Here is a 115,343-nt window from a genome sequence, read left to right as displayed (position 1 = left end):
GTTGGTATCGGCGGAAAAGGTAACGAGGGCGTTGCAAACTTAATTAAGCAAACTCCTTACTCTATCGGTTATATTGAAAATGCGTATAAAGAGAGCAATAAGCTATCAGCTGCCGTGCTTAAAACTGCGAGTGGTAAGTGGGTTGTAGCAAATGAAGATAACTTTAAAGCTGCTGCAAAATATGCAAGTTGGACAAAAGAGGATAACTTCTATGCGATGTTAGCTCTACAACCAGGCGATACTTCTTACCCTATTGTTGCAGCAACATTTATTTTACTAGCGACTGAGAAATCTGAGATGAATAAAAAAACAATAGAGTTTTATGACTATGCTTTTAAAAATGGTGACGAATCTGCTAAAAAGTTAGGTTATATTCCTCTTCCTGAAGATACAAAAAATATGATTAGGGAGTATTGGGCTTCTAATATCAAATAATAATAGAGACCTCTGATTAATTCATAAACTAGATTCCAAGTCAAGCTTGGAATGACGATAGTTCCGTCACTCTGGACTTGATCCAGAGTCTAATAGCTAATTATTCAGAGGGTTCAATAGTTAAATTTCATTTTCTTCTCCTAAGGTTCTTATAACTACTGATTATAAGAACCACATGTATTCTCCTATGATTCTTGTAACTACTGATTGCAAGAATCCTCCTTTATATGTATTCATAAACACTACTCTAAAACTACCTTATTATAGTATCATAGCTGTAATCATTATGTAACCAAACTATTTTATAATTCTATCAACAAAAAACAAGGGAAATACAAATAATGAAAAAAATAGTTCTTTCAACAATGGCGGTTTTAGCAATTGGTTCAGTTAGCTTAAGTGCTGCACAATTTTATGTAGATGACAAAGGTCAACTGTTTACTACACCTGCTGAGGGTCGTAAAGCTTTTGAAATGACTAATGAGAGTAAATCAAATGTTAGCAAAATAACTATTGTAGATGAAAAATCTCCTGATTTTCTTTATGGTAAACAAACACATATCAATATGAAGTTTGTAGCAGATGATAATTCTGACATGTGGCTAAAAGCTGGTGTTCGTATTCAGGGTACTTTTGAAAATGTAGAGACTGATTATAATGATGTTTCAAAAACTGACACAAGTATAAATGATGCATACCTTCGTCGTGTTCGTTTTGAGGTTGCAGCTGGTTTTAACAAATGGACTTCTTTTGTAATGGACGTTAGAAACGATAAAGCAAATTACCAACAAAGTGGTGAGAATGAATTTAACGTTGGTGATGCATATGTTCAAATCAAAAAACCTTTCGGTTCGTCTTTGGTAAACTTTAAACTTTTCCGCGCAAAAATCGATGTTTCACGTACTGAAACTATAAAATCGGCTCGCACAATCGCTTATGACCGCCCTGCAGTTGCAGATGCTGCGGCACAATTTATCTCACACAATCGCCGTGGTACAAATGCACAGGTTTATGGAGATTTAAATAAAAAAGTTCACTACCAATTGGCTTTTGGTGATGCAACAGAAGAAACCTCTTTGTTAGATGCAAAAGGTAAAAAAACATCAGAGATAACTGAACAAAGCTTTTTCTACGGTGGTAAAATTCTATTATCTCCATTTGACGGCTGGGAAGAGACTTCAAAAACAGAAACATACTTTGGTGTAGGTAAACACTTCTCTTTTGGTGCTGCATACTGGGCTGTTCCTAGCATTAAGGCAACAGGTATAAAAAGACTTTCTGATGGTTCTGATGAGAACACTAGAACGGTTGACTTAAATAATAAACTTATCAACCTTGAGATGTCTGCTCACTATAAAAACTTTATGATTCAAGGCGAGTACTTCAAATTTGATGATGTTGTTAAAACTTGGGGTTCTGATGAAAATAATGATGATATTGAAACTGGAAAATCATCTGGTTGGTATGTACTTAGTGAGTATGTTATGCCAGAGTTGGGATATATAGCTCCATTTGTGAGATATGAGAGCTGGGATAAATTTGAAGATTCTGCTGCCGGTGAAGATTATAAATTTACATCAAAAATGGCCGGTGTTAACTGGTACTTAAAAGGTAACTCAATAAAAGCTGGTTTTATGTACCAAAAAGATGAGTACGGTGCAAGTACAGGAGACAAAGATGTTGAGAAAATGAAAATAACTACTCAATTCTTTTTCTAAACCACACAGTAATTTTACTCTCCTCTTAGAGCCTCTTTTGGCTCTATAAATTTTCTACATGCAGAATTTAAACTCCAAAAACTTTAGTTTATTAAATTTATTATTCAATATAAACAGCAATACAAAAATAGCAATTAACTCAATATAAACAGCATTTTAGATAGAATGTCAATAATTTAAATGTAATAATTATTGGAGAGAAATAATGGATGCAGCCAAATATATTTGGATGAACGGTGAGTTTGTAGCTTGGGAAGATGCTAAAGTACATGTACTGTCGCACACCTTGCATTATGGAAATGGCGTAATAGAAGGGACTAAAGCTTACAAGACTGAAAAAGGGTACGCTATTTTTCGTTTGAATGACCACACTAAAAGACTTAAAGAGTCTGCTAAAATGACTCTTATTGATATCCCTTACTCTGTTGAGGAGATGAACCAAGCTCAAATAGAGTTAGTAAGAAAAAACGAGTTTACAGGAGACAATGTATATATTCGTCCTTTCGCATTTTTGGGTTACGGTGTTATGGGTGTTTATCATAAAAATGCACCAGTTGAGACTGTTATGTCTGCTTGGGAGTGGGGCGCTTATCTCGGTGAAGAGGGTATGAGAAAAGGTATTAAGCTTAAGATTGCTTCTATGACAAGACCTGCAAATACCTCAAACATGGGTAAAGCAAAAGCAACAGCAAACTACTTAAACTCACAAATGGCAAAATACGAAGCTGTTGACTGCGGGTATGATGAGGCACTTCTGCTTGATGATCAAGGTTATGTTGCAGAAGCAAGCGGAGCTAGCTTTTTCATGGTCAAAAATGGTGTACTTATAACTCCACCAAATGATAATTCACTTGAATCAATAACTCAAAAAACCGTTATAGAGATGGCAGAAAATATGGGTTTAAAAGTAGAACGCCGACGTATTACAAGAGAAGAAGTATATATTGCAGATGAGGCATTTTTAACAGGAACTGCTGCTGAGATTACCCCGGTTCGAATGATAGACGCAAGAGAGATTGGTTGCGGTTCTCGTGGTGTATACACAGAAGAAATACAAAGTTCGTACTTTGATATTGTTTTTGGTCGTAATGAAAAATACGAGCATTATTTAACATATATTGATTAAGTCGGTAAAGGGAATTATTTTCCTTTACTTCGCTTGCGCCGCTGTGGCGACTAAAGCTTGCTTCTTTAGAAGCAGAATTTTATAAGGAAAATTTACATGAAAGAAGAGAATATATATATGGCATCAGATATGAATGACTATTTCAACAAAAAAAAGAGCGAAGAAGGCGGTTTTAAAAAGCCTAGTAGCGGAAATAGCGGAGGAGGGGGCGGTGGTCCTCAAATGCCAAAGCTTGATTTTAATATGGGTGCTAAATCTGGAATAATCTATTTTATAATAGCGGTAGTTATTTTACTTGTTTTGGCAAAACCTTTTACAATTATTCAAGAGGGTGAGCGCGGAATTTTAAGTACAAACGGTAAATACCAAGATCAAGCACTTCTTCCTGGATTACACTTTATTGTCCCAGTAATTCAAAAAGTTTACATTGTAGATACAAAAGTTCGTATTATCAACTATGCTTCGCAGATAGAAGCAAGCGGTGGAAATGCAGCTGGTATTAACGTTAAGCCTGCGATTACAGTTCTTGATAAACGTGGTCTTCCGGTCTCTATTGAACTTACAGTACAGTACAGACTTAACTCACAGTTTGCAGCTCAAACAATCTCTAACTGGGGATTTTCTTGGGAAGACAAAATTATTAATCCTGTTGTAAGAGATGTTGTTCGTAATGTTGTCGGTAAATATGATGCAGAATCACTTCCACAACTTAGAAATCAAATAGCTCAAGAGATTGATAAGGCTGTTAGAGATAGTGTAACAGGTCTTAAAAATTCACCTGCTGACCTTCAGTCTGTGCAACTTCGTGAGATAGGACTACCTAGCAAGGTAAAAGAGCAGATTGAGCGTGTTCAAGTTGCAAAGCAAGAGGTTCAAAAAGCAGAGCAGGATGTTCAACGTGCAAAGCAAGAAGCTTTTAAGCGTGCAGCAGAAGCAGAAGGTATGGCTCAAAAAGCTAGAATTGAAGCACAAGGTATTGCGGATGCTGTTACAATTGAAGCAGATGCAAAAGCTAAAGCAAATATTCTTATTTCAAAATCATTAACTACTCAGTTGTTACAACTAGAGCAGATGAAGGTTCAAGGTCAGTTTAACGATGCTCTTAGAGAGAACAGAGATGCTAAAATATTCTTGACACCTGGCGGTTCAACACCGAATATTTGGGTTGATATGAAAGATGCCAAGCAGAGAACTACGGCTCAGTAGATATGCAGGAGATAGTAAATAGAGTTGACTGGCAAAAGAGTGATCTTCTGCCAGTAATAGTTCAGGACATACAAAATAACGAAGTTCTAATGATGGCTTATATGAACAAAGAAGCCTTAGAACTCTCCCTCACAACAAAAATAGCACACTACTTCTCCCGTTCAAAACAGCGTATTTGGAAAAAAGGCGAGAGCAGTGGACATATTCAAAAGATACACTCTTTTAATATTGACTGCGACAGTGACACTCTTCTTATAAAAGTGACTCAAGAGGGAGTGGCTTGTCATACTGGTCGTCGTTCTTGTTTTTTTACTGAACTTGAATCAGGTGAAGCAAACTCTGAAGTTGTAGTGAGCAGTGAAGCTCTTTACGGAGTAATAGACACACTTTATCATACAATCCAGGAGCGTAAAAACGCAGACCCTGAATCGTCATGGACTGCAAAACTTTTGAGCAAAGGTGAAAATACGATTTTGAAAAAGGTTGTAGAAGAAGCTGGTGAGTTTAGTTTTGCATATAAAGATAATGATGAGAAAGAGATGATATATGAAGCAGCAGATTTAACTTACCATATGTTAGTCGCACTAGCTGCTAAAAATATATCTCCAGATAGAATAAAACAAGAACTCGCTAGAAGATTTAACATGAGTGGTATATTTGAAAAAAACTCGAGAAATAAATAGACTATGAATAGCATGATAAACACTTTTATAGATGAATTAATCATATATGATTACATTCTATTTAGTGTGATTTTTGCACTTTTTATACTTCTTTTCATATTAGGTTTGATTTTAAGAAAGAAAGCTACTAAAGCAATTGTTTTAATTTCTTTAGCTTTTTTTATACTTCTAGTTGGGTCAACTTTGGGTTATTCTAAAATGCACGAATATTTGTTCAGCAATGTCACTTCATTTATTAGCCAAAAAAAATTAACCTTTTCTCAAGCAGTAGTTGTTTATGCAACAGTTAAAAATAACTCAAATTTTGATTTTGTAAATTGTAAAATAAGCGCTAGCGCATATAAAGTAAGTGGCAATTCCATAAAGGATTATATATTTACATTTAAGCCATTGATGAAAATGTCGATTTTAGAGTATGATATTTTAAAAGGTGAAGAGAGAGAATTGAAAATTATATTGGAGCCTTTTACTTATTCAAATGATTACAATATTTCGGTGGAGGCAACCTGCAGATGATTACTCTGTTTAACTATTGGCATTTTATTGTTTTATCTTTGATATTTTTGATATTTTTGAGTGGTGTGTATGCTGCATTTAAACAGGATCAATCAAAGTTAAGATTCCCTATGATTATATCCGCATCTCTTATTTCAGTACTTTTAGCCGGATTTTCAGTTGTGGCAGTTGACAAGTATACAAAAATTGTAAAACTATACAGGTTGGACAACAAAAGAATGCTGAGTAGCGAAAAAATTATGTATAGTGGCATAGTTAAAAATGAGGGTAAGCATGAAGTTGGTGAAGTGATTTTTGAAATAAAGCTTGTCAATAAAGGTCATGTAACAGGAAATGTAAAGGCAGGTTCATTTTTCAGCCCTAGTGGTTTTTTTGATTTTTTCTCAGGAGGGGCAGGTGTATTATACAAGCCTCAGCAAGTGAAAGAAGAATTTATAGTTGCTAAAAATTTAAAGGCTGGTGAAGCTAGAGAGTTTAGAGTATATTTAGATTATCCACCATACTTTAGAAGTACGTCACAGTTTACAAAAATTTATGCGCACTAATATTTAAGATTTAAAGGCTTAAGCGCTCTATTTATATTTTTAATTTGAGTATTTTTGTCTCTGCACCAATCTGGTGAAAGTAGAGAGTTGTCATTAATGCCAGCTGTTACTCTTTGTACTGACACATGTTCAGGTTTCATTTTAATTGATTTAACTAAAACATCAAGATAATCATCTTCACTAATTGGAGTAAATTTCCCCTTAATAAAATCATTTGCTAAAGCAGTTTTTTTAACCACGTACAGCGGGTGGTATTTAACAGAATCTATACCCCATTCATAAGCAGCTTTTGAGGTCTCAAGCATCATCTCTTTAGTTTCATCAGGCAATCCAAAGATAAGATGTCCACAAACATTTAGACCCTTTTGTTTTGATTTTAAAATCCACTCTTTAACATTATTGCTACTATGACCACGATTTATCTTCTCTAATGTTTCGTCATATACAGATTGAATTCCAAACTCAATCCATATCTCTTTATCTTTGTTTAGCTCTACGAGATAATCAAGTGTTTCTTCTGTAATACTGTCAGAGCGAGTACCAATACTTAGTCCTACTACATTTTCAAACGAGAGGGCTTTGTCGTAAAGTGTTTTTAGTGTTTCAAAAGGGGCATATGTATTTGTAAAAGATTGAAAATATACGAGAAATTTTTCGGCACCATATTCGTTTGCTTGTTTTTTGCTGATTGCGTTATACTGATATTCAAGTTGTTCAAGCTGTTTTTGAAGGTTTGGGTTATCTTTTGAAGCTAGATTTAGATAAAAACCTTTTAGCTCCTGTGTTTCACCACTGCTTGCACTAAAGGAATCGTTTTCACAAAAAGTACAGCCACCCTTGGCAACTGTTCCATCTATATTCGGACATGTGAAGCCAGAGATGTTAATACCAACTTTGTAGATTCTGCTATTAAACTTAGATTTTAAGTAGTTGCCAAAGGTATAAATCTGATTCATAAACTCTAAACTATGTAATCGCCAGTAAAACAAGCTGTACAGTAGTTGTCTTCTTTGGTGTTTACACTTCTTAAAAGAGCTGGACCATCTAAATAAGCTAGTGAGTCAGCTTCTATAAACTTACATATTTCATCTATAGTCATATTTGCTGCAATGAGCTTATCTTTATTTGGTGTATCTACTCCATAATAGCAAGGGTCAGTTGTTGGAGGAGAAGAAACTCTCATATGAACCTCTATCGCACCTGCTTCTTTTAGCATCCTGACAATTCTTTTTGATGTTGTTCCACGCACAATCGAGTCATCAACAACAATTACTCTTTTGCCTTTAATTATATCTGTCATGGGTGAAAGTTTCATTTTTACTTTTAAGTCACGCATCTCTTGTGTAGGTTCAATAAATGTACGGCCAATATAATGATTTCTCATTATGCCCATTTCATATGGTATCCCACTCTCCTGCGCATAACCAATAGCGGCAGGAACACCACCATCTGGTACAGGTATAACTATATCAGCCTCAACCGGTTTGATATGTGCAAGTTCTTTTCCCATGTTTTTTCTAGTTTGATAAACCGATTGACCAAAAACTTTAGAATCGGGTCTAGCAAAATATACATACTCAAAAATACAGTGTTTAGGAGTTGGCTCAAAAACTTTTATACTTTTTGGCTCTTTGCCGTCTTCGAAAATTAAAAGTTCACCTGGCTCAACATCTCTTACAAATTCAGCGCTGACAAGATCAAAAGCACAGCTCTCACTTGCTACTATGTAGCCACCATTTGGTAATTTTCCTAGACTTAATGGACGAAATCCAAAGCGGTCTCGCATTGCGAACATTTTTGTCCTGCTTAAAAATACAAGTGAAAAAGCACCCTCTATTCTCCCAACAGCATCTATAATTCTATCTAGGAGTTTCTTTTTTTCACTTTTGGCTATAAGATGAATAAGATTTTCTGTGTCCATAAATGTTTGAAAAATTGCACCTTTTTCAATAAGTTTATTACGAACTTCTTCTGCATTGGTTAAATTTCCATTATGAACAATTGCCATCTCACCTAGATCATATCTTGCAAAGACGGGCTGTGCATCAAGTATAGAGTCATCCCCCGCTGTTGAATAGCGGGTATGACCTATTGCGCTAGAGCCACTAAGAGTTTTTAATTTAGCCTCATCAAAAACACGCATAACTAAACCACGTTTCTTGATAGTATGAAGTTTCTCTCCATCAGAAGAGCTTATGCCAGCTGCTTCTTGACCACGATGTTGAAGAGCATGTAGTGAAAAATAAGCTAACTTAGAAGCCTCTTCATGACCAAAAATCCCAACAACAGCACATTTCTCATTAATATCTTCTCGCACATTTTTCTCCTAGAAAAATAATTATGGAATTATACTGAACCAAAGGTAAAACTTTGTTGATTTTACAACTCTAAACAATCAGAAATTGAGTAAAGCCCTGCTTTCTTGTCTGCTAGCCAGGTAGCAGCTCTGATTGCACCTTTTGAAAATGTATTCCTTGAGGTTGCTGTGTGGTTTAGTTCTATAAATTCACCATCATTGTAAAATCCAACCGTATGACGACCAACAATATCTCCACCCCTAAGTGCCATAACGGCTATTTCATCTTCACTTCGCTCACCAATGTTACCATCTCTTCCACTGACTCGAACTTTGTCTAAATCAAGACCACGACCACGAGCCGCAGACTCACCCAAAGTTAGCGCAGTACCACTTGGAGCATCTTTTTTATGCTTATGATGCATCTCAACTATTTCAATATCAAAACCATCAAGTGCAGCGGATGCCTGATAGACAAGTTTATTTAAAAGTGCTACTCCTAAAGACATATTGGTAGCGTATAAAACAGGCATTTTTTCACTTGCTTGTTTTAGAAGATTTAATTGATGAGCACTTAACCCAGTAGTGCCTATTACTAATGGCTTTGGTGTTTTTAGGCACTCTTCAAGGAGTGTTTCACAGGCCTCAGGGAGAGAAAAATCTATAATAATATCACACCCATTCAAAAATGATTTGATATCTGTGGTTACTAAAACAGAAGGGTCAATAGTGAAATTTAAGTTATTACGTACATATACGGAACTAAGACTTATGTCACTAGTAAGTTTTAAATCATCTATTATTAGTTTTCCAACTCTACCATTTGCACCAAAAACACCAACTTTTACCATAAATATATTCCTTAATTTTGTTTTCTAAGAGTGTAATTTCTCATCTACATATGAGATAGCTTGAAGAGCTGCAACAGCACCGTCTCCTGCTGCACTGACAACCTGTTTTGGGGCTGCTATGCGCATATCACCGGTTGCAAAAAGTCCGTCAATAGAAGTTTTCATGCTAATATCAACTATAACTTCACCAGATTTATTCACATCGCAAAGAAAGCTGCCATCTTCTTGAATAAGAGTTTGATTATTTACATCATTTCCCACAAAGGTGAAAACTCCGGGAACTTTAATGTCCCTAATTTCACCATTTTTATTTTTAACACGAAGCCCAGTAACACCCATGGCATCACCATATACCTCGTGCGGAACTGAGTTTAAAACCAGCTCAATATTCTCTGTTTTTTTAATTCTAGCAACTGTATTTGGAGCCGAGCGGAAAGTATCTCGCCTGTGAATTAAATAAACTTTAGAACATATTTTAGCAAGATAAAGTGCCTCTTCTAAGGCTGTGTCACCACCACCAACAACAGCAACCTCTTTTCCTTTATAGAAAAAACCATCACATGTTGCACATGTGCTTACCCCTTTTCCAAAAAATTCATCTTCTCCGGCAAAACCTGCACGACGAGGAGAGGAACCAGTGCCAATAATAACACTATGTGCTTCAGTTATGCTTCCGTCTTCTTTATGAATTTTAAAAATATCTCCATCTTTTGTGACACGTTTTACTTCTACCATTTCATGTTTAAGTCCAAATTTTTGGCATTGCTCAGGCCACGGCATCATCAAATCCATACCTGTGATTTCACCGGTTACTCCAGGGTAATTTTCTATTTCACTACTTGAAGTGATTTGACCACCTGGCATCCCTTTTTCAAACATTGTTACATTCTCTAAACCACCACGTGTGGTGTATAATCCTGCAGTAAGTCCTGCAGGTCCACCGCCGATAATTGCACAATCCAGTATCATAAATATTCCTATTTTTTAAAGTAAATCTACTTGTTTTGATAACTCTTTTAAATTATCTAATTTTCGTATCATACTATCTTGTTTATAAATAGATTCTTTATGTTTTTTGATAAAAAAAATAGTTGGGGATTCATATATATTAAATCTTTGAATAAAACTAAGGCTTGTTTTTGTTCCAGCTCTCAAAAATGTTGTATTTTTTGAATTTGAAAATGCTTCATTATAATAATCTATTGCAATAACAGGAAGATTCAACTCTATCTCGGATAACTGCTCTACGACATCTCTTTCTTTGGAACTATAAAAAATTACAACATATTTATCCTGTTTTGGAGTAAATATATCTTTTTTTTCATAAAAAACCCACTCTTTGAAATCAATAAATTTATATTCAGAAAATTTGTAGTTGAAGTATGCAAAGGCAGCGGCTATCATAGCCGCGCCAAAAAAAGATGCGAGAAGAGTAGAGAGTGAAAAGAGGCTTCTGCCTCCCTTTGCCACTAATCTAATCTTTTTACAATTACGCTAAAAGAGCGTTTATTTTTTCAGCTAATGCAGCTTTGGATTGTGCACCAACAACTTGGTCTACCATTTCACCATTTTTGAAAAACATAATAGTAGGAATAGAACGGATACCAAACTTAACTGCAATATCTTGCTCTTCGTCAGTGTTTACTTTACAGATTTTAGCTTTTCCGTCAAAATCTTCAGCTAACTCTTCGATTACAGGAGCTATCATACGACAAGGTCCACACCAAGGTGCCCAGAAGTCTACTAAAGACACACCTTCACTTAAAGTTGCTTCAAAGTCTGAACCTGTTAATTCTATGTATTTACCCATTGTTATTTCCTTAATAATTTTTATTTACGAACATTATACAAGTCTAAATCTTTATAACTGCTTTATATTATAAGTATAAAATAAATCATAACTTTTAAAAAGTTTAAAAAATAATAAACTCTCTTTGTCTGGCTCTATAAATTGCACATTTTGTGTAGCCAACACTTTTTGTCATTTCTATGACTTCATTACTAAATAGTCCAACTTGCTCAGGATTGTGAGCATCAGAACCAAAAGTAATTGGAATATCAAGTTTGTAAGCTTCTTTTAAAAGAGACAATGACGGATAAGCTTCTGCAATAGGTTTTCTCAGTCCGGCTACGTTTATTTCTATGCTCATATCTGCTTCTTTTATAGCTTGGAGTGCTTCTTTGGCAATAGAGACAATATTTTTTTTTGGCATAAATTTAAATACTTTTATGAGGTCTAAATGTCCCACAATATCAAATAGTCCACTTTTTGCCATGTCTCTTATTGCATTAAAATATTTTTGCCAGATCTCATCTATATCTTGATTTTTATAGTTACCTATAAATTCAGGGTTGTCAAATCCCCACTCATCGATAAAATGGACAGAACCGATAAGATAGTCAACATTTGCACTTAATATTCTTTTGTCCATATGACCTACAAGATAATCAACCTCGTAACCGATGAGTATATCTATCTTGTTTTTATATTTCTCTTTGGCTTTTAATACATCAGACTCATAGGTTTTCATTTGCTCAAAACTCATCCGATATTTTGGATCAAAACTCATTGGGGCATGGTCTGAAAATCCAAAATATTTTATATTGCACTTTATTGCTTTTTCAATATATTCAAAAATTTCACCATCCGCATGATTACAAAGTTTTGTGTGGTTGTGTAAATCAACTGTCATTTTTTCTCTATTTATAGATTATTTATGATATTATAGTGACAAATATTAAATTTAACTAATTTTATGTAGACGGAGAAGATTGTATGACACAAGAAGAATTAGATGCTTTGATGAACGAAGATATTGATGATTTAGATGCCTCAGAACTTACTGATGAAGCCGAAGAGATTGAAGTCGAAGAAGAGCAGGTAATAGAAAAAAAATCTGTTAAAACTGATGATAAGCCACTAGGGTACAGTGAAGAGACCGCTCACCATTGGCCTTTACCGGCGACTGATGAGAATAAAATGGTTCATCAGCTGGATAATGTAACAAAAGAGAGTGAAGAAAAGGCTAGTGAAATTTTTGATATTATTGAAGGTGTCAGTAATGAGCTGATGGCAAAAGAAGAAAATGTCAATAATGTTATGGAAGTGTTAAACAGCAATATTGAACTTTTTACCAAACTTAGTGAAAAATTTCCGGATGTCGAAGCTTTTAAAATACAATTAGAGAAAAATGAATCCGCACTAAATGACACAATTGAGGCTGTAGAAACACTTCAAAATAGTGGTGATGCTATAATGAGCGTTATGGATATCATGCAGTATCAAGATATCCATCGCCAAAAAATTGAGCGTGTTATAAATGTTATGAGAGCGCTATCACGATATATGAACTCTCTTTTTGAATGTAAAATCGAGGATGAGAAAAGAGTATCTTCTGCTCAGCATATTGTTGGTGATACGCATAATGATATAGCTTCAATGGATGAAATCGAGGCACTTTTGGAGCAGTTCGGAAGTAAATGAAAAAAGTAGAACTTCTATCTCCTGCAGGGACACTTGAAAAATTAAAAATTGCTTTTGACTTTGGTGCAGATGCTGTCTATGGTGGAGTTAGCCACTTCTCTCTTCGTATTCGCTCAGGTAAAGAGTTTAGTATGGAAGAGTTTGCAGAGGGGATAGCTTACGCTCATGCAAGGGGCAAAAAAGTATATGTTACTATAAACGGATTCCCTTTTAACTCTCAGCTTAATTTATTAAAGAAACATATTTTAGCAATGGCAAAACTTAAGCCTGACGCTTTTATAGTTGCAACTCCTGGAGTTTTAAAACTTGCTCACGAGTTAGCACCAGATATGCCTATACACCTTTCAACTCAAGCTAATGTAATGAATGTTCTAGATGCAAAAGTCTACTATGATATGGGAGCTACTCGCATAATAACAGCTCGTGAAATTTCATTAAAAGATTTAAAAGAGATAAAAAAAGAGCTTCCAGATTTAGAGTTGGAAGTATTTGTTCATGGCTCTATGTGCTTTGCATACAGCGGCAGATGCCTTATATCTACTCTTCAAAGCGGTAGAGTTCCTAATCGTGGAAGCTGTGCTAATGATTGTAGATTTCCTTATGAGATGTATGCAGCAAATCCAGAAACAGGAACTCTTTTTAAACTAGAAGAGGATGATGGAGTCGGTACATATATTATGAATGCAAAAGATTTAAATCTTGCATCTCATATGAAAGAGATATTAGATAGTTGTGTTGTTGATTCAGTTAAAGTTGAAGGTCGTACAAAAACAGCATATTATGCAGCTGTTACAGCAAAAGCTTACAGAATGGCAATAGATGATTATTACGAAGATAGAGTTAATAATGATAAATATCAATATGAACTGCAATCTCTTCAAAATCGTGGATATACAGATGCTTATTTGGTATCGCGTCCATTTGAAAAACACGATACACAAAGTTTGGATTTTAGTATGCAACTTGGTACACACCAAGTAAGTGGAATTGTTAATGAAGAAGGAACTCACTTTTTATGTAAGTATAAGACTTTACCAAATGATGAACTTGAAATTGTAGCTCCGCTAAATTCATATGTAGAAATTGTAGATAATGAAATAGGCACTACATATGAGAGAGATGGACGAACTTACTTAAAGCTAAAGCAGCTACTTGCAGAAAATAAAAAAGTGTGGGAAGAAGTTCATAGCGGAAATGTAAACCCTATAACTCTGCCTACAAAGCTTCCAGCCTATACCTTTTTAAGAATTCCATCAAGTGAAGACATGGGGACTCAACCAAAGAAGTGAATATAAATGTAGCATGTCTTTGGTGTGCTATAATCTCGAAATAATAAATATAAGGAAAGCTAAATGAAATTTGTTTCAATTGTTATAGGCAGTAAAAGTGATTACGAGGTAATGAAATCATGTTCAGATACACTTGAGGCTTTTGGAGTTAGTTATGAGATGATTATATCTTCTGCTCACCGTTCACCAGAGAGAACTAAAGAGTATATAATTACAGCAGAGAAAAAAGGGGCGCAGGTATTCATTGCTGCGGCGGGTATGGCCGCACATTTGGCAGGTGTTTTGTCATCTAAAACAGTCAAACCTATTATTGGTGTGCCGATGAGTGCATCTGCCCTATCTGGTATTGATGCACTTCTTTCAACTGTTCAAATGCCAGCTGGAATGCCAGTTGCTACTGTAGCGATAGGAAAAGCTGGAGCTATTAATTCAGCTTACTTAGCGATGCAGATATTAGCACTAGATAATGAAGAGTTAGCAATTAAATTAAAAGAAGACAGAATTGCAAAAGCTAAAAAAGTTGAGATGGACTCTATGGAGATTGAAACTATTATATCTTTGTAGTTTCTATAAAAAGGGGCATTAATGAAATGGATGAGTGATGAAGAGTATATGGAGCTTACCGGGCTTGATATTTCAGCTATTGATGAGTTGGCAGATAGAGGGAAACTTACTCTAAAAGTAGAAGATGGGATTAGATACATTGATCCATCTAAGGGGTCAAGTGAAGTCGTTCCTGCACAGCTAAGAGAACTCTCTGCTCGTAACACTCATGAGATGTTAGTACAGCCTCAGTTTGTGGAAAAAACAATCGGTACTATCATTAACCTTCATGAGAAAGTTCTTGATGCCAAAGACGAAACTCTTACCGCTGTAAGAGCTGAAAATGAATTTTTAAGAGAGGCTCTTGGGTCTTTGCAGGAACTTTATGATGAAGATAGAAAAACAATAGCAACTTTAACTGAACAACTTAAGCTTTCACAGCAAGAAGTTGAGTTTATGAGAAGAAAATATAAACTTATGTGGAACAAAGCAATAGATGAACATACAAATTAACTTTATTATATGACAATAGATAAAGAGTGTATTGGCTGCATAATAAATCAAAGTGCCAGAGTCGCAAAGGCTATAGAGGCGTCTGAGTCTCTGACAAGTGAAATGGTTTCGACGGTTGAGCTTATGAGTAAAGAGTTCTCATTTAAAGACAACCCTCCGGAAATTGCCTCTTATGTTTATGAAAAACTTGCAGAAATTGCAAATAAAACCGACCTTTACGATGAGGTTAAAGAGCTCTCAACAAAAAAAGCACTCTCATTTATACCACTACTAAAAAACAGACTACTATCCTCAAACAATAAGCTTTTAACGGCAACAAAAATTGCTGTTGCCGGAAATGTTATAGATTTGGCAGCTGCAGTGGAGTTTGATTTGGAGGATGAACTAAATAAGATATTTGAAACAGATTTCGCATATGATGACTTTGATATATTAAAAGAAAAATTATCTACATCAAAAACAGTTTTAGTCATTGGCGATAACGTGGGTGAGCATATATTTGATTATTTGTTTATTGAAACTCTTAAAGAGATGTCTCCACATGTAAAATTTTCATATATGGTTAGAGGCAATCCGATAATTAATGATGTAACGATAAAAGAGGCAAAAAAAGCCGGGTTTGATGAGCTTTGCGAACTTGTAGACAGCGGAGTGAATACACCCGGATTTACATACAGCCGAGCAAATATCTACTCAAAAGAGCTATTTGACAGCGTAGACTTGGTCATCTCAAAAGGGATGGGTAACTATGAGTGCATGAGTCCATCACACAGAAAAGACATCTGCTTTTTACTTAAAGTAAAATGCAGTGTTGTTGCCAACTCTTTGGGTAAAGAGATTGGTGATATCGTTTGTAAAATGGCATAAAAACTTTAATAAATCTAACTTTTAACTCAGCTTGGTATAATTACGAAATTATAAAATAGATTAGGGTAAATAAATGATAACTTTTAGCGAAATGCTACTAAAATTACAAGAATTTTGGATGAAGCAGGGGTGTAATATTGTTCAGCCATATGATATTCCGGCAGGTGCTGGAACTTTTCATCCAGCTACGTTTCTTCGTTCACTAGACTCAACTCCATGGTCCGTTGCCTATGTTGCACCGTCTCGTCGACCAACTGACGGAAGATATGGGGAGAATCCTAACAGACTCGGTTCTTACTATCAGTTTCAGGCACTTATAAAACCATCACCTGACAATATTCAAGAGCTTTACCTGAAATCTTTGGAGCACTTGGGACTTGATGTCTCACAACATGACATCCGTTTTGTAGAAGACAACTGGGAGTCTCCTACTCTCGGTGCATGGGGTCTTGGCTGGGAAGTTTGGCTCAACGGAATGGAAGTGACTCAGTTTACCTATTTTCAACAGGTAGGAGGGATAGAATGCAATCCCGTAGCCGTTGAAATAACTTACGGAACAGAGAGACTTGCCATGTACTTGCAGGGTGTTGATAATATTTTTGATATCGTTTGGAATGAAAATGTACACGGAAAAACTTACTATAAAGATGTGCACAAAGAGAGTGAAATAGAGTTTTCGAAGTACAACTTTGAAGTCGCAGATGTTGAGATGCTGTTTGCTGAGTTTAATGCAAAAAGCAAAGAGTGTTTGCGCACCATTGAGGCTGGGCTTCCTCTTCCGGCTTACGACTTGTGTATGATGGCAGCAAACACATTTAATGTACTCGATGCAAGAAAAGCTATCTCACAAACAGAGAGACAAAACTACATCCTAAAAATCCGTGAACTATCAAAAGGGTGTGCAGAGTTGTACAAATCACAAGAAGCTGAGAGAATTGAGAGAGTTAGGGCTTAGTTCTTGAGTGATACGCTCATCGGTCAAATAGACAAAATACTTTTTGAAGATGAGGGCTTTTTTATAGCGGTTTTAAAAAGCGGTGAAAAAGTCAGTGGCTCTTACTATGAGAGCGAAGTCAGTCATATAAAAGGGTCGGCTATAACCTTAAAAGGTTACTGGGAAGAGCATAAAAAATACGGAAAAACCTTCAAATTTGAATCTATCAAAGTAAATCAAAATCAACTATTTTTCTTTTTAAATAAAATTGTTAAAGGTTTTACCAAACAGCTCTCCGCTGAACTAATTGAGCATTTTGGAAATGAGAAGCTCATTGAAATCTTGGACAATGACATAGAAAAACTATTGGAGTTTAACGGGATAAAAGAGAAGAGATTAAAGAAGATTCAAGAGTCTTGGAAAAAATTTCGCTCCATGAGAAAACTTGGCGAGTTTTTAAGCCCTTATGATGTATCTCAGGCTTTGCTTATAACAATCTCAACTGCTATGAAAGACGTAGATGAACCTTGCACTAAGATAAAAAACAATCCATATATTTTGACCTCAATAAACTCTATAGGGTTTAAAAGGGCAGATGAGTTGGCACTTAAAATGGGAGTTACTCCAGAAAATGACAACCGCATAAGTTCCGCTATGGATTATGTGCTTTTAAACTATTGTGAACAGCAGGGAAACAGCTGTGTGGCAAAAGAGATTCTGTTTGATGGGCTCAATGAGCTTCTTGGGTTTAGTGACAAAAACTACCTTTATGAAGCTGCACTCATAGAGAGAGTCAGTGAGCAGAGTATAGTTATTATGAAAAATAACAGAGTCTCTCCGGCTAGGCTTTATGACTCTGAAAAGTATCTGTATGACACGTTTATAGAGCGGGCTAAAAAAGACAGTGGCGGTTTAGTCGGTAATTTGGATGAATTTTTAAAAGAGAGTGAATTACAGCTTGGAGAACAGCAAAAAGAGGCAGTTCAAAAGATTAATGAAGGTGCATCACTCCTTTTTTTAGTCGGATATGCAGGAACCGGAAAGAGCACAACTTCAAAAACGATACTGGATTTGTTAAATACAAGATATGATGCAAAAGAGATAATGACATGTGCTTTAAGCGGCATAGCATCGCAGAGAATTGCCGATACAACAGGTTATGAAAGTGCAACAATTCAATCTCTTTTGGTAAAGTTTGAAGATAGAGACCATTTTCCATTCTCCGTTGTACTGATAGATGAAGCTTCCATGATTAACTCGTCTCTTTTTGCAAGGCTTGTGAGAAAGATAAGCAATAAAGCCGTGCTTATTGTTGTTGGAGATGATGCACAACTGCCGCCAATAGGTGCAGGAAATATTTTAAGTGACGTTTTAGAATTAAAATTGGCACCGATAGTAAAGCTTACAAAAATTTACCGACAGAGCGAAGATCAAGCCATAACTTTCATAGCTAATGATATACGAAAAGGGATTGTGCCGGAGTATAGAGCGAAGTATGAAGATTTTGAGTTTATAGATGTAAGTATGGCTAACTACTATGCTTTGAAAAATCAACTCTCACAAAATGAGTTACAAGATATGCGTGAGGATAACGCCTCTCAGATTGTTACTCAAATCGTGCATAAAGTTGTAGACTCAATCGAGAAGGCAAGATATAGACTGAGCAACAAGCAGATAAAAGAGTATCTGAATTATTTTCAAGTTATAACCCCAATGAAGGGCGGAACTCTGGGCTCAAACAATCTTAACATAGTTTTGCAGGAGTACTTTAATCCAAACCCTAAAAAGTGTGTTAAAAAAGGGGGGAGTGAGTTTAGACTTATGGACAAAGTTGTCCACACAAAAAATGAGAACATGACTTCATGGAGCACAGACGGTTTTAAGAGCGGGGAAGAGTCGAGTCAAAGAAGAATATTTAACGGCATGAGCGGACTGCTTTTTAAGATAGAAGAAGAAGATGAGCAGGTATTTGTTTTTTACCCAAATGAGGATGTTGTAGTTGTATATGAGTACGAAGAGTTAAAGTCCCACTTGATGCTCTCTTATGCTCTTACCATTCACAAAGTTCAAGGGATGGAGTACGACATTGTTGTTATCCCTATGAGTTTCTCTCACTTTATTATGCACAACACAAAGTTGATTTATACAGCGGTTACTAGAGCTAAGCATAAGTGTATTTTGATTGGTGAGAGCGGAGCTTTTGAGTCTGCCTGCAAAAAGTTTGAAGCCACCCGAAGAGATACCGTTCTTTTAGAGTTATAATGCAAGAGTAAGGGCTTTTTTATTAACATCGCTCTATAATCAAAACAATATTTGTTTTTGGAGTCTTGCATGTCAATAGGAAATAAACTAAAAATAGTTATTTGTGGTAAAAGCGGCTTAGTCGGCTCAAAATTAGAAACTCTGTTTAACTCAAAACATAACGATGTGATTGGTTTAAAAGTACGTAATGATACGCCAATCGAGAGTATCGCCAAGGAGTTAGAGAAGTGTGACATTCTGATAAACTTAAGCGGGACAACTATAATTGCTCGGTGGAGTGATAAGTACAAAAAAAATCTTTACAGCAGTCGCATAGATACAACCAAAAAGCTAGTTGATGCAATGAAGTTGTGTAAAGATAAACCAAAACTTTTTTTAACCGCATCAGCCGTGGGAATTTACAACTCCATTGATTCTCATAATGATGATTCTCAAAATTTTGCAGATGATTTTTTATCTAAGCTATGTCAAGATTGGGAAGCAGAGGCTAGAAAGGCTGAAGTTCTTGGAGTTAGGTCCGTTCAGATGAGGTTTGGAGTTATATACGCAAAAGAGGGTGGGGCGATGCAAAAAATATTGCCACCTTTTAAGATGGGCGTTGGTGGAAAACTTGGCAATGGTTCACAAATGGTCTCGTGGATTCACATAGATGATTTGCTTAGAGCTATCAAATTTATTGTTAAAACTCCAGAAATCAGAGGCTCTGTAAACTTCACTTCACCATCTCCTTTGTCAAACAATGAACAAACAGAAATCTTAGGAAAAATGCTACATAGACCTACTTTTTTTAGTGTGCCATCTTTTATGTTAAAACTAATTTTTGGGGAGGGTTCTACTGTTATGCTTGATTCAAAAGAGGTATATCCGACAAAGCTGCTTGAAAATGGGTTTGTTTTTGATTATGAAAAATTTGAAGATGCTTTGCAAAATATCCTAAAGTAGGTATATCTTTTTTTCTACATGTAGAATATTTTAAGCAGTGTGGCATATTGCCGTACTGCTTTAGCGAGAGTTAGTAACTCTCACCCATCTCTTTGTTATCAATCATCTCTTGCTTGAAGGCTACAACCTGATTTCTCCCGCCCTCTTTCGCTTGATACAATGCAATATCTGCAAACTTGATACATTTCCAAATGCTGTCACTGTCCTGCGGGAAGCGAGAACACCCTACACTTAGTGTTTTGCTAAATGTTTTGCCAGCTGCGGGAATTTTTTGTTTGGAGAACTCAACTCTTATAGATTCTGCAATTTTTATAATATTATCTTCATTGCAGTTGTATAGAAGTGCTATAAACTCCTCTCCACCATAACGAATCGCAAGGTCGGATTTGCGTATCTGCTTTCTAATCACACCTGAGACTATGCGAATAGCTTCATCACCCACATCGTGTCCATAATCATCATTTATCATTTTGAAATAATCAATATCAATCATTAAAACACCATATGAGGTATTAGCGCGAAGTGCCTGAGGAACCGATATATCAGCAAATTCATCTAAAAACTTTCGATTGTACATATTTGTAAGTTGATCAACTCTAGCTATCTTGTTAAGAGTTTGCATCAATTTTTTCCCAACTATTGCAGGTCGTGCTGTAGTTATGTAATCTTCAATATCACTCATGATTGATCTCACATATTCCGTCTGCTTCTCATCACTAGTAACAATTGTTAGAACTAGTTGCAGTTCATTTGATATTGTATATGGAGTACAGATATACTCTTTACCAGCCTCAAGATTAGAGACTTCACAGGAGTTTGCAAAAACAGTTGAGTCTACGCTTGCATTTATACGGTCTGCTCTGCACTCATTATCTATGATATCACAGTGACACTCTTTTTGTGAATGAACAATTTTTTTGAGTTTGTTCATAGTATCAATTTCAATTATAGTAAATTCATCTAGGTTAAAATGATTTTTCAGAACATATGCTATTCTATTGTATATATCTTCGAGTTCTTTATCATTTTCTATAGTTTGTTTAAACTTATAGATATCTGATAATCTGTCTATTGTACAGTTGATATTTTTAAGAGGATCAGCCTCTTTAACATAATTTTTATTTTTAATAAATACATATACTTTTTTATCTAGCTCTTCAAATGTATGTTGGAGTTTTTCCAAAAGGGAATTTAAAAGGCTTGCCAATGAAGAGTTCTCTTCATTCTTAGAGCCTTTAACTCTTATGGAATAATCACCATGTTTTGCACCGTTCATAACATCTCTAATGGAGTAAAATATACTGACGAAAGGTTTTATAAACCTATTTATAACTATAAAAACAAATAAGACTGCTATGAGTGTTAGACCCATATTATAAAGAACGGTTCTTATGCTACCCATGCGAAGTTCAGTTATATCCATTACCATGCTTACAACACCTAAAACTTCGCCCTCTTTTGCCTCATGGCACCCCATACAGCTTGGAGTCTGAAATTCTGTTGCAGCGAAAGGGATGGTTACACGAATTGTGCTTTTGCCTAGTGTTTCGGTTGTGATTGATTTTGTATTTCCGGTTTCAAGCACCTCTTTGTCTATATTATCTCTTGGTATTTCATTGTTATGACCTTCTCCGTACTGTTTTACAACGCTAGGAGATCTTGCTATCCAAAGTTGACTAATCTTCTCCACATCGCCTATCTGTTTTAGAAAATAGTCTCTCTGATCTGTAATTCCATTAACCATATGTGCAGTAAGACCAATTTTTACAATTTCTGCAGTGATACTAGCCTTGTCTTCAGCCGTCTTTATACCATAGTTTCTAAAATTTATTACCGTACTAACTATCATAGCTATAAAAAATAGAGTAAAAATAATCACTAGCGATACAATGACTTTTTGTTTTGATTCCATCAATCAACCTTTTTTTTAATAATGAAGATTTTAGCGTAAAATAAATTATTTTACTCAACTCGTATGTTCTTTTTTTTGTAAATTTTTAGTTTATACTTCTTTTGAGTTGTTCGTTAGAAGTAATGTATCGGTACTTAACTAAAGCGGCATAGTCTAGCTTGTGCGAAAGTCGGATAATTACACTTTAAATTTGAGTGGCGAGTGGATCGGTTTCTAATATCTTTTTTTTGCAAGAAAAAGTTGAAGCTAGATCGGATTGAATCACGAGGCAAAGTTATGTGTAGTATTATTGCTTAAAAGTCACATAGGAGTTTACTCCTATGCTAACGAACTCTCTTAAAATATTAGGAGGTTCACGGTGTCAAATTGTATCGGAATTGATGTATCAAAAGCAAGTATAAATATTCATATAGCAAAGAATAAGCAGGATTTAGTTTTAGAGAATAGCATTAAAGGTTTCAGGTCTCTTATCTCTAAATTAAAAAAAATATATAAAAAAGAGATGGAGAATATTGTCTTTATTTTTGAGCCAACAGGTAGTTATTCTGAAGCACTTAGAAAATATTCTTCAGAACAAAATATCAAGTGTTTTATCATAAATCCTAAGCAGTTTAGTAATTATGCTAAAGCATTGGGAGTGGAAGTAAAAAATGATATTGAAGATGCTAGAGTTCTTTCAAAAGCTCTTCATTTAGCTAAAGATAATCAGATCAAGGTTCCTGTATATAACGAAGATATAGAACATATTAAGGAGTTGATGAGTTTTTATAAATTCACGAAAAAACAAACAACACAACAGAAGAATCATCTTGAAGCATTGACAAGTAAAGATGGTGATAACTTCTCAATTAAAGAACTTAAAAAGTCTATCAAAGAATCGAAAGAAAAAGAGCTTAGAATTATTGAACAAGTACAAACTTTAATTGATTCTACGGATGAATATAAAATTGCATATGACAATATTATATCAATAAAAGGAGTTGGTCAAATTGGTGCCATTGTACTTTTACATCTCTTTTTAAAATACCCAGAAGCTAATCAAAGGCAGATTACCTCGTTAACAGGTCTAAATCCAATTTATAGACAATCCGGTACATCAATTCAATCAGGTTATAAAATAGCAAAGTCAGGCGCAAGTCTATATAGAAGTGTGATTTTTATGTCAGTTCTTACTGCTGTACAACATGATAAAAATTTTAAAAGTTTTTATGAGAGATTGAAATCTAAAGGAAAACATACAACATCTGCTCAAATTGCTGTCATGCGAAAAATAATACTTACTGCACATTCTCTTTATAAAAATAATAGAAAATATAATGAAAATTATAATACTCATGAAGCTTCTGATATGGAATAAAATTGAAGAGAATTGTTACTATCGGTATCATTTTTAAAGGAAGTTAAACGTGGCGACTTTCGCACATAAAACCTAACTCTTTTTGAGTATAAGCACTGAGCACAGCGATAATATTGAGTAAATTTTTATTATCCTTGACAACATTTTGGATTTCAGAGATTTTTGTCAGTATTTTAATAAAGAGTTGCATTGATATTGCCAGTGTTTCAAGCTCACATTCTAAATCTCTAAAGAGTTCTCCAAGAGTTTGTGGTTCATGCTTTATACGGTTAATATAACTTACAATGTTATATGCAAACATAGATAGTGTTATTTTTGCAATTAGTGATTCATAGATACGATTTTCTTCTTTTCCAAAACCGAAGAGGTTTCTGAGATCTTTATAGCCTTGTTCAATATTCCATCTCTTTTTATAAGTTGCTAGAATCTCTTTGCCTGCAATAGTAATATCACTTGAGATAAAAACTAACAACTCTTTACCTGTGTGTAAAAATACGAGCTTGACTTTACCTAAAACTGCATGTTCTACAATGGCATCGAAATATTTGTACGATATTTTGCCATGTTTACCACTACTTTTGTGACGATAGTTTTTCATACTGTCATAGATTGCATTCATAGTTTTATGTTTGCCTTTAAAGTTCCAAATAAGTTTATTGTTTGGAAGTCTTGCTATTACTGGCATACCAAGTTCATTAGCTTGATGTATGAAATTCGGTTTAGCATACCAGCTATCTACGAGCAAGTAATCTGCATCAACACCGTTATCCAAAGCTCTTTGCAGCATCTCAATAGCTAGTATATTTTTGCCTTTAGTAATTTCACTCTTTCTCTGATATGCATTACTTCTGTGATGTAGCTTATTTGTGAACTCTGAAATATCTTTTCTATTGCTACCATTCATTTTTATAGAAAAATCTAATTGAAAAGTTGAATGTGAATCTGCATAATTTAGAGATACGATATTGAGCGCATTGATACTCCTATGTTCTTTATTGCTCCAAATATATTTACAGCTTCCCTCAATGTATTTACCTCTCTTAGACTCTACTGTATCGTCAATAATGAGTAAGCGATGTTCACCATTTTTATGTAGTGGTTTTATTCTTTGCAAAAGTGCAGTAGTACTTAGCATTAAAAACTTTCGCCAGTTGTAACGACTATCTTTGATAAATCTGTAATAGGCATCTTTCCCAAATGCACTATCGCTCTTTTTTATAAATGTTGACTGGCGTTTTTGCATCACTAACATATAAACGAAGTGTAATATTATTTGAAATGGTGGATAGCCAACATTTCGTTTAATGAAGTTGCTCTGCTTAAGTATTTTTGTGATTTTTATCTCTGTTAGCACTTCAAGTATTGGATTCTTTAATATGCTTCTCACTGCAGTTTGTATATAATTGTCAAGTTCCATAAAATAGCCTTGTATTTTTGATGTTGTGGTGACAAAATTATACTAAAAAGTGGCTATTTATGGGCTTTAATACTCAAATTAAGTTCGTGGATTTAGTGAAATCTATGTGCGAAAGTCGCCACGTTTAACTTCCTTTAAAAATGATACCGATAGTAACAATTCTCTTCAATTTTATTCCATATCAGAAGCTTCATGAGTATTATAATTTTCATTATATTTTCTATTATTTTTATAAAGAGAATGTGCAGTAAGTATTATTTTTCGCATGACAGCAATTTGAGCAGATGTTGTATGTTTTCCTTTAGATTTCAATCTCTCATAAAAACTTTTAAAATTTTTATCATGTTGTACAGCAGTAAGAACTGACATAAAAATCACACTTCTATATAGACTTGCGCCTGACTTTGCTATTTTATAACCTGATTGAATTGATGTACCGGATTGTCTATAAATTGGATTTAGACCTGTTAACGAGGTAATCTGCCTTTGATTAGCTTCTGGGTATTTTAAAAAGAGATGTAAAAGTACAATGGCACCAATTTGACCAACTCCTTTTATTGATATAATATTGTCATATGCAATTTTATATTCATCCGTAGAATCAATTAAAGTTTGTACTTGTTCAATAATTCTAAGCTCTTTTTCTTTCGATTCTTTGATAGACTTTTTAAGTTCTTTAATTGAGAAGTTATCACCATCTTTACTTGTCAATGCTTCAAGATGATTCTTCTGTTGTGTTGTTTGTTTTTTCGTGAATTTATAAAAACTCATCAACTCCTTAATATGTTCTATATCTTCGTTATATACAGGAACCTTGATCTGATTATCTTTAGCTAAATGAAGAGCTTTTGAAAGAACTCTAGCATCTTCAATATCATTTTTTACTTCCACTCCCAATGCTTTAGCATAATTACTAAACTGCTTAGGATTTATGATAAAACACTTGATATTTTGTTCTGAAGAATATTTTCTAAGTGCTTCAGAATAACTACCTGTTGGCTCAAAAATAAAGACAATATTCTCCATCTCTTTTTTATATATTTTTTTTAATTTAGAGATAAGAGACCTGAAACCTTTAATGCTATTCTCTAAAACTAAATCCTGCTTATTCTTTGCTATATGAATATTTATACTTGCTTTTGATACATCAATTCCGATACAATTTGACACCGTGAACCTCCTACTATTTTAAGAGAGTTCGTTAGCATAGGAGTAAACTCCTATGTGACTTTTAAGCAATAATACTACACATAACTTTGCCTCGTGATTCAATCCGATCTAGCTTCAACTTTTTCTTGCAAAAAAAAGATATTAGAAACCGATCCACTCGCCACTCAAATTTAAAGTGTAATTATCCGACTTTCGCACAAGCTAGACTATGCCGCTTTAGTTAAGTACCGATACATTACTTCTAACGAACAACTCAAAAGAAGTATAAACTAAAAATTTACAAAAAAAAGAACATACGAGTTGAGTAAGTTATATTAACCGTATAAAGCATGAACCACAAACTCTTGGAGAACTCTTTAGAGATTTAGAATGTGAGCTTGAAACACTGGCAATATCAATGCAACTCTTTATTAAAATACTGACAAAAATCTCTGAAATCCAAAATGTTGTCAAGGATAATAAAAATTTACTCAATATTATCGCTGTGCTCAGTGCTTATACTCAAAAAGAGTTAGGTTTTATGTGCGAAAGTTGAGTTACTTTCATTATTAAATCAGGGTATATAAATTCATTATCAATACCATTATAAATTCCACACATTCCAACATAATCAAGAGAATTACTTCTTTGAATTAATATATCTCCTTTTTTTAACCATAATGAAGAGTTAGTATCTATTTTTTCATTAATGTATTTGAATTGAGTATTATCAAAATATCCATATGTTATTGCCCCAAGTTTTAGTGTCTTTGTTTCTGTTTCAAAATCAACTGCCTTTGGAGAATATCCATTCTTTGGATTTTCATATATTACATCACCTAACTTACACCATTGCCAACTATCAGGAATATTAAAAGGCACTTCATCTTCATTTATTGCTGAAATAGGTTTTTGTTTTTTAATTTTTTTATCTTTTAGAAGTTGCTCTTTTTCTACCTTGATTTTTTCAATTAAAATAGAAGCACTTTCAACATTACTATTTTGTTCTCTCCATGAGGTAGTTAATTTTCCCTCTATTGCTTCTTGTAATATTAATTGTCGGAGTTTTTTTAATAGTATTTGTTGATTATCAACTTCATTATTTAGGTTATCTATATCTATTTCAACATTTTCAAATTTTTCAACTATCTCATTTTGAGTTTGAATATCTGGAAGATTAATCTCTAACGGTAGTATATGCTTTGGTTTTATTTCTGTTTTTATACCACCTTTAATTTGTTCATTTAGTAATCTTATAAATTCAACACTTTTTAGAAATCTCTTAAAATAGCCAACATTGATTTTTTCTTTATCAAAAGTATATGATGAATAATGAATAGTAGCAACTATGTCCTCTTCTAAATAATATATTCCCATTGCACCTTTTGAAACATTGATACCAGAAATTACTAAGTCCCCTTGTTTTATTAAAATCATATTTGTATTGGAAGGTTTAGTGCTTATATGGAAGTTACCACTAAAATCTATTTTATCAATTCGTTTTAGACCTTGTATATCTTCATCGGAGGGTTTATATTTACCTTTTCTTTCAAAAAGAAAATCTCCAATTTTGGTTTTATTCCAAGCCATTAATTCAACTCATTTTTCAAGGTATTCAGTAGTTCGTCACTTTTTATAAATGAAGCATGAAGCATATCAAGAAGTTCAGAAGAAGTGTGTATATCTTCTTCTTCCTCTTTGTGAGGATTTCTTATATCAAGATTAAAGCCATTATCTTCTATGGTTTGAATACCAACTTTCCATGCTTGTTCATTTTCTTCTCTATTGCTCCACCACTCTTTTATAGTATCAAATTCACTTAACTTAATTGGTTTTGTTTTAGAGTAAGCCTTTTGTCCCTCTGGAAGTTTATGCTCATAGTACCATATCTCTTTTGTTGGTGTTCCTTTTGTAAAAAAGAGTAAGTTTGTAGAAACTGTTGCAGGAAAAAATGCTGTACTTGGTAATCTAATTATTGTATGAAGATTACAATCAGTTAGAAGTTTTTCTCTAATCCTTGCTTTTACACCATCTCCAGTAAGTGAGCCATGGAATGTCCCCTATAAACTAGACAATTACTAACCCAGTAAAAACCTATATATTTGAAGACTCCATATTGTATCTTTTTTCAAACTCATTTGGTGAAATATAATCTAAATAACTATGTCTTCTTTTTGAGTTGTAGAACATTTCTATATATTCAAATATTTTAGAGGCTGCAATTTTTCTCGTTAAAAATATCTGTTTTCTGACAAGCTCTTTTTTTATAGTTTTGAAGAAGCTCTCTGCAACAGCATTATCATAACAGTTGCCTCGTCTGCTCATGCTAAGAGTGATATTATTCTTTTTTGCAAATGTTTTATACTCATAGGCGCTGTATTGACTTCCTTGATCTGAGTGAAGAATTACATTGTCGTCCTTGTTAAGTCTTGCAACTGCCATTTTGAGAGCATTTATAATTAAAGGTGTTGTCTGTCTATGTCCTGTTGCCCAGCCAATAATTTTTCTACTATATAAATCTATAACAGTCGCTAAGAATATCCATCCCTCTTTAGTTCTAGTATAAGTTATATCACTAACCCATGTGTCATTTGGCTTTCCTGCTATAAAACATTGATGCAGATGATTTGGATGTGCTTTATGAACTGGACCAGCTTTAGAGTAAGGCTTGCGTTTATAAGTGCCAACACCATAGAGTTTGGCTTCGCTCATAAGTCTAGCTACTCTTTTTTTATTGACATGGATGCCGAGTTCCTTTAAATCCTTATGAATATTTCTATGACCATATACACCCTTTGAATCTCGATAAGCCTCTTTTATTTGAATGAGCAATTCTTGATTTTCAAGTTCTCTATTGGATATAGGTTGATTAAGCCACTGATAGTATCCGCTACGGTGTACTTGCATAACTTTACACAGTCTATGAACTGTGTAAAATTGACTATGCTCTTTGATAAAAGAGTATTTTAACTTGTGTGGCTTGCAAAGTACACCGCGGCCTTTTTTAGGATGTCCCTCTCTTCTGTAACTCTCTTAAGTTCCTTCTGGAGTTTCTTTATCTCCGCGTTTGAAGCATCTGATATTTTATTCTTTTCTATAGCTTCTGGGGATTCTAATCTCTTAATCCATCCACTTAAAGAAGTTGGATGAATTCCAAGTCTCTGCGCCGTATCTGTAATACTGTAACCATTGTCGGTAACTTGTTTTACTGCCTCTATTCTAAACTCTTCGCTATAAATTATTCTTGCCATTTTTAACCCTATTAAATTTCATAATGCTTTAGCATTATTTTATCTAAATTACTGAATTAAAGTTTGTCTAGTTTATAGGGGACATTCCATAGAGCGTGTTAAAGAGGGTTGGGTAAATATTGTTCCATAAACAAAAATTTACTTAAATTAAAAATCAAAGGAAATAAAATGAAAAAAATCGTTAGTTTAATTATTGCACTTTTAAGTGTATCTGTGTTGTCGGCAAAAGGTGATTTGCATCTGTTTGATGTAAATAATAAAGATGGTTCAATTACAACTGAACAAATTGAAAAAGCGTTTGTAGATGCAGGGTTTGGCATCGGGGTAAACTCTAATATGAATAAACCTTTTATGATTCAGTTCAAAAAGACAAGCTTTAAAGTCTTTACTCTTCTTACTGTTTATCATAAAAAAATATCTATGGATTTAGTTGCAAAATATCCTGATTTTGGTGTTTTTATGCCAATGGGTGTAGGTATTTACCAAGGGAATGATGAAGAGACTCTACATGTATCGGTATTAACAGCAGATGCTCAGGCAAAAATACTTGGGTTTGACGATGAACTTATTAAAAGCCTAGAAAAAGAGGTTTTAGCTGTTTTAAGTAAATCATTACCAAACTCTACTAACAAACTTAGTGAAGACTCTTTAAAAGAGAGCCACTCTCTTGTAACTAAGTATGAGTTGAATTTGGATGGTGGAGATTTGGCAGAAGCTAGAGAAAATTTGTCAATGAGCTTAAATAACGGCTTCCAGCTAAACGGATTTGTAGTGCCAAGCAGACTTGACGTTAATAAATCTTTAACTGATAGCCCGTACGACTTTTATGAAACAATATCTATATGTAAACTTCCTGTTATATACACTGTTTCACTAACTAGACCAGAAGCAGCAGCATTTGCTCCTTGTAGTCTAATGGTATATAAGAAAAAAGATGAAGACAAGATTGTTCTTGGCTTTCCAGCAGTTCATAACTGGATGAGCAGCGCACATGTAGAGAATAAAGAAGCTACTGATGTTTTATTAAAAGCTCAAAAGCAATTTGAGTCTATTCTTGTTGAAGCGACAGAGTAAATAGAAAATAAACTTTCTGCCTCAAAGAGGCAAGCCACGGAGGACATGGGACGGGACTGTTTATAATTTTGTGTCAGCATTCAGTAGTTGCAAAGTTATAGTGCCAACGGAAGAACTAAAAACAGCATAATTTTTTTACATGTATGCCTTTAAATAGGCATTTTGTTTTAACATATATGCTGAAACTAACTCCGCCGTTGACAGTTGCTGTTGCATAATGAAAAGGTTGAGTGCTTAAAAAACACTCTGAGCTGCTTTCTTATTAGCATCATCTTGTAGTTTAGCATACTTCATTGTTTCTCTTATATCTGCGTGATTCATAAGCTCTTGGATCTGTCTAATAGGCACATTGGAAATTGCTAGTTGTGAAGCGAAAGTATGTCTAAGGGAATGAATTACTATTCTATTTGCTCTATCTTTTGTGTCAAGGCCAACATTAAACAAATCATCCAGTATTGGTTTTAATCTAGTTTGTATTTGTCTAGCACTAATTTGTTTTCCATCATTGTTAAATGAGACTAAGTTGTCATTATAGTTTAAAAGGTTTAATTTATTAGTTAACAAATCTCTAGTTGTTTTTGTTACATATCCACTATAAATTTCACCTCCATTTTTAAAGTCAGTTATGCGTATAATATCACTTTCTAAATCAATATCCCGCTTTTTAATATTTAATATACCCTCTAATCTAGCACCAGTTGTTAAAGCTAGTTTGACGAAAACCTCTAGTAGATCTCCGTGATCTTTTTCTTCATCTTTTAATATAGCCTGCTTATACAGTTCTTCAATTTCAGATACTCTTAAAAACCTTTCTCTAGTGTTCTTCACCTTAAATCTTTTAACTTTCATTGCTGGATTTACTGCTTCATAAAGCTCTTCATTAAATCCAAATCTAAATATTGTGCTAAAAAGCTCAAGAATCATATTAGCAGTTTTTTTACTTAGCTTTTTATCATCTATTATACTTTTTTGTAAGTCCTCTAAGTCAGTTTTTTTAATATTTGTTATTGAGTGTCTTCCAAATTGCTCAGATAAATGTTTATTGTATTTACTTAGTCTTTCATGTGTGCTTGTAGTATTATCCATTGATGAAAAGTATTTATCTGCAACATCATCAAGCGTAATAATTTTTTTGCGATGATTCTTTACAATTTTAGGCGGTTGTTCACCTTTATTTTGAGCATTTAATATCTCTATGCGTTTGTTTTTACAGTAAACCTCAGTGGTTCCATCAGACTCATCACCAACTTGTACTCTTTTTAATTTTCCACTTTCATCTTTATATCTAATGGAATATGACTTGACTCCATTATCTTTGATATAGTACTGAACACCAGGATATTTTTTTGAGCTTATGTATGTTGCCAATTAACGCCCCTTAGTATAAGAATCCAAATAGCCAAAGAGGAATTTTATTTCCATAACCTATCTCTATGTCATCAGAAGCTATATATGAGTTTGGAATATCTTTTATCTGATTGAAGTCTTTATTCTTTCCGCCTACTTCAAATGTGTATTTGCTTTCTACAAGGAAGTCGCCGTTTTTTGAACTAAATATTGTGTCATCATATAGTTTTAATTGAGAGTTAGAACCGTTTTTTATCTGATTTACAAAGAATGATTCTCTTGCGCTTCCCATATTTATATTTGATGTCAGAGCATAAGATATATTGGTGTTTTGCATAAAAAGCTTTTCTGGTTTCGTCATTATTTTATACCCTTTTGCTTGACTAACTATGCTATTGATAATTTTGGCAGACTCTAAATGTTCTAAATACTCATACACTTTTGGACGTGATATGTTAGTTGCATTTGATAGGTCGGTTATATTTGGTATGAAAGGTACATTTACGGCAAGCATATAAAGAAGTTTTTTTAGTTTAGTAATCTGTGTCATTTCTATTTTGTTTATATATGGCAAATCAGTCTCTAAAATAGTATTTATCATCTGTATTATTCTTTGATGGTATGTGTCTTTATCATCAAGTATAAAAGGGTATGCTCCGTATATAAGATACTCTTTAAAGTGCATTAGCGGTTTTATTTTTTTACTTATATCACTGGCAATTGTTTCATGCTTTATTAAGATATCATCTAGTTTATATGATTCAAACTTCTCAATATCGGTAAGTTCTAGATATTCTCTAAAAGATAAGTTTTCAAGATGATAAATAATAGTTCTACGAGAAAGATCAGCATTTTGTTTTGAAATTTGTAAAATGGATGATCCTGAAAAAACAACTTTTATATCCAAAGAGTCATATATATTTTTAATATGGTTAGCCCAGTCATTATATTTATGTACTTCATCTATAAAAAGAACTTCACCGCCGTTTTGTTCAAACTCTCTGGCAAACTCAATAAGTAAAACCGATTGCATATATGGTGTGTCTAAGGAGATATATAATGCATTTTTAGAGTTTTTAAAATTCTCTTTGATATATTGAAGCATCATTGTCGTCTTACCAAGACCTCTTTGACCTAAAATACCTATAGATTTTAAATCCCAGTTGATCTCATTGTATAAGTATCTTTTTTTATCAAGAGAAACTTTTGTTAGTAGCTTTTCTTGGTCTTCAAACATTCGTTGTAAACTCAAAGTGTCATCCTTTTGGATATATGTAAAGTAAGATTAACATAAAGTAGGTAAATTGTCAATCGAATATACCTATTAACAGTAAATATGTTATTTTTAATAAAGTGATTATATCATATTTAGGTGACGAATGTGGTGACGAATTCGTCACCATTATTGAAATTAGTTGACTTTAGTTGATGAAACTTGATAAAATCAATACCTATATAAAACCGTTATACTGGGGATATTTGAAGATAATTGATAATACTTTAAGAAACTTGATAAAACATCTTTTTTCAAGTCCTCTCATCCGCACCACTCTTTTAGAATCCCCTAAAATATGACACCTTCAAAGACTTTAAAACTAATTGTTCCAAAACTGTACCAATATTGTTCTAGTTTATTAAACTAGATTATCAAATATAGTACGCCAATTCAAATAGTAAGTGCAACACCTAGTTAAACTCCTGGATATTTTTTTGAGCTTATGTATGTTGCCAATTAACGCCCCTTAGTATAAGAATCCAAATAGCCAAAGCGGAATTTTATTTCCATATCCTATTTCAAGATCATCACATGCAATAAAACTATTATGAATGTCTTTAATTTGATTAAAACCTTTATTCCTGCCTCCGACTTCAAACAAAAAATTATTATCTATAAGAAAGTCACCTTTTTTTGGATAAGTTACATTGTGTATTTGTGCTGTTGCATTTAGAAAAAATGTTTCCCGTTCTGTTCCTATATTACTGTTAGCAATATTAAGTAGGTTGGTATTATCAAGGTATATCTTTTCTGGCTTTTCCAGCTGTTGTAAACCTTTTGAAGATGAGCTCATTAAAAGTTTAATAATTCCTGCATCTTCTAATTTGATAAAATATTCTTTGATGGTACGACCATCTCCAATCTCTAAAGAACTTTTCAGCCTCTCAATAACTGGTACAAAAGGAACGCTTTGCATAATAATTTTCAAAAGTAAATTTAATTTTTTCATGCTGTTCCCATCCAAGCTTGGATAGACTGATAATAGGTCATAAGATATAGATATATCAATATTTTGTTTTAATATATCTATAAAGATATCATCGTCATTTATATCAAGAGAGTAAGGATAATATCCAACTTTTAGATATCTTTTAAAAATCGGTAGTATTCTTTGGTTGAGTTTTTCAAATTGCTCAGATATATTAAATGCAATTTTTTCATGATTTTCCAAAATGTCTTTAATTGTTAGTATCGAGAATTCTGTATCAAGTGTTAGTTCTAGATATTCTCTTAGGCTCATTCCGTGCATTTTTAGAACATGCGCTCTTCTGCTTAAATCATGACTGCCTTTATTAATTTCAAGAGTAGAACTACCAGAAGCTATTATTTGTAGTTTAGGGAAGTTGTCATAAATGCTTTTTAATTCTTGTGACCAATTTGAATATTTATGAATTTCATCAAAGCACAGTAACTCACCACCAACTTGCTCAAAAAGCTCTGCTATTTCATACATTGACAATTCTCCAATCAAGAAGTTGTCCATACTTACATACAATGATTTTTTATCACTATTTTCTTTCATATATTGAGCGATTGTGGTAGTTTTACCTATACCTCTTTGACCAGTAATAATGGTTAGTCTGTGTTTAATACTTTTATTTTTAATAAAATACCTTTTATAAGGAAGGTTGTTCCTCTGAAGAAACTTTTTTGATTCTGTGCTAAGTTTTGATATCATTTATTGTTTCCTATTAAGTGTTATGTAAGCTATTATAGCACAAAGTAGGTAATCAAATACCTACTAAAGCAATAAATAAAGTTTTATACTACTAGATTTGTGTTGTTGTGAAATATTCTACGAATTATTATAGAATAATTTAGGTGACAAAAAAAAAGGGGGGGGGGGGTGACGAATTCGCCACCATTATTGAAATTAGTTGACTTAAGTTGATGAAACTTGACAAAATACCTTTTAATAAACCTAATAAAATCCCTTAAATAATCACTTTGTAACCAACTCAATAAAGCTACAAACTTAAATTAATAACCGATAACGCCAATTATTTATATGCTATACTATTCCTTAAATAAAAACATTTCATCTCTTTCAACTATAGGAGTTTAACATGGCAATTAGTTCAGGAATTACAATGAAAATTATAGGAATTGGTTTAGTAGTTTTAGGAGTTGGTCTTGCAGTATGGGGGTATCAACTATCCGGTTCTGTCGGCTCACAAATAACACAAGCTGTTACAGGTTCAGATACAGACAGGGTCATGACTTTCTACATCTCCGGAGCGGTCAGTTTTTTTGTAGGCATATATCTTTTGAGAAAAAAATAAAATTGGAGACATTATGGATATCATTAACTTAATAATTTTTTTAGCAGTTGGTGCGCTGGCTGGGTGGCTTGCTGGCATCATAATGAAAGGAAGAGGATTTGGCGTCATTAGCAATATAATTGTGGGAATTGTCGGCGCTTTATTGGGTGGCTTTGTATTCGGTTTGCTCGGCATAACCACAGGCGGTTTTTTAGGCTCTATAGTTATGGCCACCATAGGAGCTGTTATTTTGCTATATATGATTAGAATACTTAAAAAGGCTTAGCTCAATAGTAGCTAAAAATAAGACATGAGGTCTCGTTCATCAAAATGGGAAATTATTATGAAGTATGTCTAAATAATCACTGATACAAGTGGTTTAGACACTGTTTTGACAATAGCTTAAAAGGAGATATTTTTGAAAGGTGACCAAAAACAATATGCAGATTTAATTAAAACTGAAAATTCTACTTTGTCATTAGAAAATATTGAATCTAGCATTCGTCACAAAAATATCCGTAAGCATTTTGAAAAAGAATATGGTGAAAAACTCTATTCTGAAATATTGCTTGTGTTGACCCATGAAAGGTACGAACCTGAGAAAGCTAAATTAATATGGAATAAAATAACTTTACACCTTGATAATTTAACTAAAATACTTGATAGAAATCCTGGTATTGTTGTCGCCACACTTGATTATCTTTCAAATTTTCAAAATTCATTATTATCTCCTGTCCTTGTTCAAGAAGATAAAAGTGATTTTATATCCGAAACAACAACTAGAGACGGGTTAACTCAGCTGTATCTAAAAAATGTATTTAATTTTGCACTGGAAAAAGAGTTAGAAAAAAGCTTTCGAAGTAAAAAAAATCTTTCTTTGCTGATGATTGATATTGATGATTTCAAACAAGTAAATGATAATTATGGGCATTTAGAAGGGGATGAAGCGTTAAGAACAATCGGAAAATTGATAAATGAAAATATTAGAAAAATGGATACTGCGGCACGATATGGCGGGGAAGAGCTTGCCATCATCGTTCCGGAATCAACACCTAGTGAGGCTGTATTGCTGGCACAAAGAATTCGGGAAAAAATATCAAAGATTAAATTCTCCAGTTATTCAGTGACAGTTAGTATTGGTGTATGCCATTCGTCCTTAGATATAAAGACAACAAATGACATGATTAGTCGGGCAGACGAAGCACTATATGAAGCAAAACAGTCTGGAAAAAACCGAGTTGTTGTATTTAAAGGGCGAAAATGAAATATATTATAGACATGATAGATGATATACGAGAGAATATACAAAACTCTAAAGAGTACACGCTCGTAGCTATGCTATTAAAAGAAAACACTTCAGAGAATTTTCAAAATGCCGGTGAAAAAGTTATTTCATCTTTGTTTATTGACCATGACACCAAACAGTTACAGTTAGGATTTACAGATGAAAATGCTACTACAAAGGAGTTACTAGAGCTTGTTGACTCTTTGCAAATGCAAGCCATGATGTATGAATTGGTTGTGAAAATTTCCAATGAGCATCCGCTTATGCCTGTTATAGGATTTGGTGAAAATCATGAAGATAAACAGTACATTTTTTTTCTAACAGCCTAAAGTGTTTTAGTTAATTTATCTCTAGGTATCTGATATAATATCAAGCTAAAGGCAAGTCTCTTTATTATTGAAGAAAAGAAGGTTAATTAATGGGTTTAAGTATTTTTTGGACTTTTGTTGTAATCCTTGTATCGTATATCAGTTTTAGACTTTTTAAACGGATTTTAAACAAGATTGCAAAAACTAAGTCAGTTGATATGAAAAGACTTTTTTATATTCAAAAAGTTTTTGAGATATTGTTTGTAATCATAGCTATGGTTGCAATGTCGTTTGTTTGGAGCGTTGACTTTAAAGGTGTCTCTGTTTTTGCATCATCAATTTTTGCTATTATCGGCGTTGCGATGTTTGCGCAGTGGTCAATACTAAGCAACGTGACTGCAAGCATTATTATATTTTTTACTTTTCCGGCAAGAGTTGGCGATAAAATTAAAATCGTTGACGGCGACAATAGCGTTGAAGGGACAATCAGAGAGATATCTCTTTTTCAGATAGAGCTTATAGACAGTGAAAAAAATCTTGTTTTGTATCCAAATAACCTTTTACTGCAAAAACCAGTCATCAGAATAAACAAATAATCAACAATATTTACACGGTGCCAAACTCATAGGGGGGGGTGAAAATGAAACAATTAATTCTTTTTTTGTTATTGTTTTCATCGCTTTTATATGGAGATTTTGTACCTATCTACTTTCAAGGCAACAAACAGATAAAAGAGCGGGAGCTGTATGAAGCATTAAATCTCTACAAACCTTACATGTATGAGTTTTGGAAAAAAGAACCAACAGTAAGCCCTGAAACAGCTGCTCTTCTGAGTGAAACTATTAAAAATTTTTACCGCTCAAAAGGGTATTTTCATGCGGAAATTACACACACCAAGGGTAATAAAGATATAAATATTACAATTTCTGAACAATCACCCATTCTTGTGGAAGATATTTCAATAATATCAAAACTGAAGATTCATTCCGCAATACCATTTAAAAAAGGGATGTTGTTTGATGCTGATCAATTTGATATTGGTAAAAAAAATATAAAACTTCTTTACGCAAACAAGGGCTACTGCAATGTAGAAATAGACTCCAAAGCGTGGATAGATATGGAGACTGACAGGGCATACCTTATGTATGATGTTACTCCAAATCAGTTATGCTACTTTGGAGAGGTAGAGATAAGCTCTCCAAAAAGTATTGACCCCCAGATTATAAGTTCAATGCTTCATATTAAACAAGACAGACCATTTTCTCCCGAAAATGTACGCAGAAGTTATCAGAGTCTCTACGCAAATGAAGGGATCAGCAAAGCTCTTATAGAGATTGATGTTAAAAACAGTAATATTGCACCGGTAAAGGTCTTAATAACTGAAATTGAAAAGCCAATCAGGTTTCAAGCAGGCGTCGGGGCGAGCAGCGATGAGGGAGCTATGTTGTCTCTTGGAGTTAAGCATAGAAATATATTTGGTAATCTAAAAACAGCTGCCGTAGAGACACGACTAACAGAGATAAAACAGACAATCAAAACAAATTTTTTTATGCCTCTAAAAAATAGAAACTCAACAGGTGCAGAGATTGGTTTTGAGAAAGAAAAGTTTATAGGTTTTAAGGAGGATAGATATTTTGGAAGTATCTTTCTTAAACAGAATGAGACACCGCATATATTTCAAGAGATGCTTCTTTTTGACCATGTGACTACCTATGAGAGTGAGGATGAGAGTCTGTTCCCGCAAGGCCAGCTCTTTGTCACATCTGCAAAGCTTCAATGGAGCTATGACACTAGAGATGATATTCTTAATCCTAAAAAAGGCTATTTCCTCCGTCCTCAGCTAACCGGCTCGATAAAGTCGCAAATATCGGATGCGAGTTATTACAAATATAATATATCCGGAGGGTATATAATACCGCTGCTACCTTCTGTTTTAGCATTAAAAGCAAACTTTGGTTCACTACGACTTTATGAGGGTAATATTCCGGCATCTTACCGTTTTTATGCAGGGGGGATGAACAGCAACCGCGCGTATAATTATAGAAAACTAGGTCCGGTTAATGAACACGGCAATCCAATAGGACTCCATTCCATATTGGAGATGACGGCCGAATACAGATTTGCAATAAGTGGCAACTTCAGAGGAGTGGTTTTTAACGACACTACATTTATAGGGGAGAATGAAACTCCAGAGTACAAGAAGGGTTACTATTCTCTTGGGGCAGGTGTTCGCTATGTTACCCCAATTGGTCCGATTGCGCTTGATATTGGGGTCGATATAGAGAATCCGACAAAGCAGTATGCTTTTCATTTTCATATAGGTGAGCTGTTTTGATTGTAAAAACTTATGTGTTTAGTTACTATTTAACAATCTTTATAACTGCCGTTGTTTTGGTGGTCGCAACCATATTTGTACACCCTGAGTCTGTAAAGTATCTTGCAAATAAATTTTTAAAAGAAAATGCAATTGCGTATAGTAAAGTCGAAGGTTCTCTTCTTACGGGGGTGACTCTGCATGATATCAGCTATTTGGATATCTTTGCTGCAAAAAGAGTTGAAGTGGGATACAACTTTTTCATGCTTTTTAATCCTACTCCCGTTATTAGAAAAATCAAAGCAGATGGAGTATCGTTAAATCTTGACAAGCTGCCAAAGAGCCAAGAGGAGAGTAGTGAGTTTTTTGCTTTTGCCATAGCGAAACTTGAGTTGACAGATGCGAGTGTTATTATTGAAGACGAGCGGTTTGTTTTTAATTTAAATGCGTCAAGGATTGATTACGATAAAACTCTGGATGTGCGAAAACTTTTCGTAGAGTTATTTACCCCATACGCAGATGCGACCATTGATGCGACCATAGATTCAAACAGGCTTTATGCAAAAACTTTAGTGACACCCAAGGTATCAGTTGCCAAAAAGTATTTAGGATTTTTGCAGGGAGTTGCTAAAACAATTGCTATAGATGTTGATGCGTCTTTGCAAAAAATATTTATGCGTACACATTTCAATCGCTTAAGCCTCAGCGCAGACCAGAACATAAGTGTGGGCAATGCGGATGTAAATCTGACATATTTTACAAAAGAGGAGTACTTCTCGTTTGATAGCTCTTACACTCTCTCTTATCAAGAGTTTGAAGCAGAGGCAAAACAAAACGGCCTTTTTAACAATTATGGTGCATATTTTTCTGAGTTAAGTGCAGACTTGACAAAATACCCACCGCAGCTCCCTTTTAAGAGCTTTGAAGCGGAGTTTGCCGGAGATGCAGAGAGTCTTGCAGGAAGTATAAAGACTAAGCAGTTAAAGCTTGATATAAAGTCAAAAGATTATAAAGAGTTCTTGCTACATGTAGATAGTAAAGCTCTAGCGCTATCGTCTATCTCGCAGCTTCCTGATATGCTTAAAAAAAATATAATTGCCTTTAATGCAGATGCTGTTGTAGTGACATCTCCATTTTCACTGATTGGAACATTCAGCACAAAAGGTCTCTATTGCAGTGCAGAGGGGAACATAGCACTAGATAATATCAGTCAGCTTTTTTCTGCGCAAGTCTATCCAAAACTAGAGTCAGAGATTTTCAAAACATACCCTATTGAAATGTTCTCACCTTTGGAGTTTATATATTACAACGAAGATGAAAAAGCTGTTTTGAACATTTATGCAAACATGTTTGACCTGACTCTTTTTAAAAATGGCACGTCTCTTAATGGGTTGGGGCATTTCGGTTCACAGAGTTTTGACGTCAATGGAAAAATCTCTGAGAAAAATGATGCAAATATATCACTCAGCGCAAACATTCCATCACTCAACGCCTTATTGTCAGAGTTTGGTGTAGTCAAATCACAAGAGGGTGTTTTCTTTGATGCAGAGGCAAATATAAAAGCTTCTGTAAATTTTTCAAAAAACATGGAGATAAAAAGCCGTCTTCACATCCCTTGGTTTATTACAAAAGTTGACACTAAAACAGCCTACACGGTGGAAAATCTTTATTTAGAGTCAACCATGACAGACAAAGATATAACTATAGAAAAATATAGCTTGGACTTTAGGAATCATAATTTTAACTCTCAAAAAAAATCAAAAATAAGTTTTGACGACAATGCAACTTTAGAACTAAAAGAGTTTTGGATATATGATAATCTTCTTGTGACAGGTCTATTTAACCCTCTTCTGATGAAAGGAGACTTGCAGATAAAAAGTGATGCATTCAAATATGAAGGTAAAGAAGCAAACGTTACAATTAGAGCCGATGTAGATATCTCACTAGATGGCAATGGGACACAAAAAATAGAGGGAAATGTAACACTGCTTGATGGTGTCATAACATATGAGCCACCAGTTGAGTACACAATCTCAGACGACATTATAATCATACAAGATATCAAGCCTCAAACGGAGAATAAGCGTTTTATAAACCTACATATAAGCTCTTTAAAGCCTATTTCCTATAAAACTAAAAATATTGATTTGCACTTAGTTCCGGATGTGGTTATTTGGCAGGAACCGTCACGTCCTTTGGCTTTTTTGGGAATGGCTACAATTGAAGAAGGTGGAGTGACAGCAAGTGGCAAGCTCTTTATATTTGACAGAAGTGAGGTTTATTTTAATGGATCAAATCCGATAAACCCATACCTAAACCTGAACATGCACTATCAGACATTAAACTATATAGATATAGAGATATTTATTACAAATACTCTTGCTTCTCCTATAGTAATATTTAAGTCAACACCACATTTAAGCCAAAACGACATAATGTCATATATACTCTTTGGAGAGCCAGCTACAGCTGTTTTTGAAAGCTCATCTGGAGGGAAGACCTCCGTCAGCTCCCTTCTTTTAGCAACAGGAGTTAAGCAAATATTTAATGACACGGCTGGTGTAAACATAGATACATTAAATGTTTTAACAAATGAAGAGGGGACTCTGGGGTATGAAATCGGGGCACGTATAAGTGATAAGATAAGAGTCATATATAAGAACGATACTATATCTAGCGTAATACTACAATACAGTTTTAGCAAATCTATTAGATTGGATATCAATATCCACGAAACCGGACAGGGAATAAATATACTGTATGTAAAAGACTTTTAACAGACTTAAAAAAACTTCTAGAGCCTATAAAAATTAGCAAAAACTACTAGAATAAATAGCTGAATATAAGGCTATATAGATGTTTTATATATTTTTTATATTATTATTATTATTATTGCTATACAATACATGCAGATATCAAAGTAAACATAATATAAAACACTAAGGAATAAAAAATGGCACTAAAAGTAGCAATTAACGGAACTGGAAGAATAGGGATAATAGTAGCGAAAATAGTATTATCTCGTGATGATATTGAGCTTGTAGCGATTAATACAACTGCAAAGCCAGATATGCTTGAATATCTTTTTAAGTTTGACAGTGTTCATGGAGGCGTAAATGCCAAAATAATCGATGATAAAACAATAGAAATAGCTGGTAAGAGAGTAGCACTTTTTTCAACAAGAAATATTGACGAACTTGATTTTGGTTCTGTTGGTGCTGAATTGGTTATTGAGTGTACAGGTGCATTTTTGACAATGGAAAAAGCACAAGGTTACTTGAAAAACGGCGTTAAAAAAGTAGTAATGTCTGCACCTGCTAAAGATGATACACCTACATTTGTACTAAATATCAACACTGATGAGTATAAAGGTGAAGCTATTATTTCAAATGCTAGCTGTACTACAAACTGTTTAGCTCCAATATGTAAAGTTCTTGATGATACTTTTGGGATACAAAACGGTCTTATGACTACTATTCACTCTTACACAAATGACCAAAACATACTTGATGTTAAACATAGTTCAGACAAGCGTCGTGCTCGTGCCGCTGCTATCAACATGATTCCAACAACAACGGGAGCTGCTAAAGCAATAGCTAAAGTTATGCCTCACCTAAAAGGGAAACTAAACGGTTATGCTATGAGAGTTCCAACTGCGGATGTATCAGTAGTTGATTTAACTGTAAATCTTAAAAAAGATGTAACGGTAGAAGAGGTAAATGCAGCTTTTGAAAAAGCGGCAGCAGGAGAGTTTTTAGGTTTAATCGAGATTGACCATGATGAGCGTGTTTCTAGTGACTTCATCGGTTCAACTTACAGCTCTACTTATATACCGGATATGACAAGCGTAGTTGATGGCAAAACACTCAAAGTGCTTGCTTGGTATGATAATGAGTGGGGATATAGCAGCCGTCTTGTTGACATGTGTGTATTTGTCGGAAAGTAAGCAATGCTAACATTTCAAAAATATTTCCCTCTTGAAGATACTCCAGAGAATAAGAGTATTATGCAAAGTGCTATGGCAGTTGTAAAAGAAGAAATGCAGAGCAATCAAATTGGTTATTATAAATTGCCGTCAAATTCACTATCGCTAATTGAAAGATTAAAAGAGATAGATAGTGATTTGTTTACGCAGATTATAATCATCGGTATTGGTGGCTCTTCACTTGGAATCAAGGCGATTGATTCAATCTTGCGCCCCTACACGCCAAATGCTAAAGAGATTTTATATTTTGAAAATTCTGACCCTGTGACAATATCTGAAACATTAATTAAAATAAAAAAAGAAAAAGCCGCATTTTTTATAATCTCAAAATCCGGCTCTACCATTGAAACAACATCAATCTTAAAAACAGTTATCGCTACATGTAAGCTAGATCTTGATGGAGCTGATCGCAAACGTGTTTTTGCAATTACCGATAAGGACTCTGCTCTTTCAAAATTTGCCCAACACCACAATCTTGGGGAGTTTAATATACCCGATAATGTAGGAGGACGATTCTCTGTTTTAAGTGCTGTCGGCGTCGTGCCACTTCAGATGGCAGGTTACGATGTGAAAAATATTTTAAAAGGTGCACAAGAGTTTATAACAAGATTTTTTGAAGAAGGTGAAACTCATTTGCTTGAAAAAGCGTGTTACATGTACATTAACTCCAAGAAACAGGGAATTAATGTTCTTTTCTCTTATGCAGATCATCTTGAAGGTCTAACAAAATGGTATGTTCAACTTTGGGGTGAATCACTTGGAAAAATAGATTTTAATGGCAATAGAGTTGGACTGACACCCATCGGGTTAATTGGCTCAGTTGATCAGCACTCTTTTTTAGAACTAATTATTGAAGGGCCTCATGATAAAAGTGTCACCTTTATAAGTATAAAAGATGCCGGAAACGATCTTAAAATTCCAGACATTTCACTTTATGGGATTGAGAAGACAAACTTTATAAATAATCAAAGTTTTAACACTCTTATTAATGCTCAGTGTGATGCTACTATGCAGAGTGTTATTGAGTCTGATGTTGCAGTTGATGCTATTTCTTTTGACAAAGTAACACCTGAAAATATTGGTGCCATTATTATCTATTATGAGCTGTTGACCTCTCTAATGGGTGCAATGCTTATGATAAACACTTACGACCAGCCGGGCGTTGAACTTGGCAAACAAATTCTCTATAAAAATCTAGAAAAACATTAAAGGAAATTTTATGAATCTATTCTCATATGATATTAACGAAAAATACACCACAGCAGTTGCATACTTTTCTATGGAATTCGCAATTGACCAAGCTTTAAAAATATATTCAGGTGGCCTAGGCTTTCTAGCAGGCTCACACATGCGCAGTGTTTTTGACCTTAAACAAAATACTATCGGTATCGGTATGCTTTGGAGTTTTGGCTATTATGATCAGTCACGAAATGAAAACCGCACACTTAGACCGCAATATACACGAAAGCATTACTATTTTTTAGAAGAGCTTGACGTTAAGGTAACAGTAAAAATTCATGGTGAAAATGTTGTTGTTAAAGCGTTCTTAGTGCGCCCAGATATTTTTGGTACAGCCCCTATTATTCTGCTATCAACTGATACTCCTGAAAATGACTATCTTGCACAAACCATTACACATAAACTTTATGATGGAAATGAGCGCACCCGCGTGGCACAAGAGATTGTTCTTGGAATTGGAGGAACTAAAGTTCTTGAGGCTTTAAATCAATCAATAGATATTTATCATATGAATGAAGGGCACTCTTTACCTCTGGCTTATGAGTTATACTCACGATATAAAGATATGGATGAAGTACGTAAACATGTTGTTTTTACAACACATACTCCAGAAAAAGCTGGGAATGAAGAGCATAATATTCACTTCTTACATGAGATGGGCTTCTTCGCAAATCATTCACTTGAAACGGTTAGAGAAATAACAGGCTATAAAAATGATGATAATTTTAGTATTACAGTAGGAGCATTAAGAGCTGCAAAAATTGCAAACGGTGTCTCTAAAATACACGGTATAGTTGCTAATGAAATGTGGGCTAATGTTGAAAATAAATGTGAAATCATTTCAATTACAAATGCTCAAAATAAAAAATACTGGACTGATAAAACACTTATTCGTGCACTTGATGAGCATGAAGACTATGAGGTTATAGCACGAAAAAAACATCTAAAAAAAGTTCTTTTTGAAGTAGTTGCTAACCAAACAGGAAAATTATTCAATCCAGAAGTTTTAACAATTGTATGGGCACGCCGTTTTGCAGAGTATAAACGACCAGGACTGTTAAAATATGATATTGACAGATTTGTAAAATTGATTAAAAATACAGAGAGACCAATACAAGTTATATGGGCAGGAAAGCCATACCCAACAGACCATGGTGCTATGGAAATATTTAATGAGCTTGTGCATATGAGCCATCACTACCACAATATGGCAGTTCTTGTAGGGTATGAACTGCATTTGTCACGTCTTATGAAAGAGGGAAGTGATGTGTGGTTAAATACACCTCGTATTACACGTGAAGCTAGTGGTACAAGCGGAATGACAGCTAGTATGAATGGCTCAGTTCATTTATCTATTGATGATGGCTGGCATCCAGAATTTGCTTTAGATGGTAAAAATTCATTTACAATACCTGCGCTAGACCACAGACTTCCTATTGAAGAGCAGGACCGCATAGACAATAAAAATTTGATGGATATTTTAGAAAATAAAATTATCCCTACTTATTATGATGAGCCGGCTAAATGGGTAGAAATTATGAAAAGTGCTATGACAGACGTTGAGTTCCAGTTTAACTCAGGTCGTATGGTTGCAGAATACTATCTAAACATGTATGACTATAAAAGTTGATAAAACTAGCTCAGATTTAAACTTAATACAAGGAGGAGAGTAGATAATGGCTTTAGCAATTATGAGTTCAGGTGGAGATGCACCTGGAATGAACCCAGCAATTAAAAAATTTGTTGACTATTCCTATAAAAAAGGTGAAATATCTTATCTTATTTATGATGGTCTAGAAGGATTAATTGACAATAAGATTAAAAAAGCAACTCATAAAATTGTTGCCGGCATTATTCATAATGGGGGGACAATAATTCGTTCGTCACGCTCCAAGCGATTTTTTGAGCATGAGTACAGACAAAAAGCTTACGATAATCTAAAAGCCCATAATATTACAGGTTTAGTTGTTTTGGGTGGCGATGGCTCATTTAGGGCAATGGAGAAGTTTAGTTCAGAGTTTGATCTCAATTTTGTAGGTATCCCTTCAACAATTGATAATGACATATATGGAACAGAGTACTGCTTAGGTGTTGATACTGCACTTAATGTTATACGTGATGCTCTTGATAAAATACGTGATACAGCAACCTCTTTCAACCGTGCTTTTTTAGTCGAAGTTATGGGTCGTGATTGCGGTTATTTGGCAATAGTATCATCAATGATTAGCGGTGCAGAAGTGTGTGTAATTCCTGAAATACCGTTTGAGCCAAAATCGCTAGAGAAAAGACTTAAAAAAGAGGTCAAAGAGGGACGAAACTATATCCTTGCTATTGTCGCTGAAGGAACCAAAAAGACAAGCGAAGTTCATAGCTGGTTAGAGGAAAGTTTTGGTTTAGAGACACGAGTAAGTATCTTGGGACACATTCAGCGTGGAGGCAATCCAACGGTATATGACCGCATGATGGCATTTGATTTTACAATCATAGCTGTTGATTATCTTCTTTCACATAGTAATTCGAGTAAAGTTGTTGTTTATCAAAAAGGTGAGTTTAAACTCATTGATATTGATGTAGTAGTTTCCAACAAATACAAAATGCCACAGCACTACCTTGATGCTATAAATTATTTAGATTAAAAGGATAAAACATGGTAAAAATTACAAAAAAAGGTCAAAAAGCCTGGGTTACTTTCAGTGTTATACCAAATGATGGAGAGAGTGTAGCTGTTTGCGGTGAATGGAGTGATTGGGAAGATGAGCCTATGAAAGTTAAAAAAAGCGGTGAGTTTTATGTCACAAAAGTTCTCCCTTTGGAGAGTGAATATCAATTTGGTTATCGCATAAATGGGGACAGATGGGAGTGTGACAATGAGCTAGAGCGCGTTTTATCACCGTTTGGTTCACATAATGCTTTATTAAAACTTTAATTAACAATTAACAATTAACAATTAATAATTAATAAAGTATAATATATAAAACCAATTTTTAGCTAAGAGGATAATATAAGTGAAAGCAGTAGTAATGGCAGGTGGGTTCGGTACACGGATTCAACCACTTGCAAACTCTAGACCAAAGCCGATGTTGCCAATCGTAAATCGTCCAATGATGGAACACACGATGATGATGCTAAAAGAACTTGGCATTGAAGAGTTTATAGTACTTTTATATTTTAAACCTGAAATAATTCAAGACTATTTTAAAGATGGCAGTGAATTTGGAATAAAAATCACATATGTAATACCAGATGATGATTATGGGACTGCAGGAGCGGTGAAATTAGCTCAGAAACATATAGGCGATGATAACTTTATTATAATTAGCGGTGATTTGGTAACTGACTTTGACATGCAAGGTTTTTTCGATTTTCATAAAAATAAAAAATCGAAACTCTCTATCGGTCTAACATCTGTAGAGAATCCGTTGCAGTTTGGTGTTGTAATTGCAAATGAAGATAATGAAATAGAAAAATTTCTTGAAAAGCCGAGTTGGGGTGAGGTTTTCAGTGATACTATAAACACCGGTATATATATAATTGAACCGGAGATTCTCAACTATATACCAAAGGGGAAGAACTTTGATTTTGGCAAAGACTTATTCCCTCTAATTATGAAAGAGAAGATCCAGTTAATGGGTTATAACTTTGAAGGATACTGGCGCGATGTTGGCAACCCTGAGAGTTATAGAGATGTATATTCGGACATTTTAGGAAATCGTGTTAAATTTGCAATTCCAGGAAAAAAACAGCTCTACACTAGTGGTGTATTGTACAGTGACAAACCGTATAAACTTGATAAAAGCATAGAGATTATGGGCAATGTTATACTTGGTAAAAATGTCAAGATTGAAAAAGGCGTTAAGCTTAATAATGCTGTTATAGGCGATAATGTAAAGATTGGAAGCGATAGTAGTATTTTTAATAGTGTTCTTTGGGAAGATATAGTCATAGAAAAAAATGTACGACTAAATAACTCTATCATATGTAACGACAATGTAATCAATAAATATGTTAATGTTAAAGCAGGCTTGATACTAGCTGAGGGTTGTGAGGTTGGTGAGCTTACTACTTTTGAGCAAGATGTTACAATCTGGCCTGATAAAAAAATTGAGCCAGCCTCTATTGTCAGTCATAATGTAGTGTGGGGAAGTCGCTATAAAAATTCAATTTTTGAAAATGGAAGCGTGTCCGGTAAAAGTAATGTTGAACTCTCGTGTGAGATGGCTACTAAATTAGCAGAAGCTTTTGCTGCTCAACTTCCAATTGGCTCAAAGGTGATTATCGCATGTGATTACGATAAAAGCTCACGAATGCTTAAAAGAGCATTTCTTAGTGGTCTTTTATCTGCGGGTATAAATGTTGTTGACCTTAGAAGAACTCCGCCATCAGTATTGCGCTACACCTTAGTAAATGATGATAAATTTATAGGCGGTGCTTATGTTGAACAGTGTCTAGTAGATGCAACCGGTTCACAGATTACACTATTTAATGAAGAGGCGCTTCGTATTGATTCTAACTCTGCAAAAGTGATTGAAAAAGCTTTTTTTATTGAAAAATTTCGTCGTGTTGAACATTCAAAAATAGGTTCTATACATGAGACAGTAAATGCCAGAGAGGCAACTCTTTATAAAAAGGCTCTTGAGGATAAATTTGCAGGCACAATCAATAATGCCAACTTCAGTGTTGCTATAGATCTAATGTATGGGACAACTGCTGATGTTTTCCCAGGCATTATTAATAACCTTGGTATAAAAAACATTGTTCTAAATGCCTATTATGATGAGAAAAGACTATTTAATATTGCAGCGCTTGAAAAACGCTCTGAAGATGATATTTCAGGGATAGTAAAAAGTTTAAATTACGATATGGGAATTATAATACATCCAAATGAGCAGCAAATCAGTATTGTGACAGACAAGGGCCAAGTGCTCGATAAAGTCAATGCTCTTCTTGTGGTATTGCATCTTATGAATATGGATAAATCTAAAGAGATAAAAAAAGTATTTTTACCAACCTGGGCTCCAGATATAGTTAAATTTGATAATTTAGAGATTGAGAGAGGAAGTTACAATAACTTTAAAGCTGATAAACTAAAAGAGTATGCTCTTGTTGCAACAATTGACGGTAACTTTGCTTTTACAGAGTTTAGTGTTACAAGAGATGCTATGTATGCAAGCATTAAAATAATGCAACTGTTAAACCTTCATGGTGCAACACTTTCTGATTTATCAAGCAGAATTGATTCTTTTGATTACCGAACGCTAAAAATAGAGTGTACTCAGGCACTTAAAGGTAAGATGATGAGAAAGTTCTTAGAGCATGCAAAAGATAAACAATCATCCTCTATTGACGGCGTTAAGATTTGGGAAAATAATACAGACTGGATATTAATGATTCCAGACAACTACAGTGATCATTTGAATATTTATATTCAAGCTCAAAACAAAGTATCCGGAGACGCAATATATGATAACTATAGTGCTAAAATAGAAGAATGGTCAGCATTATAAAGGAAGATCTATGAACATTAGTTTTATGTGGCACATGCATCAGCCGGACTACAGAGATGGATCAGGTGTTATGCAGATGCCATGGGTGTTTTTACACGCTATTAAAGACTACTATGATATGCCGTGGATGCTTGCAAGACATGAGGGGTTGAAAGCCACATTCAATATTACCCCTCCATTGATAGAACAGCTTAAGCTTTATTACGAAGAGCCACAGAAGAATGATCGTTTTTTAAATCTATGGATGCAAGATCTTGTTTTACTGAATGAAACTGATCGTAATTGGATGATAAAGTTATGTAAAAGTACTCCGTTTGAAACAATGGTTTTAGCATTGCCATCTTATGCAGCACTGCACAAAAAAGAGCACTATAATGATAATGAGCTTTTTGACATGCAGGTACTCTTTATACTATCATGGTGTGGAATATATCTGCGTTCAAGCAATGATCTAATTAGTAGATTGATTAAAAAAGAGCGTCATTATAACAATGAAGATAAAAGAGCGCTTCTGCATGAGTTATCTAAATTTGTATCAACCATCTTTGATTACTATACAAAACTCTATCAAGATGGACGAATCTCTATATCTACAACACCACTAAATCATCCTATCTTACCACTTCTTATGGATATGGAGAATGCTGTTAAAGCCAACCACTCAACTAAAATTCCAAAGCAACACACTTCTCTTGAAGATGATGCCGTTCTTCAAGTAACGCGTGCTCAAGCACTATTTCTAGAGACATTTGGTTTTGAGGCTGAAGGCTTTTGGCCGGCTGAGGGCGCAGTAGATGAAAAAAGTGTTGCTCTCTTAAAAGAGTGTGGCATTAAGTGGATTGCCACAGATGAAGCTATACTATTTAAATCACTAGGACATGCAGATAGAAGTACATTATATAGCCCATATAACTATAATGAGCTGTGTATAGGTTTTCGTGATCACGGCTTAAGCGATCATATAGGATTCACGTACCGATACTGGGAAGCTAATAAAGCAGCTGATCATTTTATCTCTTCTCTTTCTTCTATTAATAAAAACAGTCCCGATGGCACCGTTTTTATTATTTTAGATGGTGAAAATGCTTGGGAGTTTTTTCATAATAACGCATTTGACTTTTTTGATGCACTTTATACAAAAATTAATAATACTCCATGGTGTAAAACACTTCACATGGATGATGTTGCAAAACTTCCAACAAAACCTTTAAATAAATTAGCTCCAGGGAGCTGGATTCACGGTGAGTTTAATACCTGGGTTGGGCACAGTGAAAAAACACGTGGATGGGAACTCATTTATCTTACAAAACGAGATTTCAATCACCATAAAACAACACTCGACAGTGAGACAAAAGATAAGATAACCAATCACTTCTTAGCGGCTGAGTGTTCTGACTGGTTTTGGTGGTATGGCGATGACCACTTTACAGAGTTTGGAACTGAGTTTGATATGTTGTTTCGTTCACATCTAATCTCTATCTATGATCTTATGCATATTGCTCCACCATCAGACCTCTTTGAAACTATTATTGGTGATAGAAGTTCTCAGAAATTTTGGTTACGACCTCAATCACATATCTCACCTACAACCAATGGTCTGCACGACTCATTTTTTGAGTGGATAGGGTGTGGTGTTGTAGATGAGAGTAAGCTCTTCTCAACGATGGATAGAGTTCGCGGTCCTGTGAGCAAAATACTTTACGGACAAGATGAGACATCTGTCTATTTTGCCTTTAATGCTGACATTAGTCAAATACATGAGTGTGATACGATAGGAATTATTATTGAACCAATAGAGTTTAATGAGAGTGTTGAGCTTCATGCTTTTAAAAGTGCAAATTATGAAGAGCATTTTGGAAATATAAAGGTTGAGATTGCGGCTAAGAATATGTTGGAGATTCGCATAGATAAAAGCTCAATAAAGACTGATCAGATACAAATTCGTTTTGAACTAACCAAAGGGGGTGTCATTATACAGACACTTCCAGGTTTTGGTGAATTAGAGATTGATTTAGCAACTGATTATAGTGAAAACTGGTTTGTTTAGGAGTTAGTATGAAAAAAGTTTCTTTGTTATTTGGTATACATATGCATCAGCCGGTAGATAATTTTGGCGAGGCGGTTGATGAAGCTATAGAACTCTGCTATGGGCCATTTTTTAAAACTATGGTTAAATACCCTGATTTTAAATTTGCAGTACATTGTAGCGGCTGGTTGCTTGACCAGATTAGAAACAAGCATCCCAAAATTTTTAGCAATATGAGTAAATTGACTAAAAAAGGTTCAATAGAGTGGGTAAGTGCTGGTTATTATGAACCTGTTCTTAGTTCTATCCCATCACGTGATCGTCAAGCTCAGGTTAATAAGCTCAATAGTTATATTAAAGAGCATTTTAATGCTACGGCTGAGGGGTTGTGGCTTACTGAGAGAGTGTGGGAGTCATCAATCGTCCCAGACTTGAATAAAGTAGGGATAAAATACGCAATTGTTGATGATTATCACTTTTTAAGCAGTGGGTTTAGTGCATCAAAGATGGATGGATATTATATGACTGAAGAGGGTGGTTACCCTCTTGCACTTTTTCCAATTTCACAGTCACTGCGGTATGCACTTCCGTTTTTTAGCGTAGAGCGTGCTATTGATGCAATACTTGAGTGCTCTAAAGAAGAAGATTCTGCTGCTATTATATTTGATGATGCTGAGAAATTTGGACTATGGCCAAAGACTCATAAGTGGGTTTATGAGGAAAAATGGCTAAAGCATTTTGTAGAAGCCGTTATAGCACATGAAAATATAGAGACAATGCACTATAGTAAATATCTCGCACAGAACAATTCACGAGGTCTTGCATATCTTAATGATACCTCCTATTTTGAAATGGGAGAGTGGAGTTTAAGTAGTGATAACACCCTCGCACTAGAAGAGCTAAAAGAGCATGTAGGGAGTGAATATATAGAGAAGATGGGTGTCGCTTTTATTAAAGGTGGTATCTGGAAAAACTTTTTTATTAAATACCATGAGAGCAATTATCTTCATAAGCGAATGCTTTCTCACAGTGTTCATCAGGAGAGTCTTAAGGCCTCTTCATTGGAGAGCCTCTATAAAATGCAGACAAATGATGTCTTTTGGCATGGCGTATTTGGGGGCATTTACCTTCCAAATCTAAGAGATAATGCCTATCGTCACCTTTTGGAGATTGAACGTGAGCAGGCTAAAAACAAGATATCTTTCGAGCGCAAAGATATAGATATGGATGGATATGATGAGTTAAAAGTGTTGAGCAAATCATTATCAACAGTTTTTTCAAGTCGCTGGGGCGGACAGATGATTGAGTTTGGTTCACTTGATAAGCTCTTTAACTGGCAAAATACACTTATGCGCCGCAAAGAGGCATATCATGCAAAAATACTTAATCCGATACAGCATAAAATAGTAAGTAGTGACCAAATCAGAGATGGTATTGAGACAATACATAATAGTTCTGAGAAGATTGACGAGAGTTTAAAAGCTGAACTTATTTATGATTGGCACCCTAAACATTCATTTATAGACCATTTTTCAACTAACCCTTTTGAGTTGGAGAGCTTTAGAAAACTCTCATTTTGTGAAGTTGGTGATTTTGCAAACCACTCTTTTGAGATGGATGTCAAGACTAATACATTTAGACGAAAAGGTGGCATCTATCTAGATAAGCGTTATGTGAGTGAAGTTGAAAAAAGTTATACATTTGATGATGAAAGTGTCACATTGGACTTTACATGTAGCAGTGAATATACTCAAAAATTGTTCTACGGTATGGAGTGTAACTTTCATTTAGCTCATCCTCACCACGCAACATTAAATGGTCAAAAAGTTCAGAGTGGATTGAGTATAGATGATATTGATACACTTACAATTGTAGATACTTTTACAGAAAAGAAGATTACCCTTACATGTAGCAAAAAGTGCAATGTACATGCTTATATTTTAAATACTGTCTCGCAAAGTGAAAGTGGATTTGACACAGTCGCACAGCAGATATCTTTAATCTTTTCAGTAGGGTTTGAATCAAATTTAAACATGCAAATCAATCTTGGAGTATCTAATGTCTGAAATCCGTCTTGATCGAATGCATAATCAGTATGTGCTGATTGCGCCAGAACGACTCCGAAGGCCAGACTTACTTGCGCCCATAAAATTAAAAAAATTACATCAGCGTTGCCCTTTTTGTGAGGGGAATGAAGCATTGACTCCATCAGAGCTCTTTGCTATGCGTGATAATTCACCCAATTCAGCAGGTTGGAAAACTCGTGTAATTCCAAATTTGTATAAAGCGGTGCAAATAGAGCTAGAGGATAAATCTAAAAGAGAGAGTATGTTTGAGTCCATTCCCGGCGTTGGTGCTCATGAAGTATTGATTGACTCACCATGTCATGATTGTTCTATTGAAGGAGCTGATCCTCAAAGTATTGAGAATTGGCTAAGAAGCATGATAATTCGTGTAGAAGATTTAAGAAAAGATAAGAGATTAGTGCATCTGAGTATCTTTAAAAACTTTGGTTCAATGGCTGGTGCAACACAAGAACATCCACATACTCAAATATTAGCATTGCCGATTATGCCGCAAAACGAGATAGTGTTTTTGGAACGAAATATGAAATACTACAGCAGACATGGGCGGGGAATGGTGGAGGATATCTTGCAAAATGAGATATCTGCTAAAGATCGTATTGTATCAGAAATAGGTAGTTTCGTAGCTTTTTGTCCTTATGCCAGCAGTTTTCCTTTTGAGATTATGATTGCTCCAAAACGCAATATTGCTTGTCTTGAACAATGTACACGCGACGAGATTAGTGACTTGTCTGTGATAATTAAAGAGGTTTTTCAAAAACTTTCAAGCCAACTTGGTAGCTTTAATTATAACCTCTATTTTCGTTTAGCACCGCTGAACTCAAATTTTGAAAATGAGTCATATATGTCTTACTTGAATAAAAACTATCGCTTTACAATACGTATAACCCCACGTATCTACCGTCTTGGCGGTTTCGAAATTGCCACCGGTATGGCGATAAACCCTGTCTCTCCAGAAGAGTGTGTAAAGCTATTTAATAATCAAGAATATTTATGAAAATTCTTTTTGCCGCAAGTGAGATTTTCCCTTTTGCTAAAACTGGGGGTCTCGCAGATGTGGCTCAAGCACTACCACACTCACTAAGTAAACATATTGATATAGTTTGTGTTATGCCTCTGTATGGATTTATGGAGAAATCTTTATTGCAAAAAAGTGAACTTAGCTTTCGAGTAACAATAGGTGATAATACTCACTTTCTTACTCTTTATACAAGCAGTTACAAAGGTGTAAAAACGTACTTTATTCAAACTCCTTTGTTAAGCGATACCGAGGATTTATACAGCAGTAGTAGCGGTTCATATGCTAATAATAATCCGAATTTTGGAATCTTTTGTGCCGCTATTGTGAAGTTGGCAAAAGAGCTACATGTAGATATAGTACATCTTAATGATTGGCATACCGCACTTGCCGCTTTATGGATAAAAGAGTCCGCACCTGAGATTAAAACTGTTTTTACAATTCATAATCTTGCGTATCAGGGACTCTTTGATGCATCAATGCTTAAATATTTTGGAATAGACACTAAGTACTTTACTATTGATGGTCTTGAATTTTATGATAAGCTTAGTTTTATAAAAGCGGGTATAGCTTACAGCGATATTATTACAACTGTGAGCCCTCAGTATGCAAAAGAGATAATGAGCGAGAGATTTGGGTGTGGTCTTCACACTTTTTTACAGACTCATAAAGAGAAAATATTTGGCATTCTCAACGGTATAGACTTGGAGCTGTTTAATCCGCAAACAGATAGGGCACTTACAGCTACTTTTAGTTCAACAAACATAAACTTTAAATATCTCAATAAAAAGGGACTTTTAAAAGAGCTTGGTATTGAGGCTTCTGATAGGCCTCTATTTATTATGATTAGCAGATTAGTACATCAAAAGGGCTTTGACTTGTTACTTGATTCTCTTAGCGAGATATTAAAGAGAGAATTAAATTTGGTAATTATGGTTGATGGACAAAGCAGTTACAGAAAAAAGCTTGAGTCTGAGTCTAAGAGACATGGGAATTTATCTCTTCAAATCGGATATAGTGAAGATAATTCGCATCGTCTTTATGCGGCGGGTGATTTTTTGCTAATGCCATCACTTTATGAGCCTTGCGGATTGAGTCAGATGATAGCTATGCGTTACGGAGCTGTACCAGTAGTTCATGGAGTTGGCGGTCTTCTTGACACTGTACATGAGAATCAGCAAAAATGCGGAGAAGGGATTGTATTTTTATACCCAACAGAAGAAGCACTCCTTGATGCAGTTGAGAGGGCTTTAGAACTTGGTAAAAATACCAAAGAGATGCAAAGAGTTATAAGTTTTAATATGGAGTGTGACTTCTCATTTGATAAAAGTGCCCTCTCATATCTTGAACACTACAGGGAGCTAGTAGCATGAATTTAGCGATAGATGTTGGTGGCAGTAATCTTCGTGCCCAAATATGGGACGGAAATATACATATAGACTCTATGTCAACAAAGAGTAAAAACATCGGAGTTGCTGCTTGGATAGAGTCTATACTAAGCAAGCACAAGAGGATAACTACTATAGGTATTGCTTATGCAGGGCAGGTCGAAGATGGATCTATAATATCAGCACCAAATTTAAACATAGACAAAAAAGATATAAAAAAGTTTTTTGAGTCAAACTATGACGTTACTCTTAAGATAGAGAATGATTTAACATGTGCTGTAATGGCTGAAGCAAAGTATCATAATAGTAAAAATATTTGTGCGCTGTATCTTGGAACAGGACTTGGTCTTGGTGTTGTTGAATCTGGAAAAATTCTTAGAGGCTCTCACAACATTGCAGCAGAATTAGGACATATTCCATATAAAGAATCACCATTTAAATGTGGCTGTGGACGTTCTAACTGTATAGAACTTTTTGCTTCTGGAATTGCTTTGAGAAAGTGGATACAACATTATGCAATTAATTGCGAACCAAAATTAAGTGAGCTTAAAAAAATATCTGATAACAAAATTGCAGATATTTTTGAAGAGGCGTTACTTTATGCCGTAGGAACAGCGATAACTCTCTTTAACCCTGATGTTTTAGTATTGGGTGGTGGGATAGTATCGGCAAACCCATATCTCCTAGAGATGATAACTGAAAATATAGATAAACATGCTCTGCCTCAGGCACTCAAAGATATAGAGATTTGCACAAGTAACATAGATGGTGCACCGCTTCAAGGGGCACTTTTATTGAAGGATTATAATGATTAAGAAAAAATTGAATATTTTATTTGTGGCATCAGAAGTTGTTCCATTCGCTAAAACAGGTGGGTTGGCCGATGTCTCTGGAGCTTTGCCTAAAGCATTGGGTGAACTTGGTCATAATATTATTGTTGTGATGCCTCGTTACTATCAGGTTGATAAAAGTAAGCTGACTCACCTTGAGGGTGCTTTAGGTGTTCCAATGGGACCTATGGGGGAGTTATGGGCAGGTGTCTATACGTCACCTCTTCCTAACAGTGATGTCCCTGTTTATTTTATAGATTATGAAGAGTTTTTTGGACGTAAAGAACTTTACAATGATGATAATGAGCCTTTTATAGATAATGACAACAGATTTATATTTCTCTCAAAAGCAGCTCTACAATTATGTAAAAAGTTGAATTTTGTGCCAGATGTAATTCATGCGAATGATTGGCATACAGCTTCACTTCCACTGCTGACTCAAACACGTTTTTGGCACGACTTTAGAGATGTGCCAACGGTGCTGACAGTTCATAATCTTCAACATCAGGGCAACTTTTACAAGGGCGCTATGGATGTTATGGAGTCTGGATGGGACCACTTTGACCCAACAAGCTTTGAGAGTTTCGATAGTATAAATATGTTAAAAGGGGGAATTGCCTACGCTGATGCGGTCACCACAGTCTCCAAGCGCTATGCTCAAGAGATTCAGACACAAGAGTTCGGTTTTGGCTTAGAGCATCATATCCAAGCACACTCAGGAAAACTTTTTGGTATTTTAAATGGTGTAGATTACGATGAATGGAACCCCTCTGTTGATACTAAGATTGCCCAAAAATTTGATGTTGGAAATATGAATGGTAAGGCTACATGTAAGCGTGCAATGCAAGAACATTTTGGTCTTGAGGTAAATGACAACATACCACTGATAGGGTTTGTCGGACGCTTTGCAGAGCAAAAAGGGATAGGGCTTATTTCTGGAATACTAGATGGACTAATGGAACAAAATATTCAGATTATTATGCTTGGTGCTGGTGAGAAATGGGCTGAACACTACTTTAGCGAGGCAGCATCAAGGCACAGAGGTAAATTTGGTATACATGTAGGCTATTCAGATGCTTTAGCACACCAAATCGAAGCAGGATGTGATTTCTTTTTGATGCCGTCGCTGTTTGAGCCTTGTGGTCTGAACCAAATCTACAGTCTTCGCTATGGAACACTCCCTATTGTCCGTGCTACCGGCGGGCTAGATGATACTATTGAAAACTTTGATGAAAATCATGAAAACGGCAATGGGTTTAAATTTGATTTGCCAACGCATGAGGCGCTTTACTACACAATACTTTGGGCTGTAAGTATTTACAATAATGATAAAAAATCCTTTAAAGCAATGCAAAAACATGCAATGCAGATGCACTTCGGCTGGGATGATGCCGCTAAATCGTATGAAGACGTATATAGACATACTATTGCTAATCGTCGCAAACACTAAACTACAATAGGAGTAGACAATGACATATCCTATTTATTATGATATAAGCCGCTTTAGCACACTTGATATTTATTTATTTAAAGAGGGGACACATGTAAAGCTCTATGAGCGATTAGGTTCACATCTTATGGAGAGAGAAGGGCAGAGAGGTGCTTACTTTGCACTCTGGGCACCAAATGCAAAAAGGGTGACGCTTCGCGGTGATTTTAACCAATACGACATTCATTCGCACCCTCTAAAAATGAGAGATGACGAGTCTGGAATTTGGGAGTGCTTTATCCAAAATGTAGAGCCGGGTACAACTTATAAATATCATATCTCTACCGATGGCGATAATGCAAACCCGGATAAAGCTGACCCATATGCCTTTTATGCAGAGGTTGCCCCAAACTCGTCATCACGTGTATGGAGCATAGAGGATTACAAGTGGAGAGATAAAGAGTGGATGAAATCACGCCATAAAAACAACTCCCACAAAGCTCCTATCTCTATTTATGAAGTTCATTTAGGTTCATGGAGACGTAAGGTTGAGGAGTCAAACCGCCCTTTAACTTATAGTGAAGCAGCCATAGAGTTGGCAGAGTATCTGTGTGAGATGAATTTCACACATGTAGAGTTGATGCCAATTACTGAATTCCCTTTTGAGGGTTCGTGGGGTTATCAGGTAACAGGGTATTTCGCCCCAACGGCACGCTATGGAACACCTCAGGATTTTATGAGTTTTGTTGATGTTATGCATGAGTATGGAATCGGTGTAATCCTTGACTGGGTCCCTTCACATTTTGTGACCGACGGGCATGGTCTTATGAACTTTGACGGAACTTGCCTTTATGAGCACGAAGATCCACGCTTAGGGTACCATCCAGATTGGAAAAGTGCAATTTTCAACTATGAGCGTAATGAAGTTCGTGCATTTCTAATCAGTTCTGCAATGTTTTGGCTGGATAAATACCATATTGACGGTATCCGTGTTGACGCAGTATCTTCAATGCTCTATCTTGATTTTGGACGTGAAAATGGGGAGTGGATAGCAAATGAGCATGGAGGTAATGCAAACCTTGGTGCAATAAAATTTCTTAAGCAACTCAACACAAGTCTTTACGGTGAGTTTAGTGACATTATGACCTTTGCTGAAGAGGCAACTGCATACCCTATGGTCAGCCGTCCGGTCGATGAGGGAGGTTTAGGGTTTGGCTACAAGTGGAATATGGGATGGATGCATGATTCATTGAAATATATGAAAAATGACCCTATTTACCGCCAGCACTACCACAGCCAGCTCACTTTTAGTTTTGTTTACATGTATAATGAAAACTACACTTTACCGCTAAGTCACGATGAGGTTGTCCATCTAAAAGGCTCTTTGATAAACAAGATGCCTGGGGACAATAACCAAAAGTTTGCAAACCTTAGAGCTCTGTTTGCTTTGATGATTGCACACCCCGGAAAGAAACTGCTTTTTATGGGTGGTGAATTTGCCCAGTTTGGTGAGTGGAACTACAAGCAAAGTCTTGATTGGCACCTGCTTGAGAACCCGCAAAACAGAGGTATCCAAACTATAATAAAGAGTCTTAACAAACTTTATATAGAGGAGCCATCTCTACACAAAAACGATGTGCAGGTAGAGGGTTTTGAGTGGATTGATGAGAATGACTATCAGGCTAATGTTATTAGTTTTATTAGAAAAGGCTCTAAAAAAGATAAAGCGGTTATAGTGATTTGTAATTTTTCAGATAAGACGCATGTAGATTACCCTATTGGAGTTCCTAAAAAAGGGGTGTATAAAGAGATTTTTAACTCGCAGTCAGCAGAGTTTGATGGTTGGGGTATTACTAATGAAAACCCTATAAAAACAGAAGCAAAAGAGCATCACGGACGTAAACACATGCTACATGTAACGCTTCCACCTCTGGGTGTGATATATCTTAAAATGGTGAATAATAAGTTATAATCATTATATGATTTTATTAAAAAAAGTGGGGGAATAGGTTTTGTTTAGATATCTAAGTCACGTATATATTGCATGGATAATACCTCTACTGATAATAGTGTTGCTTGTATCTATGAGAATAGGTGCGCACTACCTTGCCTTTCACTCTTTTGCCGAGTACTTTGCAGTTTTTGTAAGTTTGGGCATATCATTAATAACGTACTATACATACTCTTTTACAAAAAACAGATATTTGCTATTTATAGGGCTAGGCTATTTTTGGATTGCTATTTTAGATGTATTGCATACGCAGACGTATATGGGAATGAATATTTATGAGATATATGATTCAAATACATCAATAACTTTTTGGGTATTTACTCGCCTTTTTGAAGCTTCCATATTACTAACAGCTCCTTTTATGCGATATAGAGAGTACAAAAATTTTAATCTCACACTGCTATTTTTTATAATTACAAGTATTATTATTGTTGTAGCTATGAACTTTCCTCCTGAGATGTTTATTGAAGGAGAAGGATTAACGGATTTAAAAATAGGACTTGAATACTTTATAATTTTTATTTTACTTGTGACACTTTATTTTAATAAAAAATATGCCAACGAATTTAGTGCAGTAATTAGAAAAGCTATGCAATACAGCGTAATTTTGACCATTCTTGCAGAGGCCTCTTTCGCTCTTTATACTGATGTATATGGAGTAATGAATCTTGCTGGGCATATATTTAAATTTTTATCATTTTGGATACTGCTGCAAGCTATTCTTAAAACATCTTTAGAAGAGCCATTCGCTCTAATGCAAAAGAGTGCTACTACTTACAATGTTATTCCTTACCCGGTAATTGTTGTAGATAAAAAAGGGACAGTAAGACAAGCAAACAGAGTTGCATTAGAGATGTTCGGCAAAGAAGAATCTTCTGTTATAGGTTCAAGAAATCATAAGCTGTTTCACCCAAAAAGTATTAATGAAAATGAGTGCCCAATCTGCAAATCAATTTTAAATGGTGAAGTTTTAGAAGATTATATTTTGACTGACAAAGATTTAAATACTACGGCGCAGTATTCACTGAGTCCAATAAAAAGTAATGAAAATAGTGTATCCGGTATGCTTCAGATTATTGTTGATATAACACATGCCAAAACACTAGAAACTAAAGTGGAAAAACAAAAAGAGGTTTTAGAGTACCAAACTAATTATGACGCATTAACCAATCTGCCAAATAGGTTTTTGTTAGAAGACAGACTAGAACATGCAATCCAAAAAGCCAAGCATCATGATGAAGAGTTTGCTCTACTGCTTATAGATCTTGACCAGTTTAAGCAGATCAATGATACATTGGGACATAAAATTGGAGACCAAGTTTTAAAAATATTTAGCAGCAGACTTCAAAATATAATTCATGAAGATGATACATTGGCTAGATTTGGAGGAGATGAATTTTCAGTAGTGTTAGAAAATGTACAATCCTTAGAGGCAGTTTATGAATTGGCAGAGAATATTATTCAAGGTGCAAAACAGCCAATATTTATTGGGAAGCATACTCTATATATATCAGCTAGCATAGGGATTAGCATGTATCCTAAAGACTCTGGTGATATACATGATTTACAAAAGTATTCTGACAGTGCTATGTATAAAGCAAAAGAGGAGGGGAGAAATAATTTTCAATTCTATTCTCCTGAGATGACACTAATTGCTATGAGTAAAGTTCTTATGCAAAGTGATTTAAGAAAAGCAATAGCGAATGAAGAGTTTGTGGTCTACTATCAGCCACAAATTGATACCTCAAACGATAAAGATGTCTTGATTGGACTAGAGGCTTTGGTTAGATGGGAACACCCGACACAAGGGCTTATTCCACCATTCAAGTTTATCCCCTTGGCTGAAGAGACAGGTATGATTGTCGAGCTTGACAGGTTGGTCATGAAAATGGCAATAGCTCAGGTAGCACAATGGTATAAAGAGGGTTTAAATCCGGGGAAGCTATCTTTAAATCTTGCAATGAAACAACTACATCAGGACGATTTTATACAAGCCATTCAGACAATAATAGATGATTGCGGATGCATAGACAAAAAATATTTATCATTTGAAATAACTGAAAGTGATTTAATGACAAATCCTGAGGTGTCAATTAAAAAGTTAAATATACTAAAAGAGTTGGGCATAGAAATATCAATTGATGATTTTGGAACAGGTTACTCTTCGCTCTCTTATTTAAAACGCTTGCCTGTCAGTAAATTGAAAATAGATCAATCATTCACAAGGGGAATTCCCGGTGATAAAGATGATGTTGTTTTAGTTAAAACAATTATTGCTCTGGCAAAAAACCTTAATATGAAGGTGATTGCCGAAGGTGTTGAGACAAAAGAGCAAAAGGAGTTTATGTATGAAAATGGTTGTGTTGAAATTCAGGGGTACCTCTACTCAAAACCAATACCTAGTGAAGAGACGAAGAAATTTATAATTTCATATCAGTAGTCTAAAAGTTTTTAGCCTCTTTGTAAAATTTCATAAGCCCTTTTTTTGCTTTTGCATCAAGTTCGTAAGATATATATTTTAGGTAGTTTAATATCTCTTTTTGTGAGATATCTGTTCGCAGAGATGCCTGTTTTAAGATATATTGCGGAATTTTTATTTTTTGTTTTAGGAAATTTTTTTGTATGCTTTTGTAAAGTTTTTTATCTTTATGAAAACATAAAAGTGCGAAGACAAAGGGTAAATTGTATTTTTTGTTCCACTCTTGCGCTAAGTCCACATGTGGCTTGTTTTGCAGATAATATTTAAGAGCTTTATCACCTATAATAACCTCTCCGCGAACATTTAAAACTTTAGCTAAAACATTCGAAGTTGCAGACGCCGCATCACTAACACTCTCTACATGTGGAATAACCAAAACACTCAAAACCTCTTTTTTGGCAATGATTCCCAACTCTACATGTGAGTATTTTTTTGCACCTATACTTGAGATAAAAGCGGCGTCTACTCTGCGTGAAGTAAAATCTTTATTTATTTTTGAGGGAACACCGCGTTTATAGTGCATACTGATACTTTGTTGGCTACTTTTTGTGAATTGTTTCATAAATACGTGAAACGGTAAAAGATTTAAATACTCTATTTTGCCAAAAACCACATTTTGCTCCAAAATTATATTGTTGAAATTATACATGCCTTAGCTTATTTTGATATAATCGCACTAATAAATTATCATTTTGCGGATAAATAAAGTGGGCAGTTTATTTCATTTTACTAGGTGCCCCTTGAGGGTGTGAAATAAAATTAAGGAAATATTTTGGTAAGAGTGGAATTTTTAGGACCAATGCAAAAAGAGCCTTTAGAGTTAGAGATAACAAATTTAAGCGAATTAGCAAATATACTTCAAGATGACAAAGATATGCAAAAGTGGCTGGAAAATTCAGCAGTAGCTGTAAATGACACACTTGTAAGTTCCCGCGACTTTTCACTAAAAGATGGTGATAAAGTCTCACTTCTTCCACCTGTTTGCGGAGGTTGACAAGTGTTATATTTGTATGAGGGAGCGTTGGATGTACCTACAATTTTAAAAGAGTGGTACGAGCAAGAGGCGACAAGTAATTACGGAGCGTATATCCCTTTTGTCGGAACTGTTAGAAGCGAAGATGATATCGACGGACTGAGTTTTGATTTATATGAGCCTATTTTAAACTCTTGGTTCAAGGCTTGGGAAGAAAAAGCAGAGGCTAAGGGGGCTATTATAAAAATGGCTCACTCCAAGGGAGATGTTATGCTTCATGAGTCATCTTATATCGCGGCAGTTTTCTCTCCAAAGCGCAGAGTTGCTTTAGAGTTTATAGATGAATTTGTTGAGGATTTTAAAGCATCAGCCCCTATTTGGAAGTATGATTTGAAAAACGGCGAGAGAATTTATGCACTTGAGAGATCAACTGCAATAAAAGGGAGTGGAATATTGTCATGAGTTTATTATCATACGAAACAAGCCAAAATATGTTGGATTTACTTGAGGTGAATTCAGCTAGGCATGAAAATTTGCCACTGAGTTGCTCTCTTGGCAGAGTTTTAGCAGAAGATATTGTTGCAGAGTTCAACGACCCTCAGTTTGCTACCGCTTCAATGGACGGCTACGCTGTTATTCATGCTGATTTAGATAGCGATGAGATAAGCATACTGGGGAGTAACCCTGCAGGACATGCTGAGACAAGAGTTGTAAAAAGTGGAGAGTGCATCAAAACATTTACAGGTTCTATGATGCCTAGGGGGTCAGACACACTTATTCAGATTGAGAATGTAACTGTAAATGACGGAAAAATAACTATTGATGAAAAAGTCCCTCTTGGCTCATCTGTTCGACCGATTGGTGAAGGGTATAGAGCCGGAGACGTACTTATTAAAAAAGGTACAAAGATTGGCTTTGCTCAGATTGGTGTTATGGCTGGACTCAATAAGGTAATGGTGAAGGTTGCACTTAAACCCAGAGTGGCAGTAATCTCAACAGGGAGTGAAATCTTAGATCTTGGGGTCAACAGCACCAATCCATCACAAATAAGAAGCTCAAACAACTATACTCTTTGCGCTCTTTTTGAGCAGGCGGGAGCAGAGGTTATTCAGCTTGGAACGGTCGGTGATGACAGAGACTCAATTATGAAAACATTTGAAAATGCCCTCTCGTGTGCCGACATATTGGTGAGCACGGGTGGCGTGAGTGTCGGAGATTATGATTTTGTCAAAGATATTGTCCCTCGCCTTGGTGCAGAGGTAATCTATAAGGGTGTAGCTATTAAACCTGGGAAGCATATCTTAGTTGCGCAAAGAGCAGAGAAGTTTGTTTTAGCACTTCCAGGTTTTGCATACTCTTCAACAGTAGTGTCAATTCTTTATGTTCTACCACTGATAGCTAAAATGCTTGGACGTGACTCTGCTTATAAAACTGTAGAGGCAAAACTTAGTGAAGAGTTCAACAAAAGAAGCAAGTTAACAGAGTTTACCGCTTGTAATGTAGTAGTAGAAGATGGTGAGTATTTTGTAAATTTTAAAAATAAGAAAGTTGGCAGTTCGGCAATACTGAATAACTTGCTAGATTCAAGTGCCTTAATGGTTGCTGGCGAAGAAGATGGCAATTTGTCAGAAGGTACTTTTGTAAATGTAATTTTACTCGATAGTTTTTAGTTTTATATATATTTTACATTATATTGATATACTCGTTGAAATTATTTTATATTAAAGAGTTGAAAATGAAAAAATTTATTATTATAGTTACCATTTTTTTAGGTTTACTTAGAGCTGATGAAGATATATATAAACTGGTTCTTGATGTAACTACGTCTGACATAGGAAAGTTTAAACAGAGTGTCATAAGTGGCGTAGCAAAAAATAAAGCATACTATGAGGGCAAGTTTAAAGAGCTTGAAGTAGTAGCGGTCATACATGGAGGTGCTTATAGATTTTTTTTAAAAGATGTAGCATCTTCTGAATATAAAGATGACAAGGAGCTTTTAAAAGAGCAAAATGAGCTTGCCCTAAGGGTTAAATCACTGAGTGAGACATATAATGTTAAGTTCTTAATATGCAAATCCGGCATGGAGAAGCATTCAATCAAAAAAGAAGATATGTACGATTTTGTGGAACTTACCCCAAATGCTATGATAGGGCTGATAGATACTCAAAATAATGGTTTTGCTTATGTTCCAGTCAAATAAATAATTTTTTTACATGTTAAAAAAACTAGTACCGATATTTACTTTTATTATTATTGCTATAGTACTTCTGATTATCTACTTCAGAGATACGATTAAAGAGCAAAAAATTGACTACATTCTCGACAAATCCCTTTTGACACTCGAATCTCAACTTAAAAATGAAAAAATAAACTCTTTAAAAATCGCCATCTCTTTGTCCAAAAATGAAGGTCTTATAAATGCTCTTGAAAATGATGATGAAGATTTAGGTTATAAAATACTCTCAGACATTATGAATAGCATCAAAGAGAATACAAATATTGTAATTAGAACGCAGATAATTACCGCAGATTATAATATATTTTCCAGAAGTTGGGACAATACATATGTAGGTATGCCATTAGAAGAGTATAGAACAGACCTTAAGTATTTCCAAACTCATAAGACTCCCCGCACCTCCATAGAGGTAGGTAGGATGTTGAGTATAAAAACAACAGTTCCTATATATAAAGATGAGATACTTCTAGGATTTGTAGAGATAATTAGTTTTTTTGATTCAATTACTAGTTTTTTTAAGAATATGGGTATTGACTTATATGTTTTGATGGATGATAAGTATTTTGATATATCTGTTTTTATGCAGGAGAACATCACTTTAGAGAAGTATATAATTTCAAATAGAAATTATAATCACAACAATATGAAAATGCTCAATAATATAGATTTTAAAAAACTTAAAACAAACCGCATATTGCTTAAAGATGATAAATATATATTTTATGAAAATATGAAAAATGCAGAGGGTGAGTCAATAGGTATATTTCTCTTTGTTTTAGACAAAAAGTATTTGGAATATTTCAAAGAACCAAAAGACGAGGTCTCTTTTCTTATCAATATGACTAGAAATAACCTCTATGATATCACTAAAGAACACCAGTATAGAAATGTTTTAAGTGAGAGTATTGATATTAGATCACTACTCTCACTTAAAGATATTACTTCTAAAGAGGATAAGAGAAAGTATTTGGAGATAGCTAAAGAGAGATTAGATAAATATTCTAAAGATGAGCTTATCCAAATAATTTTAGAACAAAAAATCATTAAAAAAGTTGATGGAAAAATAAGATGAGAATTTTACTATTAGAAGATGAGTACTCGCTGAGAGTAAGTGTTAAAGAGTTTTTAGAAGATATAGAGTATGAGGTTGATGATTTCTCTGACGGACAAGAAGCTTACGATGCTATCTATTCTAAATCATATGACATTCTGCTTTTAGATGTTAATGTACCGACTATGAATGGATTTGAGCTCTTAAAATCTATACGAAAAGATGGTCATAAAACCCCTGCAATTTTTTTAACCTCAATGATAGATATGAATGATTTAAAAGAGGGGTACAAAAGAGGTTGCTGTGATTATATTCGTAAACCTTTTGATCTTTTTGAGTTAGAGCTTAGAATAAAGCAGGCATACACAAGCCACTATCTTGATGATAGTGAAGTTGTAGCTCTAAATAGTGATATTTCTTATGACATGACAAAAGGGAAGCTTACATGTAAGGAAGTAGAGGTAGTCCTTAGAAAAGCTGAAAAAGATATTTTAGAACTTTTAATAAAACATAAGAACTCTGTTGTGTCAATGCAGATGTTTCAGGATGAAATATGGGGAGAGTATGTTGAACCAGCAACTATAAGAGTGCAGGTGAATAACTTAAAGCAAAAACTTCCAGAGTCTATAGTGCAAAATCGAAGAGGGTTGGGGTATATAATTGAACGATGACGGATACGGACTAAAGTATGCATATATTTATACTGTCTTAATAACAATAATTCTTTTAGCACCACTGTTCTTTTACACTGTTCATATGAAAAATTTGTATGGCGTACAAAATGAACTGCATTTGAAAAATCAATCATATCTTGTTGTGCAGATGATGCAAGAGCATACTCAAGATGATGAATATTTTGAGTATCCGAGATTTCAAACATTTAAGTCGGGTCTTTACGATTATCAGCAAAAACCAATATTCTCTCTAATAGAAAAGCCAATAAAATATTTTCTAGAGGGGTACCATGTAGATGATAAAGATGCATATCTTATAACAAAACTACCGGCAGGAAAGTATTTTGGTGCCGATTACTTAGTTATAAAAAACAGATTGTCATATTTTGAAGTTTATGAAAAGTCTATGTTTATTTTACTCTCAATTGCAATATTGGTTTTTGCTCTAAGCTTTCTTTTTTTAAATCGCTTTGCAAAACCTTTTAAGCAGGTAAATAAAAAACTGGACAATTTTATAAAAGACTCTATTCATGAGATAAATACCCCTTTGTCTATAATAAATGTAAATATTGACCTTTATAACAGAAAGCATACTCCAAACAAATATCTGCAAAGAATGAAAGCCGCAGCTAAAGTTCTGTCTAACATCTATAATGACATGGACTACCTTATTAAGTACGACAGATTGGATTTTGAAAAAGAGTCAATTAACATGGCGGAGTTTTTACAAGAGCGAATAGATTACTTCTTAGAAGTTGCTCAAATGAAAAATATTACGCTTAGCAGTAATATTAAGAATAATATCTCTCTATATATGAACACAAAACAGTTTCAAAGGGTGATTGATAACAATATTTCAAACGCAATCAAGTACTCTTATGAGAAAAGTACAATAGAGGTAAATTTATTTGTACAAGATGGCATCTGCTTTTTATCTTTTAAAGATTACGGCATCGGTATAGAGGATGTGGATAAAATATTTAACCGCTACTATCGTGAGAGTAACCAGACTGGCGGCTTTGGTATAGGTTTGAATATTGTCAAATCAATCATAGACAAGGCTGGTATTGAGCTTACTATTGACTCTATGCCCAAAAGAGGGAGCACTTTTACATACAAGTTTCCCACAACAATTGTTACACTAAATTGAATTAAGTAACATTCTTTCTAAAAACTTCCCACATTTTATACAAATTTTACACTTAGCAGTTAAACTTACCACTGAAACAACTAAGGAGTAAGACAAATGAAGAAAACAATTATGGTGTCATTACTAGTTGGAGCTTCACTATTAGCTACTGATTACAGTAGTGTAATAGAGAGTCCAAACGCAAGTAAAATAATAGATAGTGATCTACTGGCGCCAGCAACAGTTTACACAATGCCTGCTGGATGTATATCAACCGACAAAGATGCTATTGCTAGAGGTGCTTTTATATTCCATAATCTAAATGGTGGAAAAGTTAAAGGGGATGCTCCTGCAGGTCTAAGTAAAAAAGATGAAAAAGGCAACAATAAGCAGTATGGTAACTGTGTAGCATGTCACAATATAGAAGACGCTGTAGGTGCAGGAAATATCGGTCCCGATTTAAGCAACTACAACGCTATGTTTATGGCAACAAATGTGAGAGACAACCAGTTTGTATATCAAAAGATTGCAGACCCTAGAGTTGATAATGCAACAACACACATGACGGTTAATTTAACGACTAAGTTATTCAACGAAAGAGAAATATGTGATATTACTTCATATATCGTGTCTCCAAAATAATACAAGGAAATAAAAATGCAAAGAAGAGACTTTTTTAAACAACTAGGTACGGTTGCAGCTGTTACTGCTGTTGCTCCAGCTATAAGTTTTGCAGCAGATGCTAAAAAAACAAAAGGGCCGAATGATTTTTCATATCAGCAGGCAGTTGAGGTAGTAACAGGCGGTAAACCTGTTGTTGTATCTTCAAAGGTTGAGTTGAAGGTTCCAGAAATTGCTGAGAACGGAGCAGTTGTTCCTGTGACAGTAACAGTTGATAGTCCTATGACAGATTCTGACTATGTAAAAGCTATACATATTTTTGCAACAAAAAATGGCAATACCCGCTGTATTGATGTGTTTTTGACTCCAGATAACGGAAAGGCTATGTTTGCAACACGTATTAAACTTGGTCAAACTCAAGAAGTTGCAGCTTTAGTAGAGTTAAGCGATGGAACCTTTTTAAGTGCTGCTCAAAGTGTAAAAGTTACTATCGGTGGATGTGGTTGATTTTAAACCAGTAGATAGATGTAAGGTTGCTCCACCTCTAAAGAGGTTAGCTTTAGCGCCGCAGCGGCTAGCATAGTCAGACTGGGTTTTTACTCAGATAGACGTTTAAAACAGTAATAAAGGATAAAAAATGGGAAAAAGTCAAGCACTAATTAAGATTAAGCCAAAAAAATATAAAGATGGCGAAGTTGTTAAGGTAAGTTTTATGGTTATGCATCCTATGGAAACAGGATTACGTAAAGACAAAAAAACAAAAGAGGTTATTCCTGCTCTATATATTAATGATGTAAAGTTTGAGTATAACGGGAAGGTTATAACAACTATGAAAGTATGGGAGACACTCTCTGTAAATCCAGTATTTACAACATACATGAAGATTAACGGAAGTGGAGAGCTAAAAGTAACCTATACAGACAGCAGCGGTGAAGTGAATGAAAAAAGTACAAAGATAAAGCCAAAAGGATAATCGATGAAAACAGCAACTAAAATAGTATTGTCAGTGGCGCTTTTATCATCACTCTCTTTTGGTGGTGAACAGTTTGCTATGAGTGATGCTGACCGTGCAATGTATGCAGAAATGTTGGAAAACAACCCAGCCGATATTATGGTTGAGAGTGGTGGCGAACTACTAGAGAAAATAGGCGGAAGTGTTGCCTTTGCTAAATATTTAGGTGTAAGTGAAGATGATTTGCCAAAATATATAGCCGGCTTTCCACGTTATATAGAGAAATTTGATATGGTTGTTGGTCTTGACCAAGTACTTCAAGCTATGATGTCTGATGCAGGACAAAAACCTTATGCGTTAAAAAGCAAAGATATGTTTAATATGCTTGCATATACAAAATCATTAGCAAATGATCAAGAGATAAACATAGATGTAAATGCAAACAAGCAGATGAAAGAGGCATTCGCTTTAGGTCAAAAAACATTTGATACTAAAAGAGGTGGAAGAGGTCTTTCATGTCTAAGCTGCCATAGTCCTGATGTTATCGGTTCTGTTTTAAGAACTCAGCCACTTCCGGATTTAGGTGCTCAAAATGCAGGCGGTACTTGGCCGGCATACAGAATGACTAAGTCATCTTTAAGAACACTTCAGCGCCGTTTTCAAGGGTGTATGAAAAATGCACTTTTAGCTGTTATTCCAATCGGTTCACCTGAGATGGTTGCACTTGAAGTGTATATTACAGATAAAGCAAAAGGTAAAGCCATTGCTATACCTGGACTAAAAAGATAGGGATTTATAATGGAAATTTCTAGAAGAGACTTTATGCATATCGCAGCAATATTTGGTTTAGGTGCTGCCACTGCAGGAAGTGCATCGGTAAAAACACCAGCTCAAATATCGCTGAAAGATATTTATGATTTTAAGGCGACAGGTAACTTTTCTCTGCTTCATATGTGTGATTTACATGCACATATCAAGCCGTTATACTGGAGAGAGCCATCTACTCTAATCTCTGCTCCAAATTTGGTTGGGACACCGGGGTTTTTATGTGGAGAAGCTTTTGCTAAACATTATGGTTTAGAGCCTAGTTCATTAGATGCATATTTTGATACACATATGGACTTTGACACTCTGGCTAAAAAGTTTGGTAAAATGGGTGGTATCGCTCATATAAAAACTGTTCTTGAACATATCAGAGGTGAGAGAGGAGCAGAAAATGTTCTTTTTCTTGACTCTGGAGACACTTGGCAAGGTACAGGCGTTGCATTAAAAACTAAGGGTGAAGCTATTGTAAAAGCGCAAAACTACTTAGGTGTTGATGTAATGGTTGGACACTGGGAGTTTACTTATGGAAAAGAGCGTGTTAAAGAGCTTATAGAGATGCTTGATGCTAAGTTTATTTCGCAAAATATAGTCGGTGACGATTCATTTTCGGATGAGTATGAAGAGTTGATATTTGAGCCATATACGATTCAAGAAAAAGGTGGAGCTAAGATTGGTATTATTGGACAATCTTTTCCATTTACATCAACTGCAAACCCTAAAGAGTTTACACAAGGGTGGAGTTTTGGTCTTAGACTTGAAACACTTCAAGGGTATGTTGATGAGCTTAGAAAAGAGCATAAAGTTGATTGTGTTGTTGTTTTGTCACATGATGGATTTAGTGTTGATCAAGAAGTTGCACGTCAGGTTCATGGTATAGACTTTATCTTAAGCGGACATACTCATGACCCTTCTCCTAAGCCTATTACAATTAACGGAACTGTTATTGTAATTGCCGGAAGTCATGGTAAGTATATTGGACGTTTAGATGTTGATGCTAAAGATGGTAAAGTTATTGATTATGAGTATAAACTTATCCCAATCGCATCAAATATGATACCGGCTGATCCAGAAGGTGTTAAGTTGGTAGATGAGCTTTATGCTCCATTTGCTTCAGAGTTTAATGAAGTGTTAGGTAAAACTAAAAATACACTTTATAAAAGAGATACATTTTTCTCAACTTTCGATCAGTTGATAAATGATGCAATTATGGATGAGATGAAGTGTGATATCTCATTTACACCTGGGTATAGATGGGGAACAACTGTTTTAGCAGGTGATGATATTTTAATGGATAATGTATATGAGATGTGTGGAATCACATATCCGAATGTGTATACATTTGAGCTAAAAGGTAAAAGGATTGCTACTCTTTTAGAAGATATTGCAGATAATGTTTTCAATGCAAATCCACTTTACCAACAAGGTGGCGATATGAGCCGTTTAGGCGGTATAACATATAGTATAGCCGTAGCAAACAAAGCTGGAGAGAGAATCTCTAAGCTTACAGTTGGTGGTAAACCAATTGATTTAGAGAAGACATATGTTGTCTCTTCTTGGGGTGGGAATTTACAAAATGCTGGTGAAAATCTTCAAAAAGATAAAATCAGAGCAGTTTACGATGTTACAAGAGATTATATTAAAAAACAAAAAGTTGTTGACGTAAGTAACGAGGGTAATGTTACTTTGGTTGATTACGATTGCGGTTGCCCTGTTGAGGGTTCAAGAAGCTGTTCATAAGCTTCCACTTGAAAAAAAAATGAATTAAAATGAAAATACTAAAAATAAGTGCTATAGCAGCGGCAGCATGTTTACTAGCAAGTTCAGCTAATGCAGATGATGCAAAACCAAAGCGTCAACTAAAAGGTAACATGATGGAGGTGTATAACACACTACCGTCTAGTGCTAACAATATTACAGAAGCATTTGCAAATGGTGTATTCTACGGTCGTTTAAGAATGAATGCTTTTAGATGGGACTGGAAGTCAGCAGATACTGCTTCAAATAAAGATAATAAAGCATTTGGTCTTGGGGGTAGTATTATTTATAAAACAGCACCACTCTCAGGTGTAAGTGCTACTGCTGCTCTTTACTATGCTAACAGCCCTTTTTCAGCTCTTCGTGATGATAATGCTGATGTTGGAGCTACAAAAGCTGGTAAAGATACTTTCAGCCGCCGTAATGTTGATGCTGATGGTGACTGGTCAATGACTGTTTTAGGACAGGCTTACTTACAGTACGACATCTCTAAAACAACTTTTAAAGTTGGTCGTCAAATATTTGAGTCGTTTTTAACAAAATCAAATGACACAAAAATGATACCAAACACTTTTGAGGGTTACAGTGTTGAGATGAAAGAGATTCCAAAGACAACAATTCGTGCAGCATATTTTACAGCACAAAAGCTTCGTGACCATACTACTTTCCATGATGTAATTGCATTTGGAACAGCAAATGGCACTACAGCAAATGCAGATAAATGGGCAAATAATGATGATGCTGGTGTTCATAAAGGATTAACTTTTATTAAATTAAATGCTGTAGGTAAGGCTGAAAATGAATTAATAGTTGCAGATATTCGTAATAAGTCAATTGAGAATCTTCAATTAGATTTGACTTATGGTTCAGTTCCTGGTCTTATATCATCAATCACTGGTGAGATAAACTACAAAATAAATTTACCTGGAGGCTTCTCTTTGACTCCTGGTATTCGTCACATGCAACAAATGGATAAAGGTGCCGGTGAAATTGGTGGGGCAAGCTTAAGTGGAACAGTAACTGCAGCTAATGCTACAGCTAGTGGCTACAAAGATGGTGACTCTTTAGACAGTTCACTTACTATGGCTCGTTTGGTTTTAAACCAAGGTCCATTAAAGTTTCAAATTGCTTATTCAGCTGTAGCTGATGAGGGTGATATCGTAGCTCCGTGGAGAGGTTTTCCAACTGGCGGATATACTCGTGCAATGGCTCAGTATAACTGGAGAGCAAACACTAAAACTACTGCTGCAGAAGTTAAATATGACTTTGGAAAAGCAAACATGATTCCAGGGTTTACTGCAATGGCTCGCTACGCAATACAAAATTTTGATGAAGATAAACAAGCTGGCGGAGTTCAAGCAGATAGCAATATCTTACACATGGATTTTATTAAAAAAGTTGCAACTGGTTTAGAAGCGAAACTTCGTATAGGTTTAATTAGTGCTGATGATCGTATCTCAGGAAGTACTGACAAAGACTCTTACAATGAGTACCGTTTTGAATTAAACTACCTCTTCTAGGAGGTGGTTTGAAAAATTTCCTTTGGTGCATTTCTTTGTGATTCTCTCCTGTTTTGTTAAAGAAAGTTCTAAAAAAGTGTGTGCTACTACCATATAACTTTTTTGGAGTGCCAAAATAATTTAAAGGTATAAATTATAAAGTTTATGTATAGTAGGCTTTTTAATTTATATATAGAGTGAAAGTTGAGTTATGATAAAAGTTTCTATGGTTTTATTGTTTTGTTTTTTTAACTTGTCTGCAATAGAGTGGCATACTTATGAAGATGCTCTAAAGTTGCAAGAGAAAAGCTCTAAGGTGATAATGGTTGATGTTATAAGAACAGAGTGCCAGTATTGTATAAAGATGGATAAAAATGTTTTTGCCGATGAGGAGATGTCTCGGTGGCTCCAAGAGCGTTTTATACCGGTCAAAATAAACTTGGATACCGAGAAGATGCCATTGGATGTTGAAGTGAAAATGACACCGACTTTTTATTTTTTAGATAAAAATAAAAAGATAGTTAAAACTATACCTGGTTCTTGGAATATAGAAGATTTCAAAGACTTAACTAAAAATATCAGAGGAGAGTAGATGATTAAATTTATACTTGTATTGTTACTCAGTACCTCTTTTGTGATTGGAGACACTGAGTTTGCAGAACCTGCCCCTTCAATAGTAGAGCCAAGAAAAATAGTGCTTTCTATAAAGAGTGCAGATGATGAAGAGATAAATCATGTGTTAAGCAGTGCTAACAATGTGCTCAAGTTTTATGGACCTGAAAATGTCAATATGAGAATTGTCGCTTACTACCATGGAATTAGAGCCTTGCTAAAAAAAGAAAAAGCTATAGCTTCGCGTATAGATGCGATGATGCAGGTAAATGTAGAGTTTGTGGCATGTGCCAACACCATGAGAACCAAGGGGATAAAAGATGATGAGCTTATTGAGGGTACTGAGATAGTTACAGCAGGTATTGTTGAGATGATAGAGCGTGTTAAAGATGGGTGGGTAAATATTGTTCCATAAACAAGCATTTATTTAAATTAAAATCAAAGGAAAAAAAATGAAAAAAATCGTTAGTTTAATTATTGCACTTTTAAGTGTATCTGTGTTGTCGGCAAAAGGTGATTTGCATCTGTTTGATGTAAATAATAAAGATGGTTCAATTACAACTGAACAAATTGAAAAAGCGTTTGTTGATGCAGGATTTGGCATAGGCGTAAACTCTAATATGAACAAGCCGTTTATGATCCAGTTCAAAAAGACAAGCTTTAAGGTGTTTACCCTTCTTACTGTTTATCATAAAAAAATATCTATGGATTTAGTTGCAAAATATCCTGACTTTGGTGTTTTTATGCCAATGGGTGTAGGTATTTACCAAGGGAATGATGAAGAGACTCTACATGTATCGGTATTAACAGCAGATGCTCAGGCAAAAATACTTGGGTTTGACGATGAACTTATTAAAAGCCTAGAAAAAGAGGTTTTAGCTGTTTTAAGTAAATCATTACCAAACTCTACTAACAAACTTAGTGAAGACTCTTTAAAAGAGGAGAACTCGCTTATAACCAAGTATGAGCTGAATTTGGATGGAGGAGATTTGGCAGAAGCTAGAGAAAATTTGTCAATGAGCTTGAATAATGGTTTCCAGCTAAACGGATTTGTAGTGCCAAGCAGACTAGATGTTAATAAATCTTTAACTGATAGTCCGTACGACTTTTATGAAACAATATCTATATGTAAACTTCCTGTTATATACACTGTTTCACTAACTAGACCAGAAGCAGCAGCATTTGCTCCTTGTAGTCTAATGGTATATAAGAAAAAAGATGAAGACAAGATTGTTCTTGGCTTTCCAGCAGTTCATAACTGGATGAGCAGCGCACATGTAGAGAATAAAGAAGCTACAGATGTTTTATTAAAAGCTCAAAAGCAATTTGAGTCTATCCTTGTTGAAGCAACAGAGTAGAAGCTAAACAAACTAATTACTCAGCTAGACCCTGAATCAAGTTCAGGGTGACGAAAGCATCGTCATTCCAAACTTTTTCTCAAATAGTGACTAAAACAACGATGGCTCAAGAGCTTTGAGTTTATAACTTCTTCTATGAATTTCACAATACCCATGCTTCTTAATCATCTCTACATGTAGAGCTGTTCCATACCCTTTATGTTTCTCAAACTGATACTGTGGATATTTTTTAGCTTCTATCATAATGTCTCTATCGTGTGTCACCTTTGCAAGGATGGAAGCAGCACTGACTTCTGCAACTTTGCCATCCGCTTTTATCATTGTAGGAAGACCGCTAACACCGAAGTTGGAGTTTCCGTCAAAAAGGTACTCTTCGCATTCAAGGTTTTTCATAATCTCTTGAAGTCCTCTTTTAAGACACACAGATATGCCATTCTCGTCAATCTCTTTAGGGGAAAACTTAACTATATGAAAAGATGATGCTTTAACAATTAACTCATACAAAAATTCTCTTTTTTTCTCACTAAGTTTCTTTGAATCATTCAGCCCTTCTACATGTAGGTTTAAAATACACCCAGCCATAACCAAATCTCCGGCAATAGGACCACGACCCGCCTCATCAATTCCGCATAATTTTCCAAACATTATTTTCCCTTTTTATTGTTGTATCTAAGCATAGCCTAATCGCCAATGGCCCATATGTCAAATGGAATCATCTCTACATGTGAGAGTGGATGGCTCACACTACCCTCTCTGCTCATAGTAACTGCGGTCACTTTTTTAATCTGATGTGTAAATACAAAAGCCTCAATAGCTTCCATCTTTTTAAATAGTGTTCTCTCATCCGCAAACGGCATCCCCAATATAACTTCATCATTTTGAGGAAGATAAAAATCAATGCCATCATCATAAAAACACTCTATATCTGATTTTAGTAACTCTAAATATATCATGTTCTCAAATAGTCTGGCAAAGTTTTTATCTATTGTAAGGGCAGACTTTAAAGATATATCGCATAAATATATCTTTTTCGTTGCCTTTGCGTGGTTTGTTTTTTCTAGCTGATGAATATATTTTTTAGAACTTAGGGTCTCAAAAGATTTATAGAGTTTATCTTTTGAAATCTTTCTTGTCTGTTTGAGTCTCTCATATATAGAAAAAGGAGATATTTTCTGTGCAATCATCTTTGCGCAAAATACTAAAATATCAAGTTCCATCTCATCGAGTGCATACTTTAATGTTTTTTGGATGTACATATTGCGCTCATCGCTGTTGACTTTATGCATTGACGGAAACGCACCAAGCTGAAAGAAGTGATTTAGTGCCGTAGAATCATACTTATGTTCATATGCTAAAAACTCTTCATAATCAAGAGGGTAAAGTTGTAGAGTTTCTAAATAATCAAGAGTATAATTTATTTCACTACATGTAATTAGCTGAGGAACATTTACAATTTTTATTTTTTCTATGTAGTTGTCCAAAACCAAGGTGTTAATTTTATATTTATTGCAAAAAATAGGTAGATTTTTATTTAATTCATCAAAATCTATCCGTATATCATTACAATCTATATATAAGTAAGTGCTTTTTTTTAGACTTGAAAGGTAATTTTTTACTAATTTGGTTTTTCCACTTTGGGAAATACCATTGATTTGATAGCTCAAATCGTCTAAAAACACTTTTCTATAATGAAATTTATCTAAATTTATATCTGTTTTGTATAACTCTTCTAGTAATATTTCCATATTGCAATTTTATCATTTCCTTATTAAAAGGAAATAAATTTAGAATAAAATCAATATTTACCCCATATTTCCTTGAATATCTTAAGACGTTTGGGTACAATTCCACTTCACTAATATAGTTAGGCTAGACCTGACGAGTTCTTTAGAGGGAAATACATGGAAAAAATTCGTTTAAAATTGAAAGCTTATGATCATCGTGTTCTTGATAGATCAGTGGCATCAATCGTAGAGGCTGTAAAGCGTACAGGCGCGGTAATTCGTGGTCCGATACCTTTACCAACAAAGATTCGTAAATACACAGTTTTAAAATCGCCACACATTAACAAAAGTTCACGTGAGCAATTTGAAATTCGTATGCATGCTAGAGTAATTGATATTGTTTCTGCTACGCCAGAAACTGTAGATTCTCTTATGAAACTAGATCTTGCACCTGAAGTGGACGTTGAAGTTCGCTCTATGGACAAGTAGGAGGTCATCGTGGAATATATTGTTGAAAAAATCGGTATGAGCCGTACTATCACGGTTCCTAGTAAACCTGTTACTCTTTTAAGAGTTTTAGATGCTAAAGTATGTGAAGTTAATGAAGGTACTGCAATTGTTGCTTACAATCGCGGTAAAAAAATGAATAAGTCAATTGAAGGTCAGCAAAAGAAATATAACCTTTCATCTGAGTTTAACCGTTTAGTTACTATGGAAGTAGCTAACACTGAAGCTGGAGATTTAGATTTTACTCCTTTAGCAGAAGCTAAAGTTTTAAGATCTACTTTTACTACTAAAGGTCGTGGTTTTTCTGGTGCTATGAAACGTTGGAATTTCTCTGGTGGTCCTGCATCACACGGTCATAGATTTGGTCGTAGAACAGGTTCAATCGGTATGGCAGAGTGGCCAGGCCGTGTAATGAAGGGTAAGAAAATGCCTGGACAATACGGAAATGTACAAAATAGCGTGAAAAATGAAATCGTTTCTTACGATGCTGAAAACAAAATCATTGCGGTTTCTGGTTCAGTTTCTGGAGCTAATGGTTCATTAGGTCGTGTAAAGGTAGCTAAATAATGAGCGCAATCGTTTTAAATGAAAAAATGGAAAAAGCATCTGAGTTAGCATTACCAGAGAGTTTTTCTGGTATTAATCCTCATAACTTATACCTGTATGTAAAGTCGGCACAAGCTGCAATGAGAGCAAATAGCTCAAAAGCATTAACTCGTGCAGAAGTTAGAGGTGGTGGTAAGAAACCATGGGCTCAAAAAGGTGGCGGTCGCGCTCGTGCTGGTTCACGTCGTTCTCCTATCTTTGTGGGTGGTGGTAAGGCATTTGGTCCTAATAACAACCGTAATTATGATCTTAAAGTTAATAAAAAGCAAAAGAAACTTGCTCTTAACTTTGCTCTTAACGAGCATGCACAAAACGGTACACTTTTTATTGTTGACAACATTGAAATCGCATCTGGTAAAACTAAAGATGCAAATGCAATGTTTAAAGCTTTAAATCAAAGAGATGTACTTATTGTTAAGTCTATCTTAGATGAGAAGACATTTTTAGCATTTGAGAATCTTTCACAAACTTATGTTGTTGAAGCAAATGAATTAAATGCTTACTTAGCTGCTAATTATCGTTCACTTGTGATCGAAAAAGCGGTATGGGAAAATCTTGTAGGTGAGGCTAAATAATGGCAGATATTACAGATATTAAATCTATACTATATACAGAGAAGACATTAGGTATGCAAGAAGATGGAATTATAGTTGTTCAAACATCTCCTCGTATGACTAAAACAGGTCTTAAAGAGGTTTTTCGTGAGTACTTTGGAATAGTTCCATCAAGAGTTAACTCACTTAATCAAAGCGGAAAAACAAAACGTTTCCGTGGTGTACAAGGTAAACAAAATGACTTCAAAAAGTTTTATGTTCAATTACCTGAGGGTGCACAAATAGAAAGTTTGGCGGTTTAACATGGCAATTAAAACTTATAAGCCGGTAACTCCGTCTCGTCGTTTTTATACTAATGTTGACAGCGGTGATATCACAGCGAAAGCTAGTGTACGTTCTTTATTGGTTAAGCTTCCTGCTCACGCTGGTCGTAACAATAATGGTCGTATCACATCTCGTCATAAACAAGCCGGTGCTAAAAAACTTTACCGTATCATAGATTTCAAAAGAAATAAATTTGATATTCCAGGTACAGTTAGCACTATTGAGTACGATCCATACCGTAACTGTCGTATTGCGTTAGTTACATATGCTGATGGTGAAAAAAGATACATATTACAACCAAAAGGTCTAAGTGTTGGTGATTCAGTTATGTCTGCTGAGTCTGGACTAGATGTTAAACCTGGTAATACTATGAAACTTAAAAGTATCCCAGTTGGTACAGTTATTCATAATATTGAGTTAAAGACTGGTAAGGGCGGACAAATGTGTCGTGCTGCTGGAACTTCTGCTCAAATTATGGGTCGTGATGGTAAATATGTTTCACTTCGTATGCCTTCATCTGAAATGCGTTTAGTATTAGGTGAGTGTTTAGCGACTGTTGGAACAGTAGGAAATGAAGAGTATGGCAATATAGTAATAGCGAAAGCTGGTCGTAGCCGTCATATGGGAATTCGTCCTCAAACTCGTGGTTCAGCAATGAATCCAGTTGATCACCCGCATGGTGGTGGTGAAGGTAAAACGAATTCAGGACGTCACCCGGTTACTCCTTGGGGTAAACCGACTAAGGGTGCTAAAACTCGCCGTAAGAAAGCTAGTGATAAACTTATTATTACTCGCCGTAAACCAAATGCGAAAAGGGTAGGATAATGGCTCGTTCAGTAAAAAAAGGTCCATTCATTGATGACCATTTAATGAAAAAAGTTGTTGCAGCAAAAGCTGAAAACAACAAAAAACCTATTAAGACATGGTCAAGAAGATCTATGGTAATACCTGAAATGGTTGGTTTAACATTTAATGTTCATAACGGACGTCAATTTGTTCCAGTACATATTTCAGAGAACCACATTGGTTATAAGCTTGGTGAATTTTCACCAACTCGTACATTTAAGGGCCATAAGGGCTCTGTACAGAAGAAGGGTTAATCATGGCTAGAGCATTATTAAAATACATCCGTGTTTCACCAATCAAATCTCGTCTTATAGCAAGAGAGATTCAAGGTATGAATGCTGAAGCAGCACTAGCAGCTTTAGAATTTACACCAAACAAAGCAGCAAAAATCATCTATAAAGTACTTGCATCTGCAGTTGCTAATAGTGGTAGTGAAGCTGAAGATTGTACAGTAACATCATGTCGTGTTGACAATGGTCCTGTTCTTAAGCGTTTCCGTCCACGTGCTCGTGGTATGGCGTCTGGAATCAGAAAACCAACAGCACATATCTTAGTAGAAGTAGAGGGTAAATAGTATGGGTCAAAAAGTTAATCCTATTGGTTTACGTCTTGGTATTAACCGCAATTGGGAGAGCCGTTGGTTCCCTGATTTTAAGACTGCAGCAGCATCTTTAGGTGAAGATCACAAAATTCGTACATATTTGAAAAAAGAGCTTTACTATGCTGGTGTTGCTAACATCATTATAGAGAGAACAGTTAAGAGACTTCGTGTAACTATCGTTGCTGCTCGCCCTGGTATCATTATTGGTAAAAAAGGTGCGGACATTGAGAAGCTTAAAACTACTCTTCAAAATCTTGTTGGTAAGCAGATATCTGTAAACATCAAAGAAGAGAAGAAAGCTCAAACTTCAGCTCAGTTAGTTGCTGAAAACATAGCTACTCAACTAGAGCGTCGTGTTGCTTTTAGAAGAGCAATGAAAAAATCTATGCAAAATGCACAGAGAAGCGGTGCTAAAGGTATTAAAGTATCTGTAAGTGGTCGTCTTGGTGGAGCTGAAATGGCTCGTACTGAGTGGTACTTAGAGGGACGTGTTCCTTTACATACACTTCGTGCAAAAATAGATTACGGTTTTGCTGAAGCACATACTACTTATGGTTGTATTGGTGTTAAAGTATGGATATTCAAAGGTGAAGTACTTACTAAAGGTATTCCTGCTGAAGTTCAAGAAGACAAACAAGAGAAACAAGAGCGTCGTCCAAAGCGTGCTCCGAGAAAGGCTGATTAATTATGTTAATGCCAAAGAGAACAAAATATAGAAAAGTAATGAAGGGTCGTAACCGTGGTTATGCTCGTTCAGGTTTTACGCTAGCATTTGGTGATATCGCTTTAAAAGCGGTTGAAGCTGGTCGTATTAACTCTCGTCAGATTGAGTCAGCTCGTATTTCAGCTACTCGTCATATTAAGAGAAATGGTAAGATTTGGATTCGTGTATTCCCAGCAAAACCGTTAACTGCTAAGCCTTTAGAAACTCGTATGGGTAAAGGTAAGGGTTCAGTTGATCAATGGGTTATGAATATCAAGCCAGGTCGTATTATATTTGAAATGGCCGGTGTTCCGCATGAACTTGCTCGTGAAGCATTAACTCTTGCATTGCACAAATTACCTTTCAAAACTAAAATAATTACTGCGGAGATGAGCAATGAAATATTCTGATTTAGCAGATAAAAGTGTAGCAGAGCTTCAAGCAATGCTTAAAGTTAGAAAGACTGAGCTTTTTACTTTAAAAATTAAAAAACAGATGATGCAACTACAAAACACAAGCGAACTTCGTGTCGCTAAAAAAGATGTTGCTAGAATCAACACTGCACTTAGTGCAGCGAAATAGGGGCTGGCAATGACACATAAACGTGAAATTCAAGGTAAAGTTGTAAAAATTTCAGGCGATAAAACAGTAAGTTTACTTGTTGAACGTCGTGTAATGCATCCTCGTTACCACAAAGTTGTAAAGCGTTTCAAAAAGTACTTAGTACATGATGAGCGTAATGAAGTAAAAGTGGGCGATGAGATTATTGCAATCGAATGTCGTCCACTTTCTAAGACTAAATCTTTTAGACTTAAAACAGTAATATCGGGAGCAGAATAATGATCCAGGGTTTTACTCGTCTAAATGTAGCTGATAATACAGGTGCTAAAGAGATTATGTGTATCAAGGTTCTTGGCGGTTCAAAGCGTCGTTATGCTACAGTTGGTGACGTTATTGTTGCTTCTGTAAAAAAAGCGACACCTACTGCTAAAGTTAAAAAAGGTAAAGTTGTAAAAGCTGTTATCGTTAGAGTTGCTAAAGAGGTTCACCGTGAAAATGGTTCTCTTATCCGTTTTGATGATAATGCAGCTGTTATACTTGATGACAAGAGAGAGCCAATTGGTACTCGTATTTTCGGCCCTGTTGCTCGTGAAGTACGTTATGCTGGATTTATGAAAATCGTATCTCTCGCGCCGGAGGTTGTTTAATGGCAAAGTTTAATTTCAAAAAAGGCGATACTGTAGAAATTATCGCTGGTGATGATCGCGGAACTAAAGCTACTGTACTTGAAGTATTACCTAAGAAAAACAAGGTAATAGTAGAGGGTTGTAAAGTTGCTAAGAAAGCTATCAAACCAACTGAAGAGAACACTAAAGGTGGACATATCAATAAAGAGATGCCTATAGATGTTTCAAATGTTCGTAAAGTGGAGGCATAAGTAGATGGCTCGTTTAAAAGAAAAATATTTAGGTTTAAAATCTGAATTACAAGCAGACTTAGGAATTAAAAATCCTATGCAAACTCCTCAGGTAGATAAAATTATTATCTCTGTTGGTGCTGGTTTTGCTATGAAAGATAACAAGCTTATTCAAAACATTGAAGATACTATTACTAAGATTGCTGGTCAAAAAGCAACTACTGTAATAGCTAAAAAATCAGTTGCTGGTTTTAAAGTTCGTGAAGGTATGCCAGTTGGTATCCGTGTTACACTTCGTGGTGAAAACATGTACAACTTTTTGGATCGTCTAGTTTCTATAGCACTTCCTCGTGTTAAAGATTTCCGTGGTGTTCCAAGAAATGGTTTTGATGGTCGTGGTAACTACAACTTTGGACTACAAGAGCAACTTATTTTCACGGAAGTTAATTATGATTCAATCATGCAAATTCATGGTATGAATATCACAGTTGTTACAACTGCTGATTCAGATAAGGCAGGATTTGCTCTTTTAGAGAAAATGGGTATGCCTTTTAGTAAAGGGAGCAACTAATGGCTAAGAAATCTATGATTGCAAAAGCGGCAAAAACTCCAAAGTTTAAAGTTCGTGGTTACACAAGATGTCAGGTTTGTGGTCGTCCACACTCTGTTCTTCGTGACTTCGGCATCTGCCGTGTGTGTTTTAGAAAAATGGCAAACGAGGGATTAATCCCAGGTGTTAGAAAGTCTTCTTGGTAGGCACTGCCTTTCAAGTGGAAACTTCTAATTATTAGTTTTTACTTTAGCGAAAGCTATAGTAATTACAAAGTCAAGGAAAATAAATGGCAATTAATGATTTAGTATCGGATGCGTTAACTCGTGTTCGTAATGCTGGTATGAGAAGATTACCTGTTACTACTTTAGTACACTCTAAGAGTGTTGAAGCAATGGCAAATATCTTAGTAGACAAAGGTTATATTGAGAGTTGTAATGTTATCGAAGATGGCGTTAAGAAAACTATCAAAGTTGTACTTAAGTACGATGAAAATGAGAAAACTGTAATTAATGAAATGAAAAGAGTTTCTAAGCCTGGTAGACGTGTCTACAAAGGTAAAGAAGAGATCAAACGTTTCAAAAATGGTTACGGAACTATTATTGTTAGTACATCACACGGCGTATTACCAAATGACAAAGCTTATGAGCTTGGCATTGGTGGCGAAGTTATGTGTACGATTTGGTAGGGAGATAACATGTCAAGAATTGGAAAATTACCTGTAGAGTTTGCAGCTGACATCAAAGTTAGTTCAAATGAAAATGTTATAACTTTTGCTAAAGGCAAAAATAGTGTTGATTTAGATACAAAAGGAAATGTTGACTTCGCAATAGATGGAAACGTTCTTACTTTTGCTACAAAATCAGATTTAAAAGCTCATAGAGCCTTTTGGGGAACTTATCGTGCTTTAGCTGCAAATATTGTTACTGGTTTATCTACTGGTTACACTAAGCAATTAGAGATTAATGGTGTTGGTTACCGTGCTGCAGTTTCTGGCAAGGTTCTTAATCTTCAACTTGGTTTTTCTCATGATATTAATTATGACTTACCAGAAGGTATAGAAGCAAGCGTTGAGAAGAATGTTATTACTCTTAAGGGGCATGACAAGCAAGTTCTTGGTCAAGTTGCTGCAGAAGTTAGATCATTCCGTCCACCAGAGCCTTACAAAGGTAAAGGTGTTAAATACGTTGAAGAGCATATCGTGCGTAAAGCCGGTAAAACTTCTAAGAAATAAGGGAGGGGTATAAATTGAAAGCAAAAGTATTAAAAAGCAAAATAGCTAATCGTTTAAAGCGTAAGCTTCGTATTCGTGCAAAAATATCTGGTTGTGCTTCACTTCCTCGTGTTTCTGTATTTCGTTCAAATCGTTATTTGAGTGTTCAAGCTATTGATGATTCTACAGCTACAACATTAGCTGCGCTTAACTCAAAAGCAATAAGTCAAAAGTCAAATAAAGAAGGTGCTGCTGCACTTGGTGAAGCATTCGCTGCTACACTAAAAGCTGCTAAAATTTCTGAAATTGTATTTGATCGTAATGGTTACCAATACCACGGTGTTATAGCTGCATTTGGTGACGCACTTCGTGCAAACGAAATTAAGTTCTAGGGGTTAAGTATGGAAATCAATAGAGAAGATTTTGAAGAATCAATTGTAAACATAGGTCGTGTTACAAAAGTTGTAAAAGGTGGACGTCGTTTTCGTTTTACTGCTCTTGTAGTTGTTGGTGATAAAAAAGGTACTATCGGTTATGGTGCTGGAAAAGCGAAAGAAGTTCCAGATGCTATAAAAAAAGCGGTAGATAATGCATTTAAAAACATCTCTAAAGTTAGTATCAAAGGTACTACAATTGCACATGATATTGAGCATAAATACAATGCTAGTCGCATTTTATTAAAGCCTGCATCAGAAGGTACAGGTGTAATTGCGGGTGGAGCTACTCGTCACGTTCTTGAACTTGCAGGTATTAAAGATGTACTTACAAAGTCAATTGGCTCAAATAATCCAGGTACACTAGTGCGCGCTACAGTCGAAGCACTAGGTCGCTTGAAAGGATAGATGATGGGAATTGAAAATTTAACTCCTGCAGAAGGTTCTACAAAGAATCGTAAACGTGTAGGTCGTGGACATGCTTCTGGAACAGGTAAAACTGCCGGAAGAGGTAATAAAGGTCAAAAATCTCGTACTGGTTACAGTAGAAAAAGAAACTTCGAGGGTGGACAACAACCACTTGGAAGAAGACTTCCTAAAATTGGATTTACTTCTCGTGTTGTAAAGCCACATGTAGTTAATGTAGAGAAAATCACAGTAGTTGCTGAGTTAGCTGAAATCACAATGGAATCAATCCGTAGTGTTCATAAACTTAGTGCTTCTGTAACTAAAGTTAAGTTAGTTGGTGCATCTGCTAAAGATTTAGCATCAAAAATTAAAGACGACAACGTTACTACTACAGGTAAATAGTCGTGAATAAAAATCTAGTTAATAAAATATTTATTACTATCGGGTTTTTATTTATCTATCGTCTACTGGCATACGTGCCAGTTCCAGGCGTTGATACTGCTGTCATAGCTTCATTCTTCGATTCACACCAATCTGATGCACTAGGATTATTTAATATGTTTAGCGGTAATGCTGTTGAGCGTATGTCAATTATTGCACTTGGAATTATGCCTTACATCACAGCATCTATTATCATGGAACTTTTGGCTGCAACTTTTGCACCTTTAGGTCAAATGAAAAAAGAGCGTGACGGAATGGTTAAGTATATGCAAATTATACGTTATGCAACAATTGTAATTACAATAATCCAAGCAATCGGTATTAGTGTGGGACTTCAAAGTTTAACTGGACCAAATGGAAATAGTGCAATTCTTGCTGATCATAACACGTTTATAATACTTTCTGCTGTTTCAATGCTTGCGGGAACAATGTTGTTGATGTGGATAGGTGAGCAGATTACACAAAGTGGCATCGGTAACGGTATATCACTAATTATTTTTGCTGGTATAGTTTCAGCTATTCCAAGTGCGATAGGTCAAACAATCACAATGGTAAATACGGGGGCTATGAGCTTCTTAACTGTAATTGCAATTCTTGCTCTTATATTTGGAACTGTAGCTGTAATTATCTATGTTGAACTTGGTGAGCGTCGCGTACCTATTACGTATGCTAAAAAAGTTATGATGCAAAACCAGAATAAAAGAGTTATGAATTACATTCCTATCAAAGTTAACTTAGCTGGTGTTATACCGGTTATCTTTGCTTCTGCTATATTAATGTTTCCTATGACAGTTTTATCAAGTAGTGCAAACCCTACTATTGTTGCTATTGCTGATTATCTAAATCCAAACAGTTATTTCTTTAACTTTTTGACATTTGTATTTGTTGTTTTCTTTGCATTCTTTTATGCATCAATAACATTCAATGCAAAAGATATTGCAGATAATCTAAAAAAGCAGGGTGGTTTCATTCCTGGTATTCGTACTGGTGAAGCAACTAAAGAGTTTTTAAACAAGACTGCTGGTGATTTGACTTTTACGGGTGCTCTTTACCTTGGACTTGTTGCAACTCTGCCATTTATGATTATTAAAGGGATGGGTGTACCATTCTTTTTTGGTGGAACAGCGGTTTTAATCGTTGTTCAGGTGGCATTGGACACAATGAGAAAAATTGAGGCTCAAGTTTACATGAGTAAATATGAGACACTAAGTGCAGTTGGACTTTAAATAATGGCCATCGCCCTTAGAAAACCTCAAGAGATTGAGAAACTTCGTGCTGCTAACAAAATTGTTGGCGGTGCTTTAGAATTACTAAGACAAAACACAAAAGTAGGTGTATCTTTAAAAGAGCTTGATGCTATGGCTGAGGAGTTTATCCTCTCTCATGGCGCAAAGCCATCTTTTAAAGGTCTCTACGGCTTTCCCAATTCAGTTTGCTGCTCATTAAATCAAGTTATTATTCACGGTATCCCGACAGATTACAAACTCCAAGAGGGTGATGTAATTGGTTATGATATTGGTACTGAATTAGATGGCTGGTTCGGTGATGCAGCTATAACAGTTGGAGTTGGTAAAGTTAGTGCTAAAGATGAAGAACTAATCGCTTGCGCGAAAGATACTCTTTATGAAGCTATATCTGCTATAAAAGTAGGTATGCGCTTCAAAGAGCTTTCAGCAATTTTAGAGAACTCTATTCGATCAAGAGGGTTTGTTCCACTTTACAACTTTTGTGGTCATGGTATCGGTAAAAAGCCTCATGAAGAGCCTGAAATTCCAAACTACCTTGATGGTAAAAATCCAAATGCTGGCCCAAAGATTAAAAACGGAATGGTTTTTTGTCTGGAGCCTATGATATGTCAAAAAGATTCTAAACCTATTATCTTGGATAATAAGTGGGATGTTGTTAGTGCCGATGATTTACACGGCTCACACTATGAGCATACTGTTGCAGTTGTCAACGGTAAAGCTGAAATTTTATCTCTCGCTTAGAGAAGTTTGAAGGACTTATAAATGGCTAAATCAGATGTTATCGAAGTAGATGGCAAAATTATAGAAGCTTTGCCTAACGCAACATTTCGTGTTGAATTAGAAAATGGACATATTATTCTATGTCATATCGCAGGAAAAATGCGTATGCACTATATTAAAATACTTCCAGGTGACAAAGTAAAACTTGAACTAACGCCTTACTCACTTGATAAAGGTCGTATCACCTATAGATACAAATAATAGATTCCCTGAGTTTCAGGGACTATTTTTTTGCCCAATAAATCTACCTAATTAAGTATTTACTGACCCACAATATAAAATTGAAGTAAAGTTAAAATATTTCCGAATTTCTAAACTCTGATATTTCAGTTTCTACCATTTCATCAATCATTATTTTGAAAAGTTCTGATACCATATTTGGAGAGACATCTGCTTGAATTGCAGCATGACGGACTTTTTGTAAAATAAAATCTATTCTATCTTCAGCTTTTACCTCTTCTACACTATTTTTAAACTTTGCTGCTTGGCGAACAAGATGGCTTCTATCAGATATAAGTTCAACAATCTTGTCGTCAAGTATATCTATCTCTTGTCTAACCTCTTCGAGTGAGTTGCATTTTTTTATTTTAGACATGTGTTTCTCCATAATTTATGATATATTATCCAAAAATAGATAATAACTAAGTTACGTTACTACAAGCAATATTTTGAATATATGTAAATATTATTTTAGTTATACTTTTTTATATTTAGGCTTCATTTTGACTGTATAAAAAATGAAAAGAGAGAAAAAAATAGTGAGAAAGAAAAATAGTGAATAAAATTTTTAATGTTTATGAAATATTACATGAAGCTTATGGTCCTCAGGGTTGGTGGCCATATATAAATGATGGTGGCTATCATCCAGCTGATTACAATTTTAATAGAAATGAAGATGAAATTTTTGAAGTATGTTTAGGCTCTATCTTAACTCAAAATACGACTTTTACATCTGTAGTAAAATCTCTTAATAATCTAAATGAGTTGAATGCGCTCACACCTAAAGCTATAAAAAAGATTGATATAGGGGAGTTTAAAGAGGCCATAAAACCATCAGGTTACTTTAATCAAAAAGCGAAATACATACTTGAGTTTATCTCTTTTTTTGAAGCCTTAAATGGAAAAACACCAAGTAGAGAAGGTCTTTTAAAAGTGCTTGGAATTGGTGAGGAGACAGCAGACTCTATACTTTTATATGGCTATTGTAAGCCAGAGTTTAAAGTAGATGCCTACACAAAACGTGTTTTTTTAGAGCTTGGTCTTATAAATGAGAAAGCAAAATATAAAGATATAAAAAAACTGATGCAAGAGTCACTAAGGGAGTGTATAAAAGATGAGAGAGAGTTGGTTATAGTCTATCAGGAATTTCATGCACTTATTGTAAAGCACTCAAAAGAGTTTTACTCTAAAAAGCCTTATTCTCAGGGATGTTTTTTAAAAGAAAAATATTATGAATAGTTTATTTGATAAAAGTAATAATGCTGCAATACTCTTAGCCGGTATATTAGCTATAGTAGTTGGAATTGGTGTAGCACGTTTTGCTTTCACCTCACTTCTTCCCTTTATGCTTGAAGATTATTTGACAATTACCAATGCTGGAATACTTGCTTCATTTAATTTTACAGGGTATCTAAGCGGTGCTGTGTTTTCTGTTTTTATCAAAGATATAAATGCAAAAGTAAAGTACTTTAGAATTGGAATGTTTCTTAGTGTAGTTACAACTCTTGTTCTTGCAACTACGACAGATGAGACACTATGGCTACTCTCTAGAGTCGTTGCCGGTTTTGGTTCTGCTATGGTTCTTATAGTCGGTGGTGCTATAGTGATGGTCAAGTTAAACTTTGAAGATAAAACAAAAGCGATGGGGATTCACTTCAGTGGCATTGGCTTTGCGATACTTATAAGCGAACTGATAAGTCAATACATATTAAAAGATGGTAATTGGTCTGATGCGTGGCTTGCTTTAGCAATGTTTGCTTTTATAATATCTTTTTATTCAGTGTATATTCTGTCGTTTGACAAAGAGATAAAACAAGAGGCTATAAAACATAAACTTTCAAAATCTATATTTACTCCGTATGTTATTTTGCTTATATTGGCCTACTTTACAGAAGGTGTCGGTTTTGTAGTACAAGGGACATTTTTACCGGACATAATAAATTCGCTTAAAGGTTTGGATGGTTACGGAAGTGTTGGCTGGCTAATGGTTGGAATCGCAGGAATTCCATCCTCTATAATTTTTATGAGATTGGCACATAACTACGGAAGTGTAAATATAATTATCCTAGCAATGGCTCTGCAAATTATAGGAATCCTTATACCTGCAATTAGTACTAATATGTATCTTAACTTGTTGAGTGGTGCTTTGTATGGCAGTACATTTATTGCACTTGTAGCACTTTTTATGCATCTAGGCGGCAAGCTTGCAGGGAATAATCCGGTGGTTTTGATGGGCTCTATGACAGCAGCTTACGGAATAGGACAAGTCGGTGCTCCACTCTACAGTGTAGCTTTGATAGAGTACTTTGGAAATTATAACTCTACACTCTATTTGACAGCATTTATAGTTTTTGTAGGGATACTGCTTTTGGTTTATGCAAAAAAAATAGAAAATAAGATGTAACGAATATTTCTACATGTAGAACTAATCTACATGTAGAAATAAATTGATTAGAATTTTGCGTTAGGAATTGGGTAGTTTTGTACAACAAAGTCTATATCTTTATCGCCTCTGCCACTTAAGTTGATTAGGATTGTTTTATCTTTGCCAAGAGTTTTTGCAAGTTTCATGGCATACCCAACAGCGTGAGCAGACTCTAGTGCAGGGATAATACCTTCTAGTTGCGAAAGTTTATAAAATGCATCAATAGCTTCTTCGTCGTTGCAAAGAGCAACTTTAGTTCTTCCTGTTTGCATTAGATGTGCATGTTCTGGACCGACAGACGGGTAATCAATACCAGAACCTACAGAGTAAACAGGTGCAGGTTCACCGCTTTCATCTTTAAGCATAATAGAATTAAAACCGTGCATAACTCCCTCTGTCCCATAAGTAAGAGTCGCTGCATGCTCTCCTAGTTTTTCACCAACACCCATAGGTTCAACACCAATTAGATTAACCTCTTTATCATCAATAAATCCGGCAAAAATACCCATAGCATTTGAACCGCCGCCAACACAAGCTATAACATTGTCTGGCAGTTTACCTTCGTGTTCTAAAAATTGCTCTTTAGATTCAAAGCCTATAACAGATTGAAAATCTCTAACCATCATTGGGAAAGGGTGAGGACCGACAACAGAGCCAATACAGTAAATAGCAGTGTCAGCTTGTGGCACATAACTCTCAAATGCAGAGTCAACCGCCTCTTTTAAAGTTTTTAAACCATGTGTAGCAGGTATAACATTGGCACCTAAGATTTGCATACGAACAACATTTGGATGCTCTTTAGCTATGTCCACTTCACCCATATGTATTTCACACTCTAAACCAAAATATGCTGCTGCAGTTGCAAGAGCAACGCCGTGCTGACCAGCTCCAGTCTCTGCAATAACCTTTTTCTTACCTAGATGTTTTGCCAAAATAACTTCAGCCATACAGTGGTTAAGCTTATGCGCACCGGTATGGTTTAAATCTTCTCTTTTTAAGTAAATCTTTGCACCACCGCAAAGCTCTGTAAGGTTTTTAGCAAATGAAATAGGTGTCGGGCGTCCCTGATAGTGCTTTCTAACATACTTTAATTCATTTATAAATTCAGGAGAATGTTTTAGCTCTTTGTATGCTTTTGTTATGTCAGCAAATGGTTGTTCAAGTACTGGAGGTATATATGAACCTCCAAATTTTCCAAAGTATCCTTTTTCATCAGGATATGATTCTAGGTAAGATTTAGACATGAAAGTAGTTCCTTAATTATAATTTTTTGTTATTATAATTAAATAAAACTTAGCGGTATATTTATGACTCTATATTAAACTGTTTTTTATAAGCTTCTTCAAATGACAAGGTTCTATCTTTGTAGTCTATCAAATCACCTATCTCTATCTCAATAGTACGTTGTTCTTTTGGATTTTTTACAGCATCCATAAGTATATCATTTGCTTTTGTACGTATAAAAACAGGGAGAATCGGGAGTCTATTTTTGATTGCTATTATTTGAGCGCCCTCTTTAAACTCTGCTATTGGTGCATCTGTTTTATTTCTAGTCCCCTCAGGAAAAATATAAATAGAGTTTCCATCTTTAACACAAGCTTTTATATCTTTGAAAAAACCACTCATTTGAGAGGCCTCTCGGTCAAGCAGGATTGTTCCACCATTTCTGGTAAACTTACCAAAAAAAACTGAATTGTACAGCTCTTTTTTAGCTATCCAGTGACCAAAAATAGTGCTGTTTTTAGTAGCGAGCTCAACGATTAGAGGGTCTATGATAGTCCTATGGTTTGAAGTTAGAAGATACTGTCCGTCTTTAGGAATCTTCTCTTCATTTATAACTTTTATTTTAATATTTAACTTGTCTAATATTTTATTTGCATAATCTATACGTGTTTTTTTTCTATCTATAGAATTGTCTATTTTTGTAAGTTTAAAACCATAGTAGTTTGTAACAATTATTGAATATATTGCCATTTTTATTTGGTTGAGTGTCAAAAGGTCGTTCCTCTAATTAGCTTTAATTATTTTTTTTGTCTCTCTTGGCATATGAGCAAAAGGGAGGCTTTGCATACCCGCTTTTACTCCGTTTTCTACAACCATAACGTCTACCATCATAATTGTCGGTAAAAACCTTATAACTCTATAAGAGATATTTTCTATGTTAAAAGTTATATTTTTATCAGAGAGTTCTACGCTTTTTTTCTTTATTGCCATTACTTAGTCCTTTAGGTATATCCCGGTATCTTTTACCTCTATTTTACCAGCATCAACTAGTGTTGTAAGCGAGCGTTTAAAATCTTTTTTACTTAAGCCAAAAATACTTTTGATAAGATCTGCATCACTTTTATAGTTGTAAGGCATACTCCCGTTGTTCTCTTTAATAAGTGCTAAAACTTTATCTGAAGAACCACCACTTTGTTTTGCTCCAGGCTTACGAAGGTTAAGGTCAATGTTTCCATCTCCTCTAATTGTCTTTACAAAAGCCGTCCCTTCGTGACCGAGTTTAATATCTTCAAATACATCAGTGTGATAAATCAAACCTTCATACTTACCTTCAACAATACACTTAAATCCAAGTGGTGTTTTAGAGATAACAGAAATTTTTACTTCTTGATTAGGCTTTATACCTTTTACTCTTCGCTCAAAAAAGTCACCTAGTTTTTCAGTTCCAACTAAACGGTGAGTTCTCTCATCATAAACAACTCTTAAGTATCTTCTGTCTCCAACTTTAAAAGGAGTTTTTTGAAACATATTCGGAACAAGTAAATCTTTACTCAGACCCCAGTTCATAAATGCACCAAAAGGAGCTACATCCACGCACTCAAAAAAAGCAAATTCATCTAGTTTAGCTATTGGGGTAAGTGTTGTGCATACTAGCCTATCTTCTGAGTCATTATAAATAAAAACCTCAAGAAGGTCGCCCTCTTTCATGTCGTTTGTTAAGTATGGTCCAGGGAGTAGGACATCGTTGCCATCTTGTGCCATCATATATGCACCAGGTGTTGTAAGTCTGTCGATTACGAGTGTGTTTATTTTTCCTAGTTCTAGGAAGTAGTCTTGTTTCATGGTATTTCCGTCATTTTAAAATTAAGTATGACATTATATCTTCTTATTGAATTTTGTGCTATTATTGCTTGCAAATAAGGAGTTTCTGGTGAAAAAACGAACTAAAATATTAGCTACTGTTGGTCCGGCATCTGACAGTTTGGAAAAAATAGAAGCATTGGTGCGTGCAGGTGTAAATGTTTTTAGATTAAATTTCAGTCATGGGACGTACGAGTACCATTTGGGTGTTTTAAATAAAATCAGACAGGTGATGCAAAGCACAGGGCTGATTGTAGGGGTACTTCAAGATATTAGCGGACCAAAAATCCGTATAGGAGAGCTTGAGGACAACTTTGAACTTCAAGAGGGAAACACAATAATTTTTCATAAAGATACCATTGTTGGCAGATGTATTGACATTGGCAGATATGAAGTCTCTATAAATTATCCTGAAATTTTAACACAGCTACATGTAGGGGATTACATCTATCTTTACGATGGTATTATCAGAACAAAAGTTATTGCATGTAGTGCTGAAAATATTGAAGTAATAGTTGAAAACAATGGAACTCTCTCGTCAAAAAAAGGTGTTAATTTCCCAAATACTGAACTCGGAATAGACATACTAACAAAAAAAGATAGAGCAGACATTGAGTGGGGTGTAAAAAACGATGTAGATTTTATGGCCATCTCCTTTGTTCAAAATGCGATAGATATGATAAACGCAAGAGAGATTGTTAAAAAGCATGGTGGCAATCAGATGCTTATAGCAAAAATAGAGAAGTTTGATGCAATAAAAAATATTGATGCAATACTCGAAGCTTCTGATGGTTTAATGGTTGCACGCGGTGACTTAGGTATAGAAGTTCCTTTTTATGAAGTGCCTAACCTTCAAAAAATGCTGATTCACAAAGCAAACTTAGCAGCAAAACCGGTTATAACTGCTACTCAGATGTTACTCTCAATGACACACAGCGAGAGAGCTACAAGAGCGGAGATAAGTGACATTGCAAATGCAGTTCTTGATGGAACAGATGCAGTAATGCTCTCAGAAGAGAGCGCAGTTGGGAATCATCCTGTGTTGGCAGTAAGAACAATGTTTGAGACAATCAGAGAGACCGAAAAATCTTATGCTTATCACAGAGTATATAATCAAAAACATGATGATGTTACAAATGCCATAGATGAATCTGCTGTAAAATTAGCAAAAGATTTAGAAGTAGATGCTATATTTGCTGTGACTGCAACAGGTGGTTCAGCAAGGAGTTTGTCAAAATATAGACCTAAATCAACTATTTATGCTGTGACACACGATGACAGAGTTAGGCAGCAGCTTACACTCTCTTGGGGCATTATTCCTGCTTTTTCAGTAGAAAATATATCAATAGGCAGAACTATTAAAGATATTATGCAAAAAGGTTTAGACGATAAAATATTAGACCTTAAAAAAAGCTATATACTCACTGCCGGAGACCCTGTGGGCGGCACCGGCTCAACCAATACAATCCGTTTTTTAAGAGAGCATGAGATGGAGTTTTTCAGAACACTAGAGATTTAGTAGATGTTATAAGATATATCTACATGTAGAAAACCCACCCTCAACCAAAGAGGACTTCCTCATGTAGATTATTATTGAATCTGGAATATAATTCTAATCACATACATTAGAAATAATTTAAATAAAAATAATCTTAAAAATATATATTTTGTCACTATTTGTCACAATAATGCTATAATATTAAAAATAAATTAAAAAATAGTATTTTGTCACTATCTGTCATGAAAGGGTATCTTTGAAAAAGCTAAATAAAAATGAAGAGATTATATTAGATTATATATCAAAAAAGAATGAAATAGCTATTAGTGAGCTAGTAGAAGATACGTCTATCCAAAAGAGAACAGCGCAACGTGCATTAAAAAGTTTAACAGAACTTAAATTAATAGAAGCATTAGGCACAACAAAAAATAGAATTTATAGAAGAGTTTTTAACACTGATGATATATCAGAAAAGTTAATTGTTTTTAGTAGTGGCGTCATGGTTGGAGAGCTACACTATGGTACTGGAGAGTACACTTTTGAATATGACGATAAATACAAAGGTGAAGAGTTAGAGGGTCTTAAAAAAGGAGTTATAAGTAGTTCAGCAGAACTTTTTACATACTTTGAAAACCTTATCCCTGAGTATGAAAGAAGAGATAGACTACTTGGAGATAAAGAGGATATAGCTTGGGTATTAGAGGGGTTGAAAAACGCACATGGTGCTTTAGATTTTATACCAAAATACAAATTATTTGAATATAAACCCAATTATGGAAAAAGAGAAAACTGGATAAGTGTTAAGAATAAAATATTGTCTGAAAATAAGTTTCCTAATCTGATTGTCGCTGATATTCAAATTGACGATGATATATTGGATGCTACTTCAAACACAGAACATTCAGACCTTAGCGGTTATCAGACTAAAGTTGATATTGATATAGACTTTGAGAAAAAAGTGATTGTTGAGTCTAATAGTGCAGAGTATATCCTAAAGCCTAGAAACAAAAATAAAAGCAACTACTTTAATGTTGATGAGGATGGCAAGAAACGACACTATCCATATATAGCGATAAATGAACACCTGTTTATGAGCTTTGCCAAGAATGAACTCGGTTTTGATGTTCCTTATAGCGGGATTATAAAAGCTAAGGACAGAGACTATCATTATATTACAAAACGATTTGATAGAATTGGCGGACTAAAATATAATCAAGTTGATTTTGCACAGATACTTGGTGTAAAGAGTGCTGATAAGTATAAGAGCAGTAGTGAAGAGCTGTTTGAAGCTCTCAATAAAAAGTTATCATCAAATGAAGCAAAGCTTGAGGCAATCAGGTTTTATTATTATAGTTATCTGATTAAACATGCTGATTTGCATCTGAAAAATATTGGAGCTTTTGAGATTGGGATGAAAAAGTATATTTTAACTCCGCTTTATGACCTTATCTCTGTAGGTATTTATAATGGAGATAGTTGGGACTTAGGTCTGGGCATGAAAACACCATATAAAAAACCAAAAAATTGGAAGCTGGATGAGTTTTATAAACTTGCTAAAATATTAAACATATCGCAATTACGATTCAAAAAAGAGGCAAGAGAGATAACAGAAATATTTATAAAAAAAATGCCCAAATATATAAAAATGCTAGAAGAGTTTGAGACACAACATCCACTGCCTATGCAAAAAACAAGAGCCAATAGTAATATAGACTTTTCAACAAGAGTCAAGAACATATTTCAAGAGAGAATAATTAGACTAAAAAAACTTGGAATTATAGAAGAGCTAGAGTTGGTTGAGGTAGCCGGTGGTTTATTGGCGGTGCAGAAATAATAATCTACATGTAGATATGGAGTTTTTTAGAACGTTAGGGAATTAGTGTTAACCAAAATGATAATTTCTTTTTATATAATGTTGAGTAGTGAGTTTTTACAAATCTACACTTAACATTTAAAGGAATAATTGATGAAGAAGATAATCGTTTTAACTACAATAGTTGGTTTAAGTATTAGTTTGTTTGGAAGTGATACTTTAGTAGAAAAAAATTGGAAATGGGATTCAAAAACCAAGACAAGAAAACTTGAACATCAAAGCAACAAACAACAATTTGTATCTGTAAAACCATCAAAAAAATGGAAGTGGGATTCAAGAAGTAAAACAAGAAAACTTAGAATTGTAAACTAAATATTCAGTTCCTAGGTAACCTACATGTAGATTATCTAAGAAAGTGAAAGCAAAACCACTAAAAGAACAGGAGGAGTGACAATCAGCCCAAATTTTGAGTATGACCAGAAACTGATATTTACACCTTTTTTGCTTAGTGTATGAAGCCAAAGCAGAGTTGCTAGTGAGCCAAACGGTGTCATTTTAGGTCCTAAGTTACATCCTACTATATTAGCATAAATCATAGCTTCGTTTGCTATGTCAGTCAGTGCTATGTCCATAACCATAATAGTGGGCATGTTATTCATAAACGCTGATAAAAATGCTGCTAAAAATCCAGTTCCTACAACCGCAACAACTTCGCTTTGAGAGTTGAGGTAAACTAAAACTTCAGTTATGTAGTCAGTTAGTCCTGCATTTTTAAGTCCGTAAACAACTATGTAGAGACCTAGTGAAAACCAAACAACCTGCCAAGGTGCTTCTTTTATGATTTTCTTTGGTTCTACTGTTTTTGCAAAACTTGCAATTGCTAAAAATATTATGCCGCCGCCAAGAGCAAAAACAGATACCGGAATGTTATATGCGTCACCTATGAAATACCCCGCAAGCAGTATTGCAAGGAAAAACCAAGAGAAGTTAAACAGTGCTTTACTTTTTATAACATCTTCAGGATTTTTAAGAAGATGAATATCCACAGTTTGTGGAATATCCTTGCGTAAAACTACCCATAAAACTGCCATTGTAGCGATAACACTTACAAAGTATGGAAGAATCATATTTGAGATAAACTCGGCAAACCCTATGTTAAAGTAGTTAGCAGTTACGATATTTGTCAGGTTTGAAAATACAAAAGGCAAAGATGCACTATCACTTATAAATCCGCCCGCAAGTAAAAAGGCCAAGATCGTTTTTGTGTTTAGTCTTAAAATATTCATCTTAGCCAGTAAAATAGGAGTTAAAATAAGTGCCGCACCATCGTTTGCAAACAGTGCTGAAACAATCGCACCAAGGATGATAGAGTAGAAGAACATCTTGTGTCCACTACCATTTGAGAGTTTAGCCATCTTAAGTGCAGCCCACTCAAAAAAGCCTATCTCATCTAATACCATTGAGAGAATTATAATCCCTATAAAAGCTAGAGTAGCATCCCAAATAATGTCATAAACTATCCAAACATCACTAATGCTAACAACTCCAGCTACGAGTGCAACAACAGCGCCGATAACAGCAGTTGTGCCAATCTGAAGTCCACGAGGTTGCCAGATTACAAATAGCAGGGTTATAAGAAATATTATAGAAGCGACTAGCATTACAGACCAAGTTCCATTCTAACAATTGGAGTTAATTCCATCTTTATTAGTTTTAGAGTTTTAAGAAATGCTGAGTAGTTTTTTCCATCTGGGTCTTCGTAACCTACATGTATAACTTTTGTATTTTTTGGAAACACAGGACAAGACTCCATCGCATTATCGCAAACAGTCACTACTAAATCAAAATCTACATGTAGAACTTTGTCTAAAGTTTTTGAGTGGTATTTATCATCCCAAGAGCCATCCTCTTGCAAGACTTTTTTCGCATTTGGGTTTACTTTTCCGCTTGCTTTTACACCAGAACTGTATGCCTCAACACCATCAAGGTATTTGTTCAGTACAGCTTCTGCAATGATAGAGCGACAACTATTTCCTGTACACAATATAAGAACTTTTTTATCCATTTTTACACCCTTTGTTTAATTTAGGAACTTCTATATCTGAAAAACTAATCTCTTTTAAGATTGATTGTCTAAACTCATCCATTGGACTTTTTATACTGTAAAATGCCCATCTTCCACGCCTATCCACTTTTAAAAAGCCACCATCTTTTAAAATCTTTAGATGTCTTGATATGCGAGATTGAATCATGTTGAATGAGTTTTCAATGTCACAAACACACACTTCACCGTTTTGTGCTATAAATTGCAAAATTTCAACTCTGGTTTTGTCATTTATGGAGCTTATAGTATTGAGAAATATATCCATAGTTTTAATTTCCTTTTTGAATCGGTGAAAGTATATCGAATTTTAATTAATATATCAAGATATATTGATATATTAAGATAACTATTTTCTTAAGTTTATTTAACTAAGTCTAATTGTAGATAATTTTAATTCTTTAGTTTTTGGCATAATAAAAAGTTATAGAAATTGTTTATTCATCGTAAAGGTAAAATTTATTATATTTAATCATTGAAGAGAGTTGTTTCGGATACTTGTCACCAAGTTCTGAGTACTCATCAAGTTCTTTGACTAGCTTATAAGGGTCGTCGGTTTTCATCTTTAACTCTCTGAATTCTTTAAAAGCAGATGAGCGGGCTAATGTTATGTAGTAGTCCCTCACCGAGTCCACAACAGTTGAGTATTTTTTAAGCCAAACCTTTTTATCGCCTCTTTTTTCTAGTGCTGCAATTCTAGGCTCATGTTTGTTAAATGACCAAACGCCAAATAAATTATTGGCCTCTCTGTAAAATCTTGATGTAATCCAAGCACTCTCCATTGCAGCCTGGCTTATGGCAATGCTTTTAGGGTGCGGTTTTAGAGCCATCAGTAACTCTTCATCACTAGTTACCTTATATATCTGTTTTAGCTCTAAAATTTTTTCTATTGAGCTGTTATTTTCTAGCAGGTTAATTGTCTCTTTATATTGTAAATCAAGTTCGTCATAGACTAGGTCCACTGCAGGTACTATTAAGTCTAGAAATAGCTCTTTTTTATTTTTAACATCTGTTTGTTCAATTACTTGTTCTTTGGCAGCAATCTTTTTTTTAACTATTTTTGTTTTAGCTGCATCGGCATTCAACTCTTGAGGTTCTCTAGCATCATAAATAAAAAATATTAATAGAGGAAGTAAAGATATTAGTATAAGATTTTGCAAATTTTTTTTCATAATAAAAACTCCATATCTAGTTTTTTGCTGTAAGAACTAAGCATAGCTTTCTCAAAATCGTTGTTAGTTGAGTATTGATAATCAAATGTTTCACTCCACATCTTATGCTCTTCCATACAGAGATAAAAGAAAACATCTTTGTGCCACGTGCTAAAACTCTCATAAGCGTGCTTAAACATCTCCACTTTTGTTACATGTGGGTACGAACTTTTCCCGCTGGCATCTTCAAAAGGCATCTGAGTTATCTTACTTTTAAACTCCCTCTCTCTAAGCTGTTTAATGACTGGTTTTATAAAAGTAAGTGTGCCAAAACTCACAAGTGCAACTTCACTTGTCTTAAACTCCTTAATAAGTCTATCATAAACACTCTTATACTCATCAAGGTAGTTTTCATACTCCACAATAGGGTGAAAGTGAAAACCGACTTTTACACCTTTGTCCGCCACTCTTCTAGCTGCATTTATCCGCTTATCAAGTGAAGCTGCCAGATGCTCTTCATTGCGTATAATTGTTGGAGTGTTAAGCGACCAAGTACAGAGTATGTTTTTTGGTACGTCGTTTTCTAGGAAGTACTTGATATTGTCAGATTTTGTCTTAAACTCCAAGATTACGTTTGGATTATTTCTAGCGAATTCAAAGAGGGCACCTAAAATACCCTCGCGGTTTCCCCACATAAGTGAATCAGATGCTTGACCTGTCCCTATATGGTAGGTTTTGTTTTTTTCAAGATTTAGATTTTTCAGTTTAGTGGTAAAATTGCTGTCAAAGGTAATTGTGTTTTGGTTATAAAAAGATTGTATAGAGCAGTAAGAGCAGTCAAATCCACAACTCTCTACTGCATCAAGTGTTAAGAGATTGCAACACCTTGTTTTTTCACTTGCAACTGGACAAAGACCAAGTCCAAAACCATCTTTGGCTTCTGTCTTAAAAGTATATTTCTGCTCTTTTGGTATATTTTTCAGCTCAAAGTTTTCATAAGAGTTCGGCTTATGTCGAAGATTTTCATAAGCTTTTTTTAGTCTGGCGAAAACCACTTTTTTTTGTTCATGTATAGGAAATATATCTATAATACTTTTCTCATTCCACATATCAAGATCTCTAGCTATATCAACAATTTGCTTTATCTCAGAAAATGTGAACTTATGCTCTATAGATTTATTCTTAATAAATTCCCGACTAGAGAGTGGAAGTTTTGAATAAATGGTGTTATTGATAGAGACATTAAATTTATCTAAATATGAATTCATAATGGAATTTTATCTAAATCTTTAAAAATATAAATTAATCAATTAAATATTACATTTTGTCATATTTTTGTAATATAGGTAGTTTTTGTAATAACATACAATAAAAAAAAGAGTATCAAATGACTTTAGGAAAATGCCCATACTGTGATGATGGAAATATAGAAGTTAGAGATAAAGAGGTAAGTGGAAAAAAAGTAAAACTCTATGCCTGCTCAAACGCTAATTGGAAAACAGAAGATGGAGAGATGTTTGAGCTGACTGAAAGTTCTACATGCGATTTTAAAATTTGGCAAAATTCACTAGCAAGGTATGGAAAGTGGCTCTCATATAAAGAGGTAAGAGAATTGCTCGAAGATGAGAGCGTAGAAGTAGAACTACTAAGTAAAAAATATGAAAAAAAAGTTTATTACAACAAATATATAGCCCTAAGCCAAGAGTATGGAGTTACTGTTTTGTGGGATTAAGTAAATAAAATAAGTAAATCTAGTCAACTTAATAAATCTTTTACATTAATTTGGATACAATCCTCGTCCGCTTTGCTGTTTTAACATAATAGTTGAGTATTTCTATTTTTATATACATATATATGGATAAAAGTATTGGCAAGGTAAAAAATATTCTCACCGCAAGGTGTAGCTTTAGTGGCTGAGTGAAAACTGGACTTGTTCAGGTTTCACGAGAATAATATATCTGCCTACATGCAGCAAAGATTTAATTATAGGAGCTTTCTATGAAAGTACGTGCTTCGGTTAAGAAGATGTGTGATGATTGTAAAGTTATCAAGAGAAAAGGCATTGTAAGAGTAATCTGCAAAGTTAAAAAACATAAACAGAGACAAGGATAATCATGGCTCGTATTTCTGGTGTTGATTTACCTAAAAAGAAAAGAGTAGAGTATGGTCTAACATACGTCTACGGTATTGGTTTACATGCATCTCGTCTAATTTTAGACGCGACAGGTATAGACTATAACAAGAGAATATTTGAACTTTCTCAAGAGGATATAGCAGCGATTACTAATGAAATCCGTGAAAACCATATGGTTGAGGGTGATTTACGTAAAAAAGTTGCTATGGATATTAAGGCACTTATGGATTTAGGTTCATACCGTGGTCTTCGTCACCGTCGTGGTCTTCCATGTCGTGGTCAAAAAACAAAGACAAATGCGCGTACTCGTAAGGGTAAACGTAAAACTGTCGGCGCAGCGTAAGGGATAGCAGATGGCAAAAAGAAAAGCTGTTAGAAAAAAAGTAGTAAAGAAAAATATTGCACGTGGTATCTGCCACATCTCTGCATCATTTAACAATACGCTTGTAACTATTACAGATGATATGGGTAACATGATTGCTTGGAGTTCTGCTGGAAGTTTAGGCTTCAAAGGCAGTAAAAAATCTACTCCATTCGCGGCTCAAGCAGCTGTTGAAGATGCAGTAGCTAAAGCTCAAGTACATGGTATAAAAGAACTTGGTATTAAAGTTCAAGGTCCTGGTTCAGGTCGTGAAACAGCAACTAAAGCTGTAGGTGGAATCGAAGGTATACGCGTTACATTTATGAAAGATGTTACTGCATTACCACACAACGGTTGTCGCGCACCTAAGCGTCGTAGAGTTTAAGGAGATTACTGATGGCAAGATATAGAGGTCCAGTAGAAAAAATCGAAAGAAGATTTGGTGTATGTTTAAACCTTAAAGGTGAGCGTCGCTTAGCAGGTAAATCTGCATTAGAAAAACGTCCTTATGGTCCTGGTCAACATGGTCAGCGTCGTAAGAAAGTTTCTGAGTATGGTTTACAATTAAATGAAAAGCAAAAAGCAAAATTCATGTATGGTGTTTCTGAGAAGCAATTCCGCGCACTATTCGTTGAAGCTAAAAGAAGAGAAGGTAATACAGGTACAAACCTTATTACTCTAATTGAACAAAGACTAGATAACGTTGTTTATCGTATGGGATTTGCTTCAACTCGTCGTTTTGCTCGTCAACTTGTTACTCATGGTCACTTTTTAGTAGATGGCAAAAAACTTGATATTCCTTCTTACCGTGTTAGACCTGGTCAGAAAATAGAAGTTCGTGAGAGCAGCAAAACTAATGTTCAAATCGTTCGTGCAATCGAATTAACTAACCAAACTGGTTTAGCTCCATGGGTTGACATCGATGCTGAAAAAGTATTTGGTATATTTACTCGTTTACCTGAGCGTGAAGAAGTTGTTATCCCTGTAGAAGAGCGTTTAATCGTTGAACTTTACTCGAAATAATAGTTAATAAAAAGGCGTTAGAGAATGAAGAAAATAAAAACTACTCCACTTGCTCCTCAAGAGTTTGAGGTAGAACAGATTAGTGAGAATGAAGCTAACATTATGGCATACCCGTTTGAAACTGGATATGCTATCTCTTTGGCTCACCCACTTCGCCGTTTTTTATTAAGTAGCTCAGTTGGATATGCTCCAATCGCTATAAAAATCGAGGGTGCTAAGCATGAATTTGACTCAGTACGTGGTATGCTTGAAGATATTTCAGACTTCATATTAAACCTTAAAGAGATTCGCTTTAAATTAAATGATGAAGTTTCAGAAACAGAGATTAACTATAGCTTTGCTGGTCCTTGTACTATAAAGGGTAGTGATCTAACAAATAATGAAGTAGAGATAGTAACTCCGGATGCTCATCTTGCTACATTAAATGAAGATTCTACACTTAACTTTAGTATCAAGATAGCAAAAGGTATTGGTTATGTTGCTAGTGAAGATACTCATGATGAGCTAGAAGATGGATATATAGCACTAGATGCTTATTTCACTCCTGTTCGTAGTGCAACTTATAAAATTGAGAATGTACTAGTAGAGGACAATCCTAACTTTGAAAGAGTAATTCTAAATATTAGAACTGATGGACAAATTTCTCCATTAGATGCATTTAGAAATTCATTGGAAGTTATGTATGCTCAATTAGCAGTATTTAATAGCGAGATTAGTGTTAAAGCTCCAACTACAATAGAAAGAGTTGAAGAGAGCCCTGATCTTAAAAAATTAACTACACATATTGATAATTTAGGTTTAAGTGCAAGAAGTTTCAACTGTCTTGACCGCTCAAACATTAAATTAGTAGGTGAAATAGCATTAATGAGTACTAATGATCTTAAAAATGTTAAGAACCTAGGTAAAAAATCATATGATGAGATTATTGAAAAACTTCAAGAGTTCGGTTTTGAGGTTGGCGGTGATATCGCAGATGATGTTGCTAGTGCATTAAAAAAGAAAATAGAAGCTTTATAAGCTTAATTAGAGGAATTAGAGATGAGACATCGTCATGGATACCGTAAACTAGGTCGTACAAGCTCACACCGTGCAGCTTTACTTAAGAACCTAAGTATTTCGTTAATAGAACATGGTAAAATTGAAACTACTATTGATAAAGCAAAAGAACTACGTTCTTACGTTGAAAAACTTATCACAATTGCTGGTAAGAATGATTCAAATGCTCACAAAGCAGTTTTCGCGGCGCTTCAAAGTAAAGAAGCAACAAAAACTCTAGTAAATGAGATAGCTCCTAAGTACGTTGATCGTGCTGGTGGATACACTAGAATTAACAGAACTCGTATTCGTCGTGGAGACGCTACGACTATGGCATTTATTGAATTAGTATAATTCAATATTTATATGTAAGGGTTTTCTCTTACATATAACCCCTTTTAATATTCCCAATTCTAAAATACTTAAAATAAAAGTGAGACATTATGAGTAATTTCGCATTTGGAACTTACAGAATAAGTGATTTAAATCCGCAACATATAGAGAGCTTGAAAGAGGCTATTGATGCTGGAATAGCTATGATTGACACATCCTCTAATTATATGGATGGCGGTGCAGAGCGAGCAATTGCTCTTGCGTTTAGAGAGTTTGACGAAGATAAAATTAATTCTGTTGAAATAGTAAGTAAATTTGGATATATCCAAGGTTCTAATTTGTTAGCTCACAAAGAAGAACCTTTTGAAGAAGTAGTTGAGTTTAGTGAAGATTGTTTTCACTCTATATCAAAATCATTCTTGAGTCAACAACTAACATTATCTTTAAAAAGATTAGAGATGAAAACATTGGACTGCTATCTTATCCATAATCCAGAGTATTACCTATTTGATGCTATTAAAAATGGCATTAGTAAAGATGAGAGACTTGATGAGATGTATAGAAGAATAGAGCTTGCATTTGTTGGACTTGAAGAAGAGGTTAAAAATGGGCGAATTCGCTCATATGGTGTAAGTTCAAACAGTTTTTCAGTTTCGCATTCAAGCGATGAGTTTTTACCATATGAAGATTTGATAGTTTTGGCAGATAATGCAGCTGAGATTGTTGGAAATGATATTAATAGTTTTACAACAATTGAGCTGCCAATAAATATCCTTGAGCAAGAGGGATTGAAATGTGCAACATGGGCAAAGGAAAATGGGCTTAGAGTATTGGCGAATAGACCGCTTAATGCCAAAAGAGATAATCTTATGTTTCGCTTGTGTGATTATGATGAAAGCAAAGAGTATTATAATTATCTTAACGAATTGATGGAACTCAGCGATAATGGTATCCTAAGACCTTTTTATAATCTTTTAGAGCAGCTAGATGTTTCAAAACATAAGTTTGGATGGATTGGTGATTATGACTTTTTTCTTTATTCGCAAATTTTACCGCATATGAAAAAAACTTTAAATGTAATTGATGAAGAAAATCGAGATACATTGTTAAGTTTCATAGATTTATATCTTCAAGAGTATAGAAAAATGGTAGCTTACGAGTGCTCTAAAAATACTAAAAATCAGCTAAAAGAGCTATTTAAAGGGTGTGATTCATCAATGCAACAGTGTGCATTAAAGTTTTTAATCCAAAGAAAGAATATAGATTATGTTTTAGTTGGAATGAGAAAACCAACTTATGTAGATCAAATTCTTTCTTTGGAAGAATAACTTATATAATTTATTACTTGTTAAGCGATTTTGTCATATCTTACAAAATATAAAATAGAGAATTTAAAAGGATAGGAATGATTCCCTTTACAGACGAAGAGTTAATGAGCCCAGTTGAGAATGTAATAGATAAGGTTCGACCGTCATTAGCGCTTGATGGTGGGGATATAACATTTTTAACTGTGAAAAATTCTAAGGTGTACGTTCAGTTAAAAGGTGCTTGTATTGGGTGCGCAAGCAGTGGAACAACACTTAAATATGGTGTTGAGAGACAGTTAAAGATGGACATACATCCTGAGTTGATTGTTATTAATGTGCCAATTGGCATGGAAAATGAAATAGATAATTTATAAAATAAGTGAACAAATTGATGAGCATTAGTAAACATAAAATATTAAATCAGGCAAAAGATTACTTTTCCAAGAGTGATTTCAAAAATGCATTAGAGAAGTTTGCAATGGTATTGCAAAATTTTCCTAACTCTAAAGAAGCATACAATAGCGTTATACTCTCAGAGATGGCAATGAGTGGAGAGGGTGGTGCAGAAGCTCTTTTTGATTATTATGAAATATTAAAAGAAGAAGATAAAGAGCAAGCGGATGTTATTATGAGCGATATACTTCAAAATATGGATGGCTCTTTAGAAAAACTAAGTCAGGTATTTGCAGAGCCTCTTCGCGATAGACTGGAGTTTGAAGATGGAATACTTTATAAAGATTTTAAAGCTATAATTGACGAAGGTGAAAGTTTCAAAGAGACTTTTGAAAACATCATGTTTTCTACCCGTGTAATAATAACTCAAAAAGAGGATTTTGTTGATTTCTTAGATAATCTTATTGAGCATGGATTCGCAGATATGGCATTGACATATCTTGAAAATGCACTAAGCGTTTATCCTAGTGATGAGCTTCTTAGAAAATTACTCAAAAAATTAGCCAAAGGCAAAAAGATTGAGAATTGAACTTCCAAACGAAGAGTTTAAGTATATAACAGAAAACTCTTTGGAGTGCGACAAAGAGACTGCGTTTGTTTTAACAAACCAAAATGAGAAATACCTTCAAAGTGCAAAAGAGAACTCTGCACATTCAATTATAAATATTAAAGATGTTGCGAAACTTTTTGGCATAGATAAGATAAAAATTATAGGAATTACCGGAACAAACGGTAAGACAACTACAGCAAGTGCAATTTACTCATTTTTACTAGATTTAGGGTACAAAACTGCTATGCAGGGGACACGTGGCTTCTTTATGAATGATGAAGTGGCAGAGGGTAAAACTTTAACAACGCCATCAGTACTAAATACATACAAACATATATATCAAGCAGTCACTGCAGGGTGTGAGTTTTTTATAATGGAAGTAAGTTCACATGCTATTGCTCAAAAGAGGGTTGAAGGGCTGAATTTCGAGTTAAAAATACTTACAAATATTACACAAGATCATTTGGACTATCATAAAACAATCGAGGAATATACAGCTGTAAAAAATAGTTTTTTTCAAGATGAGGGCAAGAAGCTTATCAATAAAGATGAGATCAGAGCTTCATTTAATATTAAGAATGCTTTTACCTACGGTATAGAAAATCCGGCTACTTACAGACTTATGGCATACTCGCTTAATGATGCTACAAGTGGAATAATTCAACACTTTCAAGAAATTGTCCCATTTACCGCTTCTCTTCATGGTTTTTTTAATCTTTATAATCTTATGGCAGCTATTTCAGCAACACATTTGCTGACTGGTAAAAAGCTTGAAGAAGTGGCGGAAGTTGTGGATAATTTTGCAGGAGTAAGCGGCAGAATGGAGCAGGTAAGTGAACTTCCAAATGTTATAGTAGATTTTGCTCACACTCCAGATGGAATGCAACAGGTACTAAATGCCCTCAAAGAGAAAGAACTTTTAGTTGTCTTTGGTGCAGGTGGAGACAGAGATAGATCAAAAAGAGCTATGATGGGAAGAGTTGCTGCAAGTCTTGCAAAAAAAGTTTATGTGACAAGTGACAACCCAAGACATGAAGATCCAGAAGCTATTGTAAAGGATATACTAGAAGGTATAGAAGACAGAACTATAGTAACTGTAGAGCTTAACAGAAAAAAAGCAATTCAGATGGCTCTTGATGATCAAGAGGAGACACAAGTTGTTGTAATTCTCGGAAAGGGAGACGAATCATATCAGATAATATATGATGAAAAATTTCCTTTTGATGATAGAGAAGTTGTAAGAGAGCTTTTAAATTTAAAGTAAAAGCTTAAAGTTATATCAATTTATTTTAGATATAATCTCGAAAAATATTAAGGATAGTAAAATGGGTATTCCTCAACCAGCATTTTATATGTTTAAATGTGAGCAATCAGCTCCTCCGGGTATGCCAAAACCATCATGCGTTACACCTGACACACAAGATTTATTTCAGTATTTAGCACAAAAGCTGATGAAAGAGGGAATTATGGGAACTGTTCAACCTATAAGAACTTCTTGTTTGAACCGCTGCTCTTCTGGACCTGTTATGCTGGTTGAACCTGGTCACATTATGTATGCCGGCCTTACAAAAGAGATAATAGACAGAATTGTATCTGAACATATTATTGGCGGAAATATAGTAGAAGAGTTTGTAATAAGCTCAGAATTGTGGGATGCTCCAATAACTCCCGCTGATATGAAAAAACAGATGGGAATATAGGAAAATAATATGACGATAGAGATGTTATACAGTAAAATTCATCGTGCTACTGTAACCGATGCTAATCTAAACTATGTTGGCTCTATTACAATAGATGAAGAGCTTTTAGAGGCTGCGAAGATGAGAATTGGACAAAAAGTAGAAATTTTAAACGTTAACAACGGCGAAAGATTTTCTACATACATAATCTTGGGTGAGCGTGGAAAAAGAGATATTTGTTTAAACGGCGCAGCTGCAAGAAAAGTTCATAAGGGTGATAAAGTTATTATAGTTGCCTATGCAACTTATGATGAGAAAGATTTAGAGACTTATAAACCTAAAGTTGTTATTTTAGATGATAACAATAACATTGATTATGTGGCGGAAAGTATCTAAAATGAATTTTAATTCTTTCTCACCCAATGGTGTAGCTTTAGTTACTAAACAAGTCACTGACTTGTTGCTTATTTGTGAGAAATTATAATGTTCGGAAACCTTGGCGATATGGGTAAAATGCTTGAGGGTATGCAGGAAAATGCTGATAAACTTCAAGCTGAACTTGAGTCTAAAACTTTTAATGTTAAAAGTGGAGGCGGACTGGTTGATGTAACTATAAATGGCAAAGGCGAACTTATTGATATAAATATTGATGATTCACTATTATCAGACAAAATGTCACTTCAAATTTTACTTATCGGTGCAATAAACGATGCCAATAAGATGGTAGAACTAAACAAACAGAGTAGTGCTATGGGAATGTTAGGCAGTATTGGCAATATAAACCCATTTGGAGCGAAGTAGTTGCTTAGGCTTTTTATAGCTCTTAATCTTCTTCTTTTAAATTTGTTTGCATGCGATGGTGGTTTTGACTCCTGTAAGCTTAAAATTAATCATTCAAAATCAATAAAAAATCAACAACTACAAATACCTGTAGACAATAATCAACTATTAATCTTTTCAAAAAATATTCCAAATGCTAAAATCATTAAATATGACCCTTTTTTATCACTGTATCTTATAGAAGACAAAAATCAATTCAAATACCCATTTAGAATAAATAAGAATCTTACGCTTGGAACTGCCGCTGTAGACAGAACAATAGCGATAGAGGGTAAGATTTTAAAAAGCCAGATTGGATTGAACAGTTTTGCAACATACAGCGAACCTCTCTACGGTCTAGCTCTTCTTACAAACAGTTGTTGCGCTCTAGAGGGCATAGTTACTCCAGAGGGGATAATTGAAAAAGAGTATATTGAGCGTTTTTTAGAGACTAAAGAGGTCTCTTATGGAGATATTGGGATTCGAGTCCACGATGAGAAAAAAGTTGTTATTGTTAACTCTAGTAATCCGTTTATGAAAAATAATTTATTTAAAAAAGATGACTGCATATTGGAGTTTGACGGCAAAGATGTAATTGATAGTGCAACATTAATGAGAAATATTTTATTTAGCGATATCGGTTCTGTTCACACAATAAAAATTAAGCGTGAAGATAAGATACTTGTTATAAAAGCGACAACCAAAAAAAGATATGGCGGAGGTTATCTTAGTGACACATTTTTAGAATTTTTAGGTATATCGTTTGACAAGAACTTATTTATTGTAAAAATAGAGAAAAAAGCTCAACACTATGAGCTTAAAATCGGCGATAAACTTCTTCAAATAAATACGACAAAAATCAAAAAAGAACAAGATATATTAGAGATTATAGCCAATAGTGAAAAGTCGGTAAATCTTCTTTTTCAAAGAGAAGAATTTCAGTTTTTTGTGACTGTAAATTAGGTAAAATTCCATATGCAAAACTTTGAGAATTTTTTATTAAGCCACTTACCGGTATCAAAAAGTATTCATCCAACATATCAGGATGCTCTGCAAAAGATGCTTTGTGCGGGTGGAAAGAGATTTCGTCCTGCACTTTTGCTGGGTGTTGTAAACTCTTACAACTCGTTAATGCTTGATGGCGCCCGTCATGCTGCTTACGCAATAGAACTTTTACATACCTATTCGCTTATACATGATGATTTACCAGCGATGGATAACTCACCTCTTCGCAGAGGGAAACCAACTCTACATGTAGAGTTTGATGAAGTCACCGCAATACTTGTTGGAGATGCTCTAAACACCTACTCTTTTGAAGTTTTAAGCAATGCCCCTTTTTCAGACTACACTAGAGTTCAGCTTATAAGAGAGTTGGCAAGTAACGGTGGACTAAACGGGATGGTTTTAGGTCAGGCAATAGACTGTTACTTTGAAAACAAGCCCTTAAGCATAGATGATGTGAAAATTTTGCATACAAACAAAACGGCGAAACTCATTGCCGCTTCACTTAAAATGGGTGCAATTATTGTTGGAAAAGAGGATCTTGGCGAACAGCTTTATGATTTCGGAATAAAGCTTGGTCTCCTTTTTCAAATTCAAGATGATATTTTAGATGTAACACAGAGCTCACAAGAGGCTGGAAAGTTGACAAACAATGATGAAGAAAAAAACAGTTTTGTCACACTTTTGGGTCTAGATGAGGCACTAAATCAGGCTAATGATTTAGCAGGTGAGTTAACAGTTGAGTTAAACGGTTTTGATGAGAGCTTGAAAAATGAGCTCTCACCACTATTAACAAAGTATATAAACAGGCATAGATAAAGACTCTGGCTTAAAAAGTCAAGCTTTAGTCGCCTATATTAAGAAATAAAACCAAGGAAATTAAATGAGTAATGTAATGCGTCAAAAAATGGCAGATAGTATAAGATTTTTAGCGGCAGATATGGTTCAAGCGGCTAACTCAGGTCACCCAGGTGCACCAATGGGTTTGGCAGATATTGCAGTTGTTTTAAGTGAGCATTTAAACCACAATCCTAAAAACCCAAACTGGTTAAACCGTGACAGATTAGTTTTTTCTGGCGGACACGCAACAGGTCTTATTTATTCACTTTACTACCTTTGGGGATATGGCTTAGAAGTTAATGATCTAAAAAACTTTCGTCAATTAGACTCTAAAACTCCAGGGCATCCAGAGTTTGGCCATACAGCAGGTATTGAGATTACAACCGGACCGCTTGGTCAAGGTATTGCTAATGCTGTTGGTTTTTCAATGGCTTCTAAATTTGTCGGCGCTCAGGTTAACTCTGAGACTGCGGAGCTTATTGACCATAATGTTTACTGTTTATGTGGTGATGGCGATTTAGAAGAGGGTGTTAGTTATGAAGCATGTTCTATCGCTGGACACAACAAGCTTGACAATCTTATTCTTATTTATGATTCAAACCGCATTACTATTGAAGGCTCGACAGACTTAAGTATCTCTGAAAATATCCGTATGAGATTTGAGTCTCAAGGGTGGGATGTTTTAGAGTGTGATGGACATAACTTTGATGAGATTGATGCTTCAATCACTACTGCAAAATCAAATAAAAAACCAACCATAATCATAGCAAATACTGTTATCGCAAAAGGTGCCGGTAAACTTGAAGGTTCTCACCACTCTCACGGTGCGCCACTTGGTTCGGATGTAATTGAAGAGGCAAAAAAAGCTGCCGGATTTGATGCAACAAAAAGTTTTCATGTTGATGAAGATGTGATGGTAAGATTCAGATGTGCTATTGAAGATGGTGATTTACTTGAGCGTGAATGGATTCACAGACAAAAAACTCTCCCATTAATGGAACAAAATGAGGCACTTGCAGCTTTACAAAGTCCAGATTTTTCAAGAATTCAATGGCCGGCTTTTGATAAGGCTGATGCTACAAGAAACACAAATGGTAAGATTATGAACGCTATCGCAAAAGCAGTTCCAAGCTTTTTAGGCGGAAGTGCAGATTTAAGCCCATCAAACAAAACTAACCTTAATGATATGGGTGTATTTCCAAAGGGTAGAAATATTTACTTTGGTATTCGTGAACATGCAATGGCTTCAATTGTAAATGCAATGGCACTTTATGGTCCGCTTAACCCTTTTAGTGCAACATTTTTTGTATTCTCAGACTACCTCAAACCTGCAGCTAGAATTGCTGCGCTTACAGGAATCCAACAGTTCTTTATCTGGACACATGACTCTATCGGTGTTGGTGAAGATGGACCAACTCATCAGCCAATTGAACACTTAAGTCAGTTTCGTGCACTTCCAAACTTTTATGTTTGGAGACCAGCTGACGGAGCTGAGAATATTGAAGCTTGGAAGACAGCACTGGCAATGAGTAAATCTCCATCTGCGTTTGTTTGTTCTCGTCAAAATCTTTCAGTTCTTCCTACTCCGGTAAAGGGGGCTGCAACTCAAGGTGGATATCTTCTGGCAAGTGATGAAAATGCTATTATAACTCTTATGGCATCAGGCTCGGAAGTTGAACTTGCTCTTAATGTTAAAGAGGCACTAAATGCTAAAGATGTCCCTGTAAATGTTGTGTCTGTCCCTTGTTATGACCTTTTTATTGAGCAAGAAAAGTCTTACATAGACTCAATTATTAAACCTGATACAAAAAAAGTAGCAATTGAAGCGGCTCGCGGTTTAGAGTGGTATAAATTAGCAGATGAAGTTGTTTCAATGGAGAGTTTTGGTGCTTCAGCTCCAGCAGAAAAGTTATTTGAAAAATTTGGTTTTTCTGTAGATAGTATTTTAGAAAAAATCAAATAATTTTCTATCTACATGTAGAGTTATTCTACATGTAAGTGTATAGTTTAGTTTATGAAAAAACTTTTAGTTTAGAATGAGATTTTTCTCGCTGAGCTTTTTCTCTTAGGTGACGAATATATACATCTATGTTTTCATCAAGCATTAAAGCATAATCTTTTAAAAGCCCCTCTTTTAGCTCCTCTCTTTCTTTGGATAAATCTTTACCAGATAGTGATAGTTCAAATGCACTATATCTAGCTGCTGCAAATCGAAAAGCTGAACCAACCGTACCTGATTTATCTTTTTGTGAAAGTATATTTGCAAGGTCTATAAACTTATCTGCAGTTGTATAAAGCGTATCCGTGTCTACATTTTTACTC

128 protein-coding genes and 1 pseudogene (2 of these 129 cut by a window edge) are annotated in these 115,343 nt (G+C 34.9%); 99 read left to right on the top strand and 30 right to left on the bottom strand.

Translation table 11 applies throughout. From position 1 onward, the window contains the following. The 7 genes from pstS to HUE88_RS12150 all read left to right on the top strand — a co-directional run. Positions 1-435 carry the 3' end of a phosphate ABC transporter substrate-binding protein PstS gene (pstS, locus tag HUE88_RS12180; RefSeq protein WP_194369401.1) on the top strand. 570 nt of this gene lie to the left of the window's left edge, so 435 of the gene's 1,005 nt are visible here — the last part of the coding sequence; the start codon falls outside the window, past its left edge; it ends in the stop codon at positions 433-435. 341 nt (positions 436-776) lie between these two features. After that, entirely contained in the window at positions 777-2,153 is a 1,377-nt protein-coding gene (locus HUE88_RS12175; protein ID WP_194369399.1) for a porin, read from the top strand. A gap of 205 nt (positions 2,154-2,358) precedes the next feature. Next, positions 2,359-3,279: a branched-chain amino acid transaminase gene (locus HUE88_RS12170; protein ID WP_194369397.1), complete on the top strand. Its 921-nt coding sequence runs from the start codon at positions 2,359-2,361 to the stop codon at positions 3,277-3,279. A 117-nt stretch (positions 3,280-3,396) separates the two neighbouring features. Beyond that, on the top strand, positions 3,397-4,485 hold the full coding sequence (locus HUE88_RS12165) for a prohibitin family protein (RefSeq protein ID WP_194372673.1): 1,089 nt from the start codon (positions 3,397-3,399) through the stop codon (positions 4,483-4,485). Positions 4,486-4,487: 2 nt separating this feature from the next. After that, positions 4,488-5,168, top strand: coding sequence for a bifunctional phosphoribosyl-AMP cyclohydrolase/phosphoribosyl-ATP diphosphatase HisIE (gene hisIE / locus HUE88_RS12160; RefSeq protein WP_194369395.1), 681 nt, complete (start codon positions 4,488-4,490; stop codon positions 5,166-5,168). A gap of 12 nt (positions 5,169-5,180) precedes the next feature. Next, positions 5,181-5,684, top strand: a complete 504-nt coding sequence (locus HUE88_RS12155) for a DUF2393 family protein (RefSeq protein WP_229860084.1) — start codon at positions 5,181-5,183, stop codon at positions 5,682-5,684. Further along, complete coding sequence (locus HUE88_RS12150) at positions 5,681-6,229, top strand: DUF2393 family protein (RefSeq protein WP_194369391.1); 549 nt, start codon at positions 5,681-5,683, stop codon at positions 6,227-6,229. The genes HUE88_RS12155 and HUE88_RS12150 overlap by 4 nt, the downstream gene beginning before the upstream one ends. Here the strand turns inward: HUE88_RS12150 and mnmL are convergent. From mnmL to HUE88_RS12115, 7 genes are all read right to left on the bottom strand, one after another. Beyond that, the gene (gene mnmL / locus HUE88_RS12145) at positions 6,226-7,185 is read right to left on the bottom strand and encodes a tRNA modification radical SAM protein MnmL/YtqA (RefSeq protein ID WP_194369388.1); all 960 of its coding nucleotides are present in this window, start codon (positions 7,183-7,185) and stop codon (positions 6,226-6,228) included. The two genes, HUE88_RS12150 and mnmL, sit on opposite strands and share 4 nt — an antisense overlap. A gap of 5 nt (positions 7,186-7,190) precedes the next feature. Then, the gene (gene purF, locus HUE88_RS12140; RefSeq protein ID WP_194369386.1) at positions 7,191-8,546 is read right to left on the bottom strand and encodes an amidophosphoribosyltransferase; all 1,356 of its coding nucleotides are present in this window, start codon (positions 8,544-8,546) and stop codon (positions 7,191-7,193) included. Between the two features lie 62 nt (positions 8,547-8,608). Further along, complete coding sequence (dapB, locus tag HUE88_RS12135; RefSeq protein ID WP_194369384.1) at positions 8,609-9,376, bottom strand: 4-hydroxy-tetrahydrodipicolinate reductase; 768 nt, start codon at positions 9,374-9,376, stop codon at positions 8,609-8,611. A 24-nt stretch (positions 9,377-9,400) separates the two neighbouring features. Continuing rightward, positions 9,401-10,342 (bottom strand): thioredoxin-disulfide reductase, encoded by a 942-nt coding sequence (gene trxB / locus HUE88_RS12130; RefSeq protein WP_194372671.1) that lies wholly within the window; start codon positions 10,340-10,342, stop codon positions 9,401-9,403. 18 nt (positions 10,343-10,360) lie between these two features. After that, positions 10,361-10,780 carry a hypothetical protein gene (locus HUE88_RS12125; protein ID WP_229860208.1) on the bottom strand — a complete coding sequence of 140 codons (420 nt, stop codon included), beginning with the start codon at positions 10,778-10,780 and terminating at the stop codon, positions 10,361-10,363. 85 nt (positions 10,781-10,865) lie between these two features. Further along, on the bottom strand, positions 10,866-11,186 hold the full coding sequence (gene trxA, locus HUE88_RS12120) for a thioredoxin (protein WP_194366449.1): 321 nt from the start codon (positions 11,184-11,186) through the stop codon (positions 10,866-10,868). 103 nt (positions 11,187-11,289) lie between these two features. Continuing rightward, positions 11,290-12,069 carry a histidinol-phosphatase HisJ family protein gene (locus tag HUE88_RS12115; RefSeq protein WP_194369382.1) on the bottom strand — a complete coding sequence of 260 codons (780 nt, stop codon included), beginning with the start codon at positions 12,067-12,069 and terminating at the stop codon, positions 11,290-11,292. 83 nt (positions 12,070-12,152) lie between these two features. Between HUE88_RS12115 and HUE88_RS12110 the strand changes: the two genes are divergently transcribed. From HUE88_RS12110 to HUE88_RS12075, 8 genes are all read left to right on the top strand, one after another. After that, on the top strand, positions 12,153-12,860 hold the full coding sequence (locus HUE88_RS12110; protein WP_194369380.1) for a chemotaxis protein: 708 nt from the start codon (positions 12,153-12,155) through the stop codon (positions 12,858-12,860). Then, positions 12,857-14,149 (top strand): peptidase U32 family protein, encoded by a 1,293-nt coding sequence (locus HUE88_RS12105; protein WP_194369378.1) that lies wholly within the window; start codon positions 12,857-12,859, stop codon positions 14,147-14,149. Before HUE88_RS12110 ends, HUE88_RS12105 begins: the two co-directional genes overlap by 4 nt. A gap of 63 nt (positions 14,150-14,212) precedes the next feature. Next, the gene (gene purE / locus HUE88_RS12100) at positions 14,213-14,713 is read left to right on the top strand and encodes a 5-(carboxyamino)imidazole ribonucleotide mutase (protein ID WP_194369376.1); all 501 of its coding nucleotides are present in this window, start codon (positions 14,213-14,215) and stop codon (positions 14,711-14,713) included. Positions 14,714-14,734: 21 nt separating this feature from the next. Continuing rightward, entirely contained in the window at positions 14,735-15,205 is a 471-nt protein-coding gene (locus HUE88_RS12095) for a DUF3972 domain-containing protein (RefSeq protein ID WP_194369374.1), read from the top strand. Positions 15,206-15,214: 9 nt separating this feature from the next. Beyond that, positions 15,215-16,072, top strand: a complete 858-nt coding sequence (locus HUE88_RS12090; RefSeq protein WP_194369372.1) for a damage-control phosphatase ARMT1 family protein — start codon at positions 15,215-15,217, stop codon at positions 16,070-16,072. Positions 16,073-16,145: 73 nt separating this feature from the next. Continuing rightward, positions 16,146-17,027: a glycine--tRNA ligase subunit alpha gene (gene glyQ, locus HUE88_RS12085; protein WP_194369370.1), complete on the top strand. Its 882-nt coding sequence runs from the start codon at positions 16,146-16,148 to the stop codon at positions 17,025-17,027. Between the two features lie 3 nt (positions 17,028-17,030). Beyond that, positions 17,031-19,268: an AAA family ATPase gene (locus tag HUE88_RS12080; protein WP_194369368.1), complete on the top strand. Its 2,238-nt coding sequence runs from the start codon at positions 17,031-17,033 to the stop codon at positions 19,266-19,268. Positions 19,269-19,337: 69 nt separating this feature from the next. Continuing rightward, complete coding sequence (locus HUE88_RS12075) at positions 19,338-20,210, top strand: TIGR01777 family oxidoreductase (RefSeq protein ID WP_194369366.1); 873 nt, start codon at positions 19,338-19,340, stop codon at positions 20,208-20,210. A 70-nt stretch (positions 20,211-20,280) separates the two neighbouring features. Here HUE88_RS12075 and HUE88_RS12070 read toward each other — a convergent pair whose 3' ends face one another. After that, positions 20,281-22,122, bottom strand: a complete 1,842-nt coding sequence (locus HUE88_RS12070; protein WP_229860083.1) for a GGDEF domain-containing protein — start codon at positions 22,120-22,122, stop codon at positions 20,281-20,283. A gap of 358 nt (positions 22,123-22,480) precedes the next feature. Between HUE88_RS12070 and HUE88_RS12065 the strand changes: the two genes are divergently transcribed. Continuing rightward, positions 22,481-23,479: an IS110 family RNA-guided transposase gene (locus HUE88_RS12065; protein ID WP_194369361.1), complete on the top strand. Its 999-nt coding sequence runs from the start codon at positions 22,481-22,483 to the stop codon at positions 23,477-23,479. A gap of 43 nt (positions 23,480-23,522) precedes the next feature. Here the strand turns inward: HUE88_RS12065 and HUE88_RS12060 are convergent, their stop codons facing one another. The 5 genes and pseudogenes from HUE88_RS12060 to HUE88_RS12040 all read right to left on the bottom strand — a co-directional run bounded on the left by HUE88_RS12060 (position 23,523) and on the right by HUE88_RS12040 (position 29,296). Next, positions 23,523-24,896 carry an IS4 family transposase gene (locus HUE88_RS12060; protein ID WP_194369363.1) on the bottom strand — a complete coding sequence of 458 codons (1,374 nt, stop codon included), beginning with the start codon at positions 24,894-24,896 and terminating at the stop codon, positions 23,523-23,525. A 171-nt stretch (positions 24,897-25,067) separates the two neighbouring features. Then, entirely contained in the window at positions 25,068-26,066 is a 999-nt protein-coding gene (locus HUE88_RS12055; RefSeq protein WP_194369361.1) for an IS110 family RNA-guided transposase, read from the bottom strand. A gap of 501 nt (positions 26,067-26,567) precedes the next feature. Next, the gene (locus HUE88_RS12050) at positions 26,568-27,482 is read right to left on the bottom strand and encodes a restriction endonuclease subunit S (protein ID WP_194369359.1); all 915 of its coding nucleotides are present in this window, start codon (positions 27,480-27,482) and stop codon (positions 26,568-26,570) included. Positions 27,483-27,634: 152 nt separating this feature from the next. Then, positions 27,635-28,087: pseudogene (locus HUE88_RS12045) on the bottom strand (N-6 DNA methylase); the annotation flags it as partial. Positions 28,088-28,139: 52 nt separating this feature from the next. After that, positions 28,140-29,296 (bottom strand): IS3 family transposase gene (locus tag HUE88_RS12040; protein WP_194369357.1). Its coding sequence is split into 2 segments (ribosomal slippage): positions 28,140-29,053 and positions 29,053-29,296, totalling 1,158 coding nucleotides; the frame shifts between segments, so codons are not numbered across the junction. Positions 29,297-29,464: 168 nt separating this feature from the next. Between HUE88_RS12040 and HUE88_RS12035 the strand changes: the two genes are divergently transcribed. Then, positions 29,465-30,370, top strand: coding sequence for a DUF302 domain-containing protein (locus HUE88_RS12035; protein ID WP_194369355.1), 906 nt, complete (start codon positions 29,465-29,467; stop codon positions 30,368-30,370). A 234-nt stretch (positions 30,371-30,604) separates the two neighbouring features. On the opposite strand, the gene HUE88_RS12030 is transcribed toward HUE88_RS12035, so the two are convergent. The 3 genes from HUE88_RS12030 to HUE88_RS12020 all read right to left on the bottom strand — a co-directional run bounded on the left by HUE88_RS12030 (position 30,605) and on the right by HUE88_RS12020 (position 34,671). Further along, complete coding sequence (locus HUE88_RS12030; protein WP_194369352.1) at positions 30,605-31,738, bottom strand: tyrosine-type recombinase/integrase; 1,134 nt, start codon at positions 31,736-31,738, stop codon at positions 30,605-30,607. Positions 31,739-31,748: 10 nt separating this feature from the next. Beyond that, positions 31,749-32,969: an ATP-binding protein gene (locus HUE88_RS12025; protein ID WP_229860082.1), complete on the bottom strand. Its 1,221-nt coding sequence runs from the start codon at positions 32,967-32,969 to the stop codon at positions 31,749-31,751. A gap of 490 nt (positions 32,970-33,459) precedes the next feature. Continuing rightward, entirely contained in the window at positions 33,460-34,671 is a 1,212-nt protein-coding gene (locus HUE88_RS12020; RefSeq protein ID WP_194369350.1) for an ATP-binding protein, read from the bottom strand. A 388-nt stretch (positions 34,672-35,059) separates the two neighbouring features. Here HUE88_RS12020 and HUE88_RS12015 point away from each other — a divergent pair, with 388 nt between their 5' ends. The 21 genes from HUE88_RS12015 (at position 35,060) to HUE88_RS11915 (ending at position 63,115) form a co-directional block, all read left to right on the top strand. Further along, the gene (locus HUE88_RS12015) at positions 35,060-35,275 is read left to right on the top strand and encodes a DUF3185 family protein (protein ID WP_229860081.1); all 216 of its coding nucleotides are present in this window, start codon (positions 35,060-35,062) and stop codon (positions 35,273-35,275) included. A gap of 13 nt (positions 35,276-35,288) precedes the next feature. Further along, positions 35,289-35,540 (top strand): GlsB/YeaQ/YmgE family stress response membrane protein, encoded by a 252-nt coding sequence (locus HUE88_RS12010; protein WP_194369348.1) that lies wholly within the window; start codon positions 35,289-35,291, stop codon positions 35,538-35,540. Between the two features lie 132 nt (positions 35,541-35,672). Continuing rightward, positions 35,673-36,518, top strand: coding sequence for a GGDEF domain-containing protein (locus tag HUE88_RS12005; protein WP_194369346.1), 846 nt, complete (start codon positions 35,673-35,675; stop codon positions 36,516-36,518). Next, positions 36,515-36,868 carry a hypothetical protein gene (locus HUE88_RS12000; RefSeq protein WP_194369344.1) on the top strand — a complete coding sequence of 118 codons (354 nt, stop codon included), beginning with the start codon at positions 36,515-36,517 and terminating at the stop codon, positions 36,866-36,868. Before HUE88_RS12005 ends, HUE88_RS12000 begins: the two co-directional genes overlap by 4 nt. 89 nt (positions 36,869-36,957) lie before the next feature. After that, a complete protein-coding gene (locus HUE88_RS11995) occupies positions 36,958-37,443 on the top strand; it encodes a mechanosensitive ion channel family protein (protein WP_194369342.1) in 486 nt (161 codons plus the stop codon). Positions 37,444-37,487: 44 nt separating this feature from the next. Continuing rightward, positions 37,488-39,182, top strand: a complete 1,695-nt coding sequence (locus HUE88_RS11990; protein WP_194369340.1) for an autotransporter assembly complex protein TamA — start codon at positions 37,488-37,490, stop codon at positions 39,180-39,182. After that, positions 39,179-41,938 carry a translocation/assembly module TamB domain-containing protein gene (locus tag HUE88_RS11985; protein ID WP_194369338.1) on the top strand — a complete coding sequence of 920 codons (2,760 nt, stop codon included), beginning with the start codon at positions 39,179-39,181 and terminating at the stop codon, positions 41,936-41,938. The genes HUE88_RS11990 and HUE88_RS11985 overlap by 4 nt, the downstream gene beginning before the upstream one ends. A 176-nt stretch (positions 41,939-42,114) precedes the next feature. Next, positions 42,115-43,107, top strand: coding sequence for a type I glyceraldehyde-3-phosphate dehydrogenase (gap, locus tag HUE88_RS11980; RefSeq protein ID WP_194369336.1), 993 nt, complete (start codon positions 42,115-42,117; stop codon positions 43,105-43,107). Positions 43,108-43,110: 3 nt separating this feature from the next. Further along, positions 43,111-44,355, top strand: a complete 1,245-nt coding sequence (locus tag HUE88_RS11975; RefSeq protein WP_194369334.1) for a glucose-6-phosphate isomerase — start codon at positions 43,111-43,113, stop codon at positions 44,353-44,355. Positions 44,356-44,365: 10 nt separating this feature from the next. Beyond that, on the top strand, positions 44,366-46,015 hold the full coding sequence (gene glgP, locus HUE88_RS11970) for an alpha-glucan family phosphorylase (RefSeq protein WP_194369332.1): 1,650 nt from the start codon (positions 44,366-44,368) through the stop codon (positions 46,013-46,015). Between the two features lie 46 nt (positions 46,016-46,061). Next, a complete protein-coding gene (locus HUE88_RS11965; RefSeq protein ID WP_194369330.1) occupies positions 46,062-47,021 on the top strand; it encodes a 6-phosphofructokinase in 960 nt (319 codons plus the stop codon). 11 nt (positions 47,022-47,032) lie between these two features. After that, complete coding sequence (locus HUE88_RS11960; RefSeq protein WP_194369328.1) at positions 47,033-47,311, top strand: early set domain-containing protein; 279 nt, start codon at positions 47,033-47,035, stop codon at positions 47,309-47,311. A 79-nt stretch (positions 47,312-47,390) separates the two neighbouring features. Next, positions 47,391-49,889, top strand: coding sequence for a sugar phosphate nucleotidyltransferase (locus tag HUE88_RS11955; RefSeq protein WP_194369326.1), 2,499 nt, complete (start codon positions 47,391-47,393; stop codon positions 49,887-49,889). Positions 49,890-49,899: 10 nt separating this feature from the next. Then, the gene (locus HUE88_RS11950; RefSeq protein WP_194369324.1) at positions 49,900-51,936 is read left to right on the top strand and encodes a glycoside hydrolase family 57 protein; all 2,037 of its coding nucleotides are present in this window, start codon (positions 49,900-49,902) and stop codon (positions 51,934-51,936) included. Between the two features lie 8 nt (positions 51,937-51,944). After that, positions 51,945-53,981 (top strand): alpha-amylase/4-alpha-glucanotransferase domain-containing protein, encoded by a 2,037-nt coding sequence (locus HUE88_RS11945; RefSeq protein WP_194369321.1) that lies wholly within the window; start codon positions 51,945-51,947, stop codon positions 53,979-53,981. Next, positions 53,974-54,996 (top strand): galactose-1-phosphate uridylyltransferase, encoded by a 1,023-nt coding sequence (gene galT / locus HUE88_RS11940; RefSeq protein WP_194369319.1) that lies wholly within the window; start codon positions 53,974-53,976, stop codon positions 54,994-54,996. Before HUE88_RS11945 ends, galT begins: the two co-directional genes overlap by 8 nt. Beyond that, the gene (locus tag HUE88_RS11935) at positions 54,993-56,390 is read left to right on the top strand and encodes a glycogen synthase (RefSeq protein WP_194369317.1); all 1,398 of its coding nucleotides are present in this window, start codon (positions 54,993-54,995) and stop codon (positions 56,388-56,390) included. Before galT ends, HUE88_RS11935 begins: the two co-directional genes overlap by 4 nt. Beyond that, complete coding sequence (locus HUE88_RS11930) at positions 56,387-57,220, top strand: ROK family protein (protein ID WP_194369315.1); 834 nt, start codon at positions 56,387-56,389, stop codon at positions 57,218-57,220. The genes HUE88_RS11935 and HUE88_RS11930 overlap by 4 nt, the downstream gene beginning before the upstream one ends. Then, on the top strand, positions 57,213-58,685 hold the full coding sequence (glgA, locus tag HUE88_RS11925) for a glycogen synthase GlgA (RefSeq protein WP_194369313.1): 1,473 nt from the start codon (positions 57,213-57,215) through the stop codon (positions 58,683-58,685). Before HUE88_RS11930 ends, glgA begins: the two co-directional genes overlap by 8 nt. Positions 58,686-58,704: 19 nt before the next feature. Next, a complete protein-coding gene (gene glgB / locus HUE88_RS11920; protein ID WP_194369311.1) occupies positions 58,705-60,636 on the top strand; it encodes a 1,4-alpha-glucan branching protein GlgB in 1,932 nt (643 codons plus the stop codon). Positions 60,637-60,748: 112 nt separating this feature from the next. Continuing rightward, positions 60,749-63,115, top strand: a complete 2,367-nt coding sequence (locus tag HUE88_RS11915; protein WP_194369309.1) for an EAL domain-containing protein — start codon at positions 60,749-60,751, stop codon at positions 63,113-63,115. Between the two features lies 1 nt (position 63,116). Here the strand turns inward: HUE88_RS11915 and HUE88_RS11910 are convergent, their stop codons facing one another. Continuing rightward, a complete protein-coding gene (locus tag HUE88_RS11910) occupies positions 63,117-63,767 on the bottom strand; it encodes an MqnA/MqnD/SBP family protein (RefSeq protein WP_194372659.1) in 651 nt (216 codons plus the stop codon). Positions 63,768-63,926: 159 nt separating this feature from the next. Between HUE88_RS11910 and HUE88_RS11905 the strand changes: the two genes are divergently transcribed. From HUE88_RS11905 to HUE88_RS11830, 16 genes are all read left to right on the top strand, one after another. Continuing rightward, positions 63,927-64,148 carry a MoaD/ThiS family protein gene (locus HUE88_RS11905; protein WP_194369307.1) on the top strand — a complete coding sequence of 74 codons (222 nt, stop codon included), beginning with the start codon at positions 63,927-63,929 and terminating at the stop codon, positions 64,146-64,148. A 3-nt stretch (positions 64,149-64,151) separates the two neighbouring features. Continuing rightward, positions 64,152-64,589 (top strand): molybdopterin synthase catalytic subunit, encoded by a 438-nt coding sequence (locus tag HUE88_RS11900; protein WP_194369305.1) that lies wholly within the window; start codon positions 64,152-64,154, stop codon positions 64,587-64,589. After that, on the top strand, positions 64,586-65,797 hold the full coding sequence (locus HUE88_RS11895; RefSeq protein ID WP_194369303.1) for a molybdopterin molybdotransferase MoeA: 1,212 nt from the start codon (positions 64,586-64,588) through the stop codon (positions 65,795-65,797). Before HUE88_RS11900 ends, HUE88_RS11895 begins: the two co-directional genes overlap by 4 nt. Positions 65,798-65,862: 65 nt before the next feature. Continuing rightward, positions 65,863-66,327, top strand: coding sequence for a DsrE family protein (locus tag HUE88_RS11890; RefSeq protein ID WP_194369301.1), 465 nt, complete (start codon positions 65,863-65,865; stop codon positions 66,325-66,327). A 13-nt stretch (positions 66,328-66,340) separates the two neighbouring features. Then, complete coding sequence (locus HUE88_RS11885; RefSeq protein ID WP_194369299.1) at positions 66,341-67,435, top strand: cache domain-containing protein; 1,095 nt, start codon at positions 66,341-66,343, stop codon at positions 67,433-67,435. Further along, positions 67,432-68,085, top strand: a complete 654-nt coding sequence (locus tag HUE88_RS11880) for a response regulator transcription factor (protein ID WP_194369296.1) — start codon at positions 67,432-67,434, stop codon at positions 68,083-68,085. The genes HUE88_RS11885 and HUE88_RS11880 overlap by 4 nt, the downstream gene beginning before the upstream one ends. Before the next feature lie 85 nt (positions 68,086-68,170). Further along, entirely contained in the window at positions 68,171-69,238 is a 1,068-nt protein-coding gene (locus HUE88_RS11875) for a sensor histidine kinase (protein ID WP_229860080.1), read from the top strand. Positions 69,239-69,334: 96 nt separating this feature from the next. Further along, a complete protein-coding gene (gene soxX / locus HUE88_RS11870; RefSeq protein WP_194369292.1) occupies positions 69,335-69,859 on the top strand; it encodes a sulfur oxidation c-type cytochrome SoxX in 525 nt (174 codons plus the stop codon). A gap of 15 nt (positions 69,860-69,874) precedes the next feature. Then, a complete protein-coding gene (gene soxY, locus HUE88_RS11865; RefSeq protein ID WP_194369290.1) occupies positions 69,875-70,345 on the top strand; it encodes a thiosulfate oxidation carrier protein SoxY in 471 nt (156 codons plus the stop codon). 130 nt (positions 70,346-70,475) lie between these two features. Next, entirely contained in the window at positions 70,476-70,811 is a 336-nt protein-coding gene (soxZ, locus tag HUE88_RS11860; protein WP_194369287.1) for a thiosulfate oxidation carrier complex protein SoxZ, read from the top strand. Between the two features lie 3 nt (positions 70,812-70,814). Beyond that, the gene (gene soxA, locus HUE88_RS11855; protein WP_194369285.1) at positions 70,815-71,579 is read left to right on the top strand and encodes a sulfur oxidation c-type cytochrome SoxA; all 765 of its coding nucleotides are present in this window, start codon (positions 70,815-70,817) and stop codon (positions 71,577-71,579) included. A gap of 9 nt (positions 71,580-71,588) precedes the next feature. Beyond that, positions 71,589-73,352 (top strand): thiosulfohydrolase SoxB, encoded by a 1,764-nt coding sequence (soxB, locus tag HUE88_RS11850; RefSeq protein WP_194369283.1) that lies wholly within the window; start codon positions 71,589-71,591, stop codon positions 73,350-73,352. A gap of 29 nt (positions 73,353-73,381) precedes the next feature. Then, positions 73,382-74,890, top strand: a complete 1,509-nt coding sequence (locus HUE88_RS11845; protein WP_194369280.1) for an OprD family outer membrane porin — start codon at positions 73,382-73,384, stop codon at positions 74,888-74,890. 190 nt (positions 74,891-75,080) lie between these two features. Beyond that, positions 75,081-75,461: a thioredoxin family protein gene (locus HUE88_RS11840; protein ID WP_194369278.1), complete on the top strand. Its 381-nt coding sequence runs from the start codon at positions 75,081-75,083 to the stop codon at positions 75,459-75,461. Then, positions 75,462-75,896: a DsrE family protein gene (locus HUE88_RS11835; RefSeq protein WP_194369276.1), complete on the top strand. Its 435-nt coding sequence runs from the start codon at positions 75,462-75,464 to the stop codon at positions 75,894-75,896. It abuts the gene before it with no gap. A 37-nt stretch (positions 75,897-75,933) separates the two neighbouring features. After that, positions 75,934-76,839: a DUF302 domain-containing protein gene (locus tag HUE88_RS11830; protein ID WP_194369274.1), complete on the top strand. Its 906-nt coding sequence runs from the start codon at positions 75,934-75,936 to the stop codon at positions 76,837-76,839. A gap of 90 nt (positions 76,840-76,929) precedes the next feature. Here HUE88_RS11830 and rnhB read toward each other — a convergent pair whose 3' ends face one another. Then, positions 76,930-77,484, bottom strand: coding sequence for a ribonuclease HII (gene rnhB, locus HUE88_RS11825; RefSeq protein ID WP_194369272.1), 555 nt, complete (start codon positions 77,482-77,484; stop codon positions 76,930-76,932). 35 nt (positions 77,485-77,519) lie between these two features. Continuing rightward, a complete protein-coding gene (locus HUE88_RS11820; RefSeq protein ID WP_194369270.1) occupies positions 77,520-78,584 on the bottom strand; it encodes an ATP-binding protein in 1,065 nt (354 codons plus the stop codon). A gap of 156 nt (positions 78,585-78,740) precedes the next feature. Here HUE88_RS11820 and rpsJ point away from each other — a divergent pair, with 156 nt between their 5' ends. The 23 genes from rpsJ to infA all read left to right on the top strand — a co-directional run bounded on the left by rpsJ (position 78,741) and on the right by infA (position 89,395). Continuing rightward, the gene (gene rpsJ, locus HUE88_RS11815) at positions 78,741-79,052 is read left to right on the top strand and encodes a 30S ribosomal protein S10 (RefSeq protein ID WP_194369267.1); all 312 of its coding nucleotides are present in this window, start codon (positions 78,741-78,743) and stop codon (positions 79,050-79,052) included. Between the two features lie 9 nt (positions 79,053-79,061). Continuing rightward, complete coding sequence (gene rplC, locus HUE88_RS11810; protein ID WP_194369265.1) at positions 79,062-79,637, top strand: 50S ribosomal protein L3; 576 nt, start codon at positions 79,062-79,064, stop codon at positions 79,635-79,637. Next, complete coding sequence (gene rplD, locus HUE88_RS11805) at positions 79,637-80,251, top strand: 50S ribosomal protein L4 (RefSeq protein ID WP_194369263.1); 615 nt, start codon at positions 79,637-79,639, stop codon at positions 80,249-80,251. Before rplC ends, rplD begins: the two co-directional genes overlap by 1 nt. Beyond that, positions 80,251-80,532: a 50S ribosomal protein L23 gene (locus HUE88_RS11800; protein ID WP_194366919.1), complete on the top strand. Its 282-nt coding sequence runs from the start codon at positions 80,251-80,253 to the stop codon at positions 80,530-80,532. The genes rplD and HUE88_RS11800 overlap by 1 nt, the downstream gene beginning before the upstream one ends. Position 80,533: 1 nt before the next feature. Then, positions 80,534-81,379, top strand: a complete 846-nt coding sequence (rplB, locus tag HUE88_RS11795; RefSeq protein WP_194369261.1) for a 50S ribosomal protein L2 — start codon at positions 80,534-80,536, stop codon at positions 81,377-81,379. Continuing rightward, on the top strand, positions 81,379-81,654 hold the full coding sequence (rpsS, locus tag HUE88_RS11790) for a 30S ribosomal protein S19 (RefSeq protein WP_194369259.1): 276 nt from the start codon (positions 81,379-81,381) through the stop codon (positions 81,652-81,654). Before rplB ends, rpsS begins: the two co-directional genes overlap by 1 nt. Before the next feature lie 2 nt (positions 81,655-81,656). Continuing rightward, the gene (gene rplV, locus HUE88_RS11785) at positions 81,657-81,974 is read left to right on the top strand and encodes a 50S ribosomal protein L22 (RefSeq protein ID WP_194366922.1); all 318 of its coding nucleotides are present in this window, start codon (positions 81,657-81,659) and stop codon (positions 81,972-81,974) included. A 1-nt stretch (position 81,975) separates the two neighbouring features. Next, the gene (rpsC, locus tag HUE88_RS11780) at positions 81,976-82,686 is read left to right on the top strand and encodes a 30S ribosomal protein S3 (protein ID WP_194369256.1); all 711 of its coding nucleotides are present in this window, start codon (positions 81,976-81,978) and stop codon (positions 82,684-82,686) included. Between the two features lie 2 nt (positions 82,687-82,688). Beyond that, on the top strand, positions 82,689-83,114 hold the full coding sequence (gene rplP, locus HUE88_RS11775; protein WP_194369254.1) for a 50S ribosomal protein L16: 426 nt from the start codon (positions 82,689-82,691) through the stop codon (positions 83,112-83,114). Beyond that, on the top strand, positions 83,101-83,286 hold the full coding sequence (gene rpmC / locus HUE88_RS11770; RefSeq protein ID WP_194366925.1) for a 50S ribosomal protein L29: 186 nt from the start codon (positions 83,101-83,103) through the stop codon (positions 83,284-83,286). Before rplP ends, rpmC begins: the two co-directional genes overlap by 14 nt. A gap of 9 nt (positions 83,287-83,295) precedes the next feature. Continuing rightward, positions 83,296-83,544, top strand: coding sequence for a 30S ribosomal protein S17 (gene rpsQ / locus HUE88_RS11765; RefSeq protein WP_194369252.1), 249 nt, complete (start codon positions 83,296-83,298; stop codon positions 83,542-83,544). Next, positions 83,544-83,912 carry a 50S ribosomal protein L14 gene (gene rplN / locus HUE88_RS11760; RefSeq protein ID WP_194369250.1) on the top strand — a complete coding sequence of 123 codons (369 nt, stop codon included), beginning with the start codon at positions 83,544-83,546 and terminating at the stop codon, positions 83,910-83,912. Before rpsQ ends, rplN begins: the two co-directional genes overlap by 1 nt. Beyond that, positions 83,912-84,142: a 50S ribosomal protein L24 gene (rplX, locus tag HUE88_RS11755; RefSeq protein ID WP_194369248.1), complete on the top strand. Its 231-nt coding sequence runs from the start codon at positions 83,912-83,914 to the stop codon at positions 84,140-84,142. Before rplN ends, rplX begins: the two co-directional genes overlap by 1 nt. A gap of 4 nt (positions 84,143-84,146) precedes the next feature. Next, entirely contained in the window at positions 84,147-84,692 is a 546-nt protein-coding gene (gene rplE, locus HUE88_RS11750) for a 50S ribosomal protein L5 (protein WP_194369246.1), read from the top strand. Further along, positions 84,692-84,877, top strand: a complete 186-nt coding sequence (locus HUE88_RS11745) for a type Z 30S ribosomal protein S14 (RefSeq protein WP_194369244.1) — start codon at positions 84,692-84,694, stop codon at positions 84,875-84,877. Before rplE ends, HUE88_RS11745 begins: the two co-directional genes overlap by 1 nt. A gap of 83 nt (positions 84,878-84,960) precedes the next feature. Beyond that, positions 84,961-85,359 carry a 30S ribosomal protein S8 gene (gene rpsH / locus HUE88_RS11740; protein ID WP_194369243.1) on the top strand — a complete coding sequence of 133 codons (399 nt, stop codon included), beginning with the start codon at positions 84,961-84,963 and terminating at the stop codon, positions 85,357-85,359. A 9-nt stretch (positions 85,360-85,368) separates the two neighbouring features. Further along, the gene (gene rplF, locus HUE88_RS11735) at positions 85,369-85,905 is read left to right on the top strand and encodes a 50S ribosomal protein L6 (RefSeq protein ID WP_194369241.1); all 537 of its coding nucleotides are present in this window, start codon (positions 85,369-85,371) and stop codon (positions 85,903-85,905) included. A gap of 14 nt (positions 85,906-85,919) precedes the next feature. Next, on the top strand, positions 85,920-86,276 hold the full coding sequence (gene rplR, locus HUE88_RS11730) for a 50S ribosomal protein L18 (protein WP_194369240.1): 357 nt from the start codon (positions 85,920-85,922) through the stop codon (positions 86,274-86,276). A gap of 9 nt (positions 86,277-86,285) precedes the next feature. Next, positions 86,286-86,726 (top strand): 30S ribosomal protein S5, encoded by a 441-nt coding sequence (rpsE, locus tag HUE88_RS11725; RefSeq protein WP_194369239.1) that lies wholly within the window; start codon positions 86,286-86,288, stop codon positions 86,724-86,726. 3 nt (positions 86,727-86,729) lie between these two features. Further along, the gene (rplO, locus tag HUE88_RS11720; protein ID WP_194372657.1) at positions 86,730-87,128 is read left to right on the top strand and encodes a 50S ribosomal protein L15; all 399 of its coding nucleotides are present in this window, start codon (positions 86,730-86,732) and stop codon (positions 87,126-87,128) included. A gap of 2 nt (positions 87,129-87,130) precedes the next feature. Then, positions 87,131-88,393 carry a preprotein translocase subunit SecY gene (gene secY / locus HUE88_RS11715; protein WP_194369238.1) on the top strand — a complete coding sequence of 421 codons (1,263 nt, stop codon included), beginning with the start codon at positions 87,131-87,133 and terminating at the stop codon, positions 88,391-88,393. Between the two features lie 3 nt (positions 88,394-88,396). After that, positions 88,397-89,155 (top strand): type I methionyl aminopeptidase, encoded by a 759-nt coding sequence (gene map / locus HUE88_RS11710; protein ID WP_194369237.1) that lies wholly within the window; start codon positions 88,397-88,399, stop codon positions 89,153-89,155. 21 nt (positions 89,156-89,176) lie between these two features. Further along, positions 89,177-89,395: a translation initiation factor IF-1 gene (gene infA, locus HUE88_RS11705; protein ID WP_008338996.1), complete on the top strand. Its 219-nt coding sequence runs from the start codon at positions 89,177-89,179 to the stop codon at positions 89,393-89,395. A gap of 91 nt (positions 89,396-89,486) precedes the next feature. Here the strand turns inward: infA and HUE88_RS11700 are convergent, their stop codons facing one another. Further along, positions 89,487-89,789, bottom strand: a complete 303-nt coding sequence (locus HUE88_RS11700; protein WP_194369236.1) for a chorismate mutase — start codon at positions 89,787-89,789, stop codon at positions 89,487-89,489. Positions 89,790-89,968: 179 nt separating this feature from the next. Here HUE88_RS11700 and HUE88_RS11695 point away from each other — a divergent pair, with 179 nt between their 5' ends. Both HUE88_RS11695 and HUE88_RS11690 read left to right on the top strand, forming a co-directional pair. Further along, positions 89,969-90,652: an endonuclease III domain-containing protein gene (locus HUE88_RS11695; RefSeq protein WP_194369234.1), complete on the top strand. Its 684-nt coding sequence runs from the start codon at positions 89,969-89,971 to the stop codon at positions 90,650-90,652. Next, positions 90,645-91,817 (top strand): YbfB/YjiJ family MFS transporter, encoded by a 1,173-nt coding sequence (locus tag HUE88_RS11690; RefSeq protein WP_194369232.1) that lies wholly within the window; start codon positions 90,645-90,647, stop codon positions 91,815-91,817. Before HUE88_RS11695 ends, HUE88_RS11690 begins: the two co-directional genes overlap by 8 nt. Positions 91,818-91,864: 47 nt before the next feature. Here HUE88_RS11690 and trpB read toward each other — a convergent pair whose 3' ends face one another. From trpB to HUE88_RS11670, 4 genes are all read right to left on the bottom strand, one after another. Beyond that, positions 91,865-93,082: a tryptophan synthase subunit beta gene (gene trpB / locus HUE88_RS11685; RefSeq protein ID WP_194369230.1), complete on the bottom strand. Its 1,218-nt coding sequence runs from the start codon at positions 93,080-93,082 to the stop codon at positions 91,865-91,867. A 61-nt stretch (positions 93,083-93,143) separates the two neighbouring features. Then, positions 93,144-93,833 (bottom strand): lysophospholipid acyltransferase family protein, encoded by a 690-nt coding sequence (locus HUE88_RS11680; RefSeq protein ID WP_194369229.1) that lies wholly within the window; start codon positions 93,831-93,833, stop codon positions 93,144-93,146. Between the two features lie 12 nt (positions 93,834-93,845). After that, positions 93,846-94,052 (bottom strand): hypothetical protein, encoded by a 207-nt coding sequence (locus tag HUE88_RS11675; RefSeq protein ID WP_194369227.1) that lies wholly within the window; start codon positions 94,050-94,052, stop codon positions 93,846-93,848. A 3-nt stretch (positions 94,053-94,055) separates the two neighbouring features. Beyond that, positions 94,056-94,904 (bottom strand): CvfB family protein, encoded by an 849-nt coding sequence (locus HUE88_RS11670; RefSeq protein ID WP_194369225.1) that lies wholly within the window; start codon positions 94,902-94,904, stop codon positions 94,056-94,058. Between the two features lie 88 nt (positions 94,905-94,992). Here HUE88_RS11670 and pyk point away from each other — a divergent pair, with 88 nt between their 5' ends. The 3 genes from pyk to HUE88_RS11655 all read left to right on the top strand — a co-directional run bounded on the left by pyk (position 94,993) and on the right by HUE88_RS11655 (position 98,605). Continuing rightward, on the top strand, positions 94,993-96,441 hold the full coding sequence (pyk, locus tag HUE88_RS11665; RefSeq protein ID WP_194369224.1) for a pyruvate kinase: 1,449 nt from the start codon (positions 94,993-94,995) through the stop codon (positions 96,439-96,441). Positions 96,442-96,676: 235 nt separating this feature from the next. Next, positions 96,677-98,254, top strand: coding sequence for a type II toxin-antitoxin system HipA family toxin (locus HUE88_RS11660; protein WP_194369223.1), 1,578 nt, complete (start codon positions 96,677-96,679; stop codon positions 98,252-98,254). A gap of 132 nt (positions 98,255-98,386) precedes the next feature. Then, positions 98,387-98,605 (top strand): hypothetical protein, encoded by a 219-nt coding sequence (locus HUE88_RS11655; RefSeq protein WP_194369222.1) that lies wholly within the window; start codon positions 98,387-98,389, stop codon positions 98,603-98,605. Between the two features lie 35 nt (positions 98,606-98,640). Here HUE88_RS11655 and HUE88_RS11650 read toward each other — a convergent pair whose 3' ends face one another. The 5 genes from HUE88_RS11650 to HUE88_RS11630 all read right to left on the bottom strand — a co-directional run bounded on the left by HUE88_RS11650 (position 98,641) and on the right by HUE88_RS11630 (position 102,753). After that, complete coding sequence (locus HUE88_RS11650; protein WP_194369221.1) at positions 98,641-99,894, bottom strand: arsenic transporter; 1,254 nt, start codon at positions 99,892-99,894, stop codon at positions 98,641-98,643. Then, positions 99,894-100,298, bottom strand: coding sequence for an arsenate reductase ArsC (locus tag HUE88_RS11645; RefSeq protein WP_194369220.1), 405 nt, complete (start codon positions 100,296-100,298; stop codon positions 99,894-99,896). The genes HUE88_RS11650 and HUE88_RS11645 overlap by 1 nt, the downstream gene beginning before the upstream one ends. Further along, the gene (locus HUE88_RS11640; RefSeq protein WP_194369219.1) at positions 100,291-100,602 is read right to left on the bottom strand and encodes an ArsR/SmtB family transcription factor; all 312 of its coding nucleotides are present in this window, start codon (positions 100,600-100,602) and stop codon (positions 100,291-100,293) included. The genes HUE88_RS11645 and HUE88_RS11640 overlap by 8 nt, the downstream gene beginning before the upstream one ends. Before the next feature lie 169 nt (positions 100,603-100,771). After that, a complete protein-coding gene (locus HUE88_RS11635) occupies positions 100,772-101,506 on the bottom strand; it encodes a glucosaminidase domain-containing protein (RefSeq protein ID WP_194369218.1) in 735 nt (244 codons plus the stop codon). Further along, the gene (locus HUE88_RS11630; protein ID WP_194369217.1) at positions 101,503-102,753 is read right to left on the bottom strand and encodes an SPL family radical SAM protein; all 1,251 of its coding nucleotides are present in this window, start codon (positions 102,751-102,753) and stop codon (positions 101,503-101,505) included. The genes HUE88_RS11635 and HUE88_RS11630 overlap by 4 nt, the downstream gene beginning before the upstream one ends. A gap of 119 nt (positions 102,754-102,872) precedes the next feature. Here HUE88_RS11630 and HUE88_RS11625 point away from each other — a divergent pair, with 119 nt between their 5' ends. The 17 genes from HUE88_RS11625 to tkt all read left to right on the top strand — a co-directional run bounded on the left by HUE88_RS11625 (position 102,873) and on the right by tkt (position 114,984). Then, positions 102,873-103,217, top strand: a complete 345-nt coding sequence (locus HUE88_RS11625; RefSeq protein WP_194369216.1) for a hypothetical protein — start codon at positions 102,873-102,875, stop codon at positions 103,215-103,217. A gap of 266 nt (positions 103,218-103,483) precedes the next feature. Beyond that, positions 103,484-103,597, top strand: coding sequence for a 50S ribosomal protein L36 (rpmJ, locus tag HUE88_RS11620; RefSeq protein WP_008338806.1), 114 nt, complete (start codon positions 103,484-103,486; stop codon positions 103,595-103,597). A 2-nt stretch (positions 103,598-103,599) separates the two neighbouring features. After that, complete coding sequence (gene rpsM, locus HUE88_RS11615) at positions 103,600-103,962, top strand: 30S ribosomal protein S13 (RefSeq protein ID WP_194369214.1); 363 nt, start codon at positions 103,600-103,602, stop codon at positions 103,960-103,962. Positions 103,963-103,972: 10 nt separating this feature from the next. Continuing rightward, entirely contained in the window at positions 103,973-104,365 is a 393-nt protein-coding gene (gene rpsK / locus HUE88_RS11610; protein ID WP_194369212.1) for a 30S ribosomal protein S11, read from the top strand. A gap of 11 nt (positions 104,366-104,376) precedes the next feature. Next, a complete protein-coding gene (rpsD, locus tag HUE88_RS11605) occupies positions 104,377-105,003 on the top strand; it encodes a 30S ribosomal protein S4 (protein ID WP_194369209.1) in 627 nt (208 codons plus the stop codon). A 24-nt stretch (positions 105,004-105,027) separates the two neighbouring features. Next, complete coding sequence (locus tag HUE88_RS11600) at positions 105,028-106,020, top strand: DNA-directed RNA polymerase subunit alpha (RefSeq protein WP_194369207.1); 993 nt, start codon at positions 105,028-105,030, stop codon at positions 106,018-106,020. A gap of 21 nt (positions 106,021-106,041) precedes the next feature. Continuing rightward, positions 106,042-106,392: a 50S ribosomal protein L17 gene (rplQ, locus tag HUE88_RS11595; protein WP_194369205.1), complete on the top strand. Its 351-nt coding sequence runs from the start codon at positions 106,042-106,044 to the stop codon at positions 106,390-106,392. Positions 106,393-106,481: 89 nt separating this feature from the next. Further along, positions 106,482-107,699, top strand: a complete 1,218-nt coding sequence (locus HUE88_RS11590) for an aldo/keto reductase (RefSeq protein WP_194369203.1) — start codon at positions 106,482-106,484, stop codon at positions 107,697-107,699. A 77-nt stretch (positions 107,700-107,776) separates the two neighbouring features. Beyond that, positions 107,777-108,052, top strand: coding sequence for a NifU family protein (locus HUE88_RS11585; protein WP_194369201.1), 276 nt, complete (start codon positions 107,777-107,779; stop codon positions 108,050-108,052). Between the two features lie 17 nt (positions 108,053-108,069). Next, the gene (locus HUE88_RS11580) at positions 108,070-108,660 is read left to right on the top strand and encodes a hypothetical protein (protein ID WP_229860079.1); all 591 of its coding nucleotides are present in this window, start codon (positions 108,070-108,072) and stop codon (positions 108,658-108,660) included. Further along, positions 108,650-109,945, top strand: coding sequence for a UDP-N-acetylmuramoyl-L-alanyl-D-glutamate--2,6-diaminopimelate ligase (locus HUE88_RS11575; RefSeq protein WP_194369197.1), 1,296 nt, complete (start codon positions 108,650-108,652; stop codon positions 109,943-109,945). Before HUE88_RS11580 ends, HUE88_RS11575 begins: the two co-directional genes overlap by 11 nt. 61 nt (positions 109,946-110,006) lie before the next feature. Then, positions 110,007-110,381 carry a (2Fe-2S) ferredoxin domain-containing protein gene (locus HUE88_RS11570; RefSeq protein ID WP_194369195.1) on the top strand — a complete coding sequence of 125 codons (375 nt, stop codon included), beginning with the start codon at positions 110,007-110,009 and terminating at the stop codon, positions 110,379-110,381. 9 nt (positions 110,382-110,390) lie between these two features. After that, a complete protein-coding gene (gene panD / locus HUE88_RS11565) occupies positions 110,391-110,756 on the top strand; it encodes an aspartate 1-decarboxylase (protein ID WP_194369193.1) in 366 nt (121 codons plus the stop codon). An 87-nt stretch (positions 110,757-110,843) separates the two neighbouring features. After that, on the top strand, positions 110,844-111,161 hold the full coding sequence (locus HUE88_RS11560) for a YbaB/EbfC family nucleoid-associated protein (protein ID WP_194369191.1): 318 nt from the start codon (positions 110,844-110,846) through the stop codon (positions 111,159-111,161). Next, on the top strand, positions 111,162-112,142 hold the full coding sequence (locus HUE88_RS11555) for a DUF7488 domain-containing protein (RefSeq protein ID WP_194369189.1): 981 nt from the start codon (positions 111,162-111,164) through the stop codon (positions 112,140-112,142). It begins immediately after the preceding gene. 12 nt (positions 112,143-112,154) lie between these two features. Then, the gene (locus tag HUE88_RS11550; protein WP_194369187.1) at positions 112,155-113,000 is read left to right on the top strand and encodes a polyprenyl synthetase family protein; all 846 of its coding nucleotides are present in this window, start codon (positions 112,155-112,157) and stop codon (positions 112,998-113,000) included. 64 nt (positions 113,001-113,064) lie between these two features. After that, positions 113,065-114,984, top strand: a complete 1,920-nt coding sequence (gene tkt / locus HUE88_RS11545; RefSeq protein ID WP_194369185.1) for a transketolase — start codon at positions 113,065-113,067, stop codon at positions 114,982-114,984. A 49-nt stretch (positions 114,985-115,033) separates the two neighbouring features. Here tkt and HUE88_RS11540 read toward each other — a convergent pair whose 3' ends face one another. Continuing rightward, positions 115,034-115,343: the 3' portion of a DUF3144 domain-containing protein gene (locus HUE88_RS11540; protein WP_194369183.1), read on the bottom strand. Its footprint extends 2 nt past the window's final position; the window shows 310 of its 312 coding nt (coding positions 3-312); its start codon straddles the right edge of the window (only 1 of its three bases is visible, at position 115,343); the stop codon is at positions 115,034-115,036.

It is taken from the genome of Candidatus Sulfurimonas baltica, from assembly GCF_015265455.1.
In the GTDB taxonomy this organism is placed as follows: domain Bacteria; phylum Campylobacterota; class Campylobacteria; order Campylobacterales; family Sulfurimonadaceae; genus Sulfurimonas; species Sulfurimonas baltica.
Note: the sequence above shows the minus strand (reverse complement) of the source record. Positions and strands in the feature narration are given on the sequence as shown.

Bases quoted from the DNA above. Each gene is read 5' to 3' on its own strand.
- HUE88_RS11700 (WP_194369236.1), bottom strand. From the start codon at position 89,789: ATGTCTAAAATAAAAAAATGCAACTCACTCGAAGAGGTTAGACAAGAG.
- HUE88_RS11895 (WP_194369303.1), top strand. From the start codon at position 64,586: ATGAGTTTATTATCATACGAAACAAGCCAAAATATGTTGGATTTACTT.
- HUE88_RS11650 (WP_194369221.1), bottom strand. From the start codon at position 99,894: ATGCTAGTCGCTTCTATAATATTTCTTATAACCCTGCTATTTGTAATC.
- rplE (WP_194369246.1), top strand. From the start codon at position 84,147: ATGGCTCGTTTAAAAGAAAAATATTTAGGTTTAAAATCTGAATTACAA.
- HUE88_RS12155 (WP_229860084.1), top strand. From the start codon at position 5,181: ATGATAAACACTTTTATAGATGAATTAATCATATATGATTACATTCTA.
- HUE88_RS11745 (WP_194369244.1), top strand. From the start codon at position 84,692: ATGGCTAAGAAATCTATGATTGCAAAAGCGGCAAAAACTCCAAAGTTT.
- HUE88_RS11935 (WP_194369317.1), top strand. From the start codon at position 54,993: ATGAAAATTCTTTTTGCCGCAAGTGAGATTTTCCCTTTTGCTAAAACT.
- HUE88_RS12010 (WP_194369348.1), top strand. From the start codon at position 35,289: ATGGATATCATTAACTTAATAATTTTTTTAGCAGTTGGTGCGCTGGCT.
- soxX (WP_194369292.1), top strand. From the start codon at position 69,335: ATGAAGAAAACAATTATGGTGTCATTACTAGTTGGAGCTTCACTATTA.
- tkt (WP_194369185.1), top strand. From the start codon at position 113,065: ATGAGTAATGTAATGCGTCAAAAAATGGCAGATAGTATAAGATTTTTA.
- HUE88_RS12165 (WP_194372673.1), top strand. From the start codon at position 3,397: ATGGCATCAGATATGAATGACTATTTCAACAAAAAAAAGAGCGAAGAA.
- HUE88_RS11830 (WP_194369274.1), top strand. From the start codon at position 75,934: ATGAAAAAAATCGTTAGTTTAATTATTGCACTTTTAAGTGTATCTGTG.
- rplN (WP_194369250.1), top strand. From the start codon at position 83,544: ATGATCCAGGGTTTTACTCGTCTAAATGTAGCTGATAATACAGGTGCT.
- HUE88_RS11580 (WP_229860079.1), top strand. From the start codon at position 108,070: ATGAGCATTAGTAAACATAAAATATTAAATCAGGCAAAAGATTACTTT.
- HUE88_RS12095 (WP_194369374.1), top strand. From the start codon at position 14,735: ATGAAATGGATGAGTGATGAAGAGTATATGGAGCTTACCGGGCTTGAT.
- panD (WP_194369193.1), top strand. From the start codon at position 110,391: ATGACGATAGAGATGTTATACAGTAAAATTCATCGTGCTACTGTAACC.
- galT (WP_194369319.1), top strand. From the start codon at position 53,974: ATGTCTGAAATCCGTCTTGATCGAATGCATAATCAGTATGTGCTGATT.
- HUE88_RS12150 (WP_194369391.1), top strand. From the start codon at position 5,681: ATGATTACTCTGTTTAACTATTGGCATTTTATTGTTTTATCTTTGATA.
- trpB (WP_194369230.1), bottom strand. From the start codon at position 93,082: ATGTCTAAATCTTACCTAGAATCATATCCTGATGAAAAAGGATACTTT.
- soxZ (WP_194369287.1), top strand. From the start codon at position 70,476: ATGGGAAAAAGTCAAGCACTAATTAAGATTAAGCCAAAAAAATATAAA.
- HUE88_RS12035 (WP_194369355.1), top strand. From the start codon at position 29,465: ATGAAAAAAATCGTTAGTTTAATTATTGCACTTTTAAGTGTATCTGTG.
- rplB (WP_194369261.1), top strand. From the start codon at position 80,534: ATGGCAATTAAAACTTATAAGCCGGTAACTCCGTCTCGTCGTTTTTAT.
- rpsH (WP_194369243.1), top strand. From the start codon at position 84,961: ATGGCAATTAATGATTTAGTATCGGATGCGTTAACTCGTGTTCGTAAT.
- hisIE (WP_194369395.1), top strand. From the start codon at position 4,488: ATGCAGGAGATAGTAAATAGAGTTGACTGGCAAAAGAGTGATCTTCTG.
- HUE88_RS12050 (WP_194369359.1), bottom strand. From the start codon at position 27,482: ATGATTTTAATAAAACAAGGGGACTTAGTAATTTCTGGTATCAATGTT.
- HUE88_RS11950 (WP_194369324.1), top strand. From the start codon at position 49,900: ATGAACATTAGTTTTATGTGGCACATGCATCAGCCGGACTACAGAGAT.
- HUE88_RS11880 (WP_194369296.1), top strand. From the start codon at position 67,432: ATGAGAATTTTACTATTAGAAGATGAGTACTCGCTGAGAGTAAGTGTT.
- rnhB (WP_194369272.1), bottom strand. From the start codon at position 77,484: ATGTTTGGAAAATTATGCGGAATTGATGAGGCGGGTCGTGGTCCTATT.
- purE (WP_194369376.1), top strand. From the start codon at position 14,213: ATGAAATTTGTTTCAATTGTTATAGGCAGTAAAAGTGATTACGAGGTA.
- rpmJ (WP_008338806.1), top strand. From the start codon at position 103,484: ATGAAAGTACGTGCTTCGGTTAAGAAGATGTGTGATGATTGTAAAGTT.
- HUE88_RS11845 (WP_194369280.1), top strand. From the start codon at position 73,382: ATGAAAATACTAAAAATAAGTGCTATAGCAGCGGCAGCATGTTTACTA.
- rpsC (WP_194369256.1), top strand. From the start codon at position 81,976: ATGGGTCAAAAAGTTAATCCTATTGGTTTACGTCTTGGTATTAACCGC.
- HUE88_RS12015 (WP_229860081.1), top strand. From the start codon at position 35,060: ATGGCAATTAGTTCAGGAATTACAATGAAAATTATAGGAATTGGTTTA.
- rplV (WP_194366922.1), top strand. From the start codon at position 81,657: ATGGCTAGAGCATTATTAAAATACATCCGTGTTTCACCAATCAAATCT.
- rplP (WP_194369254.1), top strand. From the start codon at position 82,689: ATGTTAATGCCAAAGAGAACAAAATATAGAAAAGTAATGAAGGGTCGT.
- HUE88_RS12060 (WP_194369363.1), bottom strand. From the start codon at position 24,896: ATGGAACTTGACAATTATATACAAACTGCAGTGAGAAGCATATTAAAG.
- glgP (WP_194369332.1), top strand. From the start codon at position 44,366: ATGAATCTATTCTCATATGATATTAACGAAAAATACACCACAGCAGTT.
- HUE88_RS11550 (WP_194369187.1), top strand. From the start codon at position 112,155: ATGCAAAACTTTGAGAATTTTTTATTAAGCCACTTACCGGTATCAAAA.
- HUE88_RS12110 (WP_194369380.1), top strand. From the start codon at position 12,153: ATGACACAAGAAGAATTAGATGCTTTGATGAACGAAGATATTGATGAT.
- HUE88_RS11820 (WP_194369270.1), bottom strand. From the start codon at position 78,584: ATGGAAATATTACTAGAAGAGTTATACAAAACAGATATAAATTTAGAT.
- HUE88_RS11585 (WP_194369201.1), top strand. From the start codon at position 107,777: ATGATTCCCTTTACAGACGAAGAGTTAATGAGCCCAGTTGAGAATGTA.
- HUE88_RS11675 (WP_194369227.1), bottom strand. From the start codon at position 94,052: ATGGCAATAAAGAAAAAAAGCGTAGAACTCTCTGATAAAAATATAACT.
- HUE88_RS11560 (WP_194369191.1), top strand. From the start codon at position 110,844: ATGTTCGGAAACCTTGGCGATATGGGTAAAATGCTTGAGGGTATGCAG.
- HUE88_RS12170 (WP_194369397.1), top strand. From the start codon at position 2,359: ATGGATGCAGCCAAATATATTTGGATGAACGGTGAGTTTGTAGCTTGG.
- HUE88_RS11915 (WP_194369309.1), top strand. From the start codon at position 60,749: ATGAGAATAGGTGCGCACTACCTTGCCTTTCACTCTTTTGCCGAGTAC.
- rpsD (WP_194369209.1), top strand. From the start codon at position 104,377: ATGGCAAGATATAGAGGTCCAGTAGAAAAAATCGAAAGAAGATTTGGT.
- rpsJ (WP_194369267.1), top strand. From the start codon at position 78,741: ATGGAAAAAATTCGTTTAAAATTGAAAGCTTATGATCATCGTGTTCTT.
- rplX (WP_194369248.1), top strand. From the start codon at position 83,912: ATGGCAAAGTTTAATTTCAAAAAAGGCGATACTGTAGAAATTATCGCT.
- rpsM (WP_194369214.1), top strand. From the start codon at position 103,600: ATGGCTCGTATTTCTGGTGTTGATTTACCTAAAAAGAAAAGAGTAGAG.
- glgA (WP_194369313.1), top strand. From the start codon at position 57,213: ATGATTAAGAAAAAATTGAATATTTTATTTGTGGCATCAGAAGTTGTT.
- HUE88_RS12070 (WP_229860083.1), bottom strand. From the start codon at position 22,122: ATGGAATCAAAACAAAAAGTCATTGTATCGCTAGTGATTATTTTTACT.
- glyQ (WP_194369370.1), top strand. From the start codon at position 16,146: ATGATAACTTTTAGCGAAATGCTACTAAAATTACAAGAATTTTGGATG.
- rplF (WP_194369241.1), top strand. From the start codon at position 85,369: ATGTCAAGAATTGGAAAATTACCTGTAGAGTTTGCAGCTGACATCAAA.
- HUE88_RS11945 (WP_194369321.1), top strand. From the start codon at position 51,945: ATGAAAAAAGTTTCTTTGTTATTTGGTATACATATGCATCAGCCGGTA.
- HUE88_RS11835 (WP_194369276.1), top strand. From the start codon at position 75,462: ATGATTAAATTTATACTTGTATTGTTACTCAGTACCTCTTTTGTGATT.
- rpsE (WP_194369239.1), top strand. From the start codon at position 86,286: ATGGAAATCAATAGAGAAGATTTTGAAGAATCAATTGTAAACATAGGT.
- HUE88_RS12000 (WP_194369344.1), top strand. From the start codon at position 36,515: ATGAAATATATTATAGACATGATAGATGATATACGAGAGAATATACAA.
- dapB (WP_194369384.1), bottom strand. From the start codon at position 9,376: ATGGTAAAAGTTGGTGTTTTTGGTGCAAATGGTAGAGTTGGAAAACTA.
- HUE88_RS12090 (WP_194369372.1), top strand. From the start codon at position 15,215: ATGACAATAGATAAAGAGTGTATTGGCTGCATAATAAATCAAAGTGCC.
- soxA (WP_194369285.1), top strand. From the start codon at position 70,815: ATGAAAACAGCAACTAAAATAGTATTGTCAGTGGCGCTTTTATCATCA.
- HUE88_RS11630 (WP_194369217.1), bottom strand. From the start codon at position 102,753: ATGAATTCATATTTAGATAAATTTAATGTCTCTATCAATAACACCATT.
- rplO (WP_194372657.1), top strand. From the start codon at position 86,730: ATGGGAATTGAAAATTTAACTCCTGCAGAAGGTTCTACAAAGAATCGT.
- infA (WP_008338996.1), top strand. From the start codon at position 89,177: ATGGCTAAATCAGATGTTATCGAAGTAGATGGCAAAATTATAGAAGCT.
- HUE88_RS11965 (WP_194369330.1), top strand. From the start codon at position 46,062: ATGGCTTTAGCAATTATGAGTTCAGGTGGAGATGCACCTGGAATGAAC.
- HUE88_RS11670 (WP_194369225.1), bottom strand. From the start codon at position 94,904: ATGAAACAAGACTACTTCCTAGAACTAGGAAAAATAAACACACTCGTA.
- HUE88_RS11930 (WP_194369315.1), top strand. From the start codon at position 56,387: ATGAATTTAGCGATAGATGTTGGTGGCAGTAATCTTCGTGCCCAAATA.
- mnmL (WP_194369388.1), bottom strand. From the start codon at position 7,185: ATGAATCAGATTTATACCTTTGGCAACTACTTAAAATCTAAGTTTAAT.
- HUE88_RS11645 (WP_194369220.1), bottom strand. From the start codon at position 100,298: ATGGATAAAAAAGTTCTTATATTGTGTACAGGAAATAGTTGTCGCTCT.
- HUE88_RS11800 (WP_194366919.1), top strand. From the start codon at position 80,251: ATGGCAGATATTACAGATATTAAATCTATACTATATACAGAGAAGACA.
- rplQ (WP_194369205.1), top strand. From the start codon at position 106,042: ATGAGACATCGTCATGGATACCGTAAACTAGGTCGTACAAGCTCACAC.
- soxB (WP_194369283.1), top strand. From the start codon at position 71,589: ATGGAAATTTCTAGAAGAGACTTTATGCATATCGCAGCAATATTTGGT.
- rpsQ (WP_194369252.1), top strand. From the start codon at position 83,296: ATGACACATAAACGTGAAATTCAAGGTAAAGTTGTAAAAATTTCAGGC.
- rpsS (WP_194369259.1), top strand. From the start codon at position 81,379: ATGGCTCGTTCAGTAAAAAAAGGTCCATTCATTGATGACCATTTAATG.
- HUE88_RS11875 (WP_229860080.1), top strand. From the start codon at position 68,171: ATGAAAAATTTGTATGGCGTACAAAATGAACTGCATTTGAAAAATCAA.
- trxA (WP_194366449.1), bottom strand. From the start codon at position 11,186: ATGGGTAAATACATAGAATTAACAGGTTCAGACTTTGAAGCAACTTTA.
- HUE88_RS11655 (WP_194369222.1), top strand. From the start codon at position 98,387: ATGAAGAAGATAATCGTTTTAACTACAATAGTTGGTTTAAGTATTAGT.
- HUE88_RS11990 (WP_194369340.1), top strand. From the start codon at position 37,488: ATGAAACAATTAATTCTTTTTTTGTTATTGTTTTCATCGCTTTTATAT.
- glgB (WP_194369311.1), top strand. From the start codon at position 58,705: ATGACATATCCTATTTATTATGATATAAGCCGCTTTAGCACACTTGAT.
- HUE88_RS11590 (WP_194369203.1), top strand. From the start codon at position 106,482: ATGAGTAATTTCGCATTTGGAACTTACAGAATAAGTGATTTAAATCCG.
- HUE88_RS11890 (WP_194369301.1), top strand. From the start codon at position 65,863: ATGAAAAAATTTATTATTATAGTTACCATTTTTTTAGGTTTACTTAGA.
- soxY (WP_194369290.1), top strand. From the start codon at position 69,875: ATGCAAAGAAGAGACTTTTTTAAACAACTAGGTACGGTTGCAGCTGTT.
- rpmC (WP_194366925.1), top strand. From the start codon at position 83,101: ATGAAATATTCTGATTTAGCAGATAAAAGTGTAGCAGAGCTTCAAGCA.
- HUE88_RS12020 (WP_194369350.1), bottom strand. From the start codon at position 34,671: ATGATATCAAAACTTAGCACAGAATCAAAAAAGTTTCTTCAGAGGAAC.
- HUE88_RS11840 (WP_194369278.1), top strand. From the start codon at position 75,081: ATGATAAAAGTTTCTATGGTTTTATTGTTTTGTTTTTTTAACTTGTCT.
- HUE88_RS12105 (WP_194369378.1), top strand. From the start codon at position 12,857: ATGAAAAAAGTAGAACTTCTATCTCCTGCAGGGACACTTGAAAAATTA.
- HUE88_RS11690 (WP_194369232.1), top strand. From the start codon at position 90,645: ATGAATAGTTTATTTGATAAAAGTAATAATGCTGCAATACTCTTAGCC.
- HUE88_RS12175 (WP_194369399.1), top strand. From the start codon at position 777: ATGAAAAAAATAGTTCTTTCAACAATGGCGGTTTTAGCAATTGGTTCA.
- HUE88_RS11625 (WP_194369216.1), top strand. From the start codon at position 102,873: ATGACTTTAGGAAAATGCCCATACTGTGATGATGGAAATATAGAAGTT.
- HUE88_RS11635 (WP_194369218.1), bottom strand. From the start codon at position 101,506: ATGAAAAAAAATTTGCAAAATCTTATACTAATATCTTTACTTCCTCTA.
- HUE88_RS11600 (WP_194369207.1), top strand. From the start codon at position 105,028: ATGAAGAAAATAAAAACTACTCCACTTGCTCCTCAAGAGTTTGAGGTA.
- HUE88_RS11995 (WP_194369342.1), top strand. From the start codon at position 36,958: ATGGGTTTAAGTATTTTTTGGACTTTTGTTGTAATCCTTGTATCGTAT.
- HUE88_RS11640 (WP_194369219.1), bottom strand. From the start codon at position 100,602: ATGGATATATTTCTCAATACTATAAGCTCCATAAATGACAAAACCAGA.
- HUE88_RS12075 (WP_194369366.1), top strand. From the start codon at position 19,338: ATGTCAATAGGAAATAAACTAAAAATAGTTATTTGTGGTAAAAGCGGC.
- rpsK (WP_194369212.1), top strand. From the start codon at position 103,973: ATGGCAAAAAGAAAAGCTGTTAGAAAAAAAGTAGTAAAGAAAAATATT.
- map (WP_194369237.1), top strand. From the start codon at position 88,397: ATGGCCATCGCCCTTAGAAAACCTCAAGAGATTGAGAAACTTCGTGCT.
- gap (WP_194369336.1), top strand. From the start codon at position 42,115: ATGGCACTAAAAGTAGCAATTAACGGAACTGGAAGAATAGGGATAATA.
- rplD (WP_194369263.1), top strand. From the start codon at position 79,637: ATGAGCGCAATCGTTTTAAATGAAAAAATGGAAAAAGCATCTGAGTTA.
- HUE88_RS12125 (WP_229860208.1), bottom strand. From the start codon at position 10,780: ATGATAGCCGCTGCCTTTGCATACTTCAACTACAAATTTTCTGAATAT.
- HUE88_RS12115 (WP_194369382.1), bottom strand. From the start codon at position 12,069: ATGACAGTTGATTTACACAACCACACAAAACTTTGTAATCATGCGGAT.
- HUE88_RS11570 (WP_194369195.1), top strand. From the start codon at position 110,007: ATGGGTATTCCTCAACCAGCATTTTATATGTTTAAATGTGAGCAATCA.
- HUE88_RS11960 (WP_194369328.1), top strand. From the start codon at position 47,033: ATGGTAAAAATTACAAAAAAAGGTCAAAAAGCCTGGGTTACTTTCAGT.
- HUE88_RS11885 (WP_194369299.1), top strand. From the start codon at position 66,341: ATGTTAAAAAAACTAGTACCGATATTTACTTTTATTATTATTGCTATA.
- HUE88_RS11975 (WP_194369334.1), top strand. From the start codon at position 43,111: ATGCTAACATTTCAAAAATATTTCCCTCTTGAAGATACTCCAGAGAAT.